This window comes from Gemmatimonadaceae bacterium, assembly GCA_020851035.1.
In the GTDB taxonomy this organism is placed as follows: domain Bacteria; phylum Gemmatimonadota; class Gemmatimonadetes; order Gemmatimonadales; family Gemmatimonadaceae; genus JACMLX01.
Window position 1 is genome coordinate 115,343 of sequence record JADZDM010000023.1, and the last position, 115,343, is coordinate 230,685.

103 protein-coding genes and 2 tRNA genes (2 of these 105 running past the window's edge) are annotated in these 115,343 nt (G+C 69.6%); 62 read left to right on the forward strand and 43 right to left on the reverse strand.

Annotated features, from left to right (window positions below; all coding sequences use genetic code 11):
* Positions 1 to 789 carry the 3' portion of a hypothetical protein gene (locus IT355_15965; protein ID MCC7054769.1) on the forward strand. The gene continues 723 nt to the left of window position 1, outside the view, so the window shows 789 of its 1,512 coding nt (coding positions 724–1,512); its start codon lies off the left edge, out of view; its stop codon occupies positions 787 to 789.
* Positions 790 to 1,108: 319 nt separating this feature from the next.
* On the opposite strand, the gene IT355_15970 is transcribed toward IT355_15965, so the two are convergent.
* The 9 genes from IT355_15970 to IT355_16010 form a co-directional block, all read right to left on the reverse strand.
* Positions 1,109 to 2,062 carry a CopD family protein gene (locus IT355_15970; protein ID MCC7054770.1) on the reverse strand — a complete coding sequence of 318 codons (954 nt, stop codon included), beginning with the start codon at positions 2,060 to 2,062 and terminating at the stop codon, positions 1,109 to 1,111.
* A 32-nt stretch (positions 2,063 to 2,094) separates the two neighbouring features.
* On the reverse strand, positions 2,095 to 2,481 hold the full coding sequence (gene copC, locus IT355_15975) for a copper homeostasis periplasmic binding protein CopC (GenBank protein MCC7054771.1): 387 nt from the start codon (positions 2,479 to 2,481) through the stop codon (positions 2,095 to 2,097).
* 85 nt (positions 2,482 to 2,566) lie between these two features.
* On the reverse strand, positions 2,567 to 3,823 hold the full coding sequence (locus tag IT355_15980) for a copper oxidase (protein MCC7054772.1): 1,257 nt from the start codon (positions 3,821 to 3,823) through the stop codon (positions 2,567 to 2,569).
* Positions 3,824 to 3,924: 101 nt separating this feature from the next.
* Positions 3,925 to 5,352, reverse strand: a complete 1,428-nt coding sequence (locus tag IT355_15985; GenBank protein ID MCC7054773.1) for a TolC family protein — start codon at positions 5,350 to 5,352, stop codon at positions 3,925 to 3,927.
* Positions 5,353 to 5,484: 132 nt separating this feature from the next.
* Complete coding sequence (locus IT355_15990) at positions 5,485 to 6,003, reverse strand: hypothetical protein (GenBank protein ID MCC7054774.1); 519 nt, start codon at positions 6,001 to 6,003, stop codon at positions 5,485 to 5,487.
* A gap of 69 nt (positions 6,004 to 6,072) precedes the next feature.
* Positions 6,073 to 9,273 carry an efflux RND transporter permease subunit gene (locus IT355_15995; protein ID MCC7054775.1) on the reverse strand — a complete coding sequence of 1,067 codons (3,201 nt, stop codon included), beginning with the start codon at positions 9,271 to 9,273 and terminating at the stop codon, positions 6,073 to 6,075.
* A 5-nt stretch (positions 9,274 to 9,278) separates the two neighbouring features.
* Complete coding sequence (locus tag IT355_16000) at positions 9,279 to 10,445, reverse strand: efflux RND transporter periplasmic adaptor subunit (GenBank protein MCC7054776.1); 1,167 nt, start codon at positions 10,443 to 10,445, stop codon at positions 9,279 to 9,281.
* Between the two features lie 128 nt (positions 10,446 to 10,573).
* Positions 10,574 to 11,902 (reverse strand): TolC family protein, encoded by a 1,329-nt coding sequence (locus IT355_16005; protein MCC7054777.1) that lies wholly within the window; start codon positions 11,900 to 11,902, stop codon positions 10,574 to 10,576.
* 238 nt (positions 11,903 to 12,140) lie between these two features.
* On the reverse strand, positions 12,141 to 12,575 hold the full coding sequence (locus tag IT355_16010) for a hypothetical protein (protein ID MCC7054778.1): 435 nt from the start codon (positions 12,573 to 12,575) through the stop codon (positions 12,141 to 12,143).
* 199 nt (positions 12,576 to 12,774) lie between these two features.
* Here IT355_16010 and IT355_16015 point away from each other — a divergent pair, with 199 nt between their 5' ends.
* The 5 genes from IT355_16015 to IT355_16035 all read left to right on the forward strand — a co-directional run bounded on the left by IT355_16015 (position 12,775) and on the right by IT355_16035 (position 16,560).
* On the forward strand, positions 12,775 to 13,389 hold the full coding sequence (locus IT355_16015; protein MCC7054779.1) for a sigma-70 family RNA polymerase sigma factor: 615 nt from the start codon (positions 12,775 to 12,777) through the stop codon (positions 13,387 to 13,389).
* A 183-nt stretch (positions 13,390 to 13,572) separates the two neighbouring features.
* Entirely contained in the window at positions 13,573 to 14,538 is a 966-nt protein-coding gene (locus tag IT355_16020; protein ID MCC7054780.1) for an AAA family ATPase, read from the forward strand.
* 209 nt (positions 14,539 to 14,747) lie between these two features.
* On the forward strand, positions 14,748 to 15,134 hold the full coding sequence (locus IT355_16025) for a hypothetical protein (GenBank protein MCC7054781.1): 387 nt from the start codon (positions 14,748 to 14,750) through the stop codon (positions 15,132 to 15,134).
* Positions 15,131 to 15,541, forward strand: coding sequence for a hypothetical protein (locus IT355_16030; GenBank protein MCC7054782.1), 411 nt, complete (start codon positions 15,131 to 15,133; stop codon positions 15,539 to 15,541). Before IT355_16025 ends, IT355_16030 begins: the two co-directional genes overlap by 4 nt.
* 341 nt (positions 15,542 to 15,882) lie before the next feature.
* Positions 15,883 to 16,560 carry a hypothetical protein gene (locus IT355_16035; GenBank protein MCC7054783.1) on the forward strand — a complete coding sequence of 226 codons (678 nt, stop codon included), beginning with the start codon at positions 15,883 to 15,885 and terminating at the stop codon, positions 16,558 to 16,560.
* A 448-nt stretch (positions 16,561 to 17,008) separates the two neighbouring features.
* Here IT355_16035 and IT355_16040 read toward each other — a convergent pair whose 3' ends face one another.
* Positions 17,009 to 17,710, reverse strand: coding sequence for a hypothetical protein (locus IT355_16040; GenBank protein MCC7054784.1), 702 nt, complete (start codon positions 17,708 to 17,710; stop codon positions 17,009 to 17,011).
* Positions 17,711 to 18,153: 443 nt separating this feature from the next.
* Between IT355_16040 and IT355_16045 the strand changes: the two genes are divergently transcribed.
* Positions 18,154 to 20,358: a site-specific integrase gene (locus IT355_16045; GenBank protein MCC7054785.1), complete on the forward strand. Its 2,205-nt coding sequence runs from the start codon at positions 18,154 to 18,156 to the stop codon at positions 20,356 to 20,358.
* 123 nt (positions 20,359 to 20,481) lie between these two features.
* Here the strand turns inward: IT355_16045 and IT355_16050 are convergent.
* Positions 20,482 to 20,554, reverse strand: a tRNA-Gln gene (locus IT355_16050).
* 142 nt (positions 20,555 to 20,696) lie between these two features.
* On the opposite strand from IT355_16050, the gene IT355_16055 reads away from it, so the two are divergent.
* Positions 20,697 to 22,058 carry a hypothetical protein gene (locus IT355_16055; protein ID MCC7054786.1) on the forward strand — a complete coding sequence of 454 codons (1,362 nt, stop codon included), beginning with the start codon at positions 20,697 to 20,699 and terminating at the stop codon, positions 22,056 to 22,058.
* Positions 22,059 to 22,183: 125 nt separating this feature from the next.
* Here the strand turns inward: IT355_16055 and IT355_16060 are convergent.
* Positions 22,184 to 22,256, reverse strand: a tRNA-Ala gene (locus IT355_16060).
* A gap of 167 nt (positions 22,257 to 22,423) precedes the next feature.
* On the opposite strand from IT355_16060, the gene IT355_16065 reads away from it, so the two are divergent.
* Positions 22,424 to 23,833 carry a deoxyribodipyrimidine photo-lyase gene (locus tag IT355_16065; protein ID MCC7054787.1) on the forward strand — a complete coding sequence of 470 codons (1,410 nt, stop codon included), beginning with the start codon at positions 22,424 to 22,426 and terminating at the stop codon, positions 23,831 to 23,833.
* Positions 23,834 to 24,011: 178 nt separating this feature from the next.
* Here the strand turns inward: IT355_16065 and IT355_16070 are convergent, their stop codons facing one another.
* On the reverse strand, positions 24,012 to 24,311 hold the full coding sequence (locus IT355_16070; GenBank protein MCC7054788.1) for a hypothetical protein: 300 nt from the start codon (positions 24,309 to 24,311) through the stop codon (positions 24,012 to 24,014).
* Positions 24,312 to 24,678: 367 nt separating this feature from the next.
* On the opposite strand from IT355_16070, the gene rnz reads away from it, so the two are divergent.
* A complete protein-coding gene (gene rnz / locus IT355_16075) occupies positions 24,679 to 25,620 on the forward strand; it encodes a ribonuclease Z (protein MCC7054789.1) in 942 nt (313 codons plus the stop codon).
* A 33-nt stretch (positions 25,621 to 25,653) separates the two neighbouring features.
* Here the strand turns inward: rnz and IT355_16080 are convergent, their stop codons facing one another.
* Genes IT355_16080 through IT355_16090 form a run of 3 tightly spaced genes read right to left on the reverse strand, consistent with a single transcriptional unit; the run spans position 25,654 to position 28,219 of the window.
* A complete protein-coding gene (locus IT355_16080) occupies positions 25,654 to 26,094 on the reverse strand; it encodes a DUF2203 family protein (protein MCC7054790.1) in 441 nt (146 codons plus the stop codon).
* 35 nt (positions 26,095 to 26,129) lie between these two features.
* A complete protein-coding gene (locus IT355_16085; protein ID MCC7054791.1) occupies positions 26,130 to 27,320 on the reverse strand; it encodes a hypothetical protein in 1,191 nt (396 codons plus the stop codon).
* Positions 27,317 to 28,219, reverse strand: a complete 903-nt coding sequence (locus IT355_16090; GenBank protein MCC7054792.1) for an NAD(P)-dependent oxidoreductase — start codon at positions 28,217 to 28,219, stop codon at positions 27,317 to 27,319. The genes IT355_16085 and IT355_16090 overlap by 4 nt, the downstream gene beginning before the upstream one ends.
* A gap of 60 nt (positions 28,220 to 28,279) precedes the next feature.
* Between IT355_16090 and IT355_16095 the strand changes: the two genes are divergently transcribed.
* From IT355_16095 to IT355_16105, 3 genes are all read left to right on the forward strand, one after another.
* Positions 28,280 to 28,516: a heavy-metal-associated domain-containing protein gene (locus IT355_16095; GenBank protein MCC7054793.1), complete on the forward strand. Its 237-nt coding sequence runs from the start codon at positions 28,280 to 28,282 to the stop codon at positions 28,514 to 28,516.
* A gap of 187 nt (positions 28,517 to 28,703) precedes the next feature.
* Positions 28,704 to 30,119: a magnesium transporter gene (gene mgtE / locus IT355_16100; protein MCC7054794.1), complete on the forward strand. Its 1,416-nt coding sequence runs from the start codon at positions 28,704 to 28,706 to the stop codon at positions 30,117 to 30,119.
* Entirely contained in the window at positions 30,116 to 31,006 is an 891-nt protein-coding gene (locus IT355_16105) for a DMT family transporter (protein ID MCC7054795.1), read from the forward strand. The genes mgtE and IT355_16105 overlap by 4 nt, the downstream gene beginning before the upstream one ends.
* Positions 31,007 to 31,279: 273 nt before the next feature.
* On the opposite strand, the gene IT355_16110 is transcribed toward IT355_16105, so the two are convergent.
* From IT355_16110 to IT355_16150, 9 genes are all read right to left on the reverse strand, one after another.
* Positions 31,280 to 32,032, reverse strand: a complete 753-nt coding sequence (locus IT355_16110) for an SURF1 family protein (protein MCC7054796.1) — start codon at positions 32,030 to 32,032, stop codon at positions 31,280 to 31,282.
* On the reverse strand, positions 32,032 to 32,844 hold the full coding sequence (locus IT355_16115; protein MCC7054797.1) for a DUF72 domain-containing protein: 813 nt from the start codon (positions 32,842 to 32,844) through the stop codon (positions 32,032 to 32,034). Before IT355_16115 ends, IT355_16110 begins: the two co-directional genes overlap by 1 nt.
* 112 nt (positions 32,845 to 32,956) lie before the next feature.
* On the reverse strand, positions 32,957 to 34,453 hold the full coding sequence (locus tag IT355_16120) for an ABC transporter permease (GenBank protein ID MCC7054798.1): 1,497 nt from the start codon (positions 34,451 to 34,453) through the stop codon (positions 32,957 to 32,959).
* A complete protein-coding gene (locus tag IT355_16125; GenBank protein ID MCC7054799.1) occupies positions 34,450 to 35,133 on the reverse strand; it encodes an ABC transporter ATP-binding protein in 684 nt (227 codons plus the stop codon). Before IT355_16125 ends, IT355_16120 begins: the two co-directional genes overlap by 4 nt.
* The gene (locus IT355_16130) at positions 35,130 to 36,317 is read right to left on the reverse strand and encodes an ABC transporter permease (protein ID MCC7054800.1); all 1,188 of its coding nucleotides are present in this window, start codon (positions 36,315 to 36,317) and stop codon (positions 35,130 to 35,132) included. Before IT355_16130 ends, IT355_16125 begins: the two co-directional genes overlap by 4 nt.
* Positions 36,317 to 37,174 (reverse strand): FtsX-like permease family protein, encoded by an 858-nt coding sequence (locus IT355_16135; GenBank protein MCC7054801.1) that lies wholly within the window; start codon positions 37,172 to 37,174, stop codon positions 36,317 to 36,319. The genes IT355_16130 and IT355_16135 overlap by 1 nt, the downstream gene beginning before the upstream one ends.
* The gene (locus IT355_16140; GenBank protein ID MCC7054802.1) at positions 37,171 to 37,860 is read right to left on the reverse strand and encodes a metal-dependent transcriptional regulator; all 690 of its coding nucleotides are present in this window, start codon (positions 37,858 to 37,860) and stop codon (positions 37,171 to 37,173) included. Before IT355_16140 ends, IT355_16135 begins: the two co-directional genes overlap by 4 nt.
* Before the next feature lie 7 nt (positions 37,861 to 37,867).
* Positions 37,868 to 38,323: a universal stress protein gene (locus IT355_16145; protein ID MCC7054803.1), complete on the reverse strand. Its 456-nt coding sequence runs from the start codon at positions 38,321 to 38,323 to the stop codon at positions 37,868 to 37,870.
* Between the two features lies 1 nt (position 38,324).
* Positions 38,325 to 39,725, reverse strand: a complete 1,401-nt coding sequence (locus IT355_16150) for an Nramp family divalent metal transporter (protein MCC7054804.1) — start codon at positions 39,723 to 39,725, stop codon at positions 38,325 to 38,327.
* A gap of 254 nt (positions 39,726 to 39,979) precedes the next feature.
* On the opposite strand from IT355_16150, the gene IT355_16155 reads away from it, so the two are divergent.
* Positions 39,980 to 40,831, forward strand: a complete 852-nt coding sequence (locus tag IT355_16155; protein ID MCC7054805.1) for a hypothetical protein — start codon at positions 39,980 to 39,982, stop codon at positions 40,829 to 40,831.
* A gap of 68 nt (positions 40,832 to 40,899) precedes the next feature.
* Here IT355_16155 and IT355_16160 read toward each other — a convergent pair whose 3' ends face one another.
* Genes IT355_16160 through IT355_16170 form a run of 3 tightly spaced genes read right to left on the reverse strand, consistent with a single transcriptional unit; the run spans position 40,900 to position 42,814 of the window.
* Positions 40,900 to 41,460 (reverse strand): CoA pyrophosphatase, encoded by a 561-nt coding sequence (locus IT355_16160; protein MCC7054806.1) that lies wholly within the window; start codon positions 41,458 to 41,460, stop codon positions 40,900 to 40,902.
* A 47-nt stretch (positions 41,461 to 41,507) separates the two neighbouring features.
* Positions 41,508 to 41,864: a hypothetical protein gene (locus tag IT355_16165; protein MCC7054807.1), complete on the reverse strand. Its 357-nt coding sequence runs from the start codon at positions 41,862 to 41,864 to the stop codon at positions 41,508 to 41,510.
* Positions 41,865 to 41,875: 11 nt separating this feature from the next.
* Entirely contained in the window at positions 41,876 to 42,814 is a 939-nt protein-coding gene (locus IT355_16170) for an LD-carboxypeptidase (protein ID MCC7054808.1), read from the reverse strand.
* Positions 42,815 to 42,859: 45 nt separating this feature from the next.
* Between IT355_16170 and IT355_16175 the strand changes: the two genes are divergently transcribed.
* The 4 genes from IT355_16175 to IT355_16190 are packed head-to-tail and all read left to right on the forward strand — an operon-like array spanning position 42,860 to position 49,770.
* Positions 42,860 to 46,039, forward strand: a complete 3,180-nt coding sequence (locus tag IT355_16175) for an N-6 DNA methylase (protein MCC7054809.1) — start codon at positions 42,860 to 42,862, stop codon at positions 46,037 to 46,039.
* A complete protein-coding gene (locus IT355_16180) occupies positions 46,036 to 48,195 on the forward strand; it encodes a DEAD/DEAH box helicase (protein ID MCC7054810.1) in 2,160 nt (719 codons plus the stop codon). Before IT355_16175 ends, IT355_16180 begins: the two co-directional genes overlap by 4 nt.
* 26 nt (positions 48,196 to 48,221) lie before the next feature.
* On the forward strand, positions 48,222 to 48,914 hold the full coding sequence (locus tag IT355_16185) for an HAD-IA family hydrolase (GenBank protein ID MCC7054811.1): 693 nt from the start codon (positions 48,222 to 48,224) through the stop codon (positions 48,912 to 48,914).
* A 55-nt stretch (positions 48,915 to 48,969) separates the two neighbouring features.
* Positions 48,970 to 49,770, forward strand: a complete 801-nt coding sequence (locus IT355_16190; protein ID MCC7054812.1) for a DUF4097 family beta strand repeat protein — start codon at positions 48,970 to 48,972, stop codon at positions 49,768 to 49,770.
* A gap of 21 nt (positions 49,771 to 49,791) precedes the next feature.
* Here the strand turns inward: IT355_16190 and IT355_16195 are convergent, their stop codons facing one another.
* Positions 49,792 to 50,082 carry a 4a-hydroxytetrahydrobiopterin dehydratase gene (locus IT355_16195; protein ID MCC7054813.1) on the reverse strand — a complete coding sequence of 97 codons (291 nt, stop codon included), beginning with the start codon at positions 50,080 to 50,082 and terminating at the stop codon, positions 49,792 to 49,794.
* A gap of 136 nt (positions 50,083 to 50,218) precedes the next feature.
* Positions 50,219 to 50,725: a hypothetical protein gene (locus IT355_16200; GenBank protein ID MCC7054814.1), complete on the reverse strand. Its 507-nt coding sequence runs from the start codon at positions 50,723 to 50,725 to the stop codon at positions 50,219 to 50,221.
* Positions 50,726 to 51,052: 327 nt separating this feature from the next.
* On the opposite strand from IT355_16200, the gene IT355_16205 reads away from it, so the two are divergent.
* Genes IT355_16205 through IT355_16215 form a run of 3 tightly spaced genes read left to right on the forward strand, consistent with a single transcriptional unit; the run spans position 51,053 to position 56,225 of the window.
* Complete coding sequence (locus IT355_16205; protein ID MCC7054815.1) at positions 51,053 to 52,111, forward strand: ligase-associated DNA damage response exonuclease; 1,059 nt, start codon at positions 51,053 to 51,055, stop codon at positions 52,109 to 52,111.
* Positions 52,108 to 53,730, forward strand: coding sequence for an ATP-dependent DNA ligase (locus tag IT355_16210; GenBank protein MCC7054816.1), 1,623 nt, complete (start codon positions 52,108 to 52,110; stop codon positions 53,728 to 53,730). Before IT355_16205 ends, IT355_16210 begins: the two co-directional genes overlap by 4 nt.
* A gap of 11 nt (positions 53,731 to 53,741) precedes the next feature.
* Positions 53,742 to 56,225, forward strand: coding sequence for a ligase-associated DNA damage response DEXH box helicase (locus IT355_16215; protein ID MCC7054817.1), 2,484 nt, complete (start codon positions 53,742 to 53,744; stop codon positions 56,223 to 56,225).
* Between the two features lie 17 nt (positions 56,226 to 56,242).
* Here IT355_16215 and IT355_16220 read toward each other — a convergent pair whose 3' ends face one another.
* Positions 56,243 to 59,182 (reverse strand): protein kinase, encoded by a 2,940-nt coding sequence (locus IT355_16220; GenBank protein MCC7054818.1) that lies wholly within the window; start codon positions 59,180 to 59,182, stop codon positions 56,243 to 56,245.
* 200 nt (positions 59,183 to 59,382) lie between these two features.
* On the opposite strand from IT355_16220, the gene pdeM reads away from it, so the two are divergent.
* Positions 59,383 to 60,078, forward strand: a complete 696-nt coding sequence (gene pdeM / locus IT355_16225; protein MCC7054819.1) for a ligase-associated DNA damage response endonuclease PdeM — start codon at positions 59,383 to 59,385, stop codon at positions 60,076 to 60,078.
* Here pdeM and IT355_16230 read toward each other — a convergent pair.
* From IT355_16230 to IT355_16240, 3 genes are all read right to left on the reverse strand, one after another.
* Entirely contained in the window at positions 60,048 to 60,755 is a 708-nt protein-coding gene (locus tag IT355_16230) for a hypothetical protein (GenBank protein MCC7054820.1), read from the reverse strand. The two genes, pdeM and IT355_16230, sit on opposite strands and share 31 nt — an antisense overlap.
* Before the next feature lie 93 nt (positions 60,756 to 60,848).
* Positions 60,849 to 63,044, reverse strand: a complete 2,196-nt coding sequence (locus IT355_16235) for a S9 family peptidase (protein MCC7054821.1) — start codon at positions 63,042 to 63,044, stop codon at positions 60,849 to 60,851.
* Between the two features lie 180 nt (positions 63,045 to 63,224).
* The gene (locus IT355_16240; protein MCC7054822.1) at positions 63,225 to 63,629 is read right to left on the reverse strand and encodes a VOC family protein; all 405 of its coding nucleotides are present in this window, start codon (positions 63,627 to 63,629) and stop codon (positions 63,225 to 63,227) included.
* 330 nt (positions 63,630 to 63,959) lie between these two features.
* Here IT355_16240 and IT355_16245 point away from each other — a divergent pair, with 330 nt between their 5' ends.
* From IT355_16245 to IT355_16265, 5 genes are all read left to right on the forward strand, one after another.
* Positions 63,960 to 64,964, forward strand: coding sequence for a hypothetical protein (locus IT355_16245; GenBank protein MCC7054823.1), 1,005 nt, complete (start codon positions 63,960 to 63,962; stop codon positions 64,962 to 64,964).
* A gap of 276 nt (positions 64,965 to 65,240) precedes the next feature.
* Positions 65,241 to 65,702 carry an isoprenylcysteine carboxylmethyltransferase family protein gene (locus tag IT355_16250; protein ID MCC7054824.1) on the forward strand — a complete coding sequence of 154 codons (462 nt, stop codon included), beginning with the start codon at positions 65,241 to 65,243 and terminating at the stop codon, positions 65,700 to 65,702.
* Between the two features lie 88 nt (positions 65,703 to 65,790).
* On the forward strand, positions 65,791 to 66,168 hold the full coding sequence (locus IT355_16255) for a BlaI/MecI/CopY family transcriptional regulator (protein ID MCC7054825.1): 378 nt from the start codon (positions 65,791 to 65,793) through the stop codon (positions 66,166 to 66,168).
* The gene (locus IT355_16260; GenBank protein MCC7054826.1) at positions 66,165 to 67,706 is read left to right on the forward strand and encodes a hypothetical protein; all 1,542 of its coding nucleotides are present in this window, start codon (positions 66,165 to 66,167) and stop codon (positions 67,704 to 67,706) included. Before IT355_16255 ends, IT355_16260 begins: the two co-directional genes overlap by 4 nt.
* A gap of 273 nt (positions 67,707 to 67,979) precedes the next feature.
* Complete coding sequence (locus IT355_16265; protein ID MCC7054827.1) at positions 67,980 to 68,162, forward strand: hypothetical protein; 183 nt, start codon at positions 67,980 to 67,982, stop codon at positions 68,160 to 68,162.
* 59 nt (positions 68,163 to 68,221) lie between these two features.
* On the opposite strand, the gene IT355_16270 is transcribed toward IT355_16265, so the two are convergent.
* The 3 genes from IT355_16270 to hypF form a co-directional block, all read right to left on the reverse strand.
* Positions 68,222 to 69,679, reverse strand: coding sequence for a carboxypeptidase regulatory-like domain-containing protein (locus IT355_16270; GenBank protein MCC7054828.1), 1,458 nt, complete (start codon positions 69,677 to 69,679; stop codon positions 68,222 to 68,224).
* A gap of 113 nt (positions 69,680 to 69,792) precedes the next feature.
* On the reverse strand, positions 69,793 to 70,464 hold the full coding sequence (locus tag IT355_16275) for a hypothetical protein (protein MCC7054829.1): 672 nt from the start codon (positions 70,462 to 70,464) through the stop codon (positions 69,793 to 69,795).
* Positions 70,461 to 72,779: a carbamoyltransferase HypF gene (hypF, locus tag IT355_16280; GenBank protein ID MCC7054830.1), complete on the reverse strand. Its 2,319-nt coding sequence runs from the start codon at positions 72,777 to 72,779 to the stop codon at positions 70,461 to 70,463. Before hypF ends, IT355_16275 begins: the two co-directional genes overlap by 4 nt.
* A gap of 125 nt (positions 72,780 to 72,904) precedes the next feature.
* Between hypF and IT355_16285 the strand changes: the two genes are divergently transcribed.
* The 18 genes from IT355_16285 (at position 72,905) to IT355_16370 (ending at position 88,293) form a co-directional block, all read left to right on the forward strand.
* The gene (locus IT355_16285) at positions 72,905 to 73,801 is read left to right on the forward strand and encodes a DUF1641 domain-containing protein (GenBank protein MCC7054831.1); all 897 of its coding nucleotides are present in this window, start codon (positions 72,905 to 72,907) and stop codon (positions 73,799 to 73,801) included.
* A 6-nt stretch (positions 73,802 to 73,807) separates the two neighbouring features.
* Positions 73,808 to 74,155, forward strand: coding sequence for a hydrogenase maturation nickel metallochaperone HypA (gene hypA, locus IT355_16290; GenBank protein MCC7054832.1), 348 nt, complete (start codon positions 73,808 to 73,810; stop codon positions 74,153 to 74,155).
* Positions 74,152 to 74,838, forward strand: coding sequence for a hydrogenase nickel incorporation protein HypB (hypB, locus tag IT355_16295; protein ID MCC7054833.1), 687 nt, complete (start codon positions 74,152 to 74,154; stop codon positions 74,836 to 74,838). The genes hypA and hypB overlap by 4 nt, the downstream gene beginning before the upstream one ends.
* A complete protein-coding gene (locus IT355_16300; protein ID MCC7054834.1) occupies positions 74,835 to 76,553 on the forward strand; it encodes a GAF domain-containing sensor histidine kinase in 1,719 nt (572 codons plus the stop codon). The genes hypB and IT355_16300 overlap by 4 nt, the downstream gene beginning before the upstream one ends.
* Positions 76,550 to 77,203, forward strand: a complete 654-nt coding sequence (locus IT355_16305; GenBank protein ID MCC7054835.1) for a response regulator transcription factor — start codon at positions 76,550 to 76,552, stop codon at positions 77,201 to 77,203. Before IT355_16300 ends, IT355_16305 begins: the two co-directional genes overlap by 4 nt.
* Before the next feature lie 131 nt (positions 77,204 to 77,334).
* Positions 77,335 to 78,306, forward strand: coding sequence for a hydrogenase (locus IT355_16310; protein MCC7054836.1), 972 nt, complete (start codon positions 77,335 to 77,337; stop codon positions 78,304 to 78,306).
* Between the two features lie 51 nt (positions 78,307 to 78,357).
* Positions 78,358 to 79,968, forward strand: a complete 1,611-nt coding sequence (locus IT355_16315) for a nickel-dependent hydrogenase large subunit (protein MCC7054837.1) — start codon at positions 78,358 to 78,360, stop codon at positions 79,966 to 79,968.
* A 71-nt stretch (positions 79,969 to 80,039) separates the two neighbouring features.
* Positions 80,040 to 80,657 carry a hydrogenase maturation protease gene (locus tag IT355_16320; protein ID MCC7054838.1) on the forward strand — a complete coding sequence of 206 codons (618 nt, stop codon included), beginning with the start codon at positions 80,040 to 80,042 and terminating at the stop codon, positions 80,655 to 80,657.
* Positions 80,647 to 80,946 (forward strand): hydrogenase maturation protease, encoded by a 300-nt coding sequence (locus IT355_16325; protein MCC7054839.1) that lies wholly within the window; start codon positions 80,647 to 80,649, stop codon positions 80,944 to 80,946. The genes IT355_16320 and IT355_16325 overlap by 11 nt, the downstream gene beginning before the upstream one ends.
* Positions 80,939 to 81,169: a hypothetical protein gene (locus IT355_16330; protein MCC7054840.1), complete on the forward strand. Its 231-nt coding sequence runs from the start codon at positions 80,939 to 80,941 to the stop codon at positions 81,167 to 81,169. The genes IT355_16325 and IT355_16330 overlap by 8 nt, the downstream gene beginning before the upstream one ends.
* A complete protein-coding gene (locus tag IT355_16335; protein MCC7054841.1) occupies positions 81,169 to 82,437 on the forward strand; it encodes a hypothetical protein in 1,269 nt (422 codons plus the stop codon). The genes IT355_16330 and IT355_16335 overlap by 1 nt, the downstream gene beginning before the upstream one ends.
* A complete protein-coding gene (locus IT355_16340; GenBank protein MCC7054842.1) occupies positions 82,437 to 82,814 on the forward strand; it encodes a hypothetical protein in 378 nt (125 codons plus the stop codon). The genes IT355_16335 and IT355_16340 overlap by 1 nt, the downstream gene beginning before the upstream one ends.
* Positions 82,811 to 83,704: a NifU family protein gene (locus IT355_16345; protein MCC7054843.1), complete on the forward strand. Its 894-nt coding sequence runs from the start codon at positions 82,811 to 82,813 to the stop codon at positions 83,702 to 83,704. The genes IT355_16340 and IT355_16345 overlap by 4 nt, the downstream gene beginning before the upstream one ends.
* A complete protein-coding gene (locus tag IT355_16350) occupies positions 83,701 to 84,816 on the forward strand; it encodes an NHL repeat-containing protein (GenBank protein MCC7054844.1) in 1,116 nt (371 codons plus the stop codon). Before IT355_16345 ends, IT355_16350 begins: the two co-directional genes overlap by 4 nt.
* 2 nt (positions 84,817 to 84,818) lie before the next feature.
* Entirely contained in the window at positions 84,819 to 85,121 is a 303-nt protein-coding gene (locus IT355_16355; protein MCC7054845.1) for a HypC/HybG/HupF family hydrogenase formation chaperone, read from the forward strand.
* Positions 85,118 to 86,230 (forward strand): hydrogenase formation protein HypD, encoded by a 1,113-nt coding sequence (gene hypD / locus IT355_16360; protein ID MCC7054846.1) that lies wholly within the window; start codon positions 85,118 to 85,120, stop codon positions 86,228 to 86,230. The genes IT355_16355 and hypD overlap by 4 nt, the downstream gene beginning before the upstream one ends.
* On the forward strand, positions 86,202 to 87,281 hold the full coding sequence (gene hypE, locus IT355_16365; protein ID MCC7054847.1) for a hydrogenase expression/formation protein HypE: 1,080 nt from the start codon (positions 86,202 to 86,204) through the stop codon (positions 87,279 to 87,281). The genes hypD and hypE overlap by 29 nt, the downstream gene beginning before the upstream one ends.
* 115 nt (positions 87,282 to 87,396) lie before the next feature.
* Positions 87,397 to 88,293, forward strand: a complete 897-nt coding sequence (locus tag IT355_16370; GenBank protein ID MCC7054848.1) for a class I SAM-dependent methyltransferase — start codon at positions 87,397 to 87,399, stop codon at positions 88,291 to 88,293.
* 109 nt (positions 88,294 to 88,402) lie between these two features.
* On the opposite strand, the gene IT355_16375 is transcribed toward IT355_16370, so the two are convergent.
* From IT355_16375 to IT355_16385, 3 genes are all read right to left on the reverse strand, one after another.
* Positions 88,403 to 90,376, reverse strand: coding sequence for a M1 family metallopeptidase (locus tag IT355_16375; protein ID MCC7054849.1), 1,974 nt, complete (start codon positions 90,374 to 90,376; stop codon positions 88,403 to 88,405).
* A gap of 94 nt (positions 90,377 to 90,470) precedes the next feature.
* Entirely contained in the window at positions 90,471 to 91,013 is a 543-nt protein-coding gene (locus IT355_16380) for a dihydrofolate reductase family protein (protein MCC7054850.1), read from the reverse strand.
* A gap of 90 nt (positions 91,014 to 91,103) precedes the next feature.
* Positions 91,104 to 92,261 carry a hypothetical protein gene (locus tag IT355_16385; GenBank protein MCC7054851.1) on the reverse strand — a complete coding sequence of 386 codons (1,158 nt, stop codon included), beginning with the start codon at positions 92,259 to 92,261 and terminating at the stop codon, positions 91,104 to 91,106.
* A gap of 209 nt (positions 92,262 to 92,470) precedes the next feature.
* Between IT355_16385 and IT355_16390 the strand changes: the two genes are divergently transcribed.
* Positions 92,471 to 93,040 carry a hypothetical protein gene (locus tag IT355_16390; GenBank protein ID MCC7054852.1) on the forward strand — a complete coding sequence of 190 codons (570 nt, stop codon included), beginning with the start codon at positions 92,471 to 92,473 and terminating at the stop codon, positions 93,038 to 93,040.
* 46 nt (positions 93,041 to 93,086) lie between these two features.
* On the opposite strand, the gene IT355_16395 is transcribed toward IT355_16390, so the two are convergent.
* Positions 93,087 to 95,660 (reverse strand): hypothetical protein, encoded by a 2,574-nt coding sequence (locus IT355_16395; GenBank protein MCC7054853.1) that lies wholly within the window; start codon positions 95,658 to 95,660, stop codon positions 93,087 to 93,089.
* A gap of 178 nt (positions 95,661 to 95,838) precedes the next feature.
* Here IT355_16395 and IT355_16400 point away from each other — a divergent pair, with 178 nt between their 5' ends.
* The 5 genes from IT355_16400 (at position 95,839) to IT355_16420 (ending at position 102,764) form a co-directional block, all read left to right on the forward strand.
* On the forward strand, positions 95,839 to 96,402 hold the full coding sequence (locus IT355_16400) for a helix-turn-helix transcriptional regulator (protein MCC7054854.1): 564 nt from the start codon (positions 95,839 to 95,841) through the stop codon (positions 96,400 to 96,402).
* 86 nt (positions 96,403 to 96,488) lie between these two features.
* Positions 96,489 to 97,205, forward strand: a complete 717-nt coding sequence (locus IT355_16405; protein ID MCC7054855.1) for a hypothetical protein — start codon at positions 96,489 to 96,491, stop codon at positions 97,203 to 97,205.
* Complete coding sequence (locus IT355_16410) at positions 97,196 to 98,614, forward strand: lipid A deacylase LpxR family protein (protein MCC7054856.1); 1,419 nt, start codon at positions 97,196 to 97,198, stop codon at positions 98,612 to 98,614. The genes IT355_16405 and IT355_16410 overlap by 10 nt, the downstream gene beginning before the upstream one ends.
* 177 nt (positions 98,615 to 98,791) lie before the next feature.
* The gene (locus IT355_16415) at positions 98,792 to 101,575 is read left to right on the forward strand and encodes a PKD domain-containing protein (protein MCC7054857.1); all 2,784 of its coding nucleotides are present in this window, start codon (positions 98,792 to 98,794) and stop codon (positions 101,573 to 101,575) included.
* A gap of 355 nt (positions 101,576 to 101,930) precedes the next feature.
* Positions 101,931 to 102,764: a hypothetical protein gene (locus tag IT355_16420; GenBank protein ID MCC7054858.1), complete on the forward strand. Its 834-nt coding sequence runs from the start codon at positions 101,931 to 101,933 to the stop codon at positions 102,762 to 102,764.
* Between the two features lie 424 nt (positions 102,765 to 103,188).
* Here the strand turns inward: IT355_16420 and IT355_16425 are convergent, their stop codons facing one another.
* Positions 103,189 to 103,542 (reverse strand): hypothetical protein, encoded by a 354-nt coding sequence (locus IT355_16425; GenBank protein ID MCC7054859.1) that lies wholly within the window; start codon positions 103,540 to 103,542, stop codon positions 103,189 to 103,191.
* Between the two features lie 185 nt (positions 103,543 to 103,727).
* Between IT355_16425 and IT355_16430 the strand changes: the two genes are divergently transcribed.
* The gene (locus tag IT355_16430) at positions 103,728 to 105,425 is read left to right on the forward strand and encodes a hypothetical protein (protein ID MCC7054860.1); all 1,698 of its coding nucleotides are present in this window, start codon (positions 103,728 to 103,730) and stop codon (positions 105,423 to 105,425) included.
* A gap of 289 nt (positions 105,426 to 105,714) precedes the next feature.
* Here the strand turns inward: IT355_16430 and IT355_16435 are convergent, their stop codons facing one another.
* Entirely contained in the window at positions 105,715 to 106,161 is a 447-nt protein-coding gene (locus tag IT355_16435) for a PAS domain-containing protein (GenBank protein ID MCC7054861.1), read from the reverse strand.
* A gap of 29 nt (positions 106,162 to 106,190) precedes the next feature.
* Here IT355_16435 and IT355_16440 point away from each other — a divergent pair, with 29 nt between their 5' ends.
* The 10 genes from IT355_16440 to IT355_16485 all read left to right on the forward strand — a co-directional run.
* Complete coding sequence (locus tag IT355_16440; protein ID MCC7054862.1) at positions 106,191 to 109,841, forward strand: PHP domain-containing protein; 3,651 nt, start codon at positions 106,191 to 106,193, stop codon at positions 109,839 to 109,841.
* A gap of 53 nt (positions 109,842 to 109,894) precedes the next feature.
* On the forward strand, positions 109,895 to 110,230 hold the full coding sequence (locus tag IT355_16445; GenBank protein MCC7054863.1) for a CopG family transcriptional regulator: 336 nt from the start codon (positions 109,895 to 109,897) through the stop codon (positions 110,228 to 110,230).
* On the forward strand, positions 110,227 to 111,159 hold the full coding sequence (locus tag IT355_16450; GenBank protein ID MCC7054864.1) for a hypothetical protein: 933 nt from the start codon (positions 110,227 to 110,229) through the stop codon (positions 111,157 to 111,159). Before IT355_16445 ends, IT355_16450 begins: the two co-directional genes overlap by 4 nt.
* 63 nt (positions 111,160 to 111,222) lie before the next feature.
* On the forward strand, positions 111,223 to 112,131 hold the full coding sequence (locus tag IT355_16455; protein MCC7054865.1) for a hypothetical protein: 909 nt from the start codon (positions 111,223 to 111,225) through the stop codon (positions 112,129 to 112,131).
* A gap of 218 nt (positions 112,132 to 112,349) precedes the next feature.
* Positions 112,350 to 112,940: a hypothetical protein gene (locus IT355_16460; protein ID MCC7054866.1), complete on the forward strand. Its 591-nt coding sequence runs from the start codon at positions 112,350 to 112,352 to the stop codon at positions 112,938 to 112,940.
* 33 nt (positions 112,941 to 112,973) lie between these two features.
* Positions 112,974 to 113,624 (forward strand): DUF488 domain-containing protein, encoded by a 651-nt coding sequence (locus IT355_16465; GenBank protein ID MCC7054867.1) that lies wholly within the window; start codon positions 112,974 to 112,976, stop codon positions 113,622 to 113,624.
* Positions 113,621 to 114,061: a DUF488 domain-containing protein gene (locus IT355_16470; GenBank protein ID MCC7054868.1), complete on the forward strand. Its 441-nt coding sequence runs from the start codon at positions 113,621 to 113,623 to the stop codon at positions 114,059 to 114,061. The genes IT355_16465 and IT355_16470 overlap by 4 nt, the downstream gene beginning before the upstream one ends.
* A 131-nt stretch (positions 114,062 to 114,192) precedes the next feature.
* The gene (locus tag IT355_16475; GenBank protein MCC7054869.1) at positions 114,193 to 114,594 is read left to right on the forward strand and encodes a hypothetical protein; all 402 of its coding nucleotides are present in this window, start codon (positions 114,193 to 114,195) and stop codon (positions 114,592 to 114,594) included.
* Between the two features lie 9 nt (positions 114,595 to 114,603).
* Positions 114,604 to 115,149: a hypothetical protein gene (locus IT355_16480; protein ID MCC7054870.1), complete on the forward strand. Its 546-nt coding sequence runs from the start codon at positions 114,604 to 114,606 to the stop codon at positions 115,147 to 115,149.
* A gap of 19 nt (positions 115,150 to 115,168) precedes the next feature.
* Positions 115,169 to 115,343, forward strand: partial view of a hypothetical protein gene (locus IT355_16485; GenBank protein ID MCC7054871.1) — the 5' portion only. It continues 404 nt past the right edge of the window; only the first 175 of its 579 coding nucleotides appear in the window; its start codon is at positions 115,169 to 115,171; its stop codon lies beyond the right edge, outside the window.

Here is a 115,343-nt window from a genome sequence, read left to right on the forward strand (position 1 = left end):
GGCTACATGCTGTTTTGGTGGCGGCGGCCGCGCGCACCTGCAGCCACCCAGGTTGAGCAGGCCGGACGGCCATGGATGCGCGCGCGGAATCTGCACCGGAAGCTTGGCGTCGTCGCAGGGGGGATCCTCGCCATCCAGATGCTCGTCGGTGCGTATCTCTGGCTCAGCCTCGGACCGCTGGAAGATCCCTTCCGTGGGAAGACGAGCTTCAGCACCGATTGGCAGGGAGGGTTCTCGACACAGCAGTCGGTCGCGACGCCGAACGAGGTGCTCAGCCGCGTCGCTGCATCGTTGCCGCCAAGCCCGCGCCCGGTCCAGGCAATCGAGTGGTGGCGGCTCGGCGAGCAGGATGCGTGGGCGATCACCACGCGCATGGACGAGCCGACGCGCGTCGTCACCGCCTCCGGCGTGTCGATGCAGTCGCTCACTGCTGCTTTGGCCGGCGAAATCGCGCGGCAGGAGGTCGTCGGCCATCCGCCCTTCGTGTTGGTGGGCGCCTCGACGCAGCTCTCGACGGATCTCAATCGAGTTTTGCCCGTCTACCGGTTTCGATTCGATGACCCACAGCGCACCGACGTGTACGTCTCCAATACCACCGGGCAGGTCATTCAGCGCCGCCCATTTTTCTGGCGCATGTTCGGTCCATTCCTGGCCGTTCACATGTTTTCGTTCACGGGAAACAAGACCTTCGACGTGATACTCCTGGCATCATTTCAGCTCCTCGTCCTCGGCATGATCGCCTCCGGGTGGCGCGTGCGTTTCCCTGGAAAGACCAGCCGTGAAGCCTGACGGGATGTCGGTGCGAACAGATCGCACAGGGCACCGCGCCGTCCACCGTCAGACGCGGCCGCGCCGACCATTCGCGAGATCCGACCGCATCGCCCTGATCCTCGGGGTCCTACTGGCGGCGGGGATGTTCGTCTGGGTCAGCGTACGAGCGACGCAGAACCTGCTGAGGGATCGGACGGTCGGGGAAGGACGAGCAGCTTCGGAGATGGAACGCCATTGATCCGTGATCGCTGACACGACCGCATGGACCACGTTCCACCAGACGCTGACGGGTCGGGGCCGCGTTCTCGCGTGACAGCAACCGCCGAACACGCGCCGACTAACCCTCCGCGGGCGTCGGCGTCGCGACGAGGATCGCTGTCATGAGGAGCACCAGCAGGCCAAAGGCGAGCTCGACTCGCACAGCCCGAACAAGATCGCCAGCCGCCCGCTCCTCCGAGCGCAGCCGCGGAGTGATCCATCGCCAGTTCGCGAGTCCAGCGAGTAGCATCGGTGTCAGCACGAGCAGTTTGACGCCAAGCGTCCGTCCATACGTACTGTCGAAGAGCGCGCTGACGCTGCCGACGTGGAGCCATGCCGCAAATGCACCGGTCACGACGATCAGAGACACTGCGATCAGCGCCACATTCGAGAAGCGGATGATTGCGGTCGCCAGCATCTCGCCGCGCATCGGCTCCGCCGTCCGTCGAGAGGATGGCAGCACGACAAGGACCAGCACCGCAATGCCGCCCACCCACGTACCCGCTGCGGACGCGTGCAGTGTGTCAGCAACGACGGCGAGCGGCCGCAGCGTCTCACTCGATGCGGCGTGTCCCGACAAGGCAAACGACACCGCCAGCACGAGCGCGACGATGGCCCCGATAGACCACGCGCGGAGCTGAGCAGCGCCGCGCTGCAGCGTCCATGCGACGAGCGCGCCAACAGCTAACGCGACGGCTTCGACGAGCCACGCGTGTCCCCACAGCGTCTTGCGCAGCATCGTCAGGACCATCTCCGCCTGAGGCCAGAGCGTCGTGTCGTCGAAAGCATGCGCCTGTGCCCAGAGACGCAGGACCAATGACGATGCGAGCAACACGAGCGCCACGCGCGACAGACGAATGAGCGATGCCCGCGAGACGCTGTGTGCTGACATCCCGCCGTCGGCAGCGTCCCTGCACCACGTCAGTGACGCGCTGACGCTGCCGGCCCAGAGACTGAACGCCACGTATTGCAGCAGGCGCACCGCCACGTAACCGGGCGACTCCACGCCGAATGGCGTCGGCATCACGTCCATCGGCACGTCATGTACCGGCGCCCGGCGCTATGTCAGTGCGCGTGCGCGGCGGCCACCGTGAATGCGTACGAACCACGCATCGGATGTCCGTCGGCGCCGGCCGCCTGCCACGACACCGTGTACCGACCGGGTCCAACCGGCGCCTTGAACGTCGCCACCAGCGTCTTCGGGTCGGCCGCGTCTGCAGCGACGGCGTTCAGCGCGACCGCGCGTCGTGAGGAGTCGACCATCGTGATCCGGCTCATCGCCGGTTCGAGCGCTTCCTGGAACGTCAGGCGCAGCATGGTGGGTGCCGCGGTGACCGTGCTGTTCACCGCGGGCGCGGCGGAGACCAGTCGCGGATGCAGCATGGCGTACGCGGGCGCCGCGAACAGTACCGTGGCAACCACGATGCGGCGCAGCATGAGAGAACGAAGCATATGAGACACTCGTATTTGAAAGGTGAGGTGCGGCGAGCACTGGCCCGCAGCGAAATGGTTGGTACACCGAACAGCGCCGAGCCGGTCAGACGACGATGCCGTCGCGTTTCAGTTCGTCAGGTGTCGCAGCCCGCGCCACCGTGCCTGGAGGATCGGCGTACCACCCTGGGTCAGTTTGACCGGTGACACGATCCCGGACCTTCAGCACGGTGAACATGCCGCCCATGTCGACGTGTCCCTTTGGTCCGGGTGCGCCTTGCATCGGGATCGAGTTCCGCGGTACGGGCATCTTCATCGCGCCATGATCTCCCATGCCCGTCTGGCCCATGGTCATGTATTGCGGCAGCAGCGGTGCCGCTGCCGCGTCGATCTTCGTCTCATCGACGCCCACGAGATTGACGCCGCTGTGACCCATCTGCGTCATCGTGTGGTGCGTCATGTGGCAATGCATCGCCCAGTCGCCGGAGACGTCTGCAGAGAATTCGACCGTTCGGGTTGTTCCCACCGGAACCAGCGTCGTGCTCTCCGGACGCTGCGCGGTGCGCTCGACCGGACCGCCATCGGTGCCGACGACGCGCCATGCCAGTCCGTGCACGTGAATCGGGTGATGACTCATCGCGCTCAGGTTCCCGAAGCGGATGCGCACGTCGTCGCCGCGCTGGATCACGAGCGGCGCCGTTCCCGGGAACGCCTTGCTGTTGAACGTGAGCACGTTGAACTCCGTCATCTCGTTCGGATCCGGTCGCGCGGTCCCGAGGGCAATCTTCCACTCACTCGACAACATCACGAAGTCCTTGTCCGGACGCCGACGCGCGCCGCGCTGATGGATGACGAACATGCCCATCATGCCGAGGGCCTGCTGCGTCATCTCGTCGTAATGCGGGTGGTACATGTACGTGCCGTACTGGTCGAGGTCGAACTCGTACATGAACGTCTCGCCCGTTGGGATCGGCGCCTGACTGACGCCAGCGACGCCGTCCATGCCTGACGGCACGAAGAGCCCGTGCCAGTGAACACTCGTCGGCTCGGGCAACTGATTGGTGACGTAGATCCGAACACGGTCACCCTCGACGGCCTCGATGGTGGGGCCGGGCGTGCTGCCATTGTAGCCCCAGCACGTTGCCTTGAGTCCGGGCGCAAACTCATGCTGGATTTCACTGGCCGTGAGATGAAACACCTTCACGCGATCCACGACGCGAAATGGCAGCGTCGTGCCGTTCGGCGTGATGACCGGGGTGTAATCGCGCCCAGGCTGACCGGGCGAGAGTCGGACTCTCGGTCGACGGGAGCGCGCCGGCGCCGTCGGAGTCGTCGGTGGCGCTACCGGCTCAGGCATGTGCATGCCAGCATGCTGTGCCTGCACGAGCGACGCCGCAGCAGCGGTCGCGGCCAGCGCTGTCACGCCCTGCTCCAGCAGGGCACGACGCGAGATTGGTGTGTCGCTCATGGCGTCCTCGGAGATTGCATCGGTCGTCGTACACCGCCCGTTGCCTGTTCGTCCGGCCTCAGCGGCTGGAATGAGCCACCGACGGCTTGCTCGAGCCGCGCGCGAAGGCTCCAGTAATCACGCAGCGCCTCAACGTAGGCCTGCCCCGCGTCGATCTCGGCCTGACGGGCGAGGAGCAGTGTGAACACGCTCTGCTCCATCGCATTCACGAAGCGCTGCGATTCGGCGACCAACTTGGCGCGCAGCGGCAGGACCGTGCGCTGCAGATGCACCGCGCGCTCACGCGCTGCCTCGACACGGGCCGCCAGCGCCGTGACGTCGGCGGCGATCTCGACGGCCAGCGCGTCGTGGCGGTCGACCGCCTGTCGGAACGTGGCACGCGCGCGGGCGACTCGCCCCTGCCCCTGATCGAACAGCGGCAACGGCACGGTGAGCGTCGCACCGGTGAATCGGCCGTCGGGATCGGTCTCGCGGCCCACGCCGATGCTGCCATCGGGCAGAAGCGCGAACGTGTTCGCGAGTCCGGCGAGGCGACCAGCGGCAGCGGCGGATTCAAACGCCGCGTGCAGTTCCAGATTCCGCGCCTGCGCGAGCGGCGCCAGCACCTGCACTGGCGGCAGGGTATCCGCCGGCAAGCCGAGACGCGGCGCCGGAGTCCACGATGAGTCGCTCGTGACGCCCATCACGCGGGCGAGCGCGGCGAGATGCGCGACACGCTCACCACGCGCGGTCAGTAGCGCCAGGCGCGCATCGGCGGCCATCGCCTGCTGCTGCGCGAGGTCGAAGTCCGAGACGTTGCCGGCATCGTGCAGGGCACCAGCGGCGACGGCGCTGGCCTCCGTCGCTTGCAGGACGGTGGAACGCAGCTCTTCCATCTGTGCTGCCGCCTGTGCTTCCGCATACGCGACTCGAACATCCGCGACCGTTGCGATCACGGCGGCCGCCACGCGCGACTGCTCGGCCGCGTACGCCTGCCGCGCGGCACTGCGACGAGACGGGCGCTGCAGATAGTCGATGAACGGCAGGGCGAGTCCGAGCTGGAGGATGCCCGGGCCGCCCCCGTCAGCGACGAAACGGCCGCCGCTGAACACCGGGTTCGCGAGAAGGCCTGCCTGCACGACGTCAGCCTGCGCGATCCCGAGGTCCTCGAACGTCGCCTGCAGCCGCTTGTTGCGGAGCAGCGCGATGCGAATGGCCGTGTCGACGGGGACGACGCCGTGGAGCGCCTGCGCGGCGTACGCGGCGGCCACGGAGTCGGCCCCGCGATCACGAAGCCAACTCGCCTCGAAGTCAGTGCGGGAGGTAACGGCGCGATTCACTCCGTCGATCCCGTCGTTCGCCGAGAGGTGCGCACAACCCGAAAGAGCCGCGATGGCCACGCAAAACGCGCTTGCGTGCCGCAGCCGGAACAGAAGGAGATTCATGCGTCGGGAATGGGTATGCTTTACTGTGCGTAAAGTACGCACTCCCTCCTGAGGCGTCAACCAGAGCGGGTCCCGTAACGCCGGCCGTGCCGGATCGACACGCGGCCGCCGTCGCTTTCCGGGCGCGGGCATCTACCGCGCCATGCCACGCATCATCCCTGCGTGCATGACGTTCAAGCGTGTCACCCGCGCCAGATGCGCTGGCATCATCGCCTTCAACTCCGGACCGCTCATCTCCGGCAACCGGATCAGGTCAGCGCGCAGCGAATCGACGGTCGCCGACCACGCGGCGTCACTCGCCATCTGCATGTCGCGCATTTCGCCATTCATGCGTGCGATCATGTTCGCCACCAGTTGGCGGTGCTTCGGGAGCATCACCGTCATGGCTTCTCCCGTGGCACCCGTGATGGCCATCACGTGCGTACGCATCTCGACGGGCATTCCGGCCATTGAACTATCCATCGTGCCACTCTGGCCCGACATGCTCGCCATCCCCCTCATGGCGGGCATCCCACCGGTGTCGTTTGCAGCAGACGCACCAGCTGTCGAGCGTGCGCTGTCCTGGTTCTGCGGGCCCTCCGCCTTCGTACAGGCGGCAGCAAGGAGCGCGAGGAAGGCGCGCATGACGACAGGGCCGAGATGATTATGCATGCTGACGAACTCCGATGTGGGTGTGTTGTGAAACGCGTGACGCGATGACTTCTGGACGTGCAGCTCGACTCATGTCTCGTGCATCGAAGGTGCCGTCGGTGACGCGGCCCGTCGGACAACAACGCCGAACTCGTTCACGGCGCCACTGACCAACGCGCGCCGCACCTCGCGCTCCTTCCACAGCGAGTAGATCGCCGGGATCACGATCAGGGTCAGCACTGTGCTAGTGAGCATACCGCCTACCATGGGTGCCGCGATGCGCTTCATGACATCCGCGCCTGTGCCTTGGCTCCAGAGAATCGGCACGAGACCGGCCATGATCGCCGTCACCGTCATCATCTTGGGACGCACGCGCTCGACGGCGCCATGCTCGATGGCGGCGTCCACGTCCGCGCGGTGCTTCATGTCGCCGCGCGCCCGACGGTCGTTGTACGCTTGGTCGAGATACAGCAGCATGATCACGCCCGTTTCCGCAGCCACGCCCGCGAGGGCGATGAAGCCGATGGCGACGGCGACGCTCATGTTGTATTCGAGCAGCCACAGCAGCCAGACGCCGCCCACCAGCGCGAACGGCAGCGACAGCATCACGATTGCGACTTCGACCACACTGCGGAAGTTGAGGTACAGCAGTGCGATGATGATCAGCAGCGTGAGGGGGACCACGATGCGCAGCCGCTGCGTGGCCCGCTCCAGCGACTCGAACTGTCCTGACCATTCGAGGCGATACCCGGGAGGCAGCAGAAGCTTCTCCAGCAACAGGCGCTTCGCGTCCTCGACGTACCCGCCGATGTCCCTCCCCTGCACGTCCACGTACACGACGTTGTTGAGGTTCGCGTTCTCCGACTTGATCAGCGTCGAGCCCTGCACCACGTCCACGCGCGCCAGGTCACCGAGCGCGATCTGCGCACCGCTCGGCGTCATCACGAGGACGCTGCGCAGCATGTCCGGTGAATCACGCAGTTCGCGCGGGTATCGCACCAGTACACCGAAGCGCTCGCGACCCGCGATCACCTGCCCTGCATCGACGCCGCCCACGGCCGTGCTGAGCGCCGTCTGCACCTCCGCGACCGTGAGCCCGTACCGAGCAGCCGCTTCGCGGTTCACCGTCACGTCGAGATACCGCCCACCGACGGCGCGTTCGGCGAAGACGGTATTTGTACCGGCGACGCCGGGGAGGACGGCTTCGATCTGCCGACCGATGCGGTCGAGCGTGTCGAGTGACGTGCCGAACACCTTGATGCCCACCGGCGTTTTGATGCCGGTCGCCAGCATGTCGAGGCGGTTCTTGATCGGCATGCTCCACATGTTGCCGACACCGGGCGTCCGCACGGTGGCGTTGGCTTGCGACACGATGGAGTCATAGGTCACCCCGGGGCGCCAGTCACGCCGGTCCTTGAGGATCGCAATCGACTCGATCATCGACATTGGCGCCATATCGGTCGCACTCTCGGCGCGACCGATCTTCCCCATGACGGTCTGCACCTCGGGAATGCGCGCCAGCGCCGCGTCACGTTGTTGCAGGATCTGGCGCGCCTGCGCGGTACCGACACCGGGCAACAGCGACGGCATGTCCATGATCGCGCCTTCGTTCAGCGGCGGCATGAACTCGCTGCCGACTCGCAGCCATGGCACGATGCTCACGCCCAGCACGGCGACCGCCGCCAGGATCGTCGGCCAGCGGTGCCGCAGGATGAGCGCGATCACGGGCCGGTACGCCCTGATCAGCAGCCGGTTCACCGGATTGGCCGCCTCGGGCTTGACGCCCGTCCGGATGAACAGGCCCATCATGACCGGCACGAGCGTGACCGAGAGCATGGCGGCTGCGGCCATGGCCAGCGTCTTGGTCCACGCGAGGGGCTTGAAGAGGCGGCCCTCCTGATCCTGCAGCGCGAACACAGGCAGGAAGGACGCCGTGATGATCAGTAGCGAGATGAAGAGCGCCGGTCCCACTTCCTGTGCAGACTCGATCACGAGCGTCGCATGCGACCGTGGCCGCCCCTCCGCCTCGTTGCGCTCGATGTGCTTGTGCAGGTTCTCGACCATTACGATGGCCGCGTCGATCATCGCTCCGATGGCGATGGCGATGCCGCCGAGCGACATGATGTTCGCCGAGAGCCCAAGTGCCCGCATCGCGAGCAGTGCCATCACGATGCCGATGGGCAGCGTGACGATGGCGACCAGCGCGCTGCGGGCGTGCAGCAGGAACAGGATCGCGACCAAGGCCACGATGAGTGATTCCTCGAGCAGCTTCTCGCGCAACGTCGCGACCGCCCGGTCGATCAGGCCGGAGCGGTCGTAGCCCTCGACGAAGCGCACGCCAGCCGGTAGTGCGCGCTGGATCTCTGCCATCTTCGCCTTCACACTGTCGATCACCTCCCGCGGATTCGCGCCGTAGCGCATCACGACCCAGCCGGTCACGACTTCTCCACGACCATCCAGATCCGCGATGCCTCGTCGCAAGGCGGGGCCCTCCTGCACAGTGGCGACGTCCTGCACGGTGATTGGCGCGCCGTCCATGCCGGTGCCGACGGACACGTTGCGCAGGTGATCGAGCGACGTGAAGCGCCCGCGTCCCCGGACGACATACTCCGTTCCGCCCATCTCGAGCACTCGGCCGCCGACATCCTGGTTCGACGCGCGGACGGCGTCGGCGACCTTCGTGATCGAGACGTTGAACGCGAGCAGTTTCGCCGGATCGACCTGCACCTGGTATTCCTTCTCGAAGCCGCCGAACGACGCGATCTCTGCGACGCCAGGCACCGCCGTCAATGCCGGTCGGACAGTGAAGTCCTGCAGCGCGCGCAGGTCGGCCAGGGTTCGCGTGCCGGTGGTGTCGGCGAGGATGTACTGCATCACCCAGCCGACACCCGTCGCGTCGGGCCCGAGCATGGGCACGGCACCGTCGGGCAGCTTGCCGCGCACCGCGTTCAGGTATTCAAGCACCCGTGTGCGTGCCCAGTAGAGGTCCGTACCGTCCTCGAAGACGACGTACACCGCCGAGAGACCGAACTGCGACATCCCGCGCACGAACTTGATGTTGGGCACCTTGAGCAGCTCGGCCTCGAGCGGATACGTGACCTGATCCTCGACGAGCTGTGGTGCCTGTCCCGGCCACTCGGTCATGACGATGACTTGCGCATCGGACAGGTCCGGGATCGCGTCGACCGGTGTGGTGAGCAACGCCCAGACACCGGCGGCGGAGACGAGCGCGGTCGTCAGGCAGACGGCAAGCGGATGGCTGACGGACCAGCGGATGATGGACTTGAGCATGGCCGTCAGCGCTTGCTGTTCTTGGTGATGCCCGGCATGCCCTTCATGCCTTTCGTATCCGCGCCCTTCATCTGCATGCCGTCCATGCCTTCCATGCCTTGCATGCCGCTGCCCATGCTCAGCATGCTCTTCATCACCTCGCCCAGATTCGACTCGGAGTCCAGGAGGAACTGTGCGGAGGTGACGACGCGCTGCCCGGGCTCGACGCCAGCGAGGATTTCCGTGTAGTCACCCGCGGTCGCGCCAACCTCCACGTCCTGCGGCTGCAGTGTGCCGGCACCCAGATCGATGAACACCACAGCGCGCTCGCCTGTGCGGAGCACGGCGGAGGTCGGGACCGTGAGCGCGTCACGCGATGGCGTCGACAGGCGCACCAGCGCGTACATGCCGGGCCTGAGTGCGCCGTTCGAGTTGTCGAGCGCGATGCGCGCACGCGTCGTCCGCGCGTCCGCCTGCACGGTCGGGTAGACGTACTCGACGCGCCCGGTGAACGACCGGCCTGGAAGCCCGGTGATCTCGATGCCGGCGGTCGTGCCAGCACGCACACTGGCCGCATCCGCTCCGCGCAGGTCCGCTTCGACCCACACACGCGACAGATCGGAGATCGTGTAGAGCATCTGGCCCGACATCACCGCCTGACCCTGCACGACGGGTCGCTGCATGACGACTCCGGTCGCGGGGGCGTGCAGTGTGATCGTCTGACGCACACGCCCCGTTCGCAGGATCTCGTCGATCTGCCGCTCCGACACCTCCCAGAGCAGTAGTCGGCGCCTCGCCGCCGCCACCAGATCGGTGGAATTGTCCGGCAAGCCTGGCACCGCGCTCTGGCCGAGGGTGCGCTGCAGCCCGGCGGCGAGCAGCAGCTCCTGCTGTGCCGCAACGAGATCCGGGGCGTACAGCTCGAGCAGCGGTTGTCCGCGACGCACCGGTTGCCCGGTGACGTTCACGTACAGCCGCTCGACGAATCCGGCGACGCGCGGTGCAACCTGCACGACGCGGGTCTCATCGACCATCACGTTGCCCGTCGCCCGTGCCTCATTCGTCAGCGTGCGCATGTCCGCGGTCCCAAAGGTGATGCCGAACGTGCGGATCTGGCCGGCAGTGAGCGCGACGGAGCCATCAGCGCTCATCGTCATGCCGGTCATGCCCTGCATTCCCTCCATGCCGGCCATGCCGTCACTCGAACGCGCCGTTGGCATCGTTCCCTCGCGAGACACACGGCTTCGCCAGATCCACAGCGCGCCGATCACCATCGTGGCCAGTCCGAGTCCGACCAACCATCGCGTGCGCAGTGCGGCGGTCATGGGAGGATCTCCCTGCCGACGACACGTTCGAGCTCCGCCAGTGTCGTGGCAAAATCCGTGAGCACGCGGAAACACTCCGTCTCGTAGTTGAACAGCGTCGCCTGGGTTTCGAGCACGGGGAGGAACTCGACGCGGCCGACCTGATAGCTCGCCAGCGACGACGTGAGCGCGGCACGGCCCTGCGGGATGATCGCCGTCTTGTAGAGGGCGAGCTGTGTGCGCTGCCGCTCGAGATCAGCACTCAGGCGCACGACCTCGGCGCGGATCGCATTGCGCCGTGCAGCGAGCTCCGACTCGAGGGCGGCAAGGTCCGCGCGCGCAGCGGCGGAGAGCTGGTCTTCGCGGGCTCGACGCTGCAGACGGATGGGGATTGCGACAGTCGCCGTCACGAGGTCCGTGAACCCGCGACGCTGCCCATAGTCGAACGCCACCTCGAAGTCGGGAAGGTGCTCCTTCCCGGCGCGTTCGACGCGGGTCGTCTGCGCGGCGATGGTGGCCTGCGCCTCGCGCAGCATCGGACTCGCATCGAGCGCCATCGTCGTCAGCGCATCCACCGGCGGCAGTGGCGAGTTCGCGGCGCGCGCACCAAGCGTGGCCGACACGAACCTGACCTGACCGGCGGAGTCCGCGACCGCCGCACGCGCGATGCGCCCTGGCACCTCAGCTCCGACTAGCGGTGTCTCGACCGGCCGGTCGAGAACGGCGTTGAGCCGCGCGAGCGCCGCGCGTCGCTGCTCGATCAGGGTCACGGCCTGCTCGCCGAGTCGGCCTGCCTCGATGCGCGCGCGCAGCACGTCCTGCTGGCCACCTTGGCCAACGCCGTATCGCGAGTCCGCCACCTTAACCACATCGACCAGCAGGTCACGATTCCGGTTGACCACGTCGAGCGCCCGGTCGGTGAAAGCGATCTCGTAGTACGCGCGCTGCACGTCGCGGATCACGTCGAGTCGCGTGACCGTGACGGCCGCCTCGCTCGCCTCGACCTCGCGGGTGGCGATGCGGCGGTCGCGACCGAGCTTGCCCGGATATGGAATCGTCTGGCGGACCCCCACCATCTTCATGGTGAAGGAGTCATAGAATCCCGGTCTGCTGGCCGGGAAGTCCCGCAGGCCCACCGTCAGCATCGGATCGGGACGCAGACCTGCCGGACCGACGCGCGAGCGCATGGCGTCAACGCGGAACCGGGCAGCACGCAGCGTTGGGCTGGAGGCGGTGGCGACGGCGATCAGCGCCTCGAGGGAGGCGCTATCGGGCGCAGGTCGTGGCTGTGCACTGACGGTGGCGGGCAGCAGTGGCGACGACAGCAAGCCGAGCGTCGCGATCACCGCCTGCGTCTGTCGTGTTCGTGCGCTGCGATCCAGAAGCCGACGGCAGACCGGTGGCAGCCACGAACGTGGCTGCCGAGGGCAGTCGTGGGGAAACATGGCAATGTCCGACGAGAGTGGTCCGGGTGCGCGCAGTGCCGTCGGCATGACGGCGTGGTGCGAGCATCGGTGCCGCGCGCGACGCCGGATCGGCGGTCACGCACGGACGAACCGCCTGGCGTGCTGCCAGGCGGAACCGTCAGGACATCGGTTTCGGTGGCGGGTGATCCGGCGCGCTGGCCTCGGTCACCGGCATGCGGACGACCAGTTGCAGCGCATGGACCATCGGCACTGGTAGCCGAATCTGCGGCGGCCCAGCTGTGGTGACTGCGGCGAAGGTGCAGACCGTCATCGAGTCGCAGCCGGTGCGTTCGCCGTGCGTGTCACAGGGCGGCTCATCGTGGCCGGTCCCCAAGCCCGGCACACCTTCCGCTGCGTGATCCGCAGACGACATGTCCATGCCGGCCATCGCCATGCCGCCCATGTCCATCCCCGACATCGACGCCGTGCCCGTGAGGCTGGCACTCCCGGCGAACAGGTTCACGACCGGGCACCGGTCTCCACCGCTGACCAGCGACAGCTGGAGCGAGAGGAACCCGAGGACCAGAAGGAATGCGCGGCTGGCGAGGAGCATGTCCAAAGATAGTCCGGAGGGCCGACTGACGTTCCCAATCTTCTCGTCTAGGCCGGCCCGCACACCGTAGCTGCGACACCCCGGCCGCCGCAACCGAAAATCGCGACCGCAGCCCCCGGCCCTCACACCTGACCCTCGCGCATCGCCCTCGGGCGCTGCGGCCGCCACCACCGGCGCCGCTCCAAGTCCGGAGCCGCACATGATCGTTCCACCCAGTCGTCTCGCCGCACTCCTCGCGGCACTCACGACCGCCAGTACGACCACGGCCACCGAGGCCGCCGCCGGTGAACTGTACGACGCAACGCGCCCACACCTCGTTCGCATCTGCGCGACGCTGATCACGCGCGCACCTGGCAAGCCATGGCTGGCCGCCGAGGACCTCGCGCAGGACACGTTGGTCGACGCCTTGCCGGCGCTGCAGCGTGGCGCGTGTCCCAACGCCAACAACAACGGATTGCTGCGCTGGCTCACCACCGTCGCGTGGCGCCGGCTGCTCACGGAGGCACGCCCCGGGATTGGTGTCTCCGATGCCGAGATCGAGGAGGTGCTGCTCGGCACGCATGCCAGGAACAGCACGGTCCATGGCGATGACGACTCGCGCACATGGCGCGACCGCGCGGTGCGGCTCGCACATGACGCGGCGCTCGAGGGACTGCCTGTCTCGCATCAGCGCACGTGGGTGTTGGTCGCCGAGCATGAGTTGCCTAAGACTGAAGCAGCGGCCGCGCTGGGCGTCAGCCGTCGGACGGTCTACAACCGCCTCGCACAGGTCGAAACGCATCTGCGCGCGGCGCTCGCCCCGTACGCACCGTGAGCGCCAGCGTCAGCGCCGCGCGAGCGCCGCCGGGCAGTGTGGAATCGTGCGTTGCACAGCGATGCGATACGAGATGAGGGCATGCCGCCCCGTGCGTTCACACTCTGATCCGCCGCGATGCCACCTATCGATGAATTTCACGAGCCCACACACGACGAACCGCCCTCTGAGCCAACGCTGGCCATGCCGTCGATGAATCTCGACGACGATCCGCGCAGCACACTCGCACGCATTCTGGAACAGCTACTCCACGCATTCGGCACCGACGCTGGTCCGGATGTCGAGCGAGTGCTCACGACGCTGGCGCTTGCGCTGACGCGCCATGTTCACGAACCCTATGCCCTGAGAGCGGTGTTTGTCGCACCAGCCGGCAGCGGCAAGACGCGCCTCTTGCGGCTCATTGCGTCCATCGTACGTCTGCCCGCCGTCATCATTCCGGTGGTCGATCTCGCCGAGACCGGATGGAGGGGCGCGCAGATCGGCGATGCGTGTCGCCTGCTGCATCCGTCCCTCTTCGTCCGCGACGAGTTCTCGCGGCGCATCACCGTCCCGACGACGACCGTCGCACTGCCGTCAGTCGTGCTGCTCGATGAGCTCGACAAGATCAGCCTCCGGCACGCTGGAATCGCGCTGGAAGGGAGTGCAGCTGCCGCACGCCTAGGGAAGCAGCAATCGCTACTGCCGGTACTGGATCCTGAGAGTGATTTGCTCGTGCAGTACGACGATGCCTCGGCACCGTTTCGCTGGTCGTTGCGGAACAGCATCGTGCTGTGCGCGGGGGCATTCGCCATGGCGCCGTCAGATCGTGCGCTCACGCCCGCGGACCTGATCGATGTCGGGCTGAGTTCAGAGTTGGTGGATCGCCTCGGTCCGGTGTGGATGCTCCCGATGCCCGGGGCGTCGACGCGCGCAAGCATCGCACGCATCAAGCTGCGCGATGTCGAAGCCTTCGCGCTGCGGCTCGGCGTCACCGTCACGGGGATCGAGGCGTATGCCGCGACGCTGCCGGCACCCGGCGACACACCCGACTTCATCGGGCTGCGCGGACTCCTGCATGCCGTCACGCAGCGCGTGCTCGAAGCGGTGGCAGACGCGCTGACGCAGCAGCGCACGCACGTCGACCTGATGGACGCACGAGGTGACGCATGATGCGAAGCGCAGCGCTACGCCGCTTGGCCTCGCGTCCTCGGTGCCGCGCACCCTGGCTGCCGCGCGCACGCTGGTGCGCGGCGGTCGTGAAACACCTTCGCGTACTCCGCCCCCGCCACAGCACCGGCAGGCTAACGGTGCGGCGCGGCGCGGCGAACGCGCCACGCGCAGACCACCACGCACCCGGCACCGGCCGGAGGAGTATCCTGATGGCCCCGACTCGCATCTACCCCATTCCGCCCCTTACCCCGCTCCTCGCGCTGCAGCGCAACGCACTTTCGGAAGTTGAAGAGTTCGGTCTGCCAGCGATGACACAGTTCCTCCAATGCATGCGTCGCCGGATCGTGCGATATGTCGACCCGCTGTATTGCGGACTTCGGTGCCCTGTGCTGTCGCGCGATGAGTATCTCGAGTACGCGCTGATCACCATTGCGGCGCAGCTCGAACTTTGCACTGCCGAGACGGATGACGCGCTCTTCGCATGGATCAGTGCGCGCACGCACGCGGCCATGCTCGAATTGCATGCGTTTCTGCACGCGGGCGCGCGACGGCGGCGGCAAGTGCCGAGTCCCGTATCCGGCGGCCTGGCAGCGTGAGCGCGACACCCCCAGGTGCAACGCGCACGGTCGAGGTGCTTGTGCTCCGCCCGGTGGGAGCGGACGCCGCGTCCGCACTGACCACCGAGACGGCACGCAGCACGGACGTGCTGTCCGCCGTCAGCTCAAGCGACGAAGACGCACGCGCGATCCGCCTGACCCCGCGGCAGGCGTGCGTCGTGATGACCGAGCAGGACGCGGCGCTGCTCGTCCTCGCCGTGGCTGCGGGCCTACGGGCGGACGCCAGCGGAGTCGCGCCGTTGCGCGACGAAGAACGCCAGCGCGTGCGAAAGGTCGTGACGCTGATCCATCGCACACTCGCCCGCGAGCTGCGCGCCGTGGTGCGTGCGCGAGCAGCGCCGATGTGCGCCGCGCCCAGCGCAACACACGTCGACGTCGCGGCCTGACGGATGACGGTCGGCGCAATGAATAGCTGGCTGTCCGGTAACGGTGTGCACACGCGTGCGATAACACAGTAGAGGCACCGACGCACGCGTTCACCGGGTGACGACACCGCACGACGACACAGCGCCACGGCTCGTCCTTTCCCGCTCCCTCGGCCACGAGGGCTGTTTGCGCGGGATCGGTCCGAGTCCGTGCCGGTACGCGGACCAGCAGCACGTTCCAGAAGCCGACGCATCGCGACGGCGAGAGATCCATCACCACACCACGCATGGAGTGCAATCACATGACTGCTCGAATCCCCGCTGGTCCCCCGCTCTCGCGTGCGGATGACACGCAGCAGGCCGTGAACCGTGAGGTCGCTGCACTGATCGAGGAGACGAAGAACGCGATTGGCATCGTCGCCGGGAGTCTGCTGACCTCCATTCTCGCGTTCCCATACTTCGGGTTGGCGCACGGGTACGCCACGCTGCACGAGACGATCAGCCACGAGTGGCGTGGAGGTCCGACCATTGCTGGGATCCACTTGTGGCTTCGCCGCGTGATTGCACACACGCTCGCGGCGGCGGATGCAGTGAGTGTATCCGACCGCGATACCGCGGTGCTTGCGGCGTTGTGTCGTGAGTTCGGAGTGTGTGCGGAGACACCGCCGGACGCGATCACGATCTTCTCGGTCGCAGATCATGGCCCCCTGCCTGGCGCGGCGGCATTCATGCAGCGGCTGCAGGACGCGATGCACCGCCAGAACGACCTCGCCGCTGCAGAGGACGAGGAATTCACCCGAGTCATCGAGACGGTTCGCGCGCTCGAGCTGCACCCGTGGGTTCCCGTCACCTCGCGGGCGGCCGCGGTCGCGATGGCCGGCCGCGCGAGCGCCGCGGCGCTGCTCAGTGTGCCAGAGACCACCGGGCCGATCCGTCTGCCGCGTCGGCACGCGCTCGCCAAGATCAACTTCGGGCCGCTCGGCGCAGTCGATACGCCGGCGCTCCATCCGGCGGGCGTTCCCGAAGGTCTGCCGTTCTGAGTGCGCGTGCCCTCTCGGCGTCACGCCCGACGGTCGGTGCCCCCGATATGCGGTGCTCACCCTGCGGCATCGGCGTGATGTACACGCCGATGATCTCTCTCGCAGGAGCGCGCATGGCAAACAACCCGAGTTCCGCCGGATCGAGTGCAGTACCCGCCGTCCCGCAGGTGCGGTACGCGCGGCTCTGGAAGTCGGTGGTCAGTGGCGTCGTCCCGTCACGCACGGATGATGTCGACGCGTGGTATGGCGTCGCGCAGCACCTGCTCGGCGTTGCGCTGCACGAGGCCCATCTGGACCGAGTGCTCGATGACGTCACGAACGGAGACGTTCACCCGATGACGCAACACGCCGCGTAGCACGTCACGGTGCAGACACGCAGCGCCACGATGGTATGGGCACGAGGCCTGTCACCGTCGTCCCGCTGCGTGCTGTGCGTTGTGCCGCATCTTCATCGCGCGTGTGGAATCTGCCATCGACCATCGCTCGCACGTGCGAATCCGAAACGGCGCAGTGCCTCATCGAACTGCGCGTTGAAATCCCCGTCGTCCTCATCGCTCTCCTGGAACGCCGCGCCAAGTCGTGAGCGCAATTGGGCGGTAGTCAGGCCCCCGCGCCCGAGACTCAGCGCATCGTGCATGAGAAGGCCGGCAACTCGCATACGCAGTGCCGGCACCGCCCAGCCCGCACGTTCAGCATGCTCGTCCAACGCGGGGGCAATCGCAGAGATGGGGCGGTCCAGATCTGGCAAGCCAAGCTTCTCGCGGAGCCGATCACCCATGCGCCGGGCACGATTCCGCTTGAAGCGCGGTGGGCCGATCTCGAGCGCGTCCGCCACCACGTCGATGGTGTCGACGATGGGCGCGGTATTCGCCGCCGCCTCTTTCTGAGCCCGACGAGCCGCACGCTTCGCCTGCTTCTCGAGCGCGTCACCCTCGTTCCAGGCTGCCCCCTTCGTGCGGTGCCGGTCGAATACGACCTCGGCGGCGATGCCGTCAGCCTCCTGGGCCTTCTTCCAGCCATGGACCGAGGATGGGTGCGCCTTCACGAATTCGGCGACGGCTCGGACCGACGTCGCCCCTCCCTCGAGCAGAAACACGGCCGTGTCCCGGCGAATCTGTATGTCCTCGGGGCTCATGAGCGGTCGTGCCATCGGCGGCACCTCAGTCAGAAGTTGGAGCGCGGCGCCATGGCGGATACCGTCGCTTATCTGTCTGATTGTACTCCGAGGCTCTGCAGCATGCAACGCGACACTGCTGCTTCAGCCACACCCCCGGTCATTGCTGCGGTCCTCGACCTGATCCGGACCCTTCGACTCGCGTACGCGCCAGTGATCGCCGGGGGAGAGTCATCTGATCGAATCTACCACGTCCTGCACGTACTCGCTGGTCAGGTCAGCGCGCACGAGGTTCGACTTTGCCGGACGCCTCCCGTCCGTCTAGCCGGAGCTGTCGGGCAAGGTCACATCACCGCGACGATGGCGGCATGTCGCGTGGATGCGGTTCTGGGCGCTGGCGCTCACCCGGCGGCCGGCAAGAAGTCGCGTACGCTACGGAGCGACTGTGGACTGACCCGCGGTCGCAACCGCAGGCTCTCGTGATCGACTTCGGCACCACAGGTCCCGACGCAGGGTCCACGCACAGCGCCCTCGCCGCCATCCTCTGCTCGGCGCTCCATCCGGAGTTCCTGCAGGCGTTCGGCGCAGGCGAGTCGCGGTGGTTCAGTGTCTTCGGCAAGACACTCGTGCTCGATGGCGCAGGAGTGCGCGCGGAGAGCGTTCGGTTGGCCTTCCGCCCTGACGTGGTGACCCGGCTCACCTCCCCGCAGGACGCGGCTTGGTTCGCGGTCGTCCAGCCTGATGTCGAGGCGTGCCTCTCGCGGGCCGAGCACCATATCGCCGGACTTGAGGTGCCAAAGGCGGATACTCCGCCCACGCCGCCGATGGTCGGTGATCCCGACCAGCCCGACGGGCAGGCGACGGACGCGCTCCCCCCGCTCAGCCCTCTCACCCTCGCCACAGCCGTGTCGACCGACGCGGCTGCGAAGCCGGACAGCGTCTCCGACGACCTCGGACCGCTGGGTGAGGAGATGTCTGCACACGCGCGCGAACTCGCTGCGATGCCGACGCCTCCCCCCGTCTCGCCCAAACAGCAGGCCCATCTCGAACGCATGAGAGAGACGCGCATGGGAAAGAAGAAGGCCGCGAAGGTCGATGACCCGACGAGCTTCATCGTCGAGGCACACGGGCACTCCGTGCAGGTTGTGCGCAAGGCGAACGGCACGTTCCATCGGAGGCATGCTGTCTTCGTCCGCGACGCCAAGACGGGTGCGCTCAACAAGGAAGTCCGTCAGCGGTCCTTGGACACAAGCGACCGAGCCGTCGCGCGCGGTCTCGCCGTCGAATTCCTGCGACGGGTCGCCGCCGAAAAGCGCGGAATGCCCCTGAATACGGGGGCAACGCAGGGCACCGTGGCTGACCCGGCGGACAATGGCGGCCAGACGTCGGTAATGACGGCCGTCGAGCGCTACGTCGCGTCGGAGGACATGGAACGGCTCACACCGAAGACGCAGTCCTCATACCGCAGCGCGCTGGCCGCGCTCACCGCGTCGCTCGGCCCGGAGACGGCCCTCGAGACGGTAGGGCGAAATGACCTGAAGCGGCACTGTGAAGCACGGCTCGCACCTGGTTTCCGGTACCGCCCTGTGGACCGCAACGGGCACTGGGGCCGTGTGGACATCATCAAGGCGACGGCCGTCACGGAGGGAACGGTGAACGCTGACCTGACCACCTTCGCCATCCTTTGGAACTGGTGCGCCCGCACGACGGATGGTCGCGGCGAGCCGCTGGTACGACTCAGCCTTCCGGTCATGCCGCGGCTCTTCCAGAACGACGATGCGCATCGTCCGTCAGCCAACCCTGAGCGTTCGGAGCGTTTGATCGCGTTCCTTGACGCGCTCATCGACGATCTCGAGAGCCAGATCCGGACAACGGCCGACATGACGACGAAGCAGGGGCTCGACTTGAGCTACGCCCTCCGACGTGCGCTGTTCGCGCGTGTCGGCATCGTGCTGGCCGGACTGTACGGCGTCCGCCGTGGTAGTATCGCGTCGCTGGCGTGGGAGAACGTGGATCTGGAAGGCACCACGAGCGACGATGGCCCCCAGATCACGTTCCTCCTGAAGAACACGTCCGGTGGTCGCCCGATTCGGCACAGGGTGTTGATCCCGAAGGACGAACTCCCCATGGTCAGCCTGTTGCTGAACACGGTCGGTTCGCAGGGCGCCTCGCCATATGTGTTTCCCAAGGCGACGAACGTCACGAGACACGTGACTGGCGACGAGCTTGGCGCGTGGCTCGATGGCTTCACGGAGCGGGCAGGCTTGCTCAAGCAGAAGGGTGGCATCTGGCATCCGTTCCGGCGCGGATGGGCGCAGGCGTTGCTCGCGAAGGGCTGGGACGCGCAGCAGGTCGCCAAGTACGGCGGGTGGCGCGACCTCGCGACCTTCCACAAGAGCTACGCGCTCCGCCTGCCTGAGACGGAGAAGGCCATGATCCACAGCACGCCAATGGCGCAGCTTCTGGCGCGCCGCGAAAGCGGCGGCGCCGCGGTAGACTCCCCGGCCGCAGACCACCCGGCGGAAGCCGCCATGACGCAGCCGACCAAGCGCGGGGCGATGCCGCGCAATGTGCCTCAGAGTGGAGCGCGCGTCCTGGAGTTTCCGAAGCGCCGGGATGCGGGCCGACCGGATGTGAGCCGGGAGAGCCATCGCTCCGCGCCGCGCTCGCGCCGCGATGACTGAGCGTTCGGCAGCCGTTATGACCGAGGTATGGCTGCGGTCATAAATGATATGGCTCGCTGTGACCGCAGCCATAAACGGAAAGCCCGGCGGCGCCTAAGTGCAGGCACCGCCGGGCTTTCCGTATTGCCCCTCCAGGGCTCGAACCTGGACTCTTCTGATCCAGAATCAGACATGTTGCCAGTTACACCAAGGGGCACCACAACCCGACCACCTTGCGGCCGCCGGATGCCGAAAAACTAGCCGTTCTCCCCACCCGCTTCAAGGGGACGTGACAGGCTGACGCGAATCACCACCGGCTCAGTCGGGAGCCACGCCCGCCCCGGCTAGCTTGCGCCACAGTGACCCGACCCCCACGCCGCACCCGACCCGCCGCCCTCCCCCTCCTCGGCGCCCTCCTCCTCTCCGCCACGGCCTGCCGACCCGGCTGGGACGCCCTCGGCAGCACCCACGCCCAGGCGCAGGCCAACGGCGTCACGCTCGCCGACGCCCTCTACCGCCGCTACCTCATCGTCGAACGCACACCGTTCTACGCCGCGGCCCGCGCGAAGATCGGCAAGCGTGCCCTCTCGCCCTCGGCGGTCTTCGAGGACACCACGGTCTGGACCAGCCGCCCCGACGCGAAGACCCGGCTGCTCCTCGCCGAGGGCGTCTCGACGGCGGATGGACGCTACCGCTTCACCCCGCGCGCGAACGCAGCCTACCCCGACCGACTCGCCGACGCGCGCCACCTCACCCAGCTCACGCACCTCGCGCGGGAGGGAGAGTATGAATGGCGCACCTCGGTGGACTTCGCGATCGGCTCCATGACCCCGAACGACTGGGGCACCGGGTTCCGCGGCGCGCTGGCGAGCGCCGAGGGCCGGAGTGACGCCGACCTGCGCGCCGACCTGCGCAGCACCATGCCCCGCACCACCGCCGCACTCGGCCGCATGTTCGCCCTCGACACGCTGCACGCCCAGCCACTCACCGACGGCACGACGGCGGTCACCGTCGTCATGCGCCTGCAGCCGGACCGCATGAAGGCGGAGTTCCCGCTCTACGCGAAGTTCGTGGCGAAGTACGTCGGCGGCGCCGCATTCCACGTGGTGCTGCGCGACGCGCGCGGTGCACGCTGGATGGAGATCCGCAGCGCGGATCGTCGCACCACCGTGCGGCTGCGCGTTCGCAACGGCGGCCTGCAGCCACTGGAGGGCCCGGCGCGTGTGATGCCAGACTCACTGCGGATGGTGATCGATGCCAGCTCGAAGTTCTCCATCTTCACCATCGGGTTCCGCGGCATGGAGGGCACGTTGTCGTTCGTGCGCACGCCGACGGATCGCGCGTGGGTGATGCGCTTCGACCATGCCCCGGACTGGCAACTGCCGCTGGGCGCCGCCGCCATGCTGCGCACGCCGCTGAGGCGCCCGTTCGAGCAGGGGGGCATCAGCGGCCGCGTCAGCTACCGCATCGGCGCTGCCGGCCAGACCTGGATCTCCCGCGACTTCCGCGTCGCCGTGCAGGAGTCCGCCGTCACGCGCTTCCTCGGCGGATTCAGCGGCTCCGCCTTCAGCGAGTTCGACGGGCCGGCGGAACGCGATGAGAACCGCTTCAATGCCGAGCTCTTCCAGGCCATGCGGGACGACCTGCGGGCCTTCCGCTACGGCTCGCGGCCCGGGCTGAACCCGGCGTCAGGCGGTGCGCTGGGGAGCGGCGATGAGTGACAACGAAAAGGGGCGGCGAATCCCGTGGGATTCACCGCCCCTGCACCAGCTGGGCCACGCACGCTGTCATTGGAACTCTCCGTCCTACCGAGCAGCGGCGGGCATTTGCTCTGTCAATCACACGATGGAGCTGAGGGGAATCGAACCCCTGACCTCTGCAGTGCGATTGCAGCGCTCTACCAACTGAGCTACAGCCCCGACTCTGTAGGCGCCGCACACAAGCGTGTATCGGCACCTCGCACAGTCTCCTGAAGCTAGTAACCCTCTCGCCTCAGGTCAACTCCAGCTCCCTTACCCCGGGAACCGGACTGCAGACCTGTCCTTCTGTACCCCAGACGCGCCAGATGTTCCCCCGTCACACCGCCATGCACAGATTCGACTCCCGCTTCGTCCAGGACCAGCTCACCCTTCGCACCGAGGCGCGGAACGCGGTCCGCCTCCAGCCCGAGGGGGAGTACGTCCTGTACTGGATGCAGTCCACGCAGCGGCTCGTCGAGAACTGGGCCCTCCGGCAAGCCACGCTGGAGGCCGACCGGCTGGGCAAGCCGCTGGTGATCTACCAGGGGCTGAATCCCCACTACGAGTACGCCAGCGCGCGCACCCACGCCATGATCCTCGGCAATGCCGCGGAGCTGGCGGCGCAGGCGGAGTCGCTGGGCTACACCTACCTCTTCCACCTGCGCCACCGGCTGGATGGCGACAACCGGGTGGTGGACCGGCTGGCCGCCCGGGCGGCGCTGGTCGTGACTGACGCGTTCCCGACGGCCGGGGTCGACGCCCGGACGAACCGCGTCGCCAGCCGCCTGCCCTGCCGCCTGCTGGCGGTGGAATCCCACGCCATCGTGCCGGCGGGGGCCTTCGCGAAGGAGGAGTACGCCGCCCGGACCATCCGGACGAAGCTCGCGCGGCTGCTGGACCTGAGCCTGGAGCCGGTCGCGGATGTGCCCCCGCGAAAGCGGGTCACTGCCGCGCTCCGGCGCTCGCTGGAGGTGGAGAGCCTGAACTTCGCCGGGCTGGACCTGCCCGCCGAGATCGCGCGGTGTGCGATCGACCACTCGGTGGCGGCGGTGCCCGGGGTGGCGCCGGGCCTGACGGCGGCGCGGGCCCGGCTGGAGGCCTTCTGCCAGGCGGTGCTGCCGGATTACGCCGAGCGTCGCAACGACCCTGCGGACGTCGAGGGGTCGAGCCGGCTGTCACCGTACCTGCATTTCGGGCACATCGCGGCGGCCGAGGTGGCGCGCACGGTGCGCGAGCGCGGTGCGCCGGACCAGGTCGCGAAGTTCTTCGACGAGCTGGTGACCTGGCGCGAGCTGTCGCTCAACTTCTGCGTGCGGAACCCACAGTTCGGCACGCTGGACGGCCTGCCCAACTGGGTGCGGGAGAACATGGCGCGCCATGCCGGCGACCCACGGGAGCACGTGTACTCCACCGACGAGTTCGAGCGGGCCGCGACGCATCATCCGCTGTGGAATGCGGCGCAGCGCGAGCTGCTCGCGACCGGCCGGATGCACAACGTGATGCGGATGTACTGGGGCAAGTACATCGTGCTCTGGAGCGCGACCTATGCCGACGCGCTGTCCACGATGGTGCGGCTGAACAACCGGTACGCGCTGGACGGCCGCGATCCGAGCAGCCACGCCGGCATCCAGTGGTGCCTGGGCAAGTTCGACCGCCCCTGGCAGCGCCGGCCGGTGCTGGGCACGATCCGTTACATGTCGCTGGACCTGGCGTACCGGAAGTTCGACGCGCGCGGTTACGAGCAGCGCTGGGGCTGAGGGCGGCGCCAGCCGGACCCACCGCGCTGGCGGAACGGCCAGGGCGCGGGGGGCAGACGTGACAAAGGGCGCTCCGTCACCGAGTCGGAGCACCCCTTGTGCATGTCCTGCAGACCATCGGCGTCGTCATGCGGCAGTGCTGTGCTCGCAGTCCGGACCGAGGATCGGTCGTCCGAGGTTATCGACGGGTCTCGTCGGTACCACCGCGACGGTTGCGGCTGCGTGCACCGCCACCTTCACGGCCGATCGAGGCCATGTGCGCGCGATCGCGACTGACGATCTCGCCTCCCTTCTTCCCCGCGTTGCGGGCTTCGTCGCGGGACCACTCATGAGCGGTGCCCTTTGCATGTGCCGCCCGGCCGCCCTTGGAGGCGATTTCCTTCTGCCGGTTGGGATCCATGCTGGCGAACCCTCGCGTGCTCTTTCGCGGCTTTTCGTCGCCCATAGGCGACGAGCCGCGGTCCATCGTCTCTGCCATGCAGCGTCCTCCTGCCCCGTGAAAGGTTACCACCCCGGTTTGCCCGGTCGGAGCTGGAACCAATGCAGCAGCGGCCCACCCCCTCCGCTTCCAGTCGGGGCGCGGCCGAACCGAACCGATCCAGCACTCAGGATCCTCCGGCGACGATGGCTGTTACACCGTCTCCGGACGCCCCGGGTGTTCTGTCAGGCATCCGCCTGGATTCCTGACAAGTCCTGCGAACCTCAGCCTATGCACGTTACGGGCCGCTGGCCGAGGCCGCTCTGCAATATTACACCCGTTTCCCTGACCAGACGGCAAATCCACCCGATTTCTGTCAAGATTCCGTATGGTCGAGTTCGCTAAATAGGCGGCGCTATATTCTGGCATGTCGCTCAGTCTCAGATTCCTCGGCACCTCCGCCGCACGCCCGACCGTGGAGCGCAACGTCACCGCGCTCGCCCTCGTCCGTGAAGGGGAAACACTCCTGTTCGACTGCGGCGAGGGCACCCAGCGCCAGATGATGCGCTACGGCGTCGGGTTCACCACCGGCGAGATCTTCTTCACGCATTTCCACACCGACCACGTCCTAGGCGTGATCGGGCTCACGCGGACGATGGCCCTCCAGGGCCGGACCGAGCTCCTCCGCCTCTACGGACCGCCCGGCGCACTCAAGGCGTTGCGGGCGTGCATCGCGTTCGGGGGCGAGCGCCTCACGTTCCCGGTAGAAATTGCCGAGCTCGAACCTGGCGCCGTGCTCGATCGGACCGACTATTCCGTGCACGCCATCGCCGCCGATCATCACGGCGCGTCGGCGCTCGGCTACGCGCTGATCGAAAAGATCAGATTGGGCCGATTCAATCCGGACCTCGCACGCAGCATCGGCATTCCCGAGGGTCCGCTCTGGGGACGCCTCCATCGCGGCGAACCGGTGACGCTTCCCGACGGACGCGTGGTGGATGCGACGATGCTGGTCGGCCAGCCACGCGCCGGACGCCGCGTCGTGATTTCCGGCGACACCCGCCCCACCACCGCGCTGCGCGAGATCGCCGCGCAGGCCGACCTGCTCGTGCACGAAGCCACCTTCGGCGACGACGAGGCGGAGCGCGCGGTGGAAACCGGCCACAGCACCGCCCGCGAGGCAGCGACGGTGGCGCGTGACGCCGGCGTGAAGCGACTGCTGCTCACGCACTTCTCGGCGCGCTATTCGCGCGATCCCGGGGAACTCGTCACGCAGGCACAGACGGTGTTCGCGGCCACCGTCGCGGCGCGTGACGGCCTGGAGATCGAGGTGCCGTTCGAGGCCGAAATGACCGAATCGATCCGATGAGCGCGTGACCGCGCGGACGCGGCTGCGCGACGCTCAGCTGCGCGACGGGTCGGTGTCGTCCAGGTCGTCGGGGGTGGTGACGTGCAGCTCGTCGGTCGGCTCCCATCGCGTCACCGACACTTCGCCGGGCTGCCAGAGCAGGCGCGAGGGCATGCCATCGACGACCGCGAGCCATTCCACGCGCCCGTTGCGCGGCGACCGGCAGGTGGCGCCGAGCGGCTCGAGCTCGCGCCGCAGTGCCTCCACCTCGGCCGCGCGACGGCGCACGTCGCGGTGCGCGGTGCGGGAGAGCTGCGAGTCCATGTCGGCATCGAGCGCCGCGAGCACCGTGTCGTAGCGCGTGACGGCGGCGCGCCATGCCTCCCAGGCGACGCGCAGGTCGGCCACGATGCGTTCGACGAGCGGCAGCATGCGGGTGGCGAGCGCCATCGTCATCGGTGGCGTCTCGTCGCGCGGCGGCGAGGAGACGGGCAACGGACGTGCTCGCGGGTTCTGGTCTCCGCCGATCGTCATAGTGCCGCCTGCCTGGCTGCGGTGGGGCGCGCGCGGTTGCGCAGCGACGCTGCGCGAACCTGATCCGAATAATAGCCTGACTCGCTGAATGCGCGCTGCAACGCCCGGCGCCACTGGCCGGCGGGCGCGATCAGGGAGTCGGCGACGAGGATCAGGCGCCGGACCGGGCCGCGCATCGCGAGCACCGGGCGCGGGCCACGCCGCGTGTCCGCCGTCACCATCGCCATGTCCTCGCGGTCGGCGTGCACGGTGAGGGCCAGCGTCCCGATCGCGAACGCGAGGGTCGAGTCGTCACCTTCCCGTGGCAGCGTGCCGACGGCGCCGGGCCACCACCCCGTGGCCGGGAGGGTAACCGGCTCGAGTGCATAACGATGCGCATCGTGCTCCTCGTCGATGACCTGTTCGTCATGGAGGAGAAACTGTGCGGCCAGCGAATCGTTCCGTCGCACCAGCGAGAAACTGAGCGAGTCCATCAGCAGCGCGCCGATGGCGGCGCCGGCCGCACGACCCACCGCCCCACCCTGCTTCGTCGCGAGCGACACCGCCGAGCCGATGTGCTGCCGGGCCGTCACCATCGCGTCGGCCGCGGCACGGTGCGGCACGAGGTCACCGAGCGCGAGCCGGCGGCCGGTGGCCAGATCAACGGTGGCGCGGTAGGTGTCGTGGGTGCCCAGCTCGCCGACGGTGCGGTCCACGTGCACCTCGAGACCCATCACCGGCCCCACCACCTCGAGGGGCGTGATGCTCGACTCGAGCGCCCGGCCCTCGTCCGGCGGGAGCTCCTCCTCGCTGTCGAGCCGCTCGGCGCCGGGGTGGGCCGCCACCCACGCCATCGCCTCGCGCAGGACGGTGGAATCGGCGAAGACCAGCGCACTGTCGCCGGAGACCAGGTCACGGCGATAGACGCGGGTGACGAGGAACGAGGCCTCCTCGAAGTCGATCGGATCCTCGGCGACGTAGATCTCCACCAGCCGGCCCGCGAGTTCGGCCACCAGCATGGGGGCCCGCAGCACCTGCACCGTGTCGCGGCCGGCGCGCACCCAGGCCGTGGAGTCATCCGTCACGACGAGGAACTCCGCCTCCGCCATCGGCGTCGCCGGCAGTGCGGGCCGGCAGCCAGTGCCGGCCGACACCAGCACCAGGCAGGCCGCCGCGCGGCGCAGGCACGCGCCCACCGCACGCCTCACGAGCGCAGCTCGACCCCGGCCCACCGCTCCACGAGCTTCACCGCCTCGACGTGGTCCACCTCGTCGCCCAGCTCGAGGTGCGCGATGCGCATCAGGTCGGCCGCGAGCTGCAGGGTGGGCGCGGCACCCTTCTGGCTGCGCGCGATGCCGGCGGCGATGCCGGCATCCTTGTCCAGGAGCGCGAGGCGGAAGGTGCGCGGGAAGGCGCCCGTGAGCACCCGATCCGGAAAGAGGTTCATCGAGGCGTTGGAGCGGCCCGACGAGGCATTGATGACGTCGAGGGCCACCTGTGGTGCCACGCCGGCCTTCATGGCGGCCACCAGCCCCTCGGCGGTGGACCACAGGTGCAGGGCGAGCAGCGCGTTGTTCACGGCCTTGATCGCGTCACCGGCACCGACGGCGCCGCAGTGCACGATCTTGCCGGCGAAGCTCTCCAGCACCGGCCGGGCACGTTCGAGCGCCGCGGCGTCGCCGCCGACCATGACGGTGAGGGTGCCGGCGTCGGCACCGGCCACCCCGCCGCTCACCGGGGCGTCGATGAACGCGATGCCGGCGGTGGCAAGGTCCGCGGCGATGCTGCGGCTGGTGTCCGGGTCACCGGAGGTGCAGTCCACCAGCAGGGCACCCGGCCTGATCGCGTCGCGCATCGCGTTGCCGCCATCGGCGAGCAGGGTGGCCACGTGCGACGATTCGGGGAGGCAAGTGATGATGATGTCGGCGTCGCGCACCGCATCGGCCGGGGTCGCGGCCACCCGTGCGCCCGCCGCCGCAGCGGCGCTCCCGGCGGCCCGTTCCGCCGTGCGATTCCAGATCGTGAGGGCGTGGCCGGCGCGGGCGACATGCGCGGCCATGGGGGCGCCGATGGCGCCGAGTCCGAGAAACGCGACGGAGAGTGGCATGCCGAAAGCTAAATCGGGCGGTCCACGGTGATGGGTGTGCCGGGTCGTATCTTGCGCCACATGCGGACACTCGTCGAGGTGGAGGGCATGCGCGCCGTGCACTGCGTGCGCGCGGTGCAGACGGCACTCGTGATGGTGGATGGGATCCGCTGGTGTGACGTGACGCTGGGCCGGGTGGAGGTGGAGCACGATGGTGCGGCCACCGAGGCGGCGTTGCGCCAGGCGATCGGGGTGGCAGGCTTCGCGGTGTCGGCGGTCCGGTCCGAACGCCGCCTGCCGGTGGTCGGCGAGTCGTGACAGGGGGCGTGGCTCCGGCCGCGATTCGTGGGGTTACCCCATGTGGCGGGCCGGCCTAACTTGGCCCAACGCCGCAGCGGGTGACGGGCGGCACCAGCTCCATGACGACCGGACGGTCGTCTTCCTTCCGTGACGACGGTTGCTGTGCCCGGTCAGGGCCGCCAACCGCACGAGTGACCGGTTCCTGATGGCGAAGAAGCGACGCGACGACGATCTCCCGATCGCCGCCCTGCTCGCCCCGGACATTCTCGCGCTGCTGGACGAGGCGCCGGAAGCCGTGGCAGCGGAGACGGAAGAGATGCATCCGGCCGACCTGGCGGATGTCGCGGCAGCGATCCCGCGGGACCGGGTGGTGGCGCTGCTGAACGCGCTGGGTGCGGGGCGCGCGGCCGACGTGCTGGAATATCTCGACGACGAGCTGCGCAGCGACGTCCTCGAGACGATGACCACGCGACAGGCCGCGCAGCTCGTCACGGAGATGACGCCGGACGACCGTGCCGACGCGCTCGACGAGCTCGAGGAGGAGGTGGCCGACGAGATCCTGTCGGCACTCCCGCCGGAGCAGCAGCGCGAGACGGAGCAGCTGCTTGCCTACGACGAGGACACGGCCGGCGGGCTGATGACGACGGAGTTCGTCTCCGTGCCGAGCTCGCAGCGGGTGGAGGACGCGCTGGCCAGCGTGCGCGCCATCGCGCGGGTGGGGCGCAAGGAGGCGATGTACACGATCTACAGCACCGACGAGGCGGGGCGCGTGAACGGCGTGATGTCGCTGCGCGAGCTGCTCGCGGCGCCCGACGGGGTGCCGGTGTCGGAGATCGCGTGGACCGAGGTGGTGACGGTGACCGTGCACGCGGGCCGCGAGGAGATCGTGGAGCGCACGTCGAAGTACGACCTCGTGGCGGTGCCGGTTGTGGACGAGAACATGCGCCTGGTGGGTGTGGTGACGGTGGACGACGTCATCGACATCGTGCAGGAGGACGCCACCGAGGACGTGCAGAAACTCGGCGGCATGGAGGCGCTCGACGATCCGTACATCGACTCCGGCTTCTTCACGCTGCTCCGCAAGCGGGCCGGCTGGCTGACCGTGCTGTTCATCGGCGAGATGCTGACGGCGGTGGCGATGGGCCGGTTCGAGGGGGAGATCCAGCGTGCCGCCGTGCTGGCGCTGTTCGTGCCGCTGATCATCAGCTCCGGAGGCAACTCCGGTTCGCAGGCCACGTCGCTGCTGATCCGCGCCCTCGCCCTGCGCGAGGTGCGCCTGCGCGACTGGTGGCGGGTCGCGATGCGCGAGCTGCCGAGCGGCCTGCTGCTCGGCACGATCCTCGGCGTGCTGGGCTTCGCGCGGATCGAGATCTGGGAGGCCCTAGGCTGGACGAGCTACGGGGCCGGCCACACGCTGCTGGCATTGACGGTGGCGCTCTCGCTGATCGGCGTGGTGACGTTCGGCACGCTGGTGGGTGCGATGCTGCCGTTCGCGCTCAAGCGTTTCGGGCTGGACCCGGCGAGCGCCTCGGCACCGCTGGTGGCGACGCTGGTGGACGTGACGGGGCTCGTGATCTACTTCACACTCGCATTGCTCCTGCTCCGCGGCACTTACCTGTGACGACTCCAACACCGGCGACCGCGCATCCGTGGCGCGGGACGCTGCTGGTGCTGCTCAGCGCGGCCTGCTTCGGCACGACGCTGATCTTCTCCCAGCGCGCGATCGACGGCGGCGCCAGCCTCTCGACGCTGCTGACGTATCGCTACCTGCTGGGCACGATCCTGCTCGGGATCATCGCGGGCGGACCGGCGCCGGTGCTGGCCGTCGGCGCGCGGAAGTGGCAGTTGCTGTTGGTGGGGGGTGCGGCGCAGACCGCGATCGCCGGCCTGTCGGTGGCCGCACTGCAGGTGATGCCCGCCGCGGCAGTGGCGTTCCTGTTCTACACCTATCCCTCGTGGGTGACGCTGCTGGCGGTGCTCCGCCGGACCGAGACGGTGGGCCCGATGAACGTGCTGGCGCTGGTGCTGTCCCTGGCCGGCATCGTGACCATCGTGGGCAACCCGTTCGCCGCGCAGCTCGCGCCGCGCGGCATCGCCCTCGCCCTGACGGCCGCGGTGGTGTACGCGCTGCTGATCCCGTGGCTGGGCCGGATCCAGTCGGGGTTGAAGCCGGCGGCGGCCATGACGTGGATGGTGCTGGGTGCGGGCGTGCTCTTCCTGGTCGGCGCGCTCGTGACCGGGGCGCCGCTCTATCCGGCGAGCCGGTCGCTGCTGATCAACGGTGCCGCCCTCGCGATCATCCCGACCGCGATCGCGTTCATCGCCTTCCTGCGCGGGCTGACGGAACTCGGGCCGGTGCGCACGTCCATCGTCAGCACGGTGGAGCCGTTCTGGACGGCGCTGCTGGCCGGCGTCGTGCTGGGGCAGGCGGTTGGCGTGCGCATCTGGCTCGGCGGTGCGCTGATCGCGGCGGCGATGGTGGTCCTGCAGCGAAAGCCTGCAACCTGATCGAGTGTTGCCGCGCGCGAGGCATCGTCAACAAGGTTCACGCGGAAAACGCGGAAAACGCGGAAAGGTGCCTCTACCGCGCTGCCACCCTGGAGACGGCTCGACCCGAAGAAGATGCTGTAGGAACTGCGCGTTCGCGCACGCAGTTCCTACAGCATTCCTTCAAGGTGCATTCGGCCGGACGTGGCCTTGGGGTAGGGCCTTTCCGCGTTTTCCGCGTCTTCCGCGTGAACCCTGTTGACGATCTCCGAACGACGCAGACCGTCGCGACGCTCAGGTGTCGTCGACGCGCGGGAGGTGGCGGCGGCGGTCGTTGTACGCGAAGATGCCGGCGCCGAGCAGCGCGATGGTGGCGAAGCTGAACCACTGCACGGCGTAGCTCTTGTGGGCGCCCTCGCTGGGTGGCGGCGGGACGAGGCGCGGGGGGATGCCGGCCCTGGGTGCGGTGTCGCCCAGTTGCACGAGCAGGAGGGGCTTCACGGGGTACGGCATGCCCTTCTGCACTTCGGCGAAATCGAGCGTGCGCATGATCTTCGGGCTCGTGATCCCTGCCGCACCGGAGTCGGGGGTCGAGGCCGGGAGGGCGAAGGCCAGCACCTGCGCCGTGTCGGGCTCGCGCCACGCCGCGCGGTCGACATCCTTGCCATTGGGTGAGTAGACCCAGCCGCGGTTGACGAGGTACGCCGTGTCGCGTCCGGCGACGCGCAATGGCGTGAGCAGGTTCACGCCCGGTGAGCCGCCGCGGATGCGCTGCGTGATGAGCACCTCGTTGGCGTAGTCGAAGACACCGGTGACGGTGACGCGACGGTAGCGCATGGCGGCGCTGTCGGCGGGCAGCGACTCGACCGGGACGGGGGGTGCCGTGAAGTGGGACGCGACCTCGGCGTTCAGCGCGCGTCGCCATGCGAGCCGGTCGAGCTGCCAGAACCCGAGGCGGATGCAGCCGGCGGCGATGGCGACGGCGAGCACGATGAAGACGAAGACGCGCGGGCGGGTGCCGGGCGCCGGACTGCGGTCGTCGCGCACTAGAACAGTGTCATCTGTTCGCCGAGCTGGTCCGGCGTCACCGGCACCTGGCCGAGGAGACGCTGGAGCTGGCGGACACTCTCGGGGCTGTGGCCGGAGAAATGGTTGTTCACGAAGCCGTAGATCGTCTTCACGCGCGTCTGCAGTCCCTTGATGGCGGTGGCCCAGGCGTTGAGCTCGCGGGTGCGGTCGACCTGGATGTGACTGTAGTCGGTGAAGTCCCGGTTGGGTCCCATCCAGCGCAGGTAGGCGGTGGGTGAGGTCGGGGTTTCGGCCAAGGCGAGCATCTGCTTGCGCGGGATCCAGCGGGCGTCGGTGAGCGTCAGTGCGACGCTGTATTCACGCAGCAGGGCGAGGACGCCCTCGTTGATCCATCCGCGCTGGCGGAACTCGATCGCGAACGGGATCTCGCGGACCGGGAGGGTGGGGAGGAACGCGGCGAGCGCGGGGAGCTCCGAGGGCGCGAAATCGGGGCCGAGCTGGATCAGGACGATCCCAAGCTTGTCCTCGAGTTCGCGGGCGCGATCGAGGAAGAGGTTCGTGAGGTCGGCGGAATCACGGAGACGGTTGTCGTGCGTGATTTCCTGCGGGAGTTTGAGGGCGAACTTGAAGCCCTCGGGGACCTTGTTGCCCCACCCGCGCACGCTGCGCACCGACGGAATGGCGTAGAACGTCGAGTCGATCTCGACCGTCGGGAACGCGCGCGAGTACACGCCGAGGTAATCGGGCGCTTTCGTGCCGGACGGATAGAACGCGCCGACCCACGCGTCGTAGTTCCAGCCCTGAGTGCCGAGCCGGATCGTGGCTGCCATAGAGCAAAGGTGGCAGGCGGGGGAAGGGGAGCCAAGTGCCGCTGGCGTCGGGGCAGCAAACTCCACCAGAATACGCCGGATATCGAGTCAGCAACAGTGCGTCATGGCGCCATCAACGATACGTTTCGAAGAATCCGATGCCTTCGCCGGTAAGGGCCGCACCGCCGACCCGTCCCGCGAGACGGGCCCGGCCCTTCATCTGGAGGAACCACGGCGTCGCCAGCCGACGCGCGTACGCCCCCTCGCCCCGCTCGATCAGCCCCGCGCGCGTGTCGCTCGCCACCACGTCCTCGATCGCCAGCCGCAGGTCCAGCGTGTCCGCACCGCGCACGTCGAACAGCCGTGCCGTCGCCGGACCGCGTCCGGGTCCCGCCACGGCACGCGAGTCGTCGTACGCCACCACGCGCGGCCGGAACACCGCCCGGAAGCCGAGCGAGTCCACGAGGTACACGAACAGCGGCGCCTCGGCGGCGCCCTGCGCCGCGTCAGGTGGGCGCACGCGGCCGTACAATACCGTGTACGCCCCGGCGCGCGCCGAGCCCCAGTCCCAGGTCACCCCCTGCCAGGTGCCCCAGTTGTGGTCGTGGTACGCCTGCGCCCCGTCGAATGCCGCACACGCCGCCGCGATGCAGATGCGCCCCGTGGCCGATGCGCGCAGTCCCATCACGGCATAGCCCGAGGGCGATTCGCCACCGAGCAGCGTCGCGCCGGGAAACCATGCCCGCGGCGCCGGGCTCACCACGAGGTCGATCCCGAGCGGCGCCGCCGACCCATCCTCGGCACGCGCGGTGCCGCGCACGCGGTAGTTGCCGGCCGAGTCGAGGGTCACGCTGCCGGCGCTCCCGAAATCGACGTCGGCATCGCGCGTGCTGAACCGCACCTCGCCGTTCGGCACGGCCAACGAGAAGCGCCGCGCCGCGCGGCCGGTCTCGTGCACGGTCACCAGCAACTGGCCGGCCCAGCGGCCCTGCGGCACCGCCCCGCCGACGATGTAGGTGATGAAGTACCAGTGGTTCGCGTCGGGTGAGATCACGTTGAAGTAGTGCCACTCGCCCCAGCTCTCCGGTGTCGCGGCGCCGGCCGGCGGCAGGTGGAAGTGGTCCGCATCGTGGCGCAGTTCGCGCAGTGTCGGCGCGACCCAGCGACGGTCGCCCGCGTCATTCCGCCAGTCACCCGCCGCCAGCGGTGGCGCGGCGCCGACGGCGCGGGTGGCGTCGGGAATTTCCCCCGCCGCGCGCACTGGCACCTCGCGGCCATCCGGCAGCGTGACGTAGAGCAGCCGCGATTCCACCTGCGGCGCCACGGCCAACACGTTCCCCGCCTGGCGCGGCGAGGCCAGCAGCTGGTGGTACAGGAAGCGGGCGTTGGCGATCGAGAAGAACAGCCCGCCCACACCGCCGGTCTTCATCACCTCGACATCCAGTCCCTCCGGCAGCACGGTCACGTCACCGCCGCCCACGAGCTTCTCGTCGCTGGCCTGCGCGATCATCGCGTCACCCACCGAGAGCAGCACGATCATGACCGCGACGCCCAGCCCGTAGCCGGCGAGCAGGAAGAGGGTGCGGAGCTTGCGGAAGCCGAGGTTCCGCAGCGCGAGCTGCCAGGTCACGGCTGCGCCCCGGGCACGATGCGGCCGTCGCGCATGTGGATGCGGCGACCGGCGGCGGCCGCCATCTGCGCGTCGTGCGTGACCACCACGATCGTCGTGCCGTCGGCATGCAGGCGGCGGAACAGGTCGATCATCTCGAGGCCGGTTGCGGCATCGAGCTCGCCGGTGGGTTCGTCGGCCAGGAGCAGAGCCGGCTGGTTGGCCAGTGCGCGCGCGATCGCCACCCGCTGTTGTTCGCCGCCGCTGAGCTGCGACGGCCGGTGCGTGGCCCGTGCGCCCAGCCCGACGTAGCCGAGCAGCGACTGCACGCGCGCACGCCGCACGTCGCGCGGCACCCGCGCCTCGGCCAGCGGCAGCTCCACGTTTTCGGCGGCAGTCAACGCCGGCATCAGGTAGAAGCGCTGGAACACGAAGCCGATCCGGCGGAGCCGGAACGCGGTCGCCTGCGCGTCGTCGAGGCGGTCGATGCGCTGTCCCGCGATGCTCAGCGACCCGGCATCGGGCGTGTCGACGGCACCGAGGAGGTTGAGCAGCGTGCTCTTGCCGCAGCCGGAGGGACCGACGATGGCCACCCACTCACCGGCCTGCACGTCGAAGCTCACGCCGCGCAGCGCATGCACCGCGCTGCCGCCCATGGCATAGTCGCGTGCCAGGTCGCGCACCTCCACGATGGCGGTCATGCGACGGCCTCGCGGCGCAGCGTGACGGCGATGGGCAGCGAAGCCGCGCGCCACGCCGGGTAGATCCCGGCCAGCACGCCGGCGGTGACGAGCAGGCCGAGGGCGATGCCGGCATCGCGCGGCTGGAAGACGAAGAACCGGAACGTCGCGGGCATGCCTGGGAAGTCTGCGAGGATGCGCTCGAGCCACTGCGCGGTGACGAGGCCGATGCCGATACCGGCGAGCGCGCCGGTGCCGGTGAGGGCCACGCCCTCGGTCACGACCTGCTGCACCACACTGCCCTTCCCGACCCCGATGGCGCGCAGCACCGCGATTTCGCCCGCCCGCTCGTTCACGCCGATCGTGATGAGCGTCGTGACCAGCAGCACGCCCACGGCGAGCGAGATGCTGCCGAGCACCAGCGCCAGCTGCCGGAAGTACGAGAGTCGCTGCTCCACCTGCGCGGTGGCGTCCGCGAGGGAGATGGCCGAGACGCGCGCACTCACGGCCTGGACGCGCGTGCGGACCGCGTCGAGATCCTCGCCGGCGGCGGCACGCACCATCAGCAGCGACACCTGGTCACGCCGCGATGGGCCACCGAGGTCCTGCAGTGCGGTGAGCCGCATCGCCAGCGTGGGCTGCGACGTGGCGGTGTAGAAGAAGCGGCCGACCCCACGGATGGTGAACGGGCGCCGTGCGAGCACGGTGCGCAGCTGCGGGTCGTAGCCGACGGCCAGCGAGACGGTGTCACCCACCTGGCGACCGGTGAGGGCCAGCCAGCGCTCGTTGACGACGATGTCGCCGCTGGCACTGACATCCGCGCCGCGCACGAGCTCGTAGTCACCCTGCACCGCCGGTTCGATGCCCAGCGTGAACGCCGTCACGGTGCGCTCGCCGGTGGTGACCTGCGACTGCCCGCCCAGCACCGGGCTGACGGCCGTCACGCCGCGGAGGGCGCGGATCCGCTGCACGAGTGCGGTGGCGCTGTCCATCGTCGCATCACTGTCGAATGGCAACGTGCCCTTCGGCGCCACACGCAGCTGGTAGCCGCGGATCAGCAGGAACCCCTGGAAGTTCTCGCGCATGCCCGACGCGAGCATCACCATGTCGAGCAGCAGCGCGGTGGAGACGGCGATGCCCAGCAGCGCGAGCAGGGTGCGGGCGGGGTGGCGGAGCAGCGCCAGGAACGCAAGGCGGAACGGCATCAGCGGCCCAGCAGCGACAGCGGCGGTCGCGCCACGAGCCGACGCGCCGCCACCCACCCCGCCACCGTGCCGAGCACCACCGACAGGGCACAGGCGAAGAGGATCGTCTCACTGGTGACGAGCGTGAACGCCAGCGTGGTGCGGTGCACGCCCTGGAAGTGCCAGTTCACCAGCCGCGCCATCACGATGCCGAGCCCGACGCCGAACAGGGAGCCGAGGAGCGCGATCAGGCCCGCCTCGAGCACCACCGACCGCACGATCGTGGCAGACGAGATGCCCATCATCCGCAGCGCGGCCACATCGCGGCGGCGTTCGTCGATCTTGAGCAGCAGGATGCAGAGCAGGAACGCGGCACTGGCCACGATCGTGATCACGCCGATGGCGCGATGGAAGCGCCGCACGACCTGGAAGGTGCGGCTGGTGCGCACCGCGATCTCGGCGCTCGGCCAGGCGCGGAAGCCGAAGGCGGCGGCGTTGACGGTGGTGAGCAGGGCGGCGCGGGCGCTGTCACCGCTGGTGCGGATCGCGAAGCGGTCCACGCGGTCGCCGTAGCCGGAGAGGCGCTGCAACTGGTCGAGGTGGAGCCGCGCCCGGTACTCCTGCCGCGCGATCTCGCTGGGATCGGCGCGCCGTGCCAGCAGCGCGCTGACCACGGCCCGCTCGGCGGTGCGGTCACCCGTGAGTGCGGAGATGCGCACGGTGTCGCCGAGCCGCAGGCCGGCGTCGGTGGCGAGCCGCGCATCGAGGGCGATGGTCCGCACGAGGGCCGACCGGGTCGGGGCGGAGTCGATGACCTGGGCCGCCACCGGCGCCGCCGCGAGCAGCGCCATCGGCCCCGCCAGCCAGTGGCGGATCACGCGCGGTCGGCGATGCGGACGGCGCGGGCGGCGGTGGGACCGATCTGGCGCAGCACGCTGCCCACCATCACCTCGATCGGGCCGTCGTACGGGGCGCGGGCCTGCACGTTCACCATGGCACCAGGTCGCAGTTCGAGTTCGCCGAGGTAGCGGAGCATCACGGGATCCTTGTCACTGACGCTCATGACGATGCCGATGGTTCCCACGGGCCACTCGGCGAGGGAGCTGTGGCGCGTCTCGTCGACCGTGCCGTCACGGGTGGGGATCGGCGCGCCGTGCGGGTCGAAGCGGGGATCCCCGAGGGCGTGTGCCATGCGATCGATAAGCGCGTCGCTCGCGGCATGCTCCAGCTGCTCCGCCTCCGCGTGCACGTCGTCCCATGGCACGCCGAGGACGGTGGCGAGGTAGCTCTCGAGCACGCGGTGGCGGCGCAGGGTGCGGAGGGCGGCCGCGCGGCCGCTCGCCGTGAGGCGCGCGCCGCGATACGGCTCGTGCTCCAGCAGGCCCTGTGCGGCGAGGCGGCGCACCATCCCGCTCACGCTCGCCGGCGCGAGCAGCAGCCGCTCGGCGAGCGCGTTGGTGGTGGCGGCCTTCCCGCCCTGCTGGATGTCGTAGATCGCCTTGAGGTAATCCTCGACCGGCGCCGTGAGCGCCGGGGCGGCGGGTGTGGCGCGGTGGCGGTCCACGATCGGCTCAGCGCGGGGTGCGGCGGGTGGTGGTCGCGGCGGGCATGCCGCGGACGAGCAGCACCGGCACCAGCGACCGGTGGCGCACCGCGTTCGCCACGCTCCCGCGCACGACGTCGTTCAGGAAGCCGTGGCCATGCGTGGCCATCGCGATCAGGTCGCACGCCTCGCGCGCCGCCGCCTCGCAGATCTCGTGCGCCGGGTCGCCCGAGGCCAGCACCGAGTCCACGTCCAGCGCAGCGCCGGCCAGCCCGGCGACACACTGGTCCAGGTAGGCGCGGTCGGCGCGCATCTCCTCCGACTCGCGCAGCTTCAGCGACTGGATGTTCCGCGCGGCGAAGCCGTCGGCCACGTGCATCAGCGTCACGCGCGCGTTGCAGAGCGTGGCCAGCGTGCGCACGTGGTCCAGAATCGCCGCATCGTACGACGAGTTCTCGAGCGGGACGAGGATGTGCCGGTACATGTCAGGTGAGCCAGTCGCGCACGACCTGGAACAGCAGCCACGCGTTGAGCGACGCGATCGTGATCGCGATCAACCAGGCGAGCGCCGTCAGCCACCGGGCGTTCACGAACTCGCCCATCTTGCGGCGGTCGGACGTGAACATCACCAGCGGGAAGACCGCGAACGAGAGCTGCAGGCTGAGAATCACCTGACTGAGGACGAGGAGTCGTGAGGTGCCGCTGGCGCCGTACAAGATACTGACCACCACCGCCGGTACAATCGCGATCGCCCGCGTGATGAGGCGGCGCACCCACGGCTGGAGGCGGAGGTTGAGGAACCCCTCCATCACGATCTGGCCGGCGAGCGTGCCGGTGAGGGTGGAATTCTGCCCCGAGGCCAGCAGGGCCAGCGCGAACGCGGTGCTGGCGCCGGCACCGAGCAGCGGCGTGAGCAGTTTCCACGCATCCTGGATCTCGGCCACGCCGCTGTTGCCGGTGGTGTGGAAGGTGGCGGCGGAGACGATCAGGATCGCGGCGTTGATGCCGAGTGCGAAGGTGAGGGCGATGGTGGAGTCGGCGAACGCGAAGCGGACCGCCTCGCGCTTGCCCTCGGTGGTCTCCTCGTACTTGCGCGTCTGCACGATGCTGGAGTGCAGGTAGAGGTTGTGCGGCATGACGGTGGCGCCGAGGATGCCGATGGCGATGTAGAGCATGTCGCGGTTGCCGAGGATCTCCGGGCCGGGCACGAAGCCACGCAGCACGCCGCCGACGTCGGGGCGGGAGAGCACGAGCTCGAACAGGAAGCAGATCCCGACGATGGCAACCAGCGCGATGACCATCGCCTCGAGCAGCCGGAAGCCCTTGCCCTGCAGCCAGAGCACGACGAGCACGTCGAGGGCGGTGAGCGTGACGCCGACCGGGAGCGAGATGCCGAAGAGGAGCTGGAGGGCGATGGCGGTGCCGATCACCTCGGCCAGGTCGCAGGCCGCGATGGCCAGCTCGGCGATGATCCAGAGCGCGAAGGACAGGCGCGGCGGATAGGCGTCGCGGCAGGCCTGCGCGAGGTCGCGCCCCGTGACGATGCCCAGCTTGGAGGCCAGTCCCTGGAGCAGGACGGCCATCAGGTTGCTGAGCAGGATGACGTAGAGGAGCGAGTAGCCGAACTGGGCGCCGCCGGCGAGGTCGGTGGCCCAGTTGCCCGGGTCCATGTAGCCCACCGCGACCAGGTATCCCGGTCCGCCGAAGGCGAGGAGTTTCCGGAACCAGTTGCCCTGACTGACCGGGACCGTGCGGTACGCCTCGGCAAGGGAGGGGGCGACGCGCGTGCGGCGCCAGGCCGGGATGTCGCCGGTGAGGACGACAGGCTCGGGTGTCGGCCCGGCAGGCCCTGCCGGACCACCCGGCGTCCGGCTCGGTACGGTCATGGAGTTCCGAAGAAGTGATTTCGCACAAGCGAAATTATCGGCACCCCGGATCCGGAAGTCCAGCCCTCCCCCGCGTTCCGCCCCGGCCCGGGCCGGACGGAGGTCTGCCCAGACGCGCTCGCGACGCCGACACCCCGCCACCGCGCCTTAACGTCGGCCGGCCCGCGAAGTCTGCCCCCCTGTCACCGCCGCAGTGCTCCGCACCCCGCACTGCCGATCCCCCTCCCCCTCGCTCCCCAGACCGGTACCCGACCATGCCGACGCCGCGCGCCCTCCTCCGCTCCACCGCCACCGCCCTCACCCTCGCCGCCCTCCTCACCGCCTGCGGCGACGGTGCCACCGCCCCCGCCGACAGCGGCATCAGCGCCGCCGTCGCCGCCGCCACCACCCTCGATGTCGCCACCATCGCCGGTGATGCCGCCAAGGAGGACGTCGAGATGTTCCGGGTCAACCGCGGCGCCTTCGGCATCGCGCAGGCCACCGACTTCGAACGCTTCGCCCGCTGGGAGACCTGCCCGTTCGACACCACGACCGCGCGCTTCACCTGCACCACGCGCACCCGCGGCCCCTTCTCGCTGACCCGCAGCTACGCCTACGCCGACGAGCAGGGTGCCGCGCAGTCCGCCTTCAGCGCCACCACCACCGCCAGCGCGAACTTCAAGTGGACGCTCACCGGCGAGATCACCCGGAAGCGCTGGAGCGGCACCATGAGCCGCTCCCGCGACATCACGCTCTCCGGCCTGCTCGGCGCCAACACCTCCGTGACGGTGAACGGCACCGGTGCCGCCGAACGCCAGCGCACCGTGTTCCTGCGTGACAGCAGCGGCGCGAACGGCCTCACCCGCTCCTACGACATGGAGGCCTCGCTGGCGATCGCCAACGTCGTCACCCCCGCCATCCGCCTCCCCGATGCCTGGCCGCTCTCCGGCACCGTCACGCGGAACTACACCGTCGTCCGCACCGACGCCACGAACGGGACGACGACCACCGTGCGCAACAGCGTGGTCACGTTCAACGGCACGCAGTTCGCCGCGCTGGTGGTCAACGGCAAGGAATTCATCCTCGACCTGGACACCGGCGAGGTCACGCCGAAGCCGGCCAGCTGACCCGGTGCCCCACTGCCGCCCCGTCCTGCATCGACGCCGATGCGGGGCGGGGCGTCAGGCGTTCCGGCTCAGGGGAGCGCCACCGACAGGAACTGCGTCAGGATCCGCTCCGTCATCCCCCAGACGATGTCGTCGCCGCACCGATAGGCGGGGAAGCGCATCCGGGCGCCGCCCCGGTCGAACGCATGCTCCCATTGCACGGCAGGGTCGCGCAGGGAGCGCACCTTCTGCCAGAACGCCGAATGCACCTCGACGTTCGGCACGAGGGGCACCGGGACGGTGACGTGGAACACGTACGGGCGCACGGCAATCGACGGCAGCACCGGCGACCGCGGACGCAGGTCGTCCAGCACACCCAGCATCGTGCCGGTCAGGTCGAGATCCAGCGCCAGCTCCTCGCGCGTCTCACGTCGCGCCGTCTCCTCGAGCGAGCGGTCCGCCGGCTCCCGCCGTCCCCCGGGAAACGCCACGTGCCCGCTCCACGGATCACCGGCGCGCTCCGCCCGCCGGATGAAGAGCAACTCCGCATCCGACACGGAATGCCCCCGCAGCACCAGCGCCACCGCCGCCCACCGCAGCCCGGCCTCCTCCGGCTCCTCCACGCGCGCATGCGCACGGAGCGCCCGCATCAGCGCGTCCATCCGGGGCGGAACGGTCCGGGCGCCGGTCGTGCGGACTAGCCCTCGACCTCGCCGTTCGCATCCACCCACGCGCGAAAGCCACCGGCCAGCGAAGACACGTTCGCGTACCCCATCGCCCGCAGCGACTCGGCCGACAACGCCGACCGGTTCCCCGACGCACAGTACAGCACGACCTGTGCATCGCGCGGCACCGAACCCTCGATCTTGCTCTCGATGGTCCCCCGCGACATGTGCACCGCGCCCGCCGCATGCCCGAGGTTCCACTCACGGTCCTCGCGCACGTCGATCAGCACCACCGATCCGCCGGCGGCGCACCGTGCAACGGTCTCCGCCGCCGTCACTTCCGTGATGCGCGCCTTCGAATCGGCAACCAGCTCGGCAAAGCTCTTCATGTCCCTGCTCCTCAGGCCACGGTGATCCTGCGCACGGCGTCGCGGATCACCAGCGATCGCGCCGCCGCATCCAGCGTCGCCTCCGCACCGAGCGGCAACGTCCACTGATCGGCAATATGGCCGATCGGGAGGTTCGCCAGACAGGGGACCTGCAACCGGTCGGCGAGTTCGGACACCAACGCGCCGATCGACGTGGCCCCGGGATGCTCATCCTCCGGCACCTGCGTGAACTGGCCCACCGCCAACCCCACACACCCGCGGAAGGCCCCCGCCTGCTCGAGTTGCCGCAACTGCCGGTCGACACGATACGCCGCCTCGTTCACGTCCTCGAGCACGAGGATCGCGCCCGCCCCACGCACCGCATCCGGCGTCCCGCACAACGCCGCCAGCAACGCGAGGTTCCCCCCGGCCAGGCGCCCGGTCACGACCCCCTCACGCACGACCGCAGCATCCTCCCACACACCACACGGCTCCGCCGACCCGCTCACGGCAGCGTGCAGCGACGCCGCGCTCAGCGCCGGCAACGGCGCGCGCCCCGTGTGCCCGTGGAACGTCACCACCCCGGCACGCGCCGCGATCGCACAGTGCAGCGCCGTCACGTCCGAATACCCGATCACCGCCCGCGGTCGCCGCATGAACGCCTCCAGCGACAGCGCCGGCACGATCCGCGTCAGCCCGAACCCGCCACGCACCAGCCACACGGCGTCGATCGCCGGGTCGTCGAGTGCCCACTGCACATCCGACAGCCGCTCGGCATCGCTCCCGGCAAGGTATCCGCGCCGACCGAGCACGTGCCGGCCGCGCACGGGCTCCCACCCGAAACCACGCACGCTCGCCTCCGCGATCGCCACGTCGGACTCCCCCCGCAACGGCCCCGACCCGCACACCAGCGCCACCCGCGCCCCCGACGACAACACCGCCGGCCAGGATGATTTCGATGAGATCTGCATGAACGGGATGGTAAGGCTTCGCACGCCCCACGCTACCGTGGCGACATGCTCTCCACACGCACCGCCCACCTCCTCCTCGCACAAGCCACATCCCGCACGGGACTGGTCGCCCTCGCCCGCGCACTGGGCTTCCACGCCCCACCCCAGCCACTCGGCAGCCGACCGATGCGCGCCATGCGCATCGACCGCTTCGACGGCGCCGCACTCACGCGCATCACCCGCGATGCACACGCCGCCGTCCTCATCGCCGACCACATCCCGCAGGAACACTGGCGCGAGACACTGCACGACATCATCACCCACCTCGACCGCCTCACCGACCCGCGACGCTGGCTCGTCATCCTCCACTGCCGCGACGACGGCCCACTCGCCATCGCCTGCTGGCTCAGCTCCGCCCGCGGCCCCCGGCTCGCCGTCCTGCACACCACGCCGCCACGCATTCTCGACTCCGATGCGCAGACCGTCGCCGCACTCGCCACCGCCTGGCACCCGGACCCGACGCTCACCTGCCTCCGCTGGCACGAACTGCTCGGCAGGCACGCCATCGGACGCCGGTTCTTCCGCGCACTCGACACCCATGTCTCCGACATCGCCGCCGCCTGGCCCGCGCGCGTCCACGACGACGACCGCCGCACCCTCGCACTCATCCACGTCGCACGGCTCCTCTTCCTCAAGTTCCTCGAGACGAAGGGCTGGCTCGATGACGACCGCAACTTCCTCGCACGCCACGCCGAACACATCCTCGAACACCACGGCAGGCTGTGGCCGCAGCTCCTCGCCCCGCTGACCTTCGGCACCCTCAACACGCCGCGTCGCAACCGCGCCCCCGCCGCCCGCGCGTTCGGACGCATCCCGTTCCTCAACGGCGGCCTCTTCGCCACCTCCACCACCGAACGCCGCGCCCGACACCCCGCCCTGCACGACGAGCAGCTCGCACCGCTCCTCCTCGACACCCTCGCCCGCTTCCGGTTCACCGCCCGCGAGGACGCACGCACCTGGTCGGAAGCCGCCGTCGATCCCGACCTCCTAGGCCGGACCTTCGAGGCGCTCATGGACGCCACCGTCCGCCGCGGCACCGGCACCTTCTACACCCCCGCAGCGCTGGTCTCGACCCTCGTCGACGATGCGCTCGAACACGCGATCCCCCTGCCACGCCCCCTCGTCCGCGCCGCACTCGACGGCGCACCGCTCGCCAGCGCCGACGCCTCGCGCATCCGCCACCACGCAGAACGCCTCCGCACCCTCGACCCCGCCTGCGGCTCCGGCGCACTCCTCGTCGCCACCCTCGAGCGCCTCGCCTCCCTCCGGCAATCACTCGGCGATCCGCGCAGCATCGCCGAACTGCGGCGCGAGACCCTCACTCACTCCATCTTCGGCGTCGACATCGCCCCGATGGCCGTCTGGCTCTGCGAACTGCGCCTCTGGCTCTCCGTCGTCATCGACGACGACACCACCGACCCCCTCGCCATCACCCCTCTCCCCAACCTCGATCACCACATCCGCATCGGCGACTCACTCGGCGTGCACGCCTTCGATGACGCCGGCCGATTCGCGCAGTCCGCACGCCTCGCCAAGCTCCGCGAGCACTACGCCCGAAGCTCCGGCACCCGGAAGCGCACGCTCGCCACCCGGATCGATGCCGCAGAACGCGACAGCGCACGCGACATCGCCCTGCGCGCGTCCCGGGCACTCCGGCAGGAACGGGCCGACCTCCTGCACCTCGCACGCGGACACACCCTCTTCGGCGCCCGCCACGGCCTCTCGGCCACACAACGACGACGGCTCGCGACACTCCGCGAACTCCTCGCACAACACCGACGCACCATCCGGCGCCTCGACGACGGTGCCACTGCCGACTTCGACTTCCGGACCCACTTCGGCGACGCCGCCGCCGCGGGCGGCTTCGACCTCGTCATCGGCAACCCACCCTGGGTGCGGTCACACCACATGGACCACGACACCAGGCACCGGCTCCGCTCACGATTCGCCGCGGTGATGCGACACACCAACGCCGGCACCCCCTTCGGTGTGCAGGCCGACATCGCCATCCCGTTCACCCACCGCGCACTCGACCTCACACGCCCCGGCGGCATCCTCGCCTTCCTCCTCCCCGCCAAGCACTGGCGCTCCGTCGCCGGCGGCGCCCTCCGCCACCACCTGCTCCACCACGCACAACCCCTCCACCTCCGAGACCAGTCCCACGACAACGGAGGCTTCTCCGCCGCCGTCTACCCATCCACGATCGTCATGCGCCGCAACCACCCGCAGGATGCCGACACGGCACCCCCCGGCGCCCCGGTGACCTGCCACACCACCGACGCCGCCGGCACCGCGCACGCGTTCCACATCGCCACCAGTCACCTCCCCGCCGCCACACTCCCCGGTGCCCCATGGCGCATCGTCCCCGATGACGTCCGCACCGCCGCCGACACCCTCCACCACGCCGGCAGCCGCTGGACCGACTCGCGCCTCCCACCCCCCGCACTCGGCATCAAGACCGGCTGCAACGACGCCTTCCTCGTCGGTCTCACCGACGTGCCCACGTCACTCCGCGCCTGGGTGCGCCCCGCACTCCGTGGCGACCAGGTGCGCGCCTGGCACGCCGCCGACTGCACCACCGGCATCGTCGTCCCCACCGACAGCGACGGCCGCACCCTCACACGCCTCACCGCCCCACTGACTCGGCACTTCACCCCACACCAGCGCGCCCTCCTCGCCCGCACCGACCTCCGCCCCCGCGAACCGTGGTGGTCGCTCTTCCGCACCGACCTGCTCGCCCCCACCGGCTGGCGCGTCATCTGGGCCGACATCGGTCGCTCCCTTCGCGCCACGATCCTCCCGCCACACGCCGCCGCCGTCCCACTCAACTCGTGCTACGGCGTGCGACTGCACGACCCCGTCGATGCACACACCCTCGCCACCCTCCTCAACGCCCCCTCCACGACCGCATGGCTGTCGCTCGTGGCAGAACCCGCGCGCGGTGGATACCACCGCTTCATGGGATGGACCGTCCTCGCCCTCCCCCTCCCCCCATGGGAGCGCGCCCGCGAACTGCTCGCCCCACTCGGCGCACGCGCACGACGCGGCGAGCCCGTGAACGTGGAGACACTCCACACCCGCACGCTCGACGCCTACGGCCTGCGCCACCGCGACCTCGCCCCCCTCATGCGCTGGACCTCCGACGCACTTCGCGCTGAACGCACCAGCCGGTCCCGCGCCTCATGAACACGCAAGCAGCCAACACGCACGACATCGTCACGCGACTCGCCCGCGCCGCCCTCCACGCACGCGCCCTCCACTGCGACGCGCCCGCGACTCGACTCGGCTCCATCAGCCTCCTGCCACACCAGGACGCCGCCGTTCACTGGCTGCACACCCGCCTCACCCGGCACGGCGGCGCCCTCCTCGCCGATCCCCCCGGACTCGGCAAGACCTTCGTTGCCCTCGCCGTGGCGGCCCGCATGCACATCAGGCCCCTCGTGATCGCGCTGGCGGCGCTGCGCGATCACTGGCGCGAGGCCGCCCGACGCTGCGACGTCGCGATCGACTTCGTGAGCACCGAGCAACTCAGCGCACCCGCCGAGCCGCGCCACGGCGCACGCGCGCTCGTCATCATCGACGAGGCGCACCACCTGCGCACCCCCGCCACGCGCCGGCACCACCGCACCGCCGCACTCTGCCGCGATGCGCAGGTCCTGCTGCTCAGCGCAACGCCCATCCATAACCACAGCCACGACCTCGCCCGGATCACCCGGCTCTTCCACCTTCCCGCCAGCGCACCGGTCGCCAGGCTCCTCCGCCAGCGCCTCACCCTGCGGCGCACCCTCGACGACATCCGCGCCGCTTGGCCCGATCCCCGCGTGCCCGTGTCCGTGCCCGTCGTCCGGCAGCGCGGAACCCTGGCACTCGCGACCCGGCCCAGCCGCGTGCCAGCCGCCGTGATGGCCCTGCCCGCCCTGCCACCGCGCGACCAGCAGAACGGCCATCCACTCGTCCAGCTCGGGCTCCTGCACGCCCTGCGTTCGAGCGATGCCGCCGCCCGCCAGCGCATCCGCCACCGCATCGCCGTCACGCTCGCCATCGAACTCGCCGCCGAAGCCGGCGTGACACCCTCGCACCTGCTGACGCGCGCCTTCCGCCCACTCCACGACGACATCCAGCTCGGCATGCCCCTCCTGCTGGGCGATGCGACGGGGCGAGCCGATGCCGAACTCGCCGCAGCCGCACGTGCGCAACGCGAGGCGCTCGAGGCCATGCTCCCGTTGCTCGACGCCGGCAGCGATGCGCACCGCGCCCGTGCACTCGGCCGCCTCGCCAGGTGGTCGCGCAGCCCCGTCGTCGCCTTCACCTGGAGCAGCGCCACCGCCCGCGCCCTGCACCACCTCCTCCGGGACCACGCCGGCATCGCACTCCTCACCGGCAGCACTGCGCGCATCGCCAGCGGCTCCATCTCGCGATCCGAGGTGCTGCGACGCCTCCTCCCCGACGCCCGCGGGCTCCAGGCTCCGCGACAGGACCGCGTCCGGCTGCTCATCACGACCGACGTGATCAGCGAAGGCCTCTCGCTCAGCGGCGTCCGCACCATCATCCACCTCGACCTCCCGTGGACCATGGCCCGGATCCACCAGCGCACCGGGCGCGCAGCACGGATCGGCGCACCCGTCTCCGCAGTCGACGTCGCACACCTCCCCGCACCACTGCCCCGCACCACCTACGACACCATCGACCGGCTCCTCGCCCGCAAGGACCTCGCGATGCGTGTCATGCACACCGGTGCACACCACGGGGCCGGCGACGTGGCGGCGCTGCTGGCACCACTCGCCATGCGCGCACACTCCTGCGACCAGGTGCGCCGTCGCTGGGGCACGCTGCAGCACGACAGCGTCGCCGCGCCCCTGATCGTCGCCATCGTCCGGCTCGACGATCGGCGCCTGCTGGTGGCCCTCGACGCGGATGACACGCCACGCCGGCCGACCGGCGACGACTGGCACATCCTGGCCCGCGCGTCACCACGCACGCACATGCCGGGCATGCGCCGCAGGCTGCGTGAGCGGTTGCAGCAGTATCTCGCGGATCGCGAAACCACCCTCCGCGTCACCCGCAACGATGACCGGCGATGGCAGGCACGGATCGCGGATGACGAGATGGTGCTGCGTCGTCACGCCGGCGCTCGCGCAACCACCGCCGCCAGCGTGTCCGCCAGCCGGGCCGCAGCCATGCGCATCACACGCCCCGGTGAACTCGCGGCGCTGCGCGACCGCGTCACACCCGGATCCGTCGAGTTCACGGCGGACGCGTCGAGCCCCGGGCCGGGCGCGACAGGCGTGCGGATCGTGTGCGGCGTGGCGATCGTGCCGGCACCGCGGCCAGCCGGTCCGTGACGGCCGGTCCGGCTATATTGCCGGCGATGACCAGCCACCCCGCACAGCCACCACGCCCCGTCCTGTTCGACCTCGATGGCACCCTCGCCGACACCATCCCGCTGCTGCTCGCGTCGATGCGGGCCGCGTACACCGAGATCGGTGGCCGGATTCCCGGCGACCGTGAATGGCTCCGGGGCATGGGCACGCCACTCCGCGCGCAGTTCATGCTCTTCGAGGACAACGACGTCGAGCGCGTCGAGGCGCTGATTGCCGTCTATCGCGACTTCCAGGTCAGCAACCTCGCCGCCTTCGTCACCGAGTACGCCGGCATCCGCGAGCTCATCGGCGCGCTGCAGTCGGCAGGCCATCCCATCGGCATCGCCACCGGCAAGGGTGACTGGATGGCGCGCATCACGCTCGAACACGTCGATCTCCTCACGCCGTTCGCGGTGATCATCGGCGCCGAGTCCACGGCGCGGCACAAGCCCGATCCCGATCCGCTGCTGCTGGCGGCCGAGCGGCTGGGCGTGGCGGCGGCGGGCACGTTGTACATCGGCGATGCGCCGAACGACGTGCTGGCCGCGCGTGCCGCAGGGATGGTGGACGTGTGGGCCGCGTGGGGACCGTTTCCGCCGGCCGAGCTCGAGCCCTTCGCGCCCACACACACTGTGCAGTCACCGATGGACATCCTGGCGCTCATTGCCGGGCTCGACGCCGTCACCGGCACTCCGGCCTAGAAACCGCGGCCCCCGTGCCGCCGTACACTTCCACAGACCCGAGCCCGGAGCCGTCATGCAGCAGAAGGAGAAGCGCGTCGTGCTGGCAGTGTGCGCCGCCGCACTGGCCGGATGCGTGCAGCAGAAGCCGACACCGGAGTCCTTTGCATGGACTGGACCGGTGGCGTCAGGCGCATGGCTGCGCATCCGGAACGTGAACGGGGATTTCGACGTGCGGCAGGCCGAGGGCGACAGCGCCGGGATCCGCTTCGAGATCGAGCGGTCGAGCCAGTTCGCCCCCGAGGCGCGGGTCACCGTGGTGAAGGTTGGCGACGACATCATCGCCTGTGTCCTCTATGGCGGCCGCGGCGAGTGCGGCGCGGAGGCGTATGACGGTGGCGGCTCGTCCACGTACCGTCGCATCCCGTTCCTCAACGGCAGCACCAGTGCCCGCGGCACCATCCTCGTGCCACGCGGCGTGCGCGTCGAGGTGCAGTCCACGAATGGGGACGTCGACGTCGCCACGGTCGGGAGCGACGTCGCGGTGACCACCGTGAACGGGGACGTCGACGTCCACGGCTCGCGTGCGTCGGTGAAGGTCCGGACCACCAATGGCGACGTCGCCATCGGCGCCGAATCGGTCGACGGCGAGTTGCAGGTGCAGACCACCAATGGCGACGTGGAGCTCGACCTGCCGGCCGGGCTCAACGCAGCGCTCGCCATGACCACCGTGAACGGCGGCCTGAACCTCGACGTCCCGGCGACGGTCACGTCGCGGTCCCCGAAGTCCATCCTCGCGAACATCGGCACGGGCGGCACCACGATCCGGCTGCAGACCACCAACGGCGACATCAGCCTCCGGCCGCGGACGCCCTGAGGCGGGCGCCCGGGCGCCGGCCTACTCCCCGCCGAGCGTCTCGATCACCCCGGCGAGGTCCACGTCCTGCTGCGTCAGCCCGCCGGAATCGTGCGTGGAGAGTGCGATCGTGACCTTCGTGTAGCGGATGTCGATGTCGGGGTGATGCTGCGCCGCCTCCGCGGCATCGGCGATACGGGTCACGAACGCGATCGCCGCCGGGAAGCTCGGCAGTGAGAACACCTTCGACATCACGCCGGAGCGCTTGCTCCAGCCTGGAAGCCGGCCGAGTGCACGCTGGAGTTCGATGTCGGAGAGGAGGGGCGCTGACATTGCAGGAGGCTCGGGACGGGGAAGGCTCGAGTCACCCGTGGCACGCACCGGATGACCATGCCCTGATCCTCGTTCCCGCAGCCCGCGCGCACAAGGGCACGCGGCGGACCGCCGCCGGCGCGGGATCGTCCGCCCGTCAGCCCGCCTTGGTGTCCGCCGTCGGCCCGTAGACATCCGGCACCGGCACGTCGAGCAGCCGGAGATAGACCGTGAGCTGGCCGCGATGATGGATCATGTGATTCAGCACCGATGTGCGGAGCACCGCGATCCGCGGCATCGTGAAGATCGTGACCGGGCCGGTCTTGAGCGACCAGGGCGCGTGCATCTGCTCATCCGTCATCCCGGCCAGCGCCGCGCGGAAGGTCGCAACGCCGCTGTCGAAGGCGGCCAGCAGTGCCTCGGTGGTGCTGAACGCGGGCCGCGAATCGGCGCCACCCGATCCGGCGAGGTCGAGTTCGGGCTGCGTCAGGGTCATCAGCCCCCAGTGCGGGAAGTTGCCGATGTGCATGGCGAGCCCCGCCAGGGCGAAGGACTTCGGGTGCGGCTTCCACTCCGCCTGCCCGGCGGGAACGACGGCCAGCACGCGCCTGGTGGCGGCCATCTCCATGTCGAACTCGGGAAGGAACGACGCTGCGATGCTCATGGTCTGGATGGTGAAGCGTGAGGGGAGTTGATCGTGCCGGTGCATCGACGGCGGAAACTGCGCCCGGGACCCATGCGCCGCCATCGGCCGTTCCCCGTCAGCCGCGCCCGGCACTCACCCGTCGGCCGGCGCTCCCATGCGCTGCATGGGCCCGTGTGATGTCCCACACGTGCGTGACAGCGGAAGTCGCCAGGGTTTCCGTGGCCCGGCACGGCAGAAACCGGAGCCGTACCAGCGGTATTGCGAGGATTCTCAACGCCGCCAGCCGGGATGCCCCGACCGGCGACTGCTTCCGGAACTTCAACTACACGCCACTAGGCTTCCTCCATGCTGCGTGTCACCGTATCCGGCCTCTATTGTGACGCCGGCGACTTCTTCATCGACCCCTGGCGGCCCGTGCCGCGTGCGATCGTCACGCACGCCCACGGCGACCACCTCACCTGGGGATGCGGCAGCTATCTCGTCAGCGCGCCGGGCGTCGGCGTGACCCGGGAACGCCTCGGCCAGTGGCAGGATCGCGTCGAGGGTATCCCGTTCGGCGAGACCCGCACGATCAACGGGGTGCGCGTCTCGCTGCATCCGGCCGGTCACATCCTGGGCTCGGCACAGGTGCGGCTCGAACGGGGGGGCGAGGTCTGGGTGGCCTCGGGCGACTACCAGGTCGATCCCGATCCGACCTGCGATGCCTGGGAGCCCGTGCGCTGCCACACGTTCATCACCGAGAGCACCTTCGGCCTGCCGATCTACCGCTGGCCGGCTCCGCGCGAGGTCTTCGCGGCGATCGATGCCTGGTGGCGTGCGAACGCGGCCGAGGGGCGGAGCTCATTGCTGTTCGGCTATGGGCTGGGCAAGGCGCAACGGCTCCTCGCCGGCATCGACCCGTCCATCGGCCCGATCCTGGTGCACGGCGCGGTGGATCGCATGACGCAGCTCTACCGCGAGGCTGGCGTGGCGATGCCGGACACTCGGTATGCCACCACCGCACGCGGCGAGTCCGCCGGCGCGCTGGTGGTGGCGCCGCCGAGTGCCGACGGCAGCACGTGGGCGCGCAAGTTCGGCGCGCAGTCGACGGCGTTCGCCAGCGGCTGGATGCTGGTGCGCGGGGCGCGGCGGCGGCGCAGCGTGGACCGTGGCTTCACCCTCTCGGATCACGTGGACTGGCCGCAACTGCTGGCGGCGATCGCGGCGACCGGCGCCGCGCGCGTGCTGGTGACGCATGGCTTCACCGGGCCCGTGGTGCGCTGGCTGCGCGAGCACGGCCTCTCGGCCGACGTGCTCGCGACGCGCTACGAAGGTGAGCGTGACGACGCCGCTGAGGGGCCGGCCGATGCGGCGGCCCCGGTGACCGACGTGTCGCCCGATCCGGTGGAGCCGGCCGGGGGATGAAGGCCTTCGCCGACCTGTACGATGCCATCGACCGCACCACCGCCACGCAGGGGAAGGTGGCGGCCCTGGTGGAGTATTTCCGCGGTGCGCCCCCGGCGGACGCGGCGCTGGCGGTGTCGTTCCTCGTCGGTCGGCGGCCGAAGCGGCTGGTGAAGTCGGGCGACCTGCGTCGCTGGGCCGCCGAGGCCGCGGATGTCCCCGACTGGCTGTTCGAGGAGAGCTATGCGCAGGCCGGCGACCTCGCCGAGACGATCTCGCTGCTCGTGCCCGAGACGGCGGCGCGGGACGACGCCGGCGGCGTGGTCGAGCCGTCGCTCGCCTGGTGGGTGGCGGAACGGCTGCTGCCGCTCGCGCGGATGGAGCCGGCGCAGCAGCGCGCCAGCCTGCTCGACACCTGGGCCACCCTGCGTGGCGCATCGCGCTTCGTGTTCAACAAGCTGATCACCGGGGCGTTCCGCATGGGCGTGTCCGATGGCCTGCTCGTGCGCGCGCTGTCGCAGGTGAGCGGCGTGGATGGCGATGCCATCAGTCACCGGCTGATGGGCCAGTGGGAGGCGACCGGTGAGTGGTACGCGCGCCTCGTGTTTCCCGAGACGCAGGATGCGGACTGGAGCCGGCCCTACCCGTTCTACCTCGCCTACCCGCTCGAGGCGGAACCCGGCACGCTCGGCGCGGCAACGGAGTGGCAGGTCGAATGGAAATGGGACGGGATCCGTGCCCAGCTCGTCCGTCGCCGCGGGAAGACGTTCCTCTGGAGTCGTGGCGAGGAGCTGCTCGCCGGCCGCTTCCCCGAGGTCGAGCAGACGGCGGAGTTCCTGCCCGACGGCACCGTGATCGACGGGGAGCTGGTGGCCTGGCGTGACGGCGCGCCGCTGCCGTTCTCCGAGCTGCAGCGTCGCATCAACCGCAAGGTCGCCGGCAGGAAGCTGCTCGCCGACGTGCCGTGTGCGATGATCGCCTACGACCTGCTGGAGCAGGACGGCGAGGACCGGCGCGCGGCGGACATGGCGGCGCGCCGTTCCGCGCTCGAGGCGGTGGTGCACGCCCTGCCATCCGGCGGCACGATGCACCTCTCACCCGTGATCATGGCGACCGACTGGCCGCAGGTGCTCGCGTCGCGCGCCGGCTCGCGCGCGATGCGTGCCGAGGGGCTGATGCTGAAGCGGAAGTCGTCCGCGTACGGCGTGGGGCGACGGGTGGGCGACTGGTGGAAGTGGAAGGTCACGCCGCTCACGGTGGATGCGGTGCTGGTGTACGCGCAGGCCGGCCACGGCCGGCGCGCGGGGCTCTACACCGACTACACCTTCGCCGTGTGGGACGGTGATGCACTGGTGCCGTTCGCGAAGGCGTACTCCGGCCTCACCGACGCCGAGATCCGGGCGGTGGACCGCTACGTGCGCCAGCATACGCTCGAGAAGTTCGGGCCCGTGCGCACCGTCACCCCGGGCCTGGTGTTCGAGCTGGCGTTCGAGGGGATCCAGGAGAGTGCGCGCCACAAGAGCGGGATTGCGGTGCGGTTCCCGCGCATCAGCCGCTGGCGCACCGACAAGCAGCCGCGTGATGCCGATTCGCTGGAGACGATCCGGGCGATGCTGCAGGCTGGCCGCGAGACACCGTGAGCGGCGCGACCATCGCCCGCGCCGCCGCGCCACACGACATCGACTCCTGGTTCGCGGCCAACGGCTGGTCTCCGTTCGCCTTCCAGCGCGAGGTGTGGCAGGCGTACGCGGCGGGGGCGTCCGGGCTGATCCACGCCGCCACCGGCACCGGCAAGACGTACGCCGCCTGGCTTGGGCCGGTGCAGGAGTGGATGTCGCGCAACGCCGTTGCTGCCACCCCGCGCAGGCGCAGCACGAATGCCCCGCTGCAGGTGCTCTGGATCACGCCGCTCCGCGCGCTCGCCGCCGACACCGAGGCGGCCCTGCGGGCCCCGATCGAGGCGTTGCAGCTGCCGTGGACCATCGAGTCGCGCACCGGTGACACCGCCGGGAAGGTGCGGCGGGCGCAGCGCGACCGCCTGCCGACCGCCCTGGTCACCACGCCCGAGTCGCTGGAACTGCTTCTCTGCCGCGACGACCAGGAGGGGCTGTTCGAGACGTTGCAGTGCGTGATCGTGGACGAGTGGCACGAGCTGATGGCCACCAAGCGCGGGGTGCAGGTGGAGCTGGCCCTCGCGCGGCTGCGGGCACTCTGCCCGACGCTGCGCACCTGGGGCCTGTCGGCCACCCTCGGCAACCTCGGCGTGGCCTGCGAGACGTTGCTGGGGCGCCACGGCAGCACCGGCGTGCCCAATCCCGGCGTGCTGGTGCGCGGCATCGTGCCGAAGGAGATCGCGATCGAGTCGCTCCTCCCGGAGACGATGGACCGGTTTCCGTGGGCGGGGCACCTGAACACGAAGCTGCTGCCGCAGGTGATCGCGCGGATCGAGGCGGCGCAGTCGGCGATCATCTTCACCAACACGCGATCGCAGTGCGAGATCTGGTACCAGTCGATCGTCGCCGAGCGGCCGGAGTGGCTCGAGACCGTGGCGATCCACCACGGGTCGCTGGACAAGGGGCAGCGGCAGGTGGTGGAGGACGGCTTGAAGAGCGGCCGGTTCCGCGCCGTGGTGGCCACGTCGTCGCTGGACCTCGGCGTCGACTTCGCCCCGGTGGACGTGGTGATGCAGGTGGGCAGCCCGAAAGGGGTCGCGCGGCTGCTGCAGCGTGCCGGCCGGTCGGGGCATGCGCCGGGCCGGGTGTCCACGGTGGTGTGCGTGCCGACGCACGCCTTCGAGCTGGTGGAGGTCGCGGCCGCGCGTGACGCGATCCGTGACGGGAAGATCGAGAGCCGCGATCCCGTGGACCGGCCGCTGGACCTGCTGGCGCAGCACCTGGTGACGCGTGCCATCGGCGGCGGGTTCACGCGCCCGGAGATCATGGCCGAGCTGCGCACGTCGCGCGCCTACGCGCCGCTCACCGACGCGGAACTGGACTGGGTGCTGGACTTCATCACCCACGGCGGTGCGGCGCTCCGCGCCTATCCCGAGTATGCCCGGGTGGTGAACGAGTACGGGCACTACTTCGTGACGGATCGGAAGGTCATCCAGCGCCACCGCATGGGCATCGGGACCATCGTGAGCGACACGGCGCTCTCGGTGCGCTTCCTGACCGGCGGCCGGCTGGGCACGATCGAGGAGAGTTTCATCGCGCGCCTGAAGCCGAAGGACCGCTTCATCTTCGCCGGCCGCGCGCTGGAGTTCGTGCGCGTGAAGGACCTCACGGCCTGGGTGCGGAAGGCGCGCAGCCCCACCGGGGCCGTGCCGAGCTGGCAGGGGTCACGGATGCCGCTGTCCACGGAGCTGTCCATCGCGGTGCGGCAGACGCTGGAGGAGGCGCGCCAGGGTGTCTTCACGAGCCGCGAGATGGAGGCGGTGCGCGGCATCATGGAGGTGCAGGCCGCGCGCTCGATCATCCCGGCCCCGGACGAGCTGCTGATCGAGCGGGTGGACACGCGTGAGGGCCATCACCTCTTCGTCTACCCGTTCGAGGGGCGCCTCGTGCACGAGGGGCTCGCCGCGCTGTGTGCCTATCGCATCGCACAGCTCGCGCCGATCACCTTCAGCTTCGCCTGCAACGACTACGGCTTCGAGCTGCTGGCCCCGGAGCCGATCCCGATCGCGGAGGCGCTGGAGTCGGGGCTGTTCGGCAGCGCCCACCTGCTGCACGACATCACGCAATCGCTCAACGCCGCCGAGCTCGCGCGCCGGCAGTTCCGCGAGATCGCGCGGGTGGCCGGCCTGGTCTTCCAGGGGTTCCCGGGGCAGTCGAAGTCGATGAAGCAGGTGCAGGCGTCGAGCGGGCTGCTGTACGACGTGTTCGCGAAGTACGACCCCGACAACCTGCTGCTGCTGCAGGCCCAGCGTGAGGTGCTGGAGCGGCAGCTCGAGGCGAGCCGCATCGGGGCCACGCTGCGGCGGCTGGAGGCGAGCACCGTGCGCCTGGTGGACGTGGACCGCCCCACACCGCTGGCGTTCCCGTTGCTCGTGGACCGCTCGCGGGCACGACTCAGCACGGAGAAGCTGAGTGACCGGGTGAAGCGGATGACGGCGCAGGCGGAGCGCGGCACGCCGTAGCAGCACAGCGGCAGCGATCAGTCGCGCGGCGCGGTCGATGTCTCCAGCGCCTCGAGCGCGCCCCGGTATTCCGCATCGCGCCGGTCGATCGCCACCGCGTTGCCGTACGCCTCGCGCGCATCGGCAATCCGTCCCTGGGCCTCGAGCACCTGCCCCAGGCGCCACCACGACTGCCCCCGGGGCGGCATCGCCGGCAGGAACGGCCCGCGCAGGTACTCGCGCAGCGCCGACTCGCCCGCGGCGAGGTCCACGCCGAGTTCCGCCGCGAGCTGGCCCTGCTGGAACAGCGCCGCGCGATCCGATGGCATGAGCCGACGGTAGTGGCCCAGCGCCTCACGCGCGACGTCGGCCCGGCGCAGCCGGGAGGCGAGGTCGAAGCGCGCGAACCAGGCCGGCGCGCTGTCGGGATGCATCGTCACGAGGTGCGCGAAGATCGAGTCCGCGATGGCGGTGCGCCCGTCCGCACGCGCCAGGTGCCCGCGCATCAGCGCCCCCCGGTACGGATGCGCGCGTTCCAGCCGTGCCGTGAGCCGCCCGGTCTCCGCCCGGCTGCCTCCGGCGAACGCGGGCAGGAGGCGCGCCATCCAGGCCAGTGACTCCAGCGCCTGCACGTCGGTGGAGTCGCGGCGCAGCGCCGCGAGGAACGCCGCCCGCGCACGACGCGCACCCAGGTATCGACTGGCTACGCCCGGCTGGCTCCCGCGCTGGAGCTGCGCCTGCCCGGTGAGCACCAGCGCCGGTGCGGAACTGTCGCGAGACGCCGCGAGCATTGCGAGGGCGGAATCGGGCTGGCCACGCGCCACCAGGGCCGCCGCGTCGGGCGCTGCGCCCGCCGGCGCGCCGGCCTGCACCGCCAGCATCGTCCCGACGGCCAGCACCAGGCTCACGCGCGCGCCGGTGGAGCGCTGGGTGGTCGACGCGCCACGGCGCACCGGGTAGTCGCGCTCCACGTCGCGCCAGGCCTCACTGATGGAGGCGGCAATCGCCCCCGCGGCCGCGGCGTCGGTGGACGAGGCCAGCCGGCGCACGCTGGTCCAGAGCGTCTCCAGTCGCGCCGCCGCCTCGTCGCGACGCGTGCTGACGACCAGCAGCCGGGCACGCGAGCGCAGCACGGCATCGCGCTGGTCCACCAGCAGCTGCACCGCCTCGGGATCGCCGGCGTCCGACTCGTGTCGCACGATCTCGGCCTCGAGGCGTTCCAGTTGCTCGCGCGGCGCGGTCTTCTCGAGCAGCACGAGTTCACGTTCGTGCGCCGTGATCGCATCCAGCAGCCGGCGCGCGCCGGTGATGGCCGCGGTCCCGCTCTCGCTCGCCGCGGGCGGCAGCGTGCCGGCCGCCGCGAGGATCTGCGACACGAACTCCTGCGGCGTCTTCGGGCGACGGTCCGCCGCCTGCTGCCGGTAGATCCGCTGGATGCGCGGGTCGCGCCAGAACGCGGAGTCGGTCGGCTTGTAGGTCAGGCGCTGCCGGTCCATGTAGCCCGCATCGGCGCCACGCGTGGCACGCTTCACGAGGAGGTTGGACAGCGTCGCCGCCACCACGAGGACGAGCAGGAAGACCACCAGTCCCACCAGCGGCACCAGCATGTCGAGCCGCGCCAGCCACGGCGCCTGGAAGAATGCGTGCGCCGCGGGAATCCGGTCGCGGATGGCGAGACGGCGAGGATCGGTGGCCCACGCCATCAGCGGCGCCTCGGCCAGCAGCAGCAGCGTGAGCAGGCCGGTCGTCGTCCGTGCCCCCTTGAGCGCGCCCGGCAGCCGGTCGTACACGTCGCCGGCGCGGCGCCAGCTGCGCGGCCACCAGAGCCACCACCAGCGCGGCGGCAGCGTGACCACGCGCCGGATCGTCCCCCACTCGTAGCCGCGCTTCCGCGCCTCGCGCACCTGCAGGCCATTCAGCAGGAATGCAAGCGGCGGCAGCATCCAGACCCACGCCTGGATCGAGAACAGCCGGCCACCGCGGAGCAGGGCCGAGAGCGCCAGTGCCGCACAGATCGCCGTGGTCACGACCACCTTGGCGCCGAGCTGCTGCAGCTCCGCCAGTTCGTACGTCAGCGTGTCGTCGTCGTACGCGGACCCACCGACGGCGGCGCGCAGGCTCCGCCCGTCGGCGATGCGCTTCGACGGATCCTTCTCGAGGCAGCGCATGATCGCGTCGGCCAGGTCGGCCGGCACGGAGGGGGCCACCGCCGACAGCGGCTTCGGCGGCACGGAGATGTGCTGCATGAGCAGCTCGCGGAAGCTCGCGCCGTCGAACGGCAGCGTGCCGCTGAGCATCTGGTAGCCCACCACGCCCACCGAGTACAGGTCACTCCGCCCGTCGAGGGACGGCTCGGCGGTCGCCTGCTCGGGAGACATGTAGTGCGGCGTGCCCATCACGGCGCCGACCTGCGTGAGGCTGGTGCCGGACTGCAGGGTGTCGGCGCGTGCGATGCCGAAGTCGGTGAGCAGCGCGCGACCGGTACTGTCGTCGATGAGGATGTTGTCCGGCTTGACGTCGCGGTGCACGATGCCTTGGCGGTGCGCATGATCGAGCGCCTCGGCCACCTGCGCGAGCATCGTGCGCGCGGTCTCGGCGTCGAGGACCTGCTCGCGATCGAGGCGCGTGCCGAGCGACTCGCCACGCACGTAGCCCATCACGAACCACACCAGGCCGCGGCGTTCGCCGAATGCGTACAGGGGCACGATGCCAACGTGCTGCAGGCTGGCGACGGTCTTCGCCTCGCGACGGAATCGTTCGAGCACGCCGGCATCGGTGGCCGAGCCCGGGGGCAGCACCTTGATCGCGACGAGGCGCTCCAGCGCCCGGTCGCGGGCCAGGTACACGGCCCCCATGCCACCGCGACCGATCAGGCGGACGATCTCGTACTCGTCGCCCACGGCCGCGACGAGGGCCTCGCGCAGGCTGTCGCCCTGCGCCTCGTCCAGCATCGGTTCCGACTCGATCGCACTGCTCATGGCTCGTTCTCCGTACGAATCCGGGGCGCACGTCCAGCCCACAGGTTAACCGAGCGAGGCCCAGTTGTTGAGCCTGTTGGCGTGAGGCCGCGCCTGCGCGCCAGCGACATCCCGGATGGCGCGGGGCAGGCCGTGATCGCGGTGCGGGCACGGGCGCCGCGCGCCGCCGGGCCGTGGCGGTGCGGCGTAGTTTCGTGCGGATGACTGCGACCATCTCCCTCGCGGGCGTGACCGTGGACCTGCTCGCCGACCGCGCGATGTTCGTGCACGAGGGCCGCACCCTCATCGTCGCCGACGTGCACTGGGGCAAGGCGGCGACCTTCCGCGCCCTCGGTGTGCCGGTGCCCCACGGCACCACGCGCACCGGCCTCGATCGGCTCTCCGCGCTGCTCGACGACACCGACGCACGACAGCTCATCGTGCTCGGTGACCTGTGGCATGCGCGTGCCGGCAAGACGCCGGCCACCCTGCGCGCCATCGAGGCGTGGCGCACGGCGCGGCCGGCGCTCGCGATCACGCTCGTGCGCGGCAACCACGACCTGCACGCCGGCGACCCGCCGCCCGCGCTTGGCATCACCTGCGTCGATGCCCCGCTCCGGTTCGGGCCATTTGCGCTCTGCCACCATCCCGGCGACGGCCAGGACGGCTACGTGCTCGCCGGCCACGTGCATCCCGTGGTGCGGCTGCATGGCCGCGGGCGCCAGCGCCTGACCCTGCCCTGCTTCGCATTCGGGGCGCGGGGCGGGCTGCTGCCGGCGTTCGGCGAGTTCACCGGGGGCGGCGTGATCGACCAGCGCGACTTCGCGCGCACCTTCGTGATCGCCGACGACAGCGTGCTGCCGCTGGCCGTCGCCGGCGACGCGGCTCAGCCGCCGCCGTACGTCACGCCGGGATAGAGCACCGCCAGCGAGCCATAGAAGAGCGGCTGGAAGATGTACCCGAACACCTGCCACGCCAGGAAGTAGCCCACGAAGTTCAGCGCCGGCGTGCGCCAGATCAGGTTCTGCCACACCCGCCCCTTCGCCTCGCCCACCAGCAGCGGGATCGCCGCGCTGCCATCCATCGGCGGGAACGGCAGCAGGTTGAACGCGGCCAGGAGCAGGTTCATGGAGAACATGGTGCCGAGGAAGAACGCGATCGCCGTCCACACCGGCCCGCCCTCGGTGCCGACGATGTGGCCGAAGGGTGCGCGGGTCGGCGCGTAGAACAGCCCGGTGTAGTCTCCGGCCCTGATCGCCAGGCCGGAGAGCAGCACCAGCAGCAGGTTCGCCCCGGGACCCGCCAGCGCCATCCACGCCGAGCGCTTCGGGTAGCGCTGCGCCCACGCCGGATCGTATGGCGCACTCGCGAAGCCGATCGGGAAGCCCATCGTGAGCGCGGTCAGCAGTGGCAGGACCACCATGCCGAACGGCTCGCGCCGGATGTGGGGCCACGGGTCGAGTGACACCTGGCCGCCGTGATAGGCCGTCAGGTCGCCCCCGAGCTTCGCGGCCCACGCGTGGGCCGCCTCGTGCAGCGTGGTGGAGAGGAGGAACACGACGTAGAACGTCAGTCCCTCACCGATGTCGTTCATGCAGGGGGCGGGGTGTGGGGTGCAGGAAGGCCGGGAACCCGGACGTGTCGCGGATCCCCGGCCTCACCCGTCCATGGAAACCTAACGGAGGCGTCAGCGGCCTCCGCCAGCCGCCGTCGCCGCCGGTGCCGTGGCCTTCGTGCCCTGCAGCCAGTAGCCGAACCACTGCCGCAGCCGGCCGAGGCGGTCCACCAGCAGCCAGGGCTCACCGGCGCGGGACAGCTCGTGCGTGCTGCGCGGGTAGCGCACCAGCTCCGCCGGCACCCCGAGCTTCTTCAGCGACGTGTACCACATCTCGGCGCTGCCCATCGCCGTGCGGAAGTCTTCCTCGCTCTGCACGATCAGCATCGGGGTCTTCACGTTCTTCACGTAGCGGATCGGCGACAGGCGGTCGTAGAGCGCCTGGTTGTCCCACGGCTTGCCGTAGAACTCGAACTCGGTGAGCCCCTGCACGTCGCTGGCGCCGTACCAGTAGGTCCAGTCGGTGATCGTGCGGTCGGTCTCGATGGCGGCGAAGCGGGTGGTCTTCGTGGCCAGCCAGGTGGTCATGAAGCCGCCGTAGCTGCCGCCGGTGGCCCCCATCTTCGTGCTGTCGATGTCCGCACGGCGCGCTATGATGTCGGTGGCCTTCATCAGGTCGTCGTAGTCCTCGAGCCCCCACCGTCCGCGCGTGACGTAGGTGAAGTCGGCACCGTAGCCGCTGGACCCGCGCGGGTTCGTGAAGAGCACGAACATCCCCTGCGCGGCCAGGTTCTGGAACTCGTCGAACCAGCCTTCGTTGTACTGCGAGTGCGGACCGCCATGGATGTACAGCACGACCGGGTACTTCCTGCCCGGCTCGTAGCCGTACGGCTTCATCAGCCACCCCTCGATCTCGAGGTTGCCGACGCTGCGATAGGTGAACCGCTCGGCATCACTCCATGCAACGTCCGCATTCAACGCATCGTTGAAGTGCGTGACCTGCCGCTCGTTGCCGCCGCTTGCATCCGACACGAACAGCTCGGTCGGCTTCGTCATCGAGGTCGAGACGTAGGCCATCACGCGGGCATTCGCGTCGAGCGAGATGCCGGTGGCGCGCCGGCGGCCGCCGACGAGCTCCCGCGGGGCGCCGCCGTTCATGTCGGCGTCGAGGATCGCCGCCCGCCCGCCGATCGACGCCGTGAAGCGGATGGCGCCGGTCGGGAGCCAGGTGATCGCATCGGGCTCGTACTGCCAGCTGCCGAGCAGGTTCCTCGGCGTGCCACCGGCCACGTCCACCACGTAGATCCGCGCCGACTTCGTGCGCGCCGGCCGCCCGATGAACGCGATCTGCCGTCCATCCTTCGACCACTCGAGATCCGACTCGGCGCCCAGCCACTCGGCCACCTTGCGCGGCGCGCCACCGGCCACCGGCATCACGTAGATGTCGGCATCGTTGCGCTCGGCCTCGTCACGCACGCGGTTGTACGGCAGCACGCCGAGGGAGTCGCGCTCCTTCTCGACGAGGCTGTCGGAACGCAGTCGGGCATCGGCGATGAAGGCGACCCACTGGCCGTCGGGTGACACCACCGGCGAGCGGTGCGAGTACGCGTCGCGCGTGAGCTGCACCTTCGTCGTGTCGCCGTAGGCCTGCTTCCAGAGCTGCGTCGGCCGATAGGTGCGTGCGGTGCGGCGTCCGGGGATCCAGTTGCGATCGTTCGACTTGAACGGGAAGTCCACGAAGTGGCGGCCGTCGAAGCGCGCGGGGTCGGCGGGCAGCGTGATGGCGTCGAACGGCGGCCGGGCGAGTGCGCCCATGCGCGCGTACGGATCACGTCCCGGTGACGTGGTGTCGGCCGGTGCGGCGTCCGACCAGACCGCGAACTGTCCGCTGGCGGGGGTGCTGCCCTGCGACGGCATGGTGGGCAGCTGCATCGCCTCGCCGCCGGGCACGTCGGTGCGCAGGACCCACGTGGTGCCCTTGCCGCCGGGACGGGTGGAGGTGAACAGGAGCGACTTGCCATCGGGCGACCAGCGCGGCGCGCTGCTTTCGTACCCCGGTGACGTCCAGCGCTGCGGCGCACTCCCGTCGAGCGCGGCGACCCAGACCTCCTGGTGTCGCTTGTTCTCGGCCTCCCGCACGGTCATGACGGTGAAGGCGACGCGGCCGCCGTCGGGGGAGACGGCGGGCTGGCTGACGGTGGTGACGCGGTACCAGTCGCGCAGGGTCATGGCGCGCGGCTGTGCCGGGGCCTGTGCCTGCAGCGCGCCGGCGCCGACGAGGCCCGCCAGCAGGAGCCGGTGGCCGGTGGAATGAAGGGCGAGTGACATGGGCTCGACGGATGTGCGGAAGGGGGTCCAGCGATGCGCGCATCTTACGGGCGCGAGCGGCGCAGCGCTGGCCGGTCCGCCGCCGTCAGGGCGCGCGGCGCGATGGTCGCGTCCGTCGCCGCGGCGGCGCGTGCGGCACGCCGTTCCCGGCCGGGCGAGGTGCACCGCCCGGCCCGGTCATCACGGCGCGGGCCGGATCCCCGTGTCGTAGAGCGCGACGACGGCGCCGGCCGGGTCGGCGATTACGGCGTAGCGCGCCGTCTCGCCCATGCGCTGTGGTGTGAGCCAGACCTTGCCGCCTCCCGCCACGCAGGCGGCGAGGCTGGCGTCGAGGTCGGCGACGGTGATGTAGACCATCCAGACCGGGGGCAGCACGGCGTTGCTGCCCCGCCGGTGGCAGATGCCGGCGACGGGTGAGTCGGTGCCGGGCAGGGTCATGACGTAGTCGTCGTAGTCACCCATCGAGAGCGGCGTGACCGACCACCCGGCCACGGCCGCGTAGAAGTCGCGCAGGCCGCTGGCATCGGGCACGGTGATGTCGGCCCAGCTGATGCTGCCGGCCTGAGGCGGTGGTGGCGTGCTCATGCGGGATGGGTGATTGGCTGACTGACGAGATTGGTGTGGCTTCATGCTGACGCCATGCTGTGCTCGATGCAAGCACACTCGACCGTCGGGTTGCAGAGTTCGGTTGTCGCGAGAGCTGCTCCCGGAAACTGTTGCAGTCACTCGCAGTTCCGTTCCGCGTTTTCGGCGTGAACCCTGTGACCATGCCCGAGCGACACGGGGGCTGGCCACCTGCGACACGGAGGCAGCGGGTGCGCGACGACAGCGTCGCGACAGGGGCGCGGTCACTGTCGTCTTGCTTGACCTTCGGCGTTTATTCGGTATCGTCAACAGTCCCACGACGAGCCGACGATGCCTGCCCCTGCTGCTGCCCTGGATGCCCTGCGCCATGCCCTCGACACGGTGGTCGAGCGGGAGCGCCCGCGGGATGATCCATCACTCCCCACCGGGATGGCCGAGCTCGACTCGCTGCTGGGTGGCGGATTGCCGAGGGGGCGGTTGTCGGAGTTGCAGGCCCCGCGGGGGCAGGGCCGGACGACGTTGCTGCGGAGTCTGGTGGCGCACACGCTGGCGAGTGGGCGCTGGGTGGCGATCGTGGATGCGCAGCGGACGCTGGCACCGGCGGACTGGGCTCGCCTGGCCAGTCCGTCCGCCAGCGGTCCGGGGGCGATCGGCACCACGCCACGGCCGAAAGCCGGGCCGGTGGCTCCCGAGCTGGAGACGAGCCGGCTGGCGGTGATCCGGCCTCCGGACCCATCGCGGGCGGCGTGGTGTGCCGACGTGTTGTTGCGATCGGGGGCGTATGCGCTGGTGGTGCTGGACGGGGTGCCGGCGTTGCAGCGGAACGTGGTGCTGCGGCTGACGCGCCTGGCGCATGACCGGCAGGTGGTGTTCCTGCTGGCCTGTGATGCGGAGTCGGCGATCCCCACGGTGGGGGCCTCGGTGCGGCTGGGGCTCCGGCTCGAGTCGCCGGAGCCGGTGCCGGCGGGTCGGGCCTGGCGCGAGCAGCCGGCCACCACCCGTCCGATGCGGTTGCTGGGCAAGGGGATTCCCGCGGTGCTCGACGCGCCGGATGCCCCGCCCCCGCCGTCGACCCAGCTCGCGATCACCGTGGCCAAGGGTGGGCCGCCCTCCACGATGCGCCTGCCGTACGTGATCACCACCCCCCGTCGCCTGGGGCGGCATGCCGAGGTGCCCGACCGGCGCGGGGTGGCGCGCCAGGTGGGGGCACCACCGAAGGCCGCCGGGAGCGGCATCGTGTCAGCGGGGGCGACACCGGTCGCGAAGACCATCGGGCGCGTCGATCGCGGATCGTCCGGCCGCCGCGCCGCCGACTCGCGCTACGGGCGTCGGTGAACATCAAGATCAACTGATTGACGCAAAGGCGCGAAAGGCGCAAAGAACGCAAAGGGGTCGACGCATCAGGCATGCCTCGCTCGCACGAGAAGCATCGCATTTGAGGGGAACTGCAGTGCAGTTGCAGTTCCCACAGCCGTCTCGATGCCACGTGCTACGCCGACGATGGCCGAGGGCACGGATCTCTTTGCGTCCTTCGCGCCCGTTGCGCCTTTGCGTCATGCGGTTGCTGTTCGTGACTCGAAGATGCGCGTGACGGACGTGATATTGAGCCCCATGCTGACGCAACTCGAGCTCCGCATCCCGCCGCCAATCCTGGCCGGCGTCACGGCACTGGTGATGTGGATGGGCGCGCACGACAACGCGCCGTTCGCGCGGCCGCCGTGGCTGGGGGCGCTGGTGGCGGGGATCGCGGTCGCGGCGGGGCTGGTGTTCGCGGTGGCGGTCGCGACGATGGTGCGGGCGCGGACCACCGTGACGCCAATCCGGCCCGAGCGGGCCAGCACGCTCGTCACGACGGGGATCTTCAGCGTGACGCGGAACCCGATCTACGTGGGTGATGCGCTGGCATTGCTGGCGTACGCCTGTCACCTGTGGCAGCCGCAGTCGTTCGTGGCGGTGCCGGTGTTCGTGGCGTGGATTCACCGCTTCCAGGTGCTGCCCGAGGAGCGGGCGCTGCGAGCGAAGTTCGGGGCGGCGTACGAGGCGTACCTGTCCCGGACGCGGCGCTGGATCTAGCGCGACCCAGGCATCTACGGGAAAAGCAGTTGACAAACCACGCGACGGGCGCGATAGTACGGAAGAACCCGTAGCCAAGGTGCCCCGCATGCCTGACCCGCTCTACTTCCCGCCCCGCGAACTGGCCGTCATGTCCGTCCTCTGGCGCACCGGCGGTGCCACCGTGGCCGAGGTGAAGGACGCCCTCGAGGAGCCGTTGGCGTACACCACTGTGCTCTCCGCCCTCCAGACGCTCGAAGAGAAGGGCTACGTCGGGCACGAGGCCGAGGGGCGCGCCTACCGCTACAAGGCGCTCGTCGCCGCCGCGGCGGCCGGCGACAGCGCCCTCGCCCGCGTCCGCGAGTCGATCTTCCAGGGCTCGGCCGAAAAGCTGTTCGCGCACTTCGTGAGCGACGAGAAGCTCAGCCGCAGTGAGCTGGAGCGGATGCGCCGCCTGCTGGCCGACCGGCTCGGGGAGGAGGCATGATCGCCTGGTCGATGGCGCAACTGCTGCTGCTCGGCGCGTTGCTGGCGCTGGCGGCGTACGGGGCCGAGTCGGCGCTCACCGTGGCCGGTCGGCAGACGCGATGGGTGTGGCTGTCGGCGTTGTTGATGACGGTGGTGCTGGGTGCGCTGGCGCCGATGCGCCTGATGCAGGGCGGGCGCGCAATCGAGCTGACACTCTCGGCCGCGCCGGCCACGGCGATCGCTGCGCCGGCGGCGCCAGCGGGCGCACTGGAGCTGTTGCAACGCACGTGGAGCGCAGCGCGCTCGCGTGGCGAGGCCCTCGTGCAGCAGGCGTGGAGCGCATGGCACGACGTGATGCCGGCGCAGGTCGAGACCGCGCTGCTGCTGGCCTGGCTGGTGGCCAGCCTCGCACTGCTGCTGCTGTTCGTGGGCGTGCATGTGCGCTACCACCGCCGTCGCGCGCAGTGGCCGCAGCGCCTGGTGCGTGGCACCACGGTGCGGGTGGCCGACGACACCGGCCCCGCCGTGATCGGCGTGACGCGCACCGAGATCGTGGTGCCGTCCTGGCTGCTTGCTCGCGAAAGCCGGGAGCAGGAACTGGTGCTCGCACATGAACTCGAGCATGTGCGGCTGCACGACCCGCTGCTCCTCGCGGTGGCCCAGGCAGCGGTGGTGCTGCTGCCCTGGCACCCGGCGGTGTGGTGGATGGCCAGCCGGATGCGGCTGGCGGTGGAGCTCGACTGTGACCGGCGCGTGCTGCAGCGCGGAGCCAGTGCACGGGATTACGGCACGCTGCTGATCGACCTCACGGATCATCGCGCCGGTTTCGGCGCGGCGCTCCCCGCCTTTTCCTGCTCGCCTTCCCATCTGGAACGGAGACTGGTTGCCATGACCCCGAAGCGCCTGAAGTACCCGCTCGTTCGCGCCCTCACCGCCGGCGCCTTCGCGTCGCTCGCGCTGCTGGCCGCGTGCGAGGCCAAGCTGCCGACGTCGGAGGAAGTGAACGCGATGACGGCCAGGTCAGCCACCGAGGCGGCCGCGTTCGCGACGATGGTGGACACGGCGGCGGTCCGGTACTTCATCGACGACGTCCCAGCGACGAAGGCCCAGGCCGAGAAGCTCAGTGCGGAGCAGATCGCGACGGTGAATGTGCTGCAGAAAGGCACGCAGAGTGGCGGCGAGGTGCGCATCATGACCCGCACGCCGACCCCGGCCGACTCGACCGACCCGACGCGTATCATGCTGCGCCGCGCCGACCCGACGCAGGTGACGTTCCACACGCCTGGCGACACGGTCACGGCCTCTGCGGGCAGCACCACCATCGCGCGCACGCAACTCGACGCGAAGCGCGCCGATGAGAGCAAGCCCCGCACGCCATTCACCGGCCTGCTGGTCGTCGACGGCGTGGCGCGTGAATCGAACGCCATGAACACGATCTCGCCCGACCAGATCATCTCCGTGAACGTCATGAAGGGCGCGGCTGCGACGGCCAAGTACTCCGACCCGCGCGCGGCCAACGGTGTGATCGAGATCGTCACCAAGAAGGCGACGCCCTGAGGCCTGCGTCGCACGACTGCACGGCATGACGCAAAGGCGCAAAGGGCGCGGAGGGCGCAAAGAGTTCGGGCCCGAATCGTGACTCCGTGAATTGAGGGGAACTGCCTTGGCTGTTGCAGTTCCCCTCAATTGCGTTGACGCTCGTGCGGGCCGGGCAGTGCCCCTCGCGCAGGACCGCCGTTCTTTGCGTCCTCCGCGCCCTTTGCGCCTTTGCGTCATGCCGTAGCTTTTCCCGACCCCAAACGGAAGAAGCGAATGACGAGAGCCGCAGTGATGCCAGCGCCACACGCACCGATCGAGGTGCGCGAGTATCCGGCGCCGGTGCTCGGCCGGAACGAAGCCGTGCTGCGCACGCTGTTGTGGGAGCGCAGTTCCTTAAGCATTTCTTCACTGCGGGCTTCGCAGGAGATAGTGCCGCTGTTGCACTTTTCCGCGTTCTCCGCGCTTTCCGCGTGAACCTTGTTGACGATGCCGGCAAAGCCCGACCCCGCGACCAACCGGCACCACGACCCAGTTCAGCGTGACCAGATCACGACGCTCCCGCATCCGTTCTGCTCACGGAACTGCGGCGGCACCGTCATCGCCGGGTAGACCTCGATGCCGATCAGGTCGGCCGGTCGCACGTAGCCATCGATGTCCAGCGCGCTCAGGCCGCGCATGAGCATGCCATTCACGAACACCGACGCCCGACATTCACCTGCGATCACGTCGCGCATCCCGATGAATTCCTCACCGCTCGTGTCGCGCTCGAGCCAGACACCGGGGATGGTCCGGAACAGGTCCGAGGTGACGAGCGGGTTGCGCCGCTGCACGTCCTCGCTGCCGATGACCCGGCCGGTGCCCGACGAGCGGCGACGCTGCGCGAACTCCTGCTGCCGCAGGTTGCCACCGCGCATCGCCGTCACGCGCACGGTGTCCAGCACCGCCTTCAGCGTCACCATCGCGACACGCACCGGCGCGGCGCCATCGACCACGTCCACCGGCATCAGCACCGGGAATCGCGCCACCGCCCGCACCTCCAGCATGCGTGTGCCGGTCGGCGCGCCCGTCAGCACCCAGCGCCCGGTCGCATCGCTGCGCGTCTGCGGACCGTTCACGATGCCCACGCGCGCACCGACCAGCGGCTCGCCGCCCAGCGCCGAGACCACGATGCCGCTCAAGCGACCATCACCGCTGCGCCGTAGGCCACGTGAGCGTGACGACGAGTCCACCGGCGCCGCCGCACTGTCCTGGCCGGCGACGACCGCGGTGCCGAAATACAGGTCGCGTCGCAGGAAGCCGCTGGCCGGCACCTCGAGCTCCAGCGCCTCGGTGCTGTCGGCGCCGTGCGACGCCCAGAGCAGGATCGTGCCGGCACTCGGCGCGCCGCAGACGGCATACCACCCCGTCTCCTGCGCCATCGCCGAGCGGTGCGCGACACTTCGATGGATCGAGCCACGCTCGAGTGTCAACTCGATCCACTGCGCCCGCACGGCGGCCGAGTCCACCGCGGCGCCGCGCGGTGCCATGCGCGCATACCCGATGATCAGCGCATCGCCGCGGGACACCGCGTCGGCGCCGCAGAGTGCGGTGCGCAGCTTCGTCGGCGACGGGATGGAGATATCCGCACGGAGCGCCGCGATGCCGTCCGACGAGACCTCGCGCGGATTCGGCTCGAGCCCCAGCGAGTCCAGCATCGGATGCAGGAAGCCGAGCAGGTACCGTCCGCGCGGCACGGCCGTGAACAGGAATCGTCCTGCAGAGTCGCTGGTCATCGTGCGCACCGACGCGTCGGCATTGTCCGCGTCGACGAGCTGCACCATGGCACCGCCAAGCGGTGCCTGCGCCAGGCTGTCGAACACGACTCCGCTCACCGAGCCACCCGCGCTGCCGCCGGCGAGCCGCACCACCTGCGCGGGCACGGCCGTCACGAGCGCGACGGCGACCGCCGTGACGGCAGCCACCCGTCCACTCCAATCACGTGGGCGGATCATGTGGGAAAGCATGGCCCTGGCACGATACCACCGCAAGCCTCGCCGCCGGGGGCGCTGCCCGCGAGTGCCGTGCCCGAACCTGCACCCGGCACAGGTGCCGTCATCTGCTGTCCCTACGCCGCCAGCACGCTCCAGCCGAGCATCACCCCGACCACCAGGCTGGCAGTGGCCGCCGCCACGCGAATGCTCATGCCCCAGTGCGTGCTCCTCGCGACCGCGAGGCCGGCGAGCCCGCTGACGATCAGCGACACCACGCTCATGCCACCGATGGTGCCGATGCCGAACGCCGCGAGGTAGCCGAACTGCGCGCGCACCGAGGCCGTGGCCGCCACCAGCAGCACGATCACCGCGCCGCTGCCCGCCAGACCGTGCGCGATGCCGAAGCCGAACGCGCCCCGGGCGCTGCGGATGCGCTCGGGATGCACGTGTGCCACATGCGCATGGTGCGCCGCCGCATGCGCGTCACCCAGCCTGGCGCGGTGCCGGCGCGCCTCGGCCCACAGCGTCGAGAGGCCGAGCGCGATGAGCATCGCGGCCACCAGCAGCTCGAAGGTGGAGTAGAACGCCGGTGGAACACGGATGCCCAGCACCGCGATGAGGACCGTCACGACGGCCACGCTGGCCGTGTGCCCCGCCCCCCACGCCAGCCCCAGCGCAGCCGAGGAGCGCCAGCCGCGCTCACGGGTCGCGAACATGCTCACGGCCGCGAGATGATCGGGCTCGAAGGCGTGGCGGAAGCCGACCAGGAACCCGATCCCGGTGAATGCCAGGAAGCCGAACGTCACGACGCCCCCGCCGCCGCGACCATCACCTGGCCCAGCGCGAGGCCGCCATCGTTCGGGGGAACCAGTCGGTGTGTCAGCACGGTGAATCCGAAGTGCCGCAGGCGGCGCGCGGCGAGGGTGAGCAGGAGCACGTTCTGGAACACCCCGCCGGTGAGCCCGACGACGCCTGTCCCGTGCGACTCGCGCACGCGTCGCGCGACGGCAACGATAACGTCCGCCAGCGCGCTGTGCACATCCAGCGCGATGCTGCGACGGTCACGGCCTTGCGCAACGTCCTGCGCGAGCTCGCGCCAGAAGTCGCCAAGCGTGAGCTGCACCGCGCCGCCGCCGGCGTCATCGAGGGCGATGACATAACGGCAGCTGAAGCCGATCGGTGCCCGCTTCGCCAGCGCCTCGAACTCGATCGCCGCCTGGCCCTCGTACGTGACCGATTGGCGGCCACCGGCGAGCGCCGCGCAGGCATCCAGCAGGCGGCCCGCCGACGACGTCAGGTGCGTGCGCACGCCCGTCGCCAGCTGCGTACGGAGCACCCGCACGGCCTCCCCGCGCAACGCCTGCATCGGCGCCAGCGCCTCGTGCCACGGCACGCCGGCCGCGTGCAGGTGCGCCAGCGCGAGCCGCGCCGGCTGGCGCACCGCGGCGTCACCCCCGGCGAGCTGGATCGGCGCGAGATGCGCGACCCGCTCGAACCCGTCGTAGTCCGCCAGCAGGAACTCCCCGCCCCAGATCGTGCCATCGGTGCCGTAGCCGGAGCCGTCGAACGCGACACCGAGCAGGCGCGTGTCACCGCGCAAGCCATGTTCCGCCATCAGCGCCGCCACGTGGGCATGGTGGTGCTGCACCCGTCGCAGCCGCAGTCCGCGCTCGGCGGCGAAGCGCGAGGCCCAGACGGTGCTGCGGTACGCCGGGCTCAGGTCCGCCGCCACCACCTGCGGCCGCACGCCGAAAAGCGGCATCAGGTGCGACACCGTGCGCGTCATCGCACGCTCGGTCTCGAGGTTCTCCACGTCACCGATGTGCGGAGACAGGAACGCATACGCGTCACGCGCCAGGCACACCGTGGCCTTCAGCTCACCACCCACCGCCAGCACCGGCACCACGGCGTGCGGAAGCGAGACGGGATACGGCGCATAGCCACGCGATCGCCGGATCGGCAGCTCGGCACCGAGGGCGATGCGGATCACGGAATCGTCGGCCGGTGCGTGGATCGGGCGGTCGTGGAACAACAGCCCGTCCACCAGGCCGGCCAGGCGCACCAAGGCGTCGGCCGGCTGGTACGCGATCGGTTCGTCGGCGAGGTTGCCGGAGGTCATCACCAGCGGACCGACCTCGCTCAGCAGGTGATGCAGCGGCGAGTAGGCGAGCATCAGGCCGACCGAGTCCTGCCCTGGGGCGACCGACGCGGCGAGTGTCGTGTCGGCCCTGGGCGCCAGCAGCACGATCGGGTGCGCTGGCGCGCCGAGCAGCGCCTCCTCGGCCTCGGTCATGAGCGCCACGTCACGCGCCATCGCCAGGTCGCGCACCAGGACGGCCAGCGGCTTGTCCGGCCGATGCTTCCGCGCGCGAAGCAACGACACCGCGCCCTCGTCATCCGCACGGCAGGCGAGGTGAAACCCGCCCACGCCCTGCACCCCCACCACCTGTCCGCATCGCAGCGCGTCGATCGCCACCGCGAGCGCCTCCGCGCCGCGGCGGGACGTCACGCCGCTGGTCCCGTCGCACCAGGCGAGCTGCGGCCCGCAAGCGGGGCAGGCGTTCGGCTGCGCATGGTGCCGGCGGTTGGCAGGATCACCGTACTCCGCGGCACAGGCGGCGCACATCGTGAATGGCGCCATGGTGGTGGCCGGCCGGTCGTACGGCAGCGCGGTCACGATGGTGTAGCGGGGGCCGCAGTTCGTGCAGTTGATGAACGGGTAGCGATGCCGCCGGTCGGCGGGATCGTGCAGCTCGCGGAGGCAATCGCGACAGGTGGCGACGTCGGGCTGGACCGGCGTGACCCGCGTGGCGTCGTGTCGGCTCTGCACGATCGCGAAGCCGGCGGCGCCGGTGGTCGCGATCTGCGCCGACTCGACCGACTCCACCCGGGCCAGCGGTGGCGCCTCGAGCGTGAGGGCCTGCAGGAAGGCCTCGACCTGGCTCTCCCCCCCTTCGACCTCGATGAACACGCCGTCCGAATCGTTGCCGACGAGCCCGGCGAGGCCCAGCCGGCTGGCGAGCGCGTGCACGAATGGCCGGAAGCCCACCCCCTGGACCCCTCCGCGCACGCGCACGGCCCACCGTGCGAACGGGGCGACCTCCGGGGCAGGGGCAGACATGGGCAGAGTCTGGGGAGAGGGGAAACCGGCAGGAATAGCAACTTCACGCTATAACACGCCGCCGTGCAGGCACGTACCGTAGCTCACCATCGCAGGCATCCCGCGGCAAGCACGGAGAGACAACCATGGCGTTCGCGTTGGCAGACGGGAACACGGAACGGCAGGAGCAGCTGCTCGCACGCCTGTCCGATCCCCAGACGATGGAGTCGATCAACAAGCTGCTGGACCGACTGGACATCGTCGTGTTCGCCGTCGAGGCCCTGAACGGTTTCCTCGGCCGCGCCGACACGATCGCCGACAACGTCTCCGCCTCGGTGGGCGACCTCCGGACGCTGATGACGGAGTCCGGGACCTCGGGACTGATGGAGAAGCTGCCGCAGCTGGCGAAGGCCGGCGCCCAGGTGGCCGACATCTCCGCCACGCCGGCGTTCCAGCGACTGGCCGCGTCGGGACTCATCGAGCAGCTCGGCGAGGAGAAGACGATCGAGAACCTCCGAGCGCTGATCGGGAAGCTGGAGATGGCCGCGTTCGCGCTCGAGTCCGTGGACGGCTTCCTCCGCCGCGGTGACGACATCGCCGAAGGGCTCGCCGAGGGGGTGAACGACCTTCGGAAGACGGCCCCCGAGCTCAACGTGGTCGAGCTGCGCCGCACGCTGGAGTCACTGCCGAGACTGGTGCAGGCCGGCAACGAGCTCGTGGAGTCGAAGATCCTCGACTCCCTGCCGACGCTGGTGAAGGCAGGCAACGAGCTGGTGGACTCGAAGATCCTCGACTCCGTGCCGACGCTGGTGAACGCCGGCAATGAACTGGTCTCGTCGGGCCTGCTCGACCCGGTGGTGGTCCGGCAGCTCGCCGAGGTGGGCCATGTGTTCGCCTCGGCGTACAACACCGCCAAGGAGACCCAGCCGAAGCAGCATGGCACCATCGGCCTGGCCATGAAGCTCCGCGATCCCGACATCAACCGGGCGTTCAACTTCGCATTGCGCCTCGCGAAGGCCTTCGGCCAGAACCTGGAAAAATAGGAGTCGATGCACGAACTCGGGCTGGCCCGCGGCATCGTCGACCTGGCGCATGCCGCGGCAACGGAGGCTGGGGCACCGCGGGTCACGGCGGTGCACGTGCAGGTGGGGCGCATGGCCGGGGTCGAGGCCGGCGCCCTGCTCTTTTCGTTCGACATCGCTGCCGAGGGCAGCCTGGCGGAGGGCGCCCGCCTCGTCATCGAGGACGTGCCGGTGGCAATCTGGTGTCCGCGGTGCAATGCTGAACAGGAGCTGCAGGGCATTCAGCGGTTCCGGTGTCCGGTCTGTGACACCCCGAGCGGTGACATCCGTCGCGGCCGGGAGCTGGCAGTCTCCTCCATCGAGGTCGAGTCGTGACGAGCACGCGCATCGTCGAGGTCCGCGCCGGGATCCTGAAGAAGAACGACGAGCTGGCGCGCGCGCTGCGGCTGCGGTTCGAGGCCTCGGGCGTGTACGTGGTGAACCTCGTGTCGAGCCCGGGCACCGGGAAGACGGCGCTGCTGGAGCGCACCATGCGGGAGCTGATCGCCGACGGGGCGCGCGTGGCCTGCCTGGTGGGTGACCTGGAGACCGACAATGACGCCGTGCGCCTGGCCCGGAGCGGTGCCACGGTGCGGCAGATCAACACGCACGGCCGCTGTCACCTCGAGGCGGAGATGCTCGAGTCGTTCCTCGACGGGTGGGACCTGGCCACCCTGGACTACCTGTTCATCGAGAACGTCGGGAATCTCGTCTGCCCCAGCAGCTACGACCTGGGTGAGGCCTCGCGCGTGGTGCTGCTCTCGGTGACCGAGGGGGAGGACAAGCCGCTGAAGTATCCCGTGATCTTCAACTCCGCCGACATGGCGGTGATCACGAAGATGGACCTCGCGGCGCCGTGCGATTTCGACCCCGAGGCGGCGCATGCCGCGATCCAGTCGGTGCGGCCGGGCATGCAGATCATCGAGGTGTCCTCGAAGAGTGGGGCAGGCATGCAGTCCTGGCTGACCGCGCTGGCCTCCGGCCGTCGCCGCGCCACGGCTGCATATCACGGCGCGTGACGGCGATCCGGGCCGAGCCGGGGATGCGCATTCCGCTGTCGGCCACGGATCCGGCCCTGTCACAGGCCCCGACGGCCGTGATCGAGGCGTTGCACGACTGCGCCAACGCGATGATGCAGGAGCCGGATGCTGCCGAGCTGGCCGGCAGCCTCGCGCTCGCCCTCGCGCGCACCTTCCGCGCCGAGGAGGTGATCGTGGTGGCGGTGGTGGACAGCGCGATCACCCGGTGCTCCCGCGTCGTTCGGCATCAGGTGGTGGAAGGGTGGCGTCCCGATGCGGCCTGGCTGGCGTTCTTCGACTGGCTGGTGCAGCGGCGCGCGCCGTGCCTCATGCCGTCGGACGAGCCGTTCATCCCCCCCGCGCCACCGATGCCGTGGGAGACCCTGCTGGCGGTGCCCGCTCTCCATCATCAGGGGCACCCGGTGGCGCTGTTGCTGGTCGGCAACCGGCGCAGTGCGGGACGGCTGGGTGTGCCGGACCTGCGCGTGCTGGAGACCATCGCGCACCAGGCCGCGGTGGCGTTCGACCGGGCGCAGATGCTCGGGCAGCTCGACAGCTGGGCGCGCGGCCTCGAGGCGCTGTTCCAGTTCAGCGCCGCCGTGGGCCACGAGCGCGACCCGGTGGTGCTGGTGCGCGACATGGCCGAGCATGCAGCGCGCCTGCTGAAGGCGGATGGCGGCCAGGGGGGCCTGGCCGTGCCCGACGAGGTCACCGGCGACGTGGTGATGGAATCGCGCGCGTACTGGAGTGACGGCCGCTGGATCACGCAGACGCGGCGCTGGCCGCGCTCGCGGGGCATTCCCGGCACGGTCCTCGAGACCGAGTTCCCGTACCTCGCCGCCGACTATCCCACCGACCCGGCGCGTGACGACGACGCGACCGACGTGGCCTACGCCATCGCGGTCCCGATCAAGAATCCGAGCGACGAGGTGCTCGGCTTCTTCGAGCTGCACCGTCGCGCCGACAACGGGGCCTTCAGCTGGCAGGATGCCGCGTTCCTGGAGTCGGTGGCGAACATGACCGCCGTCTCGATCGAGAATGCGCGCCTGAACGCGGCGCTCGCACTCAAGACTGACGAGGTGCGCGCGCTCTCGGCCCGCCACGTGACGCGGCTGGAGCAGGAGCGGCAGCACATCGCGCGGGAGCTGCACGACGAGGCCGGCCAGGCGCTGGTGGGGGTGAAGCTCTCGCTGCAGGCGATGAGCCGCCTGGTGCCGGGCGAGGTGCCGGCGCTGCGGGAGCAGCTCACGCACCTGCGCAGCCAGGTGAACGAGGCGGCGACGCGGCTGAAGGTCCTGGCGCGGCACCTCCGTCCGCCGACGCTGGACCGGCTCGGCCTGGACATGGCACTGCAGCAGCTCGCGAGCGAGAGCGGGGAGCACTACGGATTCGAGGTGCGCCTGCTCACGCACCGGCTCGGCGGGCGGCTGCCGGAGGAACTCGAGACCGCGCTGTTCCGCGTGACCCAGGAGGCGCTGACGAACGTGGCGGCGCACGCCGAGGCACTGCTGGTGGAGATCCACGTGGAGGTGCAGGACGAGCGTGTCACGCTCTGCATCTCGGATGACGGCGCCGGGTTCGACCCCCTGGCGCGCTCGGCGGGACTCGGGTTGCTGGGGATGCATGAGCGCGTCGCGATGCTGGGCGGCACGTTCGGCGTCACCTCCGCGCCCGGGGACGGCACGACGATCCGCGTCACGGTACCGCTCGCATGATGCCGCGCCACAGCGTCCTGCTGGTCGACGACCACGCACTGGTCCGCCGCGGCCTGGCCTCGCTGCTGGCCAGCGACGGCCGCTACACCGTGGTGGGTGAGGCGAGCAACGGGGAGGCGGCGCTCGAGCTGATCGCCCGGCACCGCCCCTCGCTGGTGCTGCTGGACCTGTCGATGCCCAAGCTCGACGGGCTCGGTACCCTGCGCCGGCTGCGGAAGGTGCCGCGCCGGCCACGGGTGCTCGTGCTGTCGATGTACGACGACGACCAGTTCGTCGCGCAGGCGCTCAGCGACGGGGCCGACGGCTACCTGCTGAAGGATGCGATGGATGACGAGCTGTTCGAGGCGATGGACGCCGTGGTGGCCGGCCAGCGCTACCTGGCGGCCGGGATCAACCAGGTCCGGATCGGCAACGTCTCGATCCAGTCCAGCGACCTCACGTCGCGCGAGCGCGAGGTGCTGCAGCTCATCGCGGACGGACAGACCACGTCGCAGGCCGCGGAGACGCTGGCGATCTCGCCGCACACGGCCACGCGGCACCGCGCGAACCTGATGCGCAAGCTGGGGGTGCACAACCAGGCCGAGCTGGTGCGGACGGCGGTCCAGCGCGGGCTGATCATCCTCGGGCGGTCGCGCAGCGACCGGGAGTAGGTCGCCGGGCGGGCCTGGCCGCGGTTTCGCGCCCCCTAGCCAGAACATGCTATTGCTGGCATCTGCGCGCGGGCCGATTGTCCTGCCGCACAAGGCAGGCAGTTCAACTCGCGGGCTCGGGAGAGGGCGCAATGGCGACCGTGCTGTGGCTGCAGGGCGGAGCGTGTTCCGGTAACACGATGTCGTTTCTGAATGCCGAGGAACCGACTGCGGTCGACCTCGTGACGGACTTCGGTGTCGACATCCTGTGGCACCCCTCGATCGGCATGGAGATGGGCGAGAACGCACAGCGCCTCTTCCACGACCTGGCCTCGGGGAAGCGACAGCTCGACATCTTCGTGTTCGAGGGGACGGTGATCCTCGGCCCCAACGGGACGGGGCGGTTCAACATGTTCGCCGACCGCCCGATGAAGGACTGGGTGGCCGAGCTGGCCGCACAGGCCGGGGCGGTGGTGGCGATCGGTGACTGCGCCTGCTGGGGCGGCATCCCGGCCACCGAGCCGAACCCGGTGGACAACGTCGGCCTGCAGTACCTGAAGCGGAAGCAGGGTGGCTTCCTCGGCGCCGGTTTCGTGTCGAAGTGGGGGCTGCCGGTGATCAACATCCCGGGCTGCCCGGCGCACCCGGACTGGATCACGCAGATCCTGGTGGCGATCGCCGCCGGCCGCGCCGGCGACATCGCACTCGACGAGCTGCAGCGCCCGCAGACCTTCTTCAAGACGTTCACGCAGACCGGCTGCACCCGTGTGCAGTACTTCGAGTACAAGCAGAGCACCGTGGAATTCGGCCAGGGCACGCGCCAGGGCTGCCTGTTCTACGAGATGGGGTGCCGCGGTCCCATGACGCGTTCCCCCTGCAACCGCATCCTCTGGAACCGGCAGAGCTCCAAGACGCGCGCCGGCATGCCCTGCACCGGCTGCACCGAGCCCGAGTTCCCGTTCCACGAGCTCAAGCCCGGCACGGTGTTCAAGACGCAGAAGATCAGCGGGACCATCCCGAAGGAAGTGCCGACCGGGTCCGACCACGTGTCGTACATGGCCCACGCCGCCGCCGCCCGCGTGGCCGCGCCGAAGTGGTCGAAAGAAGACATGTTCGTCGTCTGATCCATCCATCCATACCGGAGCACACACACAGTGGCCACGTCAACACTGCCCATGCCGGACACGATGCGCATCAGCCCGCTCGGACGCGTCGAGGGTGACCTCGACCTGCGCGTCACGCTGCGGGATGGTGTCGTCACGGATGCGTGGACGGAAGCATCGATGTTCCGCGGGTTCGAGATCATCCTCCGCGGCAAGGATCCGCAGGCCGGCCTGATCGTGACGCCGCGCATCTGCGGCATCTGCGGCGGCTCGCACCTGTACAAGGCCTGCTACGCCCTCGACACCGCCTGGCGCACGCACGTGCCGCGCAACGCGACGCTGATCCGCAACATCGCGCAGGCCTGCGAGACGCTCCTCAGCATCCCGCGCTGGTTCTACGCGCTGTTCGCGATCGACCTCACCAACAAGAACTACGCGCACCTCCCCGAGTACGACGAGGTGGTGCGCCGCTTTGCCCCGTTCGTCGGCACCAGCTACGAGCCCGGCGTCACGCTCTCGGCCAAGCCGGTCGAGATCTACGCGCTGTTCGGCGGGCAGTGGCCGCACTCGAGCTTCATGATCCCCGGCGGCGTGATGTGCGCCCCCACGCTCTCCGACGTGACGCGTGCGATTGCCATCCTCGACCACTGGAAGCGGGAGTGGCTGGAGAAGCAGTGGCTGGGCTGCTCGGTGGAGCGGTGGATGCAGATCAAGAGCTGGAACGACCTGCTGGTGTGGGCCGACGAGAACGACAGCCAGCGCAACTCCGACTGCGGCCTCTTCCTGCGCTTCGCGCTGCGCGCCGGGCTGGACAAGTTCGGCCAGGGCTGCGGCTCGTTCATCTCCACCGGCACGTTCTTCCAGCCGGAGCTCTACGAGAACCCGACCGTCGAGGGTCGCAACGCCGCCCTCATCAGCCGCTCGGGCATCTACGACGGTGGCAAGCGCGCGTTCCACGAGTTCGACCACCTGAACGTGCGTGAGGACATCACGAACTCGTTCTACCGCGGCCAGAGCCTGCTGCACCCGTGGCAGGGCGAGACCGACCCGATCGACCCGCTGGACGGCCACAAGCAGGGCAAGTACTCGTGGGCCAAGTCGCCGCGCTACAACGTGCCCGGCACCGGTGCCATGCCACTCGAGGCCGGCCCGCTGTCTCGCCAGGTCATGGCCGGCCAGCCCGGCACCGGCGGCCCGGGTGACCACGACCCGTTCATGCTCGACGCCATCCAGACCGTCGGCCCGAGCGTGCTCACGCGCGTGATGGCCCGCATGCACGAGGCACCGAAGTACTCGATGTGGGTGCGCCAGTGGCTGGACCAGCTCGACCTGCACGACAAGTTCTACACCAAGCCGACCGAGCACACCGAATGCCGCGGCTTCGGCTCGACCGAGGCGGCCCGCGGCGCCCTCTCCGACTGGATCGTGATCAGCAACGGCCGCATCGAGAACTACCAGGTGATCACGCCGACGGCCTGGAACATCGGCCCGCGCGACGGCACCGGCACCAACGGCCCGATGGAGCAGGCCTTCATCGGCACCGAGATCACCGATCCTACCGACCCGGTCGAGATGGGGATCGTCGCCCGCTCGTTCGACTCGTGCCTGGTGTGCACCGTCCACGCCTACGACGAGAAGACCGGCAAGGAGCTCTCGAGCTTCCGCATCGGCGAGATGGGATGACAGGAATCACGCGTGCGGCAGTGGCGCGTGAGCAGGATGTGGCGGGCACCGAGTCGGACGATGCGCCCGAGATGCGAGACGTGAGGAGCGAGCGTAGCAGCGCGACGGTCGCGACGAGCAACGAAGCAGATCGGGATGCAGCGTCCGACGAATGCCGCCAACAGACTGTTCACGCGACGCTGGCACACGACGCGTCGGGCCCGGTGAACTTCGCCGGGCCCGTTCGCACGTTGATCATCGGGTGTGGAAACATCCTGCGCGGCGACGATGCCGTGGGCCCGGTGTTCGTGCGCCACCTCTGGGAACGCGGGCTCCCCGACGGCGTGCGCTGCGCCGACGGCGGCACCGGCGGCATGGATGTGGCCTTCCAGATGCGCGGCGTGCCGCACGTCATCCTCGTCGATGCCTGCCGCAGCGGCTCGGAACCGGGGGCGCTGTTCAAGCTCCCCGGCACCGAGGTGGAACACCTCCCGCCACTCGCAGGCATCAACCTGCACGCATTCCGCTGGGACCACGCCCTGGCCTTCGCGCGCTGGCTGCTCAAGGACGACTACCCGCAGTCGATCACGGTCTACCTCATCGAGGGCGAGCACTTCACCGTCGGCGAGGCACTCTCTCCCGCCGTCGAGACCGCGATGCACACGCTGGCCGACCTGCTGCTCGCCGAGCTGCACCACGATGCGGCGTGAGGTCGAGTTCACCGACCATGGCTACCTCGTGCTGCAGGCCGAGGTGGCGCAGGAGTTCTTCCCGTTCGACGTGCTGGTCGCGCTGCGCCGCGGACCGGAGCTCTGGCTCCTGCCCACGCGGGGCGCCGCCGCCGGCGGGTTGATCCTCAAGCAGCGCAACCTGCGCGGCGACCGCAGCGTGCTGGTGCGCGAGACACTCGACGACGCCGTGCCGGTGGGCACCCGCCCCGCATTCTGGGACGCAGCCAACGGCGCCCTCCGCGTTGCGCTGGCGGAGTCCGATGCCTGAGCGTCACTTTGCCTCCGATGCGATCGACGTGCGGGCCGTGATCACGGAGGAGCAGGGCCGCTGGGTGCTGGTGCTCGAAGTCCTGATGGTCCCTGACCGGCCGGACCACGTCATCCGCCACCGGATCGCCGACTACGCCACGCGCGAGCGGGCCGAGGTGGCCGCGAAGTGGACCGTGAACGCCGCCAACCGAACCTTTCCGCACCCCCGCGAGAGACCCTGATGCCGCAGACGATCACCACGCCGCAGCCCCTCGGCATCTTCCCGTATCCGGCTGGCCTGCTGGTGCTGCCGCCCTGCGCCGATGCCGGTGCCGACCTCGCCCGCGCCACGCTGATGCGCGGCGCCGTGCCCGGGACGGTGCCCGCCGCGTGGCAGTTCTTCCACGATGCGCTGCACGGCCGGACCGGCGACGCCATCGCAGCCCTGCGTGACGACACCACCCCGCTCGCCGGCTACAACCGCTTCGTGCTCGACGGCGACGAGGCCGGGTGCCAGGCCGCGCTGCGCGACGGCAGCGAGACCCTCCGCACGCTCACGACCATGGCGATGTTCATCCAGGGCGCCAGCGACACCCTGCCCGGCGACACGAGCCTGCAGGGCGAGCTGCGCGCCAACCTGCTGATGGCCCGCGCTGCCGCCGAGATGGATGCCGGTCGCGACGACGCCGCCGCGGCACTGCTCACGGAGGGCGTCGCGGCGTGTCGCGCCACGTCACCCGTGCTCGCTGCGCAGCTCACCGCCCAGCTCGCGCAGGTGCATGCCACCCTCGCCGGCGCGTCAGTGCCGCAGGTCGTCACGCTCTGGCGCAGCGCGATCGCGCTGGCCGGCGATTCGCCCCTCCCGCACCTGCGCGGTGACCTGCGCATCGGCCTCGCCATCACCCTGCACGAGGCCTCGGGCGACCGCCGCGAGATGCTGGTGGAGGCGGTGAAGACCTACCAGGACGCACTGCACCACGGGATCACGCTCGAGGACACCCCCGAGACCTTCGCGATGGCCCAGAACAACATCGGCCTCGCCTACCTCTCCATGCCGATGACCGACGCCGGCGACAAGCTGCGGCATGCGGTGGCCGTGCAGAGCTTCCGTGAGGCGCTGAAGGTCTACACACCGGAGACGCACCTCGAGGCGTGGACCAGCACCATGCTCAACATGGCCAACGCCCTGCAGTACCTGCCCTCCGCGCGCCCCGAGGAGCACCTGGTGCAGGCGGTGGAGACGTACGAGCAGCTGCTCGCGGTGCGCAACAAGGCGATCGATCCGCTGGGCTACGCCCGCCTGCTCGCCAACCAGGCCAACGCCCTCGCGCACCTCGGCATGTTCCAGCCGGCGACGGAGAAGTTCACCGAGGCGCACAAGCTGCTGCACTGGCACGGGGAGGCCGGGCTCGCGGCCACCATCCTCGAGCAGCTCGAGCGCATCAACGCGCAGCTGGCGAGCGTCGGCACCGATGCGGATGCCGATGCCACCGGCGGAGGCGACGCCTGATGGACCTGCATGCGCGCCAGCAATTCGACTTCTTCTTCAACGCCGCGATCGAGCGCTTCGTCGACCGCATCGAGCAGCGGTGCGGTGGACCCGTGCCGGCGCTGGAGCGGCTGCGCACCGACCCGAACGGCGAGGGCGTGTGGCTGGACGAGTTCACCGCCGCCCTCTTCCGCGACTTCCTGCTCGACAACGCCGCCGGCTCGGCGTTCGTGCTGCAGGCCCTGTCGAAGCGGCCGGCCGCGCCGGTGATCACCGACGGCATGACGGTGGAGGCAGCCCTTGGCGCGCTGGCCCGCAACGCCTTCGCCTCGGTGCTGCGCATCAAGACCGACGAGCAGCTCGAGCAGCGCCTCGCGTTCCAGGTGGTGGACGAATGAGCACCGGGACCAGCACCGCGACCCCGCCGGTCAGCGCGCCCGTCGCGCCCGAGACCGAGCTCGCCCGGCGCGCCAAGGCCGTCGAGGCCGCGCTGACCGAGGTGAAGGGCATGCCGATCGACCACCGCACGCGCGCCACCGCGCTCAAGGATGCGGTCGAGGCGTTCCACACGGCGGGGCTCACGCAGATCGTGCGCACGCTGAAGGCCGACCCGCGCGGCAAGGAACTGCTGCTGGAGATGGTGGACGACCCGAGCATCTACGCGCTCTTCGCGATGCACGGCATCGTGCGGGCCGACCTGCGCACCCGCGTGGCCCGCGTGGTCGAGACGGTGCGGCCGTACACCCAGTCGCACGGCGGCGACGTGGAGCTGGTGGACGTCCGCGACGGCATCGTCTACGTGCGGATGGCCGGCGCCTGCAACGGCTGCAGCATGAGCGCCGTCACCCTGCGCAACGGCGTCGAGGAGGCGCTGCGGGAGCAGTGTCCCGAAGTCACGGCGATCGAGGTGGTGCCGACCGAGCCGGCGCCCGCCGCCGTCCCGCTGGTGTCGATTCAGCGCGGTGGGGCGAACGCCGGCTGGCTCGAGGGCCCGTCCCTCGACGACCTCGTCGAGGGCAAGCCGTTCCGGATGGAAATGCAGGACGGCAGGAGCCTCGTGCTGCTGCGCTTCGGGGAGCAGGTGTCGGCCTTCCACAACGAGTGCGCCCACCAGGGCCTGCCGATCGACGGTGGCATGGTGGATGCCGAGGCACGCACCATCACCTGCCCGTGGCACGGGTTCCGCTTCGACTGCACGACCGGTGAATGCCTCACCGCGCCGCAGGCGCAGCTCGAGCAGGTGCCGCTGCGGCTGGATGGCGGCCGCGTGCTGGTGCGTCCTTCGTGAAGCCGATCGCGCGACTCGGCGCCGCCTCGCCCTTCGGCCTCGCGCTGCCCTCGGCCCAGCCGACGGCGTCGCAGATGTACGGGCCACGCGGCGTCTGGTTCGATGACGAGATGCTGGTGGTCGCCGACAGCGGCAACCACCGGGTGCTGATCTGGCACGGCATCCCCTCCACCGATGGCAGTGATGCCGACGTGGTGCTGGGTCAGCCCGACTTCACCAGCGAGGGTCCGCGCGAGGCGGCGCACGGACTGCACCTCCCCACCGGCGTGCTGGTGGTGGAGGGCAACCTCTGCGTGGCCGACGCGTGGCACCACCGCGTGCTGGTGTGGGATGGCGTGCCCAGGTCGTCGGATGTCGCGCCGGCGTACGTCATCGGCCAGCAGACGATGGCCGACGGCCTCCCGAACCGTGGCGGTGATGTCACCGATGCTGGCCTGTACTGGCCATACGGCATCGGCTGGCACGCCGGCACGTTCTGGATCGCCGACACCGGCAACCGGCGCGTGCTGGGCTACCGCGGGCTTCCGACCCCCGACCAGCCCCCGGAGATCGTGCTCGGCCAGGCCGACTTCAGCAGCAACGCCGAGAACCGCGGTGCCGACGTGAGCGCCGGTTCGTTTCGCTGGCCCCACGCGATCACCGGCATCGGTGACGCGCTCTACGTGGCCGACGCGGGGAACCATCGCGTGCTGGGGTGGTCACCGCTGCCGGTGTCCGACGGCCCCGCCACGATGGTGATCGGCCAGCCCGACTTCACGTCGAACACCGAGCTGCCGCACCGGAAGCAGGGAGCGCACCGCATGCGCTTCCCGTACGGGATCGCCAGTGACGGCGACCTGCTCGCCGTGGGCGACACCGCCAACAACCGCGTGCTGTTCTTTCCCGCACCGCCGCCGCACGGAGCCGGTGTACCGGCCGCCGCGGTGATCGGGCAGGCCGACTTCGATGCCGCCGGCGAGAACCGCTGGAAGGCCGTGGCCGACGACACCCTCTGCTGGCCGTACGGGCTCTGGATGCATGGCGGCCGCCTCGCCATCGCCGATTCCGGCAACAACCGCGTGATGCTCTGGGCCACCGCCGGCATCACGGCCGACCTCCTCACCACGAGCTGACCATGTGCCTCGCCGTCCCCGGACAGATCGTCGACATCTTCGAAGCCCATGGCACCCGCATGGCGAAGCTCGACTTCGGCGGGATCCAGAAGCAGGTGTGCCTGGCCTACCTCCCCGACGCGGTGGTGGGCGACTACGCCATCGTGCACGTGGGCTTCGCCATCAGCCGCATCGACGAGGCCTCGGCGCAGGAGACGCTGCGCCAGTTCCGCGAGCTCGGCATCCTCGAGGAGGAGCTGGGCGAGGCCACGCCTGAGCAGTACGCCGCACCGCACGGCGAGAGCTGTGACGTGGTGGCGCCATGAAGTACCTGGCCGAGTTCCGCGATGGTGACATCGCGCAGAAGCTCGCCGCCGACATCCGCGCCATCACCACCCGGCCCTGGGCGATCATGGAGGTGTGTGGCGGCCAGACGCACAGCATCCTGCGCAACGGCATCGACCAGCTCCTGCCGCCCGAGGTGGAGCTGATCCACGGCCCCGGCTGCCCGGTGTGCGTCACGCCGCTCGACATGATCGACAAGGCGCTCGCCATCGCCGCGCTCCCCGGCGTGATCTTCACCAGCTTCGGTGACATGCTGCGCGTGCCCGGCAGCGAGAAGGACCTCTTCCGGGTGAAGAGCGAGGGGGGCGACGTGCGCATCGTCTACTCCCCGCTGGACGCGGTGCAGATCGCGCGCGAGAACCCGGCGAAGCAGGTCGTGTTCTTCGGCATCGGCTTCGAGACCACTGCACCGGCCAACGCGATGGCGGTGCACCTGGCGAAGCGTGAGGGGCTCGGCAACTTCTCGATGCTGGTGTCGCACGTGCTGGTGCCACCCGCCATCGATGCGATCATGTCGGCGCCGGGGAACCGCGTGCAGGCGTTCCTCGCCGCCGGCCATGTCTGCAGCGTGATGGGCTTCTGGCAGTACCCGCCACTGGCCACGCGGCACGCGGTGCCGATCGTGATCACCGGCTTCGAGCCGCTGGACGTGCTGGAGGGGATCCGCCGCACCGTGCAGTGCCTCGAGACCGCCGACTACCGTGTCGACAACGCGTACGCCCGCGTGGTGACCTTCGACGGCAATGCGCCGGCGCAGGCGCTGCTGGCGGAGGTGTTCACGGTCACCGACCGTGCCTGGCGCGGCATCGGCGTGATCCCGGCCAGCGGCTGGCGCCTCAGCGACGCGTACGCAGACTATGATGCCGAGCATCGCTTCGACGTCGGCGCGATCCGCACCGTGGAGTCGGCCCTCTGCCGGGCCGGCGAGGTGCTGCAGGGTTCGATCAAGCCGAGCCAGTGTGAGGCCTTCGGCACGCAGTGCACGCCGCGCACCCCGCTCGGCGCCACGATGGTGTCCAGTGAAGGTGCCTGTGCCGCTTACTTCAACTACGGCCGCTTCCATACCCTCGAACGTGCGACCGTTGGCTGACGCCCCGCTCAGCGGCACCTGGAGCTGTCCGCTCCCGCTGCGCGACTACCCGACCATCGTGATCGGCCACGGCGGGGGAGGGCAGCTCGGCAACGAGCTGGTCGAGCACCTGTTCAAGCCGGCGTTCAGCAACGACGCACTGGACCGGATGGCCGACAGCACCGTGCTCGCGCTGCCTCCCGGCCGCATCGCGTACTCCACCGACAGCTTCGTGGTGCGTCCGCTGGAGTTTCCCGGCGGCAGCATCGGTGCCCTGGCCGTGAACGGCACCGTGAACGACCTCGCGATGAGCGGGGCCAGGCCGCTGTATCTCAGCGCCGGCTTCATCCTCGAGGAGGGGCTGCCGATGGCGGTGCTCGGCCGCATCGTGACCGACATGGCCGCCGCCGCACGCGAGGCGGGGGTGCGCATCGTGACCGGGGACACCAAGGTCGTCGAGCGCGGGCATGGCGACGGGTGCTACATCAACACCTCGGGCCTCGGCGTGATCGCCGACGGCATCGACATCGCGCCGCAGCGGGCAGAGGTGGGTGACGTGGTGCTGGTGAGCGGCACCATCGGCGACCATGGCATGGCGATCATGAGTGTGCGCGAGGGCCTCGAGTTCGACACCACCATCGTGAGCGACTGCGCCTCCCTCGCCTCGCTGGTGGCGGACATGCTCGCGGTCACCCCGGACATCCACGTGCTGCGCGACCCGACGCGCGGCGGGCTGGCCTCCTCGCTGAACGAGATCGCGGCGGCGTCCGGTGTCGGCATCGTGATCCGCGAGTCGGCGCTGCCGGTGCTGCCGCAGGTGGCGTCGGCCTGCGAGATCCTCGGCATGGATCCCGTGTTCGTCGCCAACGAGGGGAAACTGCTGGCGATCGTCCCGCCGCAGCATGCGATGGACATGCTGGCCGCGATGCGCGCACACCCGCGTGGCGCCAACGCCGCCATCATCGGCGAGGTGACGGCGTCGCACCCGGGGATGCTGGTGGCCCGCACGGCGATCGGGGCGCAGCGGGTGATCGCGATGCAGCTCGGGGAGCAGCTGCCGCGGATCTGCTGAGGCACGGCGCGGCTTCGGCGAGCTCGAGCGCTGGAGTCGGAGGATTCCGGATGGCATGCGTCTGCGCCGGCGATGGTGCGCGACTTGCAACCGCACGGTTCCGCACGCCACCCCGGTGCGCACCGTCGTGATCCACGGGCGGATCACCCGCGACGACGCCGCCGCCGGGCTGCGTCTCCCCAGCACTGCCTCGATGAACACGCCTGTCGCGAGCTACTACGACGCGAATGCCGAGCTCGAGTGGTCGCGGCTCGACCTGCCGCTCTGCCGGATCGAGTTCCTCAGCACCCTGCATCTCATCGAGCGCTACTTCGGCCCGCCGGGCCGAAACTGCGACATCGGCGGTGGTCCGGGTCGCTACACCATCGAACTGGCCCGTCGCGGATTCGCCACGACCCTCGTGGACGTCTCGGCGCGGGCACTCGGGCTCGCGACCGAGGGGCTTCGGCGCAACGGGCTGAAGGCCGACCGGGTCATGCTCGCCGACGCGCGCGAGCTGGCCGGCGTCCAGTCGCGCAGCTTCGACTCGGCGCTCCTGCTCGGGCCCCTCTACCACATCGGCGACCTGGCCGGCCGCGAGCAGGCGCTCGGCGAACTCCTGCGGATCCTGCGCCCGGGCGGCATCGCCATCGTCGCCTACCTCAACGCGTGGGGCCTGCTCCGCACCGGGTTGAACGACTTCCCCGACTGGTACCGCGAGCGCTCCACGTTCAGCGCGCTGCTGGAGGGTCGATCGTTCCGTGCCGGCCAGCTCACCGGCTTCACCGAGAGCCACTGGTCCACGCCACCGGCCGCGCTGCAGGAGGTGCGCGACGCCGGCTTCGAGCTGGTGACCTATGCCGGCGCCGAGAGCTTCGCCTCGGGGATGGCACCGGCGTTGCAGCGCATGCAGCTGGAGCGCCGCGTGGCGTATGACACGGCGGTCCAGGTGGCGGCCACGCTCTGCGAGCTGCCCCAGTACCGCGACGCGACCGACCACCTGCTGCTCGTGGTACGCCGCCCGCCGGGCTGACCACGCGGGTGAGCGGCGGCAGGGCACCGTCACCCGGGGTCACGTGGCCGCCGCCATCTCCCCGTCACTCCTGCTGACGCTGCCCTGACCTACCGACCGCCCGGTGCCCTTACGGCAGCACCGGCTTCGCCTGCGCACCGGTCGCCAGCCAGGTGTTGTTTCCCCGCGAGATATCGGGGATCCGGGCCTCGGGATCGATTTCCACCTTCACCAGCGTCCGGCCTGCGAAGCTGTAGCGGCGGACGTAGCGCACGGTGTTGGTGCTCCACACCTCGGCCGGATAGTCGTGGTCCTCGGTGCTGCCGTCGCTGAAGGTCAGGCGCGCACGGATCGGCAGCACACCACGCTCGCGGTTGCCGTAGGCGATGACCACGCGCGTGGTGTCGCCGTCCTTGCGCATCACCACCGTGTCCACCGCCTGGTCGTAGCGCGCGTTCTCCAGGAACCAGCCGCGCCAGAACCAGTCCAGCCGCCGGCCACCGGCATCTTCCATCGTGCGGAAGAAGTCGGCCGGCGTGGGATGCTTGTACGCCCAGCGCCGGATGTAGGTGCGGAACGCGTCATCGAAGGCGTCCGGGCCGAGGATCTCCTGCCGCAGCAGCTGGAGGCCCACACTCGGCTTCACGTACGCCGAGATGCCCAGCAGGCGCGGGTCGATGCGGTCCGGTCCGGTCACGATCGCCCCCTCGACACCGGCGCGCATGACCTGCTCCACCATCCCGCGCTCCTCGGCGGCACGCGCCATCTGGTCACCCTTCCGCGGGTAGCGGCGCGCCTCGGCGAAGGTGTTGATGAAGGTGTTGAACCCCTCGTCCTGCCACATGTACGCGCGCTCGTTGCTGGCCACGATCATCGGGAACCACATGTGGCCGATCTCGTGCGTCACCACGTTGAACAGGTCGTACACGTCCTCGCTCCGGTTCTCCATCGCGATCATCGGGTACTCCATGCCGCTGATCGGGCCCTCGATGGCCGAAATGTGCGGCCACGGGTACATGAACCAGCGCTCGGAGTACTCCTGGATCGACATCCGCGACTGGTCGGCGGCATCGTGCCAGTTGTCGGCGGCGCTCGGCCGGTAGTAGGCGAAGGCGTAGATCCCCTTCCAGCTCGTGCCATCCCACTGGAAGTCGGGGGAGGCGGCCCAGACCGCGTCCCGCACGTTCTTCGCCGCGAACTTCCAGGTCAGCATGCCGGTGGTGCGCGGGCGGGCCGCCCCCGACCGCAGCTCGGCGGCCGTGATGATGCGGATCACCGAGTCGGTGGACGCCGCGGCGTTCAGGCGCGCGAGCTGCGTGGTGGTGAGCACGTCGCGTGGGTTCTCGAGTGCCCCCGTGGCGGCGACGATGTAGCCGGCCGGCACCGTGATCTCGAGGTTGTAGTCGCCGAAGTCGAGGTAGAACTCGCCCTGGCCCAGGTACGGCTCGATGTTCCAGCCGCGGGCGTCGTCGTACACCGCCACGCGCGGATACCACTGCGCGATCTCGTAGAGCGACCCGTCGCGGCCCATGCGGTCGGCGCCATGCTCCGGCACCGTGAAGCGGTAGGCGATCTCGATCGTCGCGCTGCGGCCCGGCGCCAGCGGCTCGGCCAGGTCCACCTTGGTGACCGTCTCCTGCACGCGGGTCGTGAGTTTCACCCGGCGCGCGGCCGTGGGCGTTCCCAGTCGCTGCTCCACGCGGGTGAAGGTGTAGCCCCCCTCGAACCCGCGGGCGCCGAAGCGCGAGTCCTCGGGGAAGATGAAGCTGTTCAGCGACTTCGACTTGAACGCGTTCTGCTCCGTCTGCAGCCAGAGGAAGTGGAGCGTGTCGGGGGAGTTGTTGGTGTACTGCAGCGAGAGCTCGCTGCGCACCGACGTGGTGGTGGTGTCGAGGGTGGTGCGGATGGTGTAGCTGGCCCGGTTCTGCCAGTACTTCGCGCCCGGCGCGCCGCTGCCGGCGCGGAATTCGTTGGCGGTGGGCAGGACGAGCGGCGCGAAGATCGAGGTGTCGGTGACCGGTCGGGGTGCCGGCCGGCCCTGGCCGGCGGCGGGCGACAGGGCCGCGGCAGTGAGGAGCAGGGTGGCGGAGATCCGTGGATGCATGGCGCGTGGCGTGTGGAATGATCGGTCGACGCCGATGGCGGACCGACCCGGAAACTATGTCGTGGCGTGCCGACGCCGCGACTCCCGCCCGCCGTCAGGACACGGCCCCCCGCTGCGACACGACCGCATGCCGCAGGTGAATCCGACCCGCCGCGCCAGCCACCAGCTGCCGGCGCACGAGTGGAACTCCGGCCAGGCCCTCCGTGAACAGGCCGATCCCGGAGCCGAACACCACCGGGTGCACGCAGAGCGAGAGTTCGTCGATCAGGCCGTGGCGCATGAGCGTCGTCGCGAGTTCAGCGCCGCCGGCCAGCAGGATCGTGGCACCGGCCGACGCCTTGAGGTCGCGGATGCGTGATGCGACATCCGCGCCAAGCAGTTGCACGCCCGGAACCGCCGACGGGTGCAGCGTCTGCGTCACGACGACCTGGTGCAGCGCCGGCCAGGTGCGGAGCAGCCCGTCGCGGACGCGCGCCTCGAATGCCACGCGTCCGGTGACCACACAGTCCACATCGCCGGCGGCCACCGCACGGTGGGCGGCACTCTCCGCGGTGCACGACAGTGCCTCGCAGGTGCCGTCATCGCGGGCGATGAATCCGTCGAGCGTCACATCCATGGCATAGACGAGGGTCCGCATCACCCGGGTGGGAATGGAGTTGTCGAGCGCGCGCGACGGGGCGTCCAGTCCGCAGGGCGGGCATCGCTGCTGCGCGGCTCCACGCGTCGGTCAGCGGCGCGCCGTGAAGTTCACCGTGATCCGCGGCACGTAGTCCTGGAAGCCCTTGTTGACGAACGACGCGAGCACGGAGACCGTCAGCGCGTTGTTCTGTCTCAGTCCGACCGCCAGCTGGGCGTAGCTCAGGTCGTGGGCACCTCCCGCGACGAGGATTGGAATGCCGCTGTAGGTGTACCCTGCGCGGAGGCCGACCAGCAGGTCCGCCACGACGCTGCCATTGCCACTCAGGTCGCGGACCGGAATCGCCATCGAGTACTCGCCGCTCACCGTGCCCGCACCGTCCCGGCGTGGTGCGTCGCCGGTGACGGCACCGAGCAGTCCCAGCGCGACGCTCACCCCGCCGGCACTGCTCATCGTGCTCCCGGACCTGGCGTACATCGGCAGGGTCAGGCGGCCCACCAGCGTTCCCCCGTTGTTGATGGCGCGAAGGACGTTCGCCCGGTCGGATTCGTCGGTTTCACGCGCCGCCGCGTCCGTTTCGTCCGACGTCGTGACCACCGACGCCTGATCTGCCGAGAAGAGCGCGCGCCCGACCTGGCCGCGGACGATCGAGGAGACGACATACGCATCGTTCTCCCCGATATTCGCCGCGAACTGCGACGCAATGGTGAATCCTGTCCCGCCACCGCTACTGCGCAGGTAGTCCGACACATCTGCGCGGGAGGTGAAGAACCCCGGCACGGGGGTTCCGATCAGCCGCGTGCTGAGCGGACGCTCTGCTCGCGTCGAAGTCCCGAACCGGCCCACCAGCGAATCCTTGCTCACGGCGGCGATGCAGGCGGCGTGCTCCGGCGTCGTCGCGGCATCGCGGCGCCCGCAGAACGCCTTGGCGCTGTCGGCCAGCTCGGCGTCGGCGCCCGAATCACTCAGCTTCACCTGCATCGACGCGATGCGCTCGGTGCGCGCGACCGCGGCGCCGAGGAAGTCACGGATGAAGAGCTTCTGCAGGTCTTCCCGGGCGACGCGTTGCGCATCGACGACGACGGGCACCGGGAGGTTGAACTGCGCCGACAGGGACGGACCGGCGAGCGGAATCAGGATCGCCACCGCCGCAACACACCGCCGCAGCACGCCGATGTCCGATGCGGCGACCATTCCGCCACTCCTGTCCTCGCTCAGGTCCTGGTTGAGACGTGCGTCGATCGGCATGGATCACTCGGGGTCATGGGTGGCGGAGGCTGGGGACGGTCACGCCTCCAAGTTCCGCACCACGACGCGGCGCACCATTGGCAAGTCGACCACCCGGCCCGCTCCTGCCGATGGTGGCAGAGTTGCCCATACTCATGCCCGTGGCACTGCACTAGCATCCACCGCCGCTCGTCATGCCCCGTCATCACCTTGCCCGGAGACTGCACCCGATGCCACCGACACTCTCGCTGCTCGACCTGCGACGCCTCGTCGAAACCGTTGCCGGCAGTCCCGATGCCACCGTCGACGTGTTCGAGGACGGGACCACGATCTCGGCAACGGCGGCGCGTGGCGGAGGTGCCTCGGTGCTGTTCTCCGTGGCGCCCTCCCAGCCGGCCGGTTCCAACACGAAGCCCATCACCATCGAGAGCTCCCCACCGGTCGTTCTCCTGCATCCCGATGGCACGCCCGTGCCCAACGTCCTCAAGGAGTGTGACTGCGCTGCGTGGAGCATCGCCGCATTCGAGAAGTTCTTCGTGCCGTACTACACCCGGCTGATGACCGGCGCGGAGCTGGAGCAGTACCGACGCGTGATGGCGGATCGTGATGTGCTCTGTGCGCTGCACCTGCCGCGTTCCGTTGGACTCATCGGCACGAAGACGCCGGCCTTCGCCGTGACCGGTGCGCTCCGCGACCGCATGATCGCGCGGTCCGGGCTCTCCATCCAGGGCTTCGGCGACACCCCGCTGGTGTTCGGCGGCGATGCCATCGTCGCTGCCCTGATGACCCTCGATCGGTGACCTGGCGCGGCACGCTCCGCGCCGCTGCGGAGCGTGCCGCCATCCGTCAGGGCCTCGTCGGCCGGCCCGCCAGGCGCCGGAACTGCGCCGTCGTCCGGTCGTTGCGCACCAGCGCGGCGAGATCGGGCCGCGCGCGCACGTACTCGGCCAGTCGCACCTCAGCGGCCGCGGAGTCACGCAGCACGAACGCCAGGTGCGCCGCATCGAACCGGAGATCGTTCGTCAGCTCGGCACTCTGCCGCACGCGCACCTCTGCCAGCGCGTATTCCTGCCGCGCCCGCGGCACATCGCCAGCGGCGGCACTCACGATCGCCGCCACCATCCGGCGGTAGATCGGGCTGTACGGCCGGCCCGACGCCGCCGCCACACTGTCCGGATCCATCCGCGTCAGCGTGTCCACCAGCGCCCATGCCCGCACCGGATCCGGTGGCGCGCCACCACCACCGGCGTCGATGTACATCACCGAGAGCTCACACTCCACGTAGCGCCAGTCCGCCGGAAACATGCGCCGGCCCCGCTGGCACCACGTGAGCGCGGCACGGCGATCGGCAAGCGCGATCAGCGCGCGGACGGCGAAGTCGATGATCCGGTCGGCATTCTCCAGGTAGCCGTCCAGCGCCAGCGCCCGCTGCGTCGCGAGGATCGCCCCCGGAATGTCGCCCCGCACCCAGCGGAGCATCCCCAGCGACGCCCAGGCACCCGCGAGCAGGGAATCGATGCTGGTGGCCGTGAGCAGGTCCGCCTCGGCACCGCGCAGCAGGTCCTCCTCGCGGCGATACGTCTGCACGGCCGTCGCCGCGTCGGTGCGGAGCTGTCCCCGCACCCAGTACGCCTCCGCCTGGCCGGCGCGCCAGCCCGCAGCACGTCCATCCGCCGACGTGGAGGTGTACCGCGCAATCGCACGATCGGCATGACCGAGGCCCACGTCCAGCGCGCGCACCCGCGCCTCACCGGAACGCAGGCTGCCAGCCAGCCGCGCCAGCCAGGCGCGCTCCAGGGTCGGAACCACCCAGTTCGGCGCATCGAACTCCGCCACGCTCAGCATCGAGTCGGCGCGACCGAGCAACCGGTCTGCGCCATCCGACAGCGGCGTAGCGCGCGCCGCCGCCGCCGCACGAACGAGCCCCTGTGCACGCCACACGAGGTCCATGGCGTGCTCCGACTCCCCCGCGTCACGCTGCGATCGGCGGAGCGCGGCCAGTGACCGTCGTTCACCGAGCTGGTCGCGCAACGACACGTCGAGCTGCGCCGAGAGGTCGTCCGTGAGGGTCACCGGGTCGCCGCGTCGAGCGCTCACCTGCGCAGAACCCACCTGTGCACCAGCGCGGTCCAGCACGCGCACCGACACCCGCACGCCATCCGGGCCTCCCGAGACCGCTCCCGTGATCTGGAGGTCGAGCGCTGCCGTACCGCCACGTTCCGCACGCCGGAGCACCCCGGGTGACACGTCTGTGCCGGCAACCTGCACCCCACCCACGCGCTTCAGCGTTGCCGTGAGCTGATGCGAGATCCCCTCGGCAACGTAGGCGATGCCTGCCGTGTCGCCATCGACCGAGAACGGCTCGATCACGATCCGGAACGCGTCCGAGGCGCCGCGTGACTCCGACACCGCCGGCCTCCACTGCGACGGGACCAGCGTCCCGATCGCCACGACGCCCACGAATGCGCCGGCAGGCAGCGCACGACGCATCCATCCGCGACGCGGCACGATCGGGGCATGCGATGATGTCGCTGACGGCGCAGCCTGCTCCGGCACCGACGCCAACTCCGCCGGCACCACCGACGCGGGTTCCGTCCCGGCCGGCTCGTGACGCGCGCGCGTCGGCGCAGCGCCCCCCTCCGCCGCGTCCGCGGGGGCGACGGCGCGCGCCGGAGCGAGTCGTGCCGCCCGGATGTCGCTCGCCAGCGCGGAAAGACTGGGTGGGAGATCGGCCTCGTACTCCGCCTGCAGCAATGCCCGATGCCGGTCGATCACATCGAGCGCAGCGGCTCCCTCCCCCGCTTTGGCGAGCGCGTACGCTGCGCGCTCGACGGCGCCCGAACTCGATTTGTCCATGCGGACCTGGCGGAGGCGGTAGTGCGACGAGCGCACCCAATCGCCACGCGCCTCGGCCGCATCAGCCGCAACGGCGAGTGTCTGGCTGAACACTTGAGACAGCCCCGACCGTTCGCCATCCACCCACCGCTCGAAATCGACCGCATCGCGCAGGTACCACGCGCCCAGGAACTCTCCCTCGTACAGCGCGAGCGCATCATCGAGCCGCTTTTCCGCAACGGCCGTGACGAACTCGTCCGCATCGCACTTCACGGCGCCATCCAGGCGGATGGCATCTCCGACCGTGGCGATGATGCCGGCGCCAAGTTCGCGGCGCAACACGTACACGGCCTCGTTGAGCAGGCGGCGGGCGGCTGCCGGAGGATGATCCGGCCACAGCAGCCCGAGGATCCGTTCCCGCTCCAGCTGCCGCTGCGGTGCCCGCACCAGCACCACGAGAATCGCGAGTCGTCGCCGCTGGACACTCTTGCCGGTGACCGGGGCGCCGTCACGGTCCAGACGCACCCCGCCAAGCAGGCTGAGCGACAACTGACCCACGCGCGTCGCCTCCGTACCAGTCTGCATGTGCCTGTTTTGGTGCGATCAACCCGGTCAACTGCGGCGCGAAATCGAATATTGGCTGCACAACGACAGGAATGCGACGTCCGGTTGATCGCCCGGCGCCAGCTTCGCCCCGATTCCAGTGCAGCCGGTGGTCGCCTCCCACATCCGGCTGCTTCCTCCACCATGGACGGGTTCGCCGATGTCGCTCCCACTGCAGGCCGTCGCGGCTTTCCTCGCGGATTTCAACATTCCGCACTGCTGGTTCAGTTCCGCCAATCACACAACCGGCCTCTCTGGCGTACTCGGCTGGAGACCCGAAGAGATCGCCGGTGTGGAGCGCGAGCTCGGAACGATCGCCGCCAACCTGCTCGGCACACGCGGTCGCCCTGCACACGCGGAGTGCGCACCGATCCTCGTGTGCGTCGGGACGCGGCGGGTCTCGGTCGTCGTTCGCGTCTACCGGACGGGCCCGTCCACACACCGACTCCTCTGCGTCCTGGTGCCATCCACCGCGACGCCGGAGGCTGGCCAGGACGTCGGCGCCGTGTTGCGCGCCTCGTTGCAGGGCTACCGCCTCACACCACGCGAGCGGCAGATCGCACTCGAGCTCGGCACCGGTGACACCTCTCCTGCCATTGCCGATCGGCTGAACCTCTCGGTGTGCACCGTGCGGCGGCACACCGAGCGCGTCTTCGCAAAGCTCGGCGTCCGCACTCGGGCCGAACTGTCACGGCGCATCGGCGCACTGTCCGCCCAGCCATGAGCCGCTCATCAGGTATCGACGCCGGAACGGCGTCAGCGAAAGCGCCGCCACGGTCCCCTCGGCACGCGTCGCTGCGGCACCGCACCATGATCGGCGCCGTGGTGCTCGGTGCGTGGTGCGCCGCGCCTGTCGTGGCGGCGGCGCAACACGGTGATGGCACGGGCGACTCGGCTGCCACGGGTTCGCGCCGCAAGCTGCAGAATGCCTCGGACGAGCGCCCACGCATCGACTACACCGGTCTGACCGGCGACGTGGCGCTGGCGCGGTTCGTCACCAGCCTGGATGGCAGCATGCCTGCCCCACGCACAGGACTCTCCCTTGGCGTCGGCGTCCGGACATCGCTGCGGATTCCGCACCTCACGCTCACGGCTGCCGTTCGCGTCGCCGTCTCGGACATCGCCGGGGTGGGCACCCGTCCCGCCGACCGCGCCATCGCACGCGTCGAGTTTCTTCCCGAACTGGGCTATACGGTGCGGTTCCGGCACCTGCGTGTCCGACCGCTGCTCGGCTACACCCCGTGCGCGACGTGGTCGCTGACGACCGCCGAAGTGTGGCCGGCGGGTGGGACGGGCGCGCGGAACTTCCGGGACGCCCGCCCGCGCCAGGCGCTCTCCATGGGCCTCGAACTGCCGCTCCCTGGCCGCCAGAGCGGCGTGCAGCTCCGGTTTTACCGGCTGTCCGGCCGCTTCACGAAGGAGGAAAGCCGGCGCACGGTCACCCCTGTCGCGATCCGGTACCGCGGCAGCCTGCTCACCATCGGCTGGAGCGGGCCGATCTCCGAGGTGTCGCTGCCATGGCGCTGAGCACTGCACCCGGCAGCATCCACGGCGCGTGCATCCGGCGCCGCGCGGCGATCCTGCTCGGCCTCATCGTGGCGGGCGAGTGTCGCGGCCAGGCGGTCCGCGGCACGCCAGGACGTGACACGGCATGGTTCGATCGCGAACGCTCCGTCTCGATCGCGGTCGAGAACGATGCGTTCGGATTCGGTGGCACCGACGCCTCGTACACGCAGGGGCTGCGCGTCCTGATGGAGTTCGCGCGCGCGCCACGCGCGATGGTCACGCTCAACCGGTTCCTGGCCCCGGCTCGTCGCCCACGGTCGGGCGCGCGGGCCGTGGCGGCCTGCACGCAGGCCATCCTCGCGGCTGCGGATACGTCAGGGCGCGAATGTCTGACGGTCGGCTTTGCGCTGACACAGACCCAGTTCACTCCGGCGAACATCCTGGACTCGATCCTCGACCCCAGCGATCGCCCGTACGCCGGCCTGCTGACCGCGTCCGTGGCCGCGACGTTGCGCTGGAAGGATGCGTCGGCGTTGAGCGAAGTCAGTGTCGGCGTCATCGGCCCCCTTGCGTTCGCCGAGCAGACGCAGAGCCTCGCGCACTGGACCTGGTCGTTCGGCAGTCCGCGTCCGCTCGGATGGCGGAACCAGCTTCGCACCGCGCCGTTGGTCAGCCTGCGGACGGCGTACGCGAAGGTGCTGGGGCAGCTGTCCGTCCCATGGCCTGCGGCCACCGCGGTACCGGGAGGGAAGCGGCCGGTCTCCCGTGTCCGCGTGTTCGACGCGCAGGTGTCACCCGAGATCATCGTCGGGACCGTGATGCAGCGCGCCTCCGTCGGGGCCAGGCTGCGTGCCGGCTGGAACATCGACCGGACACCGGCACCATCCCCGATTCCAGCCACGCTGCTCAACGACGCGTTCGCGGCGGTCACACCCGACATCGTGTCGCCCATCGGCCTGACGGGCAAGATGCTCCTCAAGAGTCACGTCCCTGCCGTGCTTGCACAGGACACCGCGTCGTACCCGCTGGTCAAGGCGGATCGGCTGGTCGCACCGGTACCCTCCGCCGCATCACAGAAGGTCGTCGCGCGGGCCGACGGCAACGTGGCGACCCGGGTTGTCGCCTCCGTCGCGAGGAATGTGTGGGGACAGGTCTTCGCGGGCGGCACGGTCCGCGCCGTCGGCGGCAATGCGCTGCTCTCCGGTTCACGCTGGGCAGATACCGGGCCGACCGGCTGGCGTACGGTGCATCAGCTCGACATTGCACACGGCGTCATGGAAAGCGCGCTCGGGTGGACTGTCGGCTGGCGCCGGTTCTCCGTCACGCAACAGTGGCTGTGGCGATCGAATGAGTTTCATTCCGGTGCACCCTGGCATTCGTTCGGGTCGCTGGCAGTCGCGATGTCATCTCGGGCACGTCCGTCGCCGTGAGGTCGGCACGGGGCACCGGACGGCCGTCGCGGCTCATGCCGCAACAGGGTGGCGACGAGACTCCCACAGGACCTCTCGTCTTCCGCCATGGCGCTTCACATCCGGTCCGTCGGTCCCGTCCGGCCGTCCGCAGACCAGTACCGACCCGATCCGGCACCGCTGTGCCGGGTGAGCCGCGTGGCGCGCCGCGCCATTCGGGCGCTGCGCCGCATCGTCCTGCTCCCGGCGCTGTTGCTCGGTGCGTGCGTGGAGCGCACGCCCACGCAGCCCGGCAGCACGGGACCGGTGGCGCCACCGGACGTCTCGACCGCCACGCTGAACGTCGCCCCCGGCGCCCTCTTCGCCGTCTCGCCCCGCTATCCGGCGCCTGGCGACACGGTCACCGTGGACGGCAGCTACAGCTACGACGGTGACGGACAGGTGGTGCAGTACCGCTGGAGCTTCGGCAACGGGGTCACCACCAGCACCGGTGCCACGTCGCGCACGGTGTACCGCGCGGCCGGCACCTATCCCCTGTCGCTCACCGTCATCGACGACGCGGGGGACTCCTCCACCACCACGCTGTCGTTCACTGTCGGCAGCGGCGGCACGCCGGCCACCGCGATCAGCGGCAGCGCGAGCACGCTGGTGATCAGCGCGGCGAGCGTGACCGCCGGCACCGGTGTCACGGCCACCGTCACCGCGAAGAGTGCCGACGGCACCGTGCGCAGCGGCGTGCCGGTCGCCGTGAGCGCACTCGGCCACAACATCTCGGCAACGCCCGCCACCGCCACCACCGATGGCAGTGGCGTGGCCACCGCCGTGGTCAGCAGCGCCGTCGCGCAGGCCAGCACCGTGCGTGCCGTGGCCGACTTCACCGCGCTCACCACCACCCGCGCGCTCACGATCACGCCGGCGGCGGTGAGTGCCGCGCGCAGCACCATGCGGCTCACGCAGTCGAGTCTCACCGCGCTCACCGACACCGCCATCGTCGAGGTCACCGTCCGCGACACGGCCGGCAACGTCGCCCCCGGCGTGGCCGTCTCACTCGCCAGCTCGGTCGCGGGGCTGACGATGCCCGCCGCCAGTCTCACCGACGCCGACGGGCGCTGGCGCGGTGTGGTGCGCATGACGGCGCTGTGTGGTGGCACGGCGGCCACGCTCACGGCCACCGCGGGGGGCGTGCCGCTGGCGACGACGGTGGCCGTCACCGGCACCGCCACCGCCAGCTATGGCGTCTGCGGCGCGGCCCTCTGGCTCGACGCCGCAGACCTCTCCACGTTGACGCTGGATGGCAGCAACCGCGTGTCGCAGTGGCGGGACCGGAGCGGCAATGCGCGACACGCCGCAAACGCCACCCTCGCCGAGCAGCCGACCGCGGTTGCCGGGGCACTGCACGGCTTGCGCACCGTGCGCTACACCACGGCGGCGCTGCTCCGCAGTCAGGGGGTGCTGCAGGGCATCACGGATGCCGCGGAGGTCTTCGTGGTGGCCAGCGCCACGGCCTCGCAGACCGGTGACACGTTCCTGTTCGGCGCGGACTCGCAGTTCGTGGTGCACCCGAACGAGCGGTTCAGCGTGCACCTGCCGTGGGCCAACGGCAACGTCGCGTGGGACTTCGGCACCTGCTGCGCCGTGCCGGGGGCGCGGATCGGGATCAACTATGCGGCCGCCGGCGTGGCCCTCGCGGCCGCGCAGTGGAGCGTCGGGACGATGACCGGCAGCACCCCGGAGCGCCACATCCGCCGCAACGGCACCACGCTCGTCTCCGACACTGGCACCGACACGCTGGGCTTCGCGGATCAGGCCCTGCGCATCGGCAACAGCTGGGGCGGTGACATCGCGGAGCTGCTCGTCTTTCCCCGCGCCCTCACCGCGCCCGAGCGTGCGGCCGTCGAGAATGGCCTGATGGCGAAGTGGTCGCTCGGCACACTCGCGCTCACCGCCGGCAACAGCCAGAGCACCGCGGCGGGCACCAGTCCGGCGACGGCACCGCAGGTGCGCGTGACGAACGCCGCCGGCACCGGTGTCTCCGGTGCCACGGTGACGTTCACCGTCACCAGCGGTGGCGGTCGTGTGAACGCGGCCCTCACCGCCACGGTCACCACCGATGGCAGTGGCTACGCCAGCGCGCCGGACTGGGTGCTCGACGTCGGCAGCAACCAGCTCACCGCCAGCCACGGCGGGCAGGGCGTGGTGTTCACGGGCACCGGCACGCTGCCCACCGGCATGAGCCTGCGCCTCGACATGGCCGACTCATCGAACATCTTCACCGGCAGCGGCTGCACGGGTGCCGTGAGCAACGGCAGCAGTGTGGGCTGCGTGCGCGACAAGAGCGGCAACGCGTATCACGCACTGCAGGCCACCGCCGGCGCGCGGGCCACGTTCAGCACCAGCGCGCAGAACGGGCGCAGCAGCCTGTCGTTCAACCTCGCCTCCGACCAGTACCTGATCGTGAACGCCGCCGCGATCCGTTCGCTGCGGAGCACGTCACGCACCGTGTTCGCGGTGGCGCGCTGCACGGCCACCACCGACAATGCCACCAACAACGGCGGTGCGATCGTGAACTGGGTCGGCTTCAACACCGGCCTCCACCTCAGCGGCTATCCCGTGCCCACGTGGGTGTCGTCGGACACCTGGGAGAATCCCGGCACTGGCGGGGCGGCGTCGTTCGTCGGCACCTGGCTCGACGCCAGCGCGTCGATCGTCGTCACGAACACCCTCGCGGTGACCGGCAGCACCTTCGATTCCACGATCTGGCGTGACGGCGGCAACTCCAACAGCAGCGGTGCGGTGGCCGGCACGATGACGGGCGCGGCGGACCTGTACGTCGGCATCGCATCCCCGGGCACGGGCGGCTACAACTGGCGGCTGAACGGGCGGATCAGTGAGGTGATCATCTATCCGCGGGTCGTGACGACGGCGGAGCGGCAGGAGGTGGAGCGGTACCTGGGGTGGAAGTGGGGGATCAGCGTGCCGTAGGCCGGCCACCTCCTCCCCACGGGGATGGAGTTTCGGTATGGTCCGGCACGATTGTCCGTCCACGTCACACCAAGATCGCCATGACCAGCCCCCCCCGACGACCTCGCCGCCGCCGACCGGCTGGCGTAGTCCTGGGACCGCTCCCGCAGTCGGGTCATCGCCGAGGCGGTGCGGCGGCTGACGGCTGAGTCGGGGGCGGAGATCGGCGCGGACCCCTCGGGTGCATCACGCCGCGCAGCTGCGGCGCGGCCCGGCCCTCTCTGCCGCCGTGTGCGTGCCTGAGGCGAAGCGCGTGGCCATGGTCGGGACGCCAGCGACATCGGTTATACTCACGTCATCCCTTATCCTGCTGGCATTGAGTTTCGCACTGCCCGCGCTGCCGTCCCGCATGCGCACCACGCACGAATGCACCCGTGTGGCATGGCGCTCCGTCGCCCTGCTCGTCGGCCTCGTATCCTCGCTCCGCGCCCAGACGGACCCAGCATTCAACGCGGACTTCGACGTTGCCGACCGCCGGGCCCAGACGCTCGCATGGACGGTTGAGTGCTACAGCCGGTTCGGCCTCCTCCTGCAGTCGCACCGCATCGCCTCGAACCCGACGCGCGAGTCGCTCGGCCCTGCGAATGTCTGCTTCACGGATGGCGGGCGTCGTGTGCTGGCGAACCTGTCGGTCGATGCGGCAGCGCGCCGGCTGACGAAACTCCTGGTGGTCGATCTCGGTACCGGTGCGGCCGTCACCACGCCGCTCGACACCGCCAGGCTCGTCAACGAGGCCATCGCCGAGCATGCGGCGGTCGCGCGAAACGTGGGCATGTCGGACAGTGTCAGCGCCGGCTACATGCCGTTCAGCATGCGCTTTGATGGTGACACGATCGAGGTGTGGATGGTGAAGCGTGGCGTGTTCGACTTCCGTCAGCTCAGGGTGGGAGGAGAGCTGGGCTACATCTTCTCGCCGGACGGCCGCACCCTCGTGCGCGAGGTGGGCACCGTGCAGAGCGACCGCCAGCTCGGCGGGCCGGCGTCGCAGTCGACGACCATCGAGAGCCGAGAGGCGCGGATCCCGTCGCTGTCCGAGCTGCTCCTCGCAAACATGCTTGCGTCGCGTGGGGCGCAGGTCACGATCCAGACGGCGTCGCGCGCGTCAACGCTCATGCCTGGCGGCACCATGTGGATGCACCGGCCACGTTGACATGTAGCGCGTCGCGTGCGTCGCGTATCAGCCGTCACCGACGGCGCCTGCACCGCCAGCATGCACCTCACCGCGTCATCGCCGGCACCCACAGGATCAGCGTCACACACGCCACGCCCGCCGCCGTCAGCAGCGCGAGCCCGAACAGTCCGGCCGACGCCAGCCGCGGTGCAGCAGCACCGATCACGCAACGGCGCCAGCGCGCGACCGAGTACGTCCGGCGTGAGTTCAACCACCTGCAGCCGTCGCAGTACCGCCCGCGCCGCGTCGCCATGCGACGCCGTCAGCGCATACGCATGCAGTCGATCCCACAGCTCGTACTCCAGCAGGCGACTGCTGACGAGCGGAAGATCCCACAAGGCAGCATCGGGGACCTGCGATTCGTGCAGCAGGTAGGCAAGCACCACCGACGTGTCGAGGTAGATCACCGATCCGCTCGGCCGGCGGCGAGCGACTCCAGTATCTCGTCCGCATTCGGAACCGGCAACCGAGGTGGGGGATCTCCTCCGATGACGGTCGGTAGCGTCAAACTGCCACGCACCACCATCGCAGCCAGCAGCGCATCGGCCGACTGTGGATGGGCTGGCGACGGCGGACGCAACTCTGCCACGACGCGATCCCGATCCGTGACGAGAATCGTCTCGCCCGAGACGACCAGGCGGAGATACTCGCTCAGGCGCTGCCTCAGGACCGTGGTGCCGACGGTTCTGACATCAGGCGCATAGCCGCGCGCGGCAACTTCCCGGATCGTCTTGGGCGGTAGTGCGGACTCGGACATCCCACATCCTACCACCCGCAGCTCAGCCAACCATCACCCAATTCGTGCGTCTCGTACCACCCTCCCGCCACCACTGTCGCCTTCCTTGCGCTTCGGTGTTTGTTCGGTAACATCCCCCTCCCCCCACCCACCCCGCCCACACCTCACGACCGCCCCGTCCCTCACCGCTGCGTGCCGACCCACCCATGCCGTCCCTCTGGCGCGTCGCCTGTGTCCGCATCCCCCGCTTCCCACTCGGCGCCGTCTGGCGCGCCAGCCAGGGACCGCGCCAGCTCGGACTGGGCCTCGACCTGGGTACCTCGGCACCTCCCGCCACCACCACGCCACCATCGGACGACGGCAGGCACTGGGACGACCGCCTCCTCGCCCTCGCCGACGGGAATGCCCTCCGCGCCGTGACCGCGGCGGCAGGCCGCGCCCGCATCCGCGCCGGCATGACCGTCACCGAGGCCAAGGGCCGTTGCGCCCGCCTCGACGTCCTCCCCTGGGACGACATCGCCATCAGCGGCGCCCTCACCCGCGCCACCGCCGCGCTCATCCAGGCCAGCCCCCACGTCTCCCCCGCCGGCGCCACCACCGGCATCTGGTGGGTCGGCGCCACCGGCTTCGATGCCATCGGCGGCGAACGACGCCTCGCCCAGACCCTGCTCGCCATCGCCCAGCGCTGGCACCCCCTCGCCCGCGTCGCCATCGCCGACTCCTGCGCCGCCGCCCGCGCCGCCACCTGGACCCACCCCCCCGCCGGCGAACCGCTCTGCTTCTGCATCCCCTCCGGTGGCGATGCGGCCTTCCTCGCCCCCCTCCCCCTCGGCTTCCTCCCCCTCGACACCGAACTGGTCGCCACCCTCCAGGCACTCGGCATCCGCACCGTGGGGGGGTTCGCGGCCCTGCCCGTCGCGGACATCGAACGCCGCTGGGGCCAGGCCGGCCTCAGCGCCTGGCGCCTCGCCCACGGCCACGACCCCCGCCGACCGGTGCTGGCCCGCCTCGAGGCCCAGCGCAGCGTCACGGCGGAGCTGGGCGGCGCCAGCGACACCATGGAGCCAGCACTCTTTCTGGTGCGCGCCGCCCTCGAGACCCTCGTCCGCGACCTCGTCCGCGACGGCCTCGCCGCCGGTGCCGTCGCCATCACCCTCCACCTCGACGGCGGCCGCACCACCCGCGACGACGTCACCCCGGCCGAGACCATCACGCGCGAGGTGCGGCCCGCCCATCCGCTCGCGCGCGTTGCCCCGCTCTTCGAACGCTGCCGCGCGCTGCTCTCCGACTGGCCGCTGCCGGCGCCGATCTGTGGCGTCACCGTCACCCTCACCAACACGCTGCCCGCGACCGGTGAACAGGGCGACCTGCTCGACGCCGGCTGGCGCGACCCCGGCGCCGCCCTCGCCGCCCTCGAGCGACTCCGCAGCACCCTCGGTCCCGACACCGTCGTGCGCCCCGTGCTGCGCGACGACCACCGCGCCGAGCAGTCGGGGGCGTGGGCCGAGCTGGTGGATGGCGACGATGCCGCGATTGCGGCGGCCACGCGCGTGGCGCAGAACGCCGTCGCCCCCCGCAGCGACGACACCGCCCCCACCACGCAGCTCGGCGACTGGCTCCCCCTCTTCGCCGGCGAGCGCAGCGCCGCCCCCGCCGCCCTCCGCCTGCTCGAGGTGCCGCAACCCGTGCGCATGACCTGCGACGCCGCGCAGCGCCCCGTCGCCGGCACCTGGCAGTCCCACACCTTCACTGTCCGCGACTGCACCGGCCCCGATCGCCTCACCGGCGCCTGGTGGCGCACCCCCTTCGCCCGCGACTACTGGCACGTCCGCACCCGCGAGGTCGGCACGCTGCTCATCTACAACGAAGCCGAGTCGTGGGTGCTGCAGGGCTGGTATGACTGACGCCATCCTCTGCTCCAACGGCAAGAGCAACAGCTTTGACGCAAAGGCGCAAAGGGCGCGAAGGACGCAAAGGGGTCCTGCGCCGTGGGCAGGCGCACGTGCGCGCGATGATGTCAGGACTTTCTGGGAACTGCGGTTGCAGTTGCTGTTCCCAAAGCCTTCTCGATGCATCCCCCCTCACCGACCATCGTCGACCGCGCGCAAGGCTACGGTTCTTCTTTGCGTCCTTGGCGCCCTTTGCGCCATTGCGTCAAAGCCGTTGCTGTCTGCAATGGCGGTGCCGTCGCGGCTACACGATCGGGTTGCCTTCGCGGTCGGAGATCATGACCCAGACACTGCGCGTCCGCTTGCTGTAGAAGAGGCGGACCGTCACGTCGCGCGGGTTCTGCTTGAAGGCGAAGTGGAACTGGAAGGTCGTGTCCAGCGACTCGCGCAGCACGCCCTCCTTGAACTGGCCGTGGAACTGCTGGACCTTCGTGCAGGGCGCCACCTCGGTGAAGAACTTGCGGCCGATGGTGGACTCCTGCGACAGCTGCGCGAGGCGGCTCTCGACCGCGTTGTACTTCAGGATGCGCCCCGTCGCGTCGAGCTGGATCATGCCGTACGGCAGCGTGTCCAGCTCCCCCGCCGACATGTGGTCGGCCGTGGACAGGATCTCGGCCTTCAGCGCCTCGTGCGAGTGCGGCGTCAGGCGCACCGCATCGCGGCGCGGCAGCGGGGGGTCCGGGGTCTCCATGCCGGGAAATCTAGCCGGGTGGCCCGCGCATGAACGCCACCGACTACGTCGAGCTGCACTGCCACAGCGCCTTCTCGCTGCTCGACGGCGCATCGGCCCCCGAGGAGCTGGTCGCACGCGCCCTCATCGCGGGGCAGACCGCCCTCGCCCTCACCGACCACGATGAACTGGGTGGCGCGGTGCGCTTCGCCCAGGCCGCGGACATCGCCGGCATCGCCGGCATCATCGGCGCCGAGCTCACCGTGCAGGGCGACGGCGCACTGCAGCACCTCACGCTGCTGGCCATGTCGCGCACGGGGTACGGGAACCTCAGCACCCTGCTCACCCGCGCCCGCATGGACGTGCCCGAGCGCGGCGCGCCCTCGGTGCCGTTCGCCCTGCTCACGCAGCACGCCGGGGGACTGTTCGCACTCAGCGGCTGTCCGCGGGGCGCCATCCCGCAGGCACTCGCCGCCGGCAACATCGCCGAGGCCACCCGCGTGGCCGGCACGCTGCGCGACCTGTTCGAGGAGTCGTTCGCGATCGAGGTGTGGGACCACCGCCTGCCCGAGGAGCATGCGCTGGTGCGGCAGCTCATCCCGCTCGCGCGCCGCATCGGCGTGCCGTGGGTGGTGACCAACAACGTGCACTACGCCACCCGCCAGGCGCGCAGCACGCACGATGCGCTCACCGCCCTGCGCCACGGCCGCCCGCTCGACGCCATGGGCACGCGCCTGCGTCCCAACGGCGAGTGGTACCTCAAGTCCACCGCCCTGCACCACAAGCGCTGGCTGGGCCACGAGGCCGGCCTGCGCGCCACCCGCGCCATCGCCGAGCGCTGCCAGTTCCGCATCGGGCAGCTCAAGCCGTCGCTGCCGCGCTTTCCACTGCCACCCGGCGTGAGCGAGGACGACTACCTCACGCAGCTCGTCGAGACCGGCGCCACCGAACGCTGGGGCAGCGTGCGCACCCCCGCGCAGCAGAAGCAGCTCCTGCACGAGCTCGAGGTCATCCGCCGCCTCGACATGGCCGGCTACTTCCTGATCGTGTGGGACATCGTCCGCTATTCACGGCGCGAGGGCATCCTCTGTCAGGGCCGCGGCTCCGCCGCCAACTCCGCCGTCTGCTACTGCCTCGGCATCACGGCGGTGGACCCGATCCGCATGGAGCTGCTCTTCGAGCGCTTCCTCAGCGAGGACCGCCGCGAGCCGCCCGACATCGACATCGACTTCGCCCACCGCGACCGCGAGCGCGTGCTGCAGTACGTGTACGAGCGCTACGGGCGTGAGCATGCCGCAATGGTCTGCGAACAGATCACCTACCGCGGCCGCAGCGCGGTGCGCGATGCCGCGCGCATCCTCGGCTTCTCGCTGGAGCAGGGTGATGCGCTGGCCGCCGTGAGCGATCGCTTCAGCGCGCGCAGCACCGCCGCCGCCCTGCGCGCCGGCATCGGGATCGCCAGTGCCGACGACCTGCGCCGCAGCACGTTCGTGGACGCCACACCGAACACCGTCGGCATCACCGGCCCCGTGCACCGCGCCGACAAGCCTGATCACGAGATGCCGCACATCCGCCGCGACATGGCGAAGGTGGCGTTCGCGGTGGACCTGCCGCCCGCCGTGCGCGAGTCCGCCATCCCGATCACCGCGAAACGCCCCGCCATCCGCACCGCGTCGGCCGACGTGGACGACTTCGCCGGCATGGGCGGCGACGGCACCGGCGGCCGCCCCGAACTCCGCAAGCGCTTCGAGCGCGACGAGCGGCTGGCCGCGATCCCCGAGGCGCGCACGCGACGCGTCACCGCCGCCGAACGCGCACGCGTGGATGCCTCCACCCCCCCGGTGATGGTCGAGACGCACACCTCCGCACCACCCCCCGCTGCGGCGCTGAAGACGGCCGCGAAGGAACCACCGAAGGTGCCCACCGACATCCTGCAACGCGCCGGCCTCGATCCCGCCGACCCGCGCGTGCGCGCGCTGGCCGACATCGTGGACGGGCTGCACCAGCTGCCGCGCCATCGCTCGATCCACGTGGGCGGGTTCGTGCTCACCCGCGAGCCGCTGTCCACCGTGGTGCCGATCGAACCTGCATCGATGCCGGGCCGCACCGTGATCCAGTGGGAGCGCGATGATCTCGACATGGCCAGCCTGGTCAAGATCGACCTGCTCGGCCTGGGCATGCTGACGGTGCTGCAGGATTGCCTCGTGTACGTGCGCCGGACACGCGGCGTGACGATCGACCTCGCGCTGCTCGACACCAGCGACCAGGCCGTGTACGACGACCTCTGCGCCGCCGACACCATCGGCGTGTTCCAGGTGGAGAGCCGCGCCCAGATGAACACCCTGCCGCGCCTCAAGCCGCGCTGCTTCTACGACATCGTGGTCGAGGTCGCGCTCATCCGCCCGGGCCCGATCCAGGGCGCGATGGTGCACCCGTACCTGCGCCGCCGCGCGGGCATCGAGGAGGTGGTATACCCGCACCCCTCGCTCGAGCCGATCCTCAAGCGCACGCTCGGTGTGCCGCTCTTCCAGGAGCAGGGCATGCAGGTGGCCATCGCCTGCGCGAACTTCACCGCCGGCGAGGCCGACACGCTGCGCCGCGCGATGGGACACAAGCGCAGCCACGAGAAGATGGAGGCGCTGCGGCAGAAGATGCTGGCCGGCATGCGCGCCAACGGCATCGACGACGACATCGCGAACCGTATCTTCGCGCAGATCAATGCCTTCGCCGATTACGGCTTCCCCGAGAGCCACGCCGCCAGCTTCGCGCTGCTGGTGTACGCCTCCGCGTGGCTGCGCCATTACTACCACGCCGAGTTCCTGGCGGCGATGCTGAACGCGCAGCCGATGGGGTTCTACGCACCGGGCACGCTGATCGAGGACGGCAAGCGGCACGGCGTGGAGGTGCGGCCGGTGGACCTCACCTGCTCGGCGTGGGATGCCACGCTGGAATCACGCGCGCCGCAGTCTGCGGCACCGGCGGTGCGCCTTGGGGTGCGCAGCGTGCGCGGGCTGGGCGCGGCGGCGCGTGGCAAGCTGGAGGCCGCGCTGACCGAGGGTGCCTTCAGTGACGTGGGGGACGTGGTGCGCCGCACGAAGCTCGACCGGCGCGCGTTGCGGTTGCTGGCCGAGTCGGGGGCGTTCGACGGGATGTTCGCCCATGAGCCGCTGGCCACGCGCCGGCGTCGTGCATTGTGGGAGGTGCTGGCGGCGGTGCGTGGTGATGCCGGTCCGCTGGCACCACCGGTCATGCTGCCCGATGCCGCGCTGCCGCACATGTCGATGGCCGACCTCACCGAGGCCGACTATCGCGTGACCGGTGTGTCGCTGAACGGCCACCCCATGCGCCACTTGCGGCCGCTGCTGCAGCCCAACGGCATCCGCACCGCGCGCGACATCCAGCAGAACGGCCGCGACACCGAGCAGGTCGCCATCGCGGGTTTGGTGATCTGTCGCCAGCGCCCCAGCACGGCGAAGGGGTTCGTGTTCCTGTCGCTGGAGGACGAGACCGGGATCGTGAACGTGGTGGTGACCCCGCAGCGCTTCGAGCGGGACGCGCTCAAGATCAGCACCTCGCCACTGCTGCTGGTGCGGGGGACACTGCAGGTGGAGTCGAACGTGGTGACGCTGCGGGGTCGGCTGTTCGTGCCGCTGGACGCGCAGCTGGGGGCGGAGCATGCGCGGAGTCATGACTTTCACTGAGGTGGGGCGCCTCCCCGGGTTGACCACGCGGTATGACTTGGTATGATTGGACCATGCCTCGAAAGGAACCGTACGCCAAGATTGCGATCACCCTGCCTCAGGATGACCTCGCTGCCGCGAACCGTCTGGCCGCAACGCAGGACCGCTCGCGCAGCTGGATCATCGCCGAGGCGGTGCGGCAGTACGTCGCGCAGGCTGCGGCACCGGCCCTCGACCCGTCCCGCGCGGAACAGCTCCGCCGCGACCTCACGCTCACGCCCTTGCAGCGCGTCGCCGCGGGAGAGGAGGCGTTGCGCGTGATCCCGGACGGAGGCGCACAGGAGCCCAGGACGTTTCCGTCGTACGATGCATTTCAGGCGTGGCTGCGCACGCGTGACCGCGCGACATGACTCCCCTGCAGACCGGCGTCGCGCGTGTCTGTGACCTGCTCAACCGTGAGGGCGCACGCTACATCGTGGTGGGTGCGACGGCCATGCAGCCGGTTCACGTCGGGCGCGCTGGCATCCCGGAACGGAATTCGGAGTTTCGGGTTGTGTTCGCCCGCATCCGCAAGCTACCTTTACACCAATCTTGCACTGGAGAAGCGGTGGAAAAAGAGCCTCGGAAGGCACCTCGATTCTCGATCACAAGGCTGGCGGAGTACATGACCGCGAGTGCTAGCCGTCGACGCGCCTTGATTCAAGAGCAGATCAACCCATCTACGTTCAAGGTCGTCACTTACGACGCTGCGCGCCGCGCAGTGGCTCGTGCAGTTCAGAATGGTGCTGCCTCTCCGGAAGAATTGCGCGCTGCGGCACTGACGCTTCGCGAGAAGTCTGCGGCAGTTTCGGACACGGAGCCGCACCAGGCTGAGTGCCTCAAGTACTCAGCCTTGGCGCTTGAGAGCTTCGCCACTCACGCTCACCTGCTTTGCGGGGACAAAGCAATCGCCGTAAGCACGGTCGGCAAACCAGCGTCAATTGCGCTTGGCGAGCTGCGTGTTTCAGTCGCACCCGACGTCACTTTTCTCGAAAGGGGAACCGAGCGACGCGTGGGTGGAATCCGGCTGAATGTTTCACGCAGTGCACTGCTACGCGCGGACGGCCTTCAGTACGTCGCGACTGCCGTCGCACTGCTTCTTGAGTCCCAAGGCGAATCACCGGTGCGACGGCTGTGTCTGGCTGCGGATATGTTTGATGGCACGGTCGTTGACGCACCACGAGCAATGAAGACTCGCAAGAAGGATTTGTCTGACGCCGCCGCGGAAATCGTTTCGCGTTGGCCGGATTTGTACAACGAAGCACATGCACGGTGGCTCCTAAGAGGCTCAAGGAAGTAAGGGTAGCTGCGCGTAGTGAGACGTCTCTGGCTGATCTAGGTACGTGTTCCCAATAGTCGCTGAATGGCAGAGACGCTTCCTACTCACTTTCTCGATCTTGTCGCCAACGCGCTTCTTCATTCATTTTGGCGAAAGGCAGCGCTTCGCGCGTTCTTAAGGCGGATGAACTTGAAGGACGCGTTTTTGTCCACTTGGCATGAAAGTGAGACAAAGCGTGATTTCATCTATCGGATGTTCCCGTTCCTAGAGCGGTCGGAGGCAGGCCGCCGAGCCTTGCAGCGCATTGCAAACGAGCTTGCGGCACAAACTTCCTTCCCCGACCTGGAGGGATGGGAAGATTCTGCAGAGAAGAAGAAACGAGGAGTCGAGGCTGTGAGGGCTCTTAAGTCGTACTTGTCTCTGCAGCGCGAGAACACCCTCAACGAAAAGGAACAAGCTGCCGCGCGTCAACGCGCGCAGCAGATGCGCGACGAGCGAATTCGGCGGACATCCAACCTAGACGCTCTACGCGCGCGACTCGATGCGCTTGCCTCACGAGTTGGCACATCAGAGGCCGGCTACGAGTTTCAAGATTGGTTCTACGATTTGGTCGACCATTTCGAGGTCATTTGTCGTCGGCCGTACAGCACTGCCGGCCGTCAGATCGATGGCTCGGTGACAGTCGAGGGTACCACCTACCTCGTGGAGCTCAAGTTTACATCGGCTCAAGCAGGAGCTCCGGATGTAGACATATTCTACAAGAAGGTTTCGGACAAAGCCGACAACACGATGGGCCTCATGGTATCGCTGTCTGGCTATTCCTCGGTTGCAATCGACGGTGCTTCCGTAGCAAGATCACCGCTGCTCCTTCTCGACTTTTCCCATCTCTATTTGCTTCTTTCCGGAACTACAACATTGAGTGAGCTGATTGCTCGCGTGCGGCGCCATTCTTCCCAGACCAGCAGAGCATTTCTTCCCGTCGTTGAGATGTAACACGCGTGATGTGACCGAAACTGGAGATTGCAGCGCAGAACAGCCCCATTCGGTTGAGAAAGAGATTTTACTTCGCGGTACTGCGCAGTAAATTCTAGCGGACGGCGACTAGCAGTTGTTCGCTCACTTAGCAAGCAGAGTTCATGGCATACACAAAGAGCTTCGTCTGTTTGGCAAACTCGCGAAAGTATTCGGGCCGATGCATCGCTGGTATTGAGATGACCGGGAACGCCTTCGGCAAATGGGTGCGCCCCGTAAGCTCGCGTGGTACTGAGGAGCTATCAATCGACGAGCGACGCTACGAAGACGGCCAGGACGTGAAGTTGCTTGACCTCGTGGAGGTTGCGTTCAAGGAGCCCCGACCGCACGCATGTCAAGTTGAGAATCATCTGATTGATGACGAGCATTCGTGGATTCGTCGCGGCACAATTGCCGCCTCTACGCTATTGCCCGCCGCCATCGCGAGCGGACCGCTCTGGGTGGATGGGTTCAGCAGTTACGGCGGGGAGAACGACCGCATTCCGCAAGCCGATGCCGATCAGCTACCTTCCTCGTTGATTCTTGTCGTCACGGAGGCAGCAACATTCGAGGTCGGTTCAGGGTTCAAGAAGCGTCAGGTTCGAATCCGCTTCCGGCTGGGAAACCGGCGGTACTTGCTGTCAGTTACGGACCCCAAGGTTGAGACTGACTATCTCGGCAAGCCGGACGGCGAATATTCTTTCGAGACACGCGCCCTCGTCTGCGTGTCTCTCGGCGAACCTTTCGATGGCTATCGGTATAAGCTTGTCGCAGGATTCGTTCCGATTTGACGAGCACTCTCAGTTTCGATTCACCGTGGTTCCATGTCGCCGAAACAGGGAGGACGCGTGAAGCATACGCGAGGCAAGTGCATCTACAGCATCGGGCATTCTCTACATCGGATTGAGCACTTCACTGCTCTGCTGCACCGACACAGCGTGGACGTCGTCTTGGATGTCAGGTCGTCACCATACAGCCGGAGAGCACCGCAATTCAATCGCCAGTCGCTGCAACAGTCGCTAGCCGCAGCAGGCATCAAATACTCTTTCGGCGGGCTATCACTCGGGGGGCGACCGAGCGACCGAGCTGTTTATGTCGGAAATCAGGTGGACTACGAGCTAGTAGCGCAGACAGTATCGTTCATCAACGGCGTTCGGAGAGTCGGACGCGCGGCGCGTCACGCGTCAATAGCTTTGCTCTGCGCTGAATCGGACCCCCTTGAGTGCCATCGCTTTCTTCTTATCGGCCGTGCCCTCCACGTCATGGGGTTTGACGTTCAGCACATTCTTGCAAACGGAAATCTGGAATCTCACTCTGCGGGCGAGCAGCGCTTACTCGCTGCTGCGGGACTCGAGCAGATCGATGTTTTCAGTTCGGTCGACGACTCGTTCAAGCTCGCGTACAAAAGGCAAGCTCAGCGTTTTGCCTTCGCCGGACCAATGCCAGAACTCAGCGGAGACCGAGAGTTTGCATGAGCATTCTATTCACTGTTGGCTTTACTCAGAAAAGTGCTGAACGCTTCTTCGATCTGCTCACAGTAGCTGGCGTGCGAAAAGTCATCGATACTCGGCTCAACAATCGATCACAGCTCGCCGGGTTCACAAAAGCGGACGATCTTCCCTTCTTTCTTCGAAAGATCGGAGGAATCGACTATCGTCATGCGCCCGAGATGGCCCCGACCCAGGAGATGCTTGATCGTTACAAGAAGCTGAAAGGTTCGTGGGCCGAATATGAGATCGAATTCAATCAATTGCTTACGTTGCGTAAACTAGAAAAGTTGCTATCGCTTTCGGAGCTCGAGCACGCATGCCTACTTTGTAGTGAACATGAGCCGGATAAATGCCATCGACGGCTTGTGGCTGAGTATATCCAAGCGCGTCACTCGAATTTTGAACTCGTACACCTCGTGTAAAATGAGCGCGCTGGTGGCGCCGACCATGGTCCGCGTGGGACTTGAATCATTGCCGAGAGTCTGCATGTGCGAGTCTGAGCGCCTCCAACTTCTGTGATCAGGAGCGGTTGCACGCGGGTACGCTCCTGACGATGCTGGTGGTCGGTGCGACTGCCATGCAACTATGGGGCACGTCTCGCTCGACGCGCGATATCCACATCCTGATCGAGCCAACACCCGACAATGCCGAACGCGTGCTGCGGGCACTCGCGGCGCTGCCATTCGGCGTCGCGGCGGAGTTGCTGCCGGCCGACCTGCTGGCGCGCCACGTCACGATGATCGGCGACATGCCGAACGTCGATGTGCTGACAAGCGCGTGGAACCTCCAATGGGAGGATGCAGCGCAGGGATTCGCAGTCTTCGAGCTCGAAGGTGTGTCAGTTCCGACGGTGTCGTTGGCGAACCTCATCGCATCGAAGCAGACCGGACGGCCGCAGGATGTCGCGGACATTCAGGTGCTCACTGCGCTGCAGCGCTTGCGAGAGACGCAGTAGATCGCAGTGATGTCGGATCGCAGGCGGGCACCAGCCCAACGCCACCGGGTACACTTCGGCAACGCCTATCCCAGCGAGACCATGCGCCGCACCCTGCTGATCGCCGCCATTTCCCTCGCCGCCTGCCGCCCCCCCGTCGCCCTGCCGACGCCCACACCGGGCAACGACACCACCCTCCAGGACGAGCTCTTCGCCACTGACCGCGCCTACGCCCGCGCCGTCGCCGACAGCGGCCACGCCGCCTGGGTCGCCCGCTTCGCCCCCGACATCGCCAAGCCGGGCAACGGCGGCCTGCTGCTCCTGCGCGGCATCGACCCGGTGGCCGGCAACGACAAGGGGATGTTCGCCGACGCCAGCAAGCTGCTCACCTGGGAGCCCACTGACGCCGTCGCCTACGCCGACCGCCGCACCGGCGTCACCGTCGGACGCAGCGCCTGGGTGCGACGGACCGCACGCACCGACACCCTCTCCCGCGGTCGCTACCTGACGCTCTGGCGCCGCCAGGCCGACGGCACCTGGAAGATCCTGCTCGACACCGGCTGGTCGGAGCCCTGACACCCGCCAGATTACCGGGATGCTGCGCGACCTCCTGCCCCCGGCCCTCCGCGACCGCTACGACGCGAACCGCTCCACGAAGCACCTCATCGATGGCGTGCCGGCCTGGTTCCTCAACGAGCGACCCGACATCGACGACGCCCACCTCGTCAGCCGGTTCACCGAGGCCCTCGCGCTGATCGGCACCCACATGC

What these genes read in the sequence shown, in the direction of transcription:
- IT355_15970 (MCC7054770.1), bottom strand. Translation starts at nt 2,062, where the DNA reads ATGGACGTGATGCCGACGCCATTCGGCGTGGAGTCGCCCGGTTACGTG.
- copC (MCC7054771.1), bottom strand. Translation starts at nt 2,481, where the DNA reads ATGCTTCGTTCTCTCATGCTGCGCCGCATCGTGGTTGCCACGGTACTG.
- IT355_15980 (MCC7054772.1), bottom strand. Translation starts at nt 3,823, where the DNA reads ATGCACATGCCTGAGCCGGTAGCGCCACCGACGACTCCGACGGCGCCG.
- IT355_15985 (MCC7054773.1), bottom strand. Translation starts at nt 5,352, where the DNA reads ATGAATCTCCTTCTGTTCCGGCTGCGGCACGCAAGCGCGTTTTGCGTG.
- IT355_15990 (MCC7054774.1), bottom strand. Translation starts at nt 6,003, where the DNA reads ATGCATAATCATCTCGGCCCTGTCGTCATGCGCGCCTTCCTCGCGCTC.
- IT355_15995 (MCC7054775.1), bottom strand. Translation starts at nt 9,273, where the DNA reads ATGCTCAAGTCCATCATCCGCTGGTCCGTCAGCCATCCGCTTGCCGTC.
- IT355_16000 (MCC7054776.1), bottom strand. Translation starts at nt 10,445, where the DNA reads ATGGCCGGCATGGAGGGAATGCAGGGCATGACCGGCATGACGATGAGC.
- IT355_16010 (MCC7054778.1), bottom strand. Translation starts at nt 12,575, where the DNA reads ATGCTCCTCGCCAGCCGCGCATTCCTTCTGGTCCTCGGGTTCCTCTCG.
- IT355_16015 (MCC7054779.1), top strand. Translation starts at nt 12,775, where the DNA reads ATGATCGTTCCACCCAGTCGTCTCGCCGCACTCCTCGCGGCACTCACG.
- IT355_16020 (MCC7054780.1), top strand. Translation starts at nt 13,573, where the DNA reads ATGCCGTCGATGAATCTCGACGACGATCCGCGCAGCACACTCGCACGC.
- IT355_16025 (MCC7054781.1), top strand. Translation starts at nt 14,748, where the DNA reads ATGGCCCCGACTCGCATCTACCCCATTCCGCCCCTTACCCCGCTCCTC.
- IT355_16040 (MCC7054784.1), bottom strand. Translation starts at nt 17,710, where the DNA reads ATGGCACGACCGCTCATGAGCCCCGAGGACATACAGATTCGCCGGGAC.
- IT355_16065 (MCC7054787.1), top strand. Translation starts at nt 22,424, where the DNA reads ATGCACAGATTCGACTCCCGCTTCGTCCAGGACCAGCTCACCCTTCGC.
- IT355_16070 (MCC7054788.1), bottom strand. Translation starts at nt 24,311, where the DNA reads ATGGCAGAGACGATGGACCGCGGCTCGTCGCCTATGGGCGACGAAAAG.
- rnz (MCC7054789.1), top strand. Translation starts at nt 24,679, where the DNA reads ATGTCGCTCAGTCTCAGATTCCTCGGCACCTCCGCCGCACGCCCGACC.
- IT355_16090 (MCC7054792.1), bottom strand. Translation starts at nt 28,219, where the DNA reads ATGCCACTCTCCGTCGCGTTTCTCGGACTCGGCGCCATCGGCGCCCCC.
- IT355_16095 (MCC7054793.1), top strand. Translation starts at nt 28,280, where the DNA reads ATGCGGACACTCGTCGAGGTGGAGGGCATGCGCGCCGTGCACTGCGTG.
- mgtE (MCC7054794.1), top strand. Translation starts at nt 28,704, where the DNA reads ATGGCGAAGAAGCGACGCGACGACGATCTCCCGATCGCCGCCCTGCTC.
- IT355_16115 (MCC7054797.1), bottom strand. Translation starts at nt 32,844, where the DNA reads ATGGCAGCCACGATCCGGCTCGGCACTCAGGGCTGGAACTACGACGCG.
- IT355_16125 (MCC7054799.1), bottom strand. Translation starts at nt 35,133, where the DNA reads ATGACCGCCATCGTGGAGGTGCGCGACCTGGCACGCGACTATGCCATG.
- IT355_16130 (MCC7054800.1), bottom strand. Translation starts at nt 36,317, where the DNA reads ATGCCGTTCCGCCTTGCGTTCCTGGCGCTGCTCCGCCACCCCGCCCGC.
- IT355_16145 (MCC7054803.1), bottom strand. Translation starts at nt 38,323, where the DNA reads ATGTACCGGCACATCCTCGTCCCGCTCGAGAACTCGTCGTACGATGCG.
- IT355_16150 (MCC7054804.1), bottom strand. Translation starts at nt 39,725, where the DNA reads ATGACCGTACCGAGCCGGACGCCGGGTGGTCCGGCAGGGCCTGCCGGG.
- IT355_16155 (MCC7054805.1), top strand. Translation starts at nt 39,980, where the DNA reads ATGCCGACGCCGCGCGCCCTCCTCCGCTCCACCGCCACCGCCCTCACC.
- IT355_16160 (MCC7054806.1), bottom strand. Translation starts at nt 41,460, where the DNA reads ATGCGGGCGCTCCGTGCGCATGCGCGCGTGGAGGAGCCGGAGGAGGCC.
- IT355_16165 (MCC7054807.1), bottom strand. Translation starts at nt 41,864, where the DNA reads ATGAAGAGCTTTGCCGAGCTGGTTGCCGATTCGAAGGCGCGCATCACG.
- IT355_16170 (MCC7054808.1), bottom strand. Translation starts at nt 42,814, where the DNA reads ATGCAGATCTCATCGAAATCATCCTGGCCGGCGGTGTTGTCGTCGGGG.
- IT355_16175 (MCC7054809.1), top strand. Translation starts at nt 42,860, where the DNA reads ATGCTCTCCACACGCACCGCCCACCTCCTCCTCGCACAAGCCACATCC.
- IT355_16180 (MCC7054810.1), top strand. Translation starts at nt 46,036, where the DNA reads ATGAACACGCAAGCAGCCAACACGCACGACATCGTCACGCGACTCGCC.
- IT355_16185 (MCC7054811.1), top strand. Translation starts at nt 48,222, where the DNA reads ATGACCAGCCACCCCGCACAGCCACCACGCCCCGTCCTGTTCGACCTC.
- IT355_16190 (MCC7054812.1), top strand. Translation starts at nt 48,970, where the DNA reads ATGCAGCAGAAGGAGAAGCGCGTCGTGCTGGCAGTGTGCGCCGCCGCA.
- IT355_16195 (MCC7054813.1), bottom strand. Translation starts at nt 50,082, where the DNA reads ATGTCAGCGCCCCTCCTCTCCGACATCGAACTCCAGCGTGCACTCGGC.
- IT355_16200 (MCC7054814.1), bottom strand. Translation starts at nt 50,725, where the DNA reads ATGAGCATCGCAGCGTCGTTCCTTCCCGAGTTCGACATGGAGATGGCC.
- IT355_16205 (MCC7054815.1), top strand. Translation starts at nt 51,053, where the DNA reads ATGCTGCGTGTCACCGTATCCGGCCTCTATTGTGACGCCGGCGACTTC.
- IT355_16210 (MCC7054816.1), top strand. Translation starts at nt 52,108, where the DNA reads ATGAAGGCCTTCGCCGACCTGTACGATGCCATCGACCGCACCACCGCC.
- IT355_16220 (MCC7054818.1), bottom strand. Translation starts at nt 59,182, where the DNA reads ATGAGCAGTGCGATCGAGTCGGAACCGATGCTGGACGAGGCGCAGGGC.
- pdeM (MCC7054819.1), top strand. Translation starts at nt 59,383, where the DNA reads ATGACTGCGACCATCTCCCTCGCGGGCGTGACCGTGGACCTGCTCGCC.
- IT355_16230 (MCC7054820.1), bottom strand. Translation starts at nt 60,755, where the DNA reads ATGAACGACATCGGTGAGGGACTGACGTTCTACGTCGTGTTCCTCCTC.
- IT355_16235 (MCC7054821.1), bottom strand. Translation starts at nt 63,044, where the DNA reads ATGTCACTCGCCCTTCATTCCACCGGCCACCGGCTCCTGCTGGCGGGC.
- IT355_16240 (MCC7054822.1), bottom strand. Translation starts at nt 63,629, where the DNA reads ATGAGCACGCCACCACCGCCTCAGGCCGGCAGCATCAGCTGGGCCGAC.
- IT355_16245 (MCC7054823.1), top strand. Translation starts at nt 63,960, where the DNA reads ATGCCTGCCCCTGCTGCTGCCCTGGATGCCCTGCGCCATGCCCTCGAC.
- IT355_16250 (MCC7054824.1), top strand. Translation starts at nt 65,241, where the DNA reads ATGCTGACGCAACTCGAGCTCCGCATCCCGCCGCCAATCCTGGCCGGC.
- IT355_16255 (MCC7054825.1), top strand. Translation starts at nt 65,791, where the DNA reads ATGCCTGACCCGCTCTACTTCCCGCCCCGCGAACTGGCCGTCATGTCC.
- IT355_16260 (MCC7054826.1), top strand. Translation starts at nt 66,165, where the DNA reads ATGATCGCCTGGTCGATGGCGCAACTGCTGCTGCTCGGCGCGTTGCTG.
- IT355_16265 (MCC7054827.1), top strand. Translation starts at nt 67,980, where the DNA reads ATGCCAGCGCCACACGCACCGATCGAGGTGCGCGAGTATCCGGCGCCG.
- IT355_16270 (MCC7054828.1), bottom strand. Translation starts at nt 69,679, where the DNA reads ATGATCCGCCCACGTGATTGGAGTGGACGGGTGGCTGCCGTCACGGCG.
- hypF (MCC7054830.1), bottom strand. Translation starts at nt 72,779, where the DNA reads ATGTCTGCCCCTGCCCCGGAGGTCGCCCCGTTCGCACGGTGGGCCGTG.
- IT355_16285 (MCC7054831.1), top strand. Translation starts at nt 72,905, where the DNA reads ATGGCGTTCGCGTTGGCAGACGGGAACACGGAACGGCAGGAGCAGCTG.
- hypA (MCC7054832.1), top strand. Translation starts at nt 73,808, where the DNA reads ATGCACGAACTCGGGCTGGCCCGCGGCATCGTCGACCTGGCGCATGCC.
- IT355_16305 (MCC7054835.1), top strand. Translation starts at nt 76,550, where the DNA reads ATGATGCCGCGCCACAGCGTCCTGCTGGTCGACGACCACGCACTGGTC.
- IT355_16310 (MCC7054836.1), top strand. Translation starts at nt 77,335, where the DNA reads ATGGCGACCGTGCTGTGGCTGCAGGGCGGAGCGTGTTCCGGTAACACG.
- IT355_16315 (MCC7054837.1), top strand. Translation starts at nt 78,358, where the DNA reads ATGCCGGACACGATGCGCATCAGCCCGCTCGGACGCGTCGAGGGTGAC.
- IT355_16320 (MCC7054838.1), top strand. Translation starts at nt 80,040, where the DNA reads ATGCGAGACGTGAGGAGCGAGCGTAGCAGCGCGACGGTCGCGACGAGC.
- IT355_16325 (MCC7054839.1), top strand. Translation starts at nt 80,647, where the DNA reads ATGCGGCGTGAGGTCGAGTTCACCGACCATGGCTACCTCGTGCTGCAG.
- IT355_16330 (MCC7054840.1), top strand. Translation starts at nt 80,939, where the DNA reads ATGCCTGAGCGTCACTTTGCCTCCGATGCGATCGACGTGCGGGCCGTG.
- IT355_16335 (MCC7054841.1), top strand. Translation starts at nt 81,169, where the DNA reads ATGCCGCAGACGATCACCACGCCGCAGCCCCTCGGCATCTTCCCGTAT.
- IT355_16340 (MCC7054842.1), top strand. Translation starts at nt 82,437, where the DNA reads ATGGACCTGCATGCGCGCCAGCAATTCGACTTCTTCTTCAACGCCGCG.
- IT355_16345 (MCC7054843.1), top strand. Translation starts at nt 82,811, where the DNA reads ATGAGCACCGGGACCAGCACCGCGACCCCGCCGGTCAGCGCGCCCGTC.
- IT355_16355 (MCC7054845.1), top strand. Translation starts at nt 84,819, where the DNA reads ATGTGCCTCGCCGTCCCCGGACAGATCGTCGACATCTTCGAAGCCCAT.
- hypD (MCC7054846.1), top strand. Translation starts at nt 85,118, where the DNA reads ATGAAGTACCTGGCCGAGTTCCGCGATGGTGACATCGCGCAGAAGCTC.
- IT355_16375 (MCC7054849.1), bottom strand. Translation starts at nt 90,376, where the DNA reads ATGCATCCACGGATCTCCGCCACCCTGCTCCTCACTGCCGCGGCCCTG.
- IT355_16380 (MCC7054850.1), bottom strand. Translation starts at nt 91,013, where the DNA reads ATGCGGACCCTCGTCTATGCCATGGATGTGACGCTCGACGGATTCATC.
- IT355_16385 (MCC7054851.1), bottom strand. Translation starts at nt 92,261, where the DNA reads ATGCCGATCGACGCACGTCTCAACCAGGACCTGAGCGAGGACAGGAGT.
- IT355_16390 (MCC7054852.1), top strand. Translation starts at nt 92,471, where the DNA reads ATGCCACCGACACTCTCGCTGCTCGACCTGCGACGCCTCGTCGAAACC.
- IT355_16395 (MCC7054853.1), bottom strand. Translation starts at nt 95,660, where the DNA reads ATGCAGACTGGTACGGAGGCGACGCGCGTGGGTCAGTTGTCGCTCAGC.
- IT355_16400 (MCC7054854.1), top strand. Translation starts at nt 95,839, where the DNA reads ATGTCGCTCCCACTGCAGGCCGTCGCGGCTTTCCTCGCGGATTTCAAC.
- IT355_16405 (MCC7054855.1), top strand. Translation starts at nt 96,489, where the DNA reads ATGATCGGCGCCGTGGTGCTCGGTGCGTGGTGCGCCGCGCCTGTCGTG.
- IT355_16410 (MCC7054856.1), top strand. Translation starts at nt 97,196, where the DNA reads ATGGCGCTGAGCACTGCACCCGGCAGCATCCACGGCGCGTGCATCCGG.
- IT355_16425 (MCC7054859.1), bottom strand. Translation starts at nt 103,542, where the DNA reads ATGTCCGAGTCCGCACTACCGCCCAAGACGATCCGGGAAGTTGCCGCG.
- IT355_16430 (MCC7054860.1), top strand. Translation starts at nt 103,728, where the DNA reads ATGCCGTCCCTCTGGCGCGTCGCCTGTGTCCGCATCCCCCGCTTCCCA.
- IT355_16435 (MCC7054861.1), bottom strand. Translation starts at nt 106,161, where the DNA reads ATGGAGACCCCGGACCCCCCGCTGCCGCGCCGCGATGCGGTGCGCCTG.
- IT355_16440 (MCC7054862.1), top strand. Translation starts at nt 106,191, where the DNA reads ATGAACGCCACCGACTACGTCGAGCTGCACTGCCACAGCGCCTTCTCG.
- IT355_16445 (MCC7054863.1), top strand. Translation starts at nt 109,895, where the DNA reads ATGCCTCGAAAGGAACCGTACGCCAAGATTGCGATCACCCTGCCTCAG.
- IT355_16450 (MCC7054864.1), top strand. Translation starts at nt 110,227, where the DNA reads ATGACTCCCCTGCAGACCGGCGTCGCGCGTGTCTGTGACCTGCTCAAC.
- IT355_16455 (MCC7054865.1), top strand. Translation starts at nt 111,223, where the DNA reads ATGGCAGAGACGCTTCCTACTCACTTTCTCGATCTTGTCGCCAACGCG.
- IT355_16460 (MCC7054866.1), top strand. Translation starts at nt 112,350, where the DNA reads ATGACCGGGAACGCCTTCGGCAAATGGGTGCGCCCCGTAAGCTCGCGT.
- IT355_16465 (MCC7054867.1), top strand. Translation starts at nt 112,974, where the DNA reads ATGTCGCCGAAACAGGGAGGACGCGTGAAGCATACGCGAGGCAAGTGC.
- IT355_16470 (MCC7054868.1), top strand. Translation starts at nt 113,621, where the DNA reads ATGAGCATTCTATTCACTGTTGGCTTTACTCAGAAAAGTGCTGAACGC.
- IT355_16475 (MCC7054869.1), top strand. Translation starts at nt 114,193, where the DNA reads ATGCTGGTGGTCGGTGCGACTGCCATGCAACTATGGGGCACGTCTCGC.
- IT355_16480 (MCC7054870.1), top strand. Translation starts at nt 114,604, where the DNA reads ATGTCGGATCGCAGGCGGGCACCAGCCCAACGCCACCGGGTACACTTC.